The organism is Janthinobacterium woesei, from assembly GCF_051380875.1.
Lineage (GTDB): Bacteria > Pseudomonadota > Gammaproteobacteria > Burkholderiales > Burkholderiaceae_D > Janthinobacterium.
In genome coordinates, this window is the sequence record NZ_JBNYXW010000007.1 from 57,672 (window position 1) to 171,566 (window position 113,895).

At 60.2% G+C, this 113,895-nt stretch carries 98 protein-coding genes and 3 pseudogenes (1 of these 101 cut by a window edge); 61 read left to right on the plus strand and 40 right to left on the minus strand.

Annotated elements, in window-relative coordinates:
* On the plus strand, nt 1-1,176 hold the 3' portion of the coding sequence (locus ACQ4W6_RS09240) for an amino acid permease (protein WP_436566892.1). It extends 300 nt beyond the left edge of the window; only the last 1,176 of its 1,476 coding nucleotides appear in the window; its start codon lies beyond the left edge, outside the window; its stop codon occupies nt 1,174-1,176.
* Between the two features lie 107 nt (nt 1,177-1,283).
* Here the strand turns inward: ACQ4W6_RS09240 and ACQ4W6_RS09245 are convergent, their stop codons facing one another.
* The 3 genes from ACQ4W6_RS09245 to ACQ4W6_RS09255 form a co-directional block, all read right to left on the minus strand.
* Nucleotides 1,284-3,236 (minus strand): acid phosphatase, encoded by a 1,953-nt coding sequence (locus ACQ4W6_RS09245; RefSeq protein WP_436566893.1) that lies wholly within the window; start codon nt 3,234-3,236, stop codon nt 1,284-1,286.
* A gap of 86 nt (nt 3,237-3,322) precedes the next feature.
* A complete protein-coding gene (locus ACQ4W6_RS09250) occupies nt 3,323-5,473 on the minus strand; it encodes an FUSC family protein (protein WP_436566894.1) in 2,151 nt (716 codons plus the stop codon).
* An 89-nt stretch (nt 5,474-5,562) separates the two neighbouring features.
* Nucleotides 5,563-7,251, minus strand: coding sequence for a M14 family zinc carboxypeptidase (locus tag ACQ4W6_RS09255; protein ID WP_436566895.1), 1,689 nt, complete (start codon nt 7,249-7,251; stop codon nt 5,563-5,565).
* Nucleotides 7,252-7,401: 150 nt separating this feature from the next.
* Here ACQ4W6_RS09255 and ACQ4W6_RS09260 point away from each other — a divergent pair, with 150 nt between their 5' ends.
* Nucleotides 7,402-7,971 (plus strand): hypothetical protein, encoded by a 570-nt coding sequence (locus ACQ4W6_RS09260; RefSeq protein WP_436566896.1) that lies wholly within the window; start codon nt 7,402-7,404, stop codon nt 7,969-7,971.
* Nucleotides 7,972-8,040: 69 nt separating this feature from the next.
* On the opposite strand, the gene ACQ4W6_RS09265 is transcribed toward ACQ4W6_RS09260, so the two are convergent.
* From ACQ4W6_RS09265 to purB, 6 genes are all read right to left on the minus strand, one after another.
* Nucleotides 8,041-10,194: a S46 family peptidase gene (locus ACQ4W6_RS09265; RefSeq protein ID WP_436566897.1), complete on the minus strand. Its 2,154-nt coding sequence runs from the start codon at nt 10,192-10,194 to the stop codon at nt 8,041-8,043.
* Nucleotides 10,195-10,503: 309 nt separating this feature from the next.
* Nucleotides 10,504-10,773, minus strand: a complete 270-nt coding sequence (locus ACQ4W6_RS09270; protein ID WP_436566898.1) for a GlsB/YeaQ/YmgE family stress response membrane protein — start codon at nt 10,771-10,773, stop codon at nt 10,504-10,506.
* A gap of 175 nt (nt 10,774-10,948) precedes the next feature.
* On the minus strand, nt 10,949-11,524 hold the full coding sequence (locus ACQ4W6_RS09275) for a YceI family protein (protein WP_436566899.1): 576 nt from the start codon (nt 11,522-11,524) through the stop codon (nt 10,949-10,951).
* A 149-nt stretch (nt 11,525-11,673) separates the two neighbouring features.
* A complete protein-coding gene (locus ACQ4W6_RS09280) occupies nt 11,674-12,228 on the minus strand; it encodes a YceI family protein (RefSeq protein WP_436566900.1) in 555 nt (184 codons plus the stop codon).
* A 42-nt stretch (nt 12,229-12,270) separates the two neighbouring features.
* Nucleotides 12,271-12,795 carry a cytochrome b gene (locus tag ACQ4W6_RS09285; RefSeq protein ID WP_436566901.1) on the minus strand — a complete coding sequence of 175 codons (525 nt, stop codon included), beginning with the start codon at nt 12,793-12,795 and terminating at the stop codon, nt 12,271-12,273.
* A gap of 185 nt (nt 12,796-12,980) precedes the next feature.
* Entirely contained in the window at nt 12,981-14,360 is a 1,380-nt protein-coding gene (gene purB / locus ACQ4W6_RS09290) for an adenylosuccinate lyase (RefSeq protein WP_436566902.1), read from the minus strand.
* Between the two features lie 277 nt (nt 14,361-14,637).
* Here purB and ACQ4W6_RS09295 point away from each other — a divergent pair, with 277 nt between their 5' ends.
* Nucleotides 14,638-15,252 (plus strand): glutathione S-transferase N-terminal domain-containing protein, encoded by a 615-nt coding sequence (locus ACQ4W6_RS09295; RefSeq protein WP_436566903.1) that lies wholly within the window; start codon nt 14,638-14,640, stop codon nt 15,250-15,252.
* A 199-nt stretch (nt 15,253-15,451) separates the two neighbouring features.
* On the opposite strand, the gene bfr is transcribed toward ACQ4W6_RS09295, so the two are convergent.
* Nucleotides 15,452-15,928, minus strand: coding sequence for a bacterioferritin (bfr, locus tag ACQ4W6_RS09300; RefSeq protein ID WP_436566904.1), 477 nt, complete (start codon nt 15,926-15,928; stop codon nt 15,452-15,454).
* A 420-nt stretch (nt 15,929-16,348) separates the two neighbouring features.
* On the opposite strand from bfr, the gene ACQ4W6_RS09305 reads away from it, so the two are divergent.
* Nucleotides 16,349-17,029 carry a Fe2+-dependent dioxygenase gene (locus tag ACQ4W6_RS09305; protein ID WP_436566905.1) on the plus strand — a complete coding sequence of 227 codons (681 nt, stop codon included), beginning with the start codon at nt 16,349-16,351 and terminating at the stop codon, nt 17,027-17,029.
* Nucleotides 17,030-17,277: 248 nt separating this feature from the next.
* Here the strand turns inward: ACQ4W6_RS09305 and ACQ4W6_RS09310 are convergent, their stop codons facing one another.
* Both ACQ4W6_RS09310 and ACQ4W6_RS09315 read right to left on the minus strand, forming a co-directional pair.
* Nucleotides 17,278-17,979 (minus strand): energy transducer TonB, encoded by a 702-nt coding sequence (locus ACQ4W6_RS09310; protein ID WP_436566906.1) that lies wholly within the window; start codon nt 17,977-17,979, stop codon nt 17,278-17,280.
* 11 nt (nt 17,980-17,990) lie between these two features.
* On the minus strand, nt 17,991-18,206 hold the full coding sequence (locus ACQ4W6_RS09315; RefSeq protein ID WP_436566907.1) for a (2Fe-2S)-binding protein: 216 nt from the start codon (nt 18,204-18,206) through the stop codon (nt 17,991-17,993).
* 419 nt (nt 18,207-18,625) lie between these two features.
* On the opposite strand from ACQ4W6_RS09315, the gene ACQ4W6_RS09320 reads away from it, so the two are divergent.
* From ACQ4W6_RS09320 to ACQ4W6_RS09335, 4 genes are all read left to right on the plus strand, one after another.
* Entirely contained in the window at nt 18,626-18,910 is a 285-nt protein-coding gene (locus ACQ4W6_RS09320; protein WP_436566908.1) for a FeoA family protein, read from the plus strand.
* A 2-nt stretch (nt 18,911-18,912) separates the two neighbouring features.
* Nucleotides 18,913-20,814, plus strand: coding sequence for a ferrous iron transporter B (gene feoB, locus ACQ4W6_RS09325; RefSeq protein WP_436566909.1), 1,902 nt, complete (start codon nt 18,913-18,915; stop codon nt 20,812-20,814).
* 9 nt (nt 20,815-20,823) lie between these two features.
* Nucleotides 20,824-21,099, plus strand: coding sequence for a DUF6587 family protein (locus tag ACQ4W6_RS09330; protein ID WP_436566910.1), 276 nt, complete (start codon nt 20,824-20,826; stop codon nt 21,097-21,099).
* A 72-nt stretch (nt 21,100-21,171) separates the two neighbouring features.
* On the plus strand, nt 21,172-21,351 hold the full coding sequence (locus ACQ4W6_RS09335) for a hypothetical protein (RefSeq protein WP_436566911.1): 180 nt from the start codon (nt 21,172-21,174) through the stop codon (nt 21,349-21,351).
* 47 nt (nt 21,352-21,398) lie between these two features.
* On the opposite strand, the gene nagZ is transcribed toward ACQ4W6_RS09335, so the two are convergent.
* Together nagZ and ACQ4W6_RS09345 are read right to left on the minus strand one after the other, a co-directional pair.
* Nucleotides 21,399-22,940, minus strand: coding sequence for a beta-N-acetylhexosaminidase (gene nagZ / locus ACQ4W6_RS09340; protein WP_436566912.1), 1,542 nt, complete (start codon nt 22,938-22,940; stop codon nt 21,399-21,401).
* 168 nt (nt 22,941-23,108) lie between these two features.
* Nucleotides 23,109-24,719 carry an FMN-binding glutamate synthase family protein gene (locus ACQ4W6_RS09345; protein ID WP_436566913.1) on the minus strand — a complete coding sequence of 537 codons (1,611 nt, stop codon included), beginning with the start codon at nt 24,717-24,719 and terminating at the stop codon, nt 23,109-23,111.
* Between the two features lie 145 nt (nt 24,720-24,864).
* Here ACQ4W6_RS09345 and ACQ4W6_RS09350 point away from each other — a divergent pair, with 145 nt between their 5' ends.
* Entirely contained in the window at nt 24,865-25,536 is a 672-nt protein-coding gene (locus ACQ4W6_RS09350) for a glutathione S-transferase (RefSeq protein ID WP_436566914.1), read from the plus strand.
* 72 nt (nt 25,537-25,608) lie between these two features.
* On the opposite strand, the gene ACQ4W6_RS09355 is transcribed toward ACQ4W6_RS09350, so the two are convergent.
* Complete coding sequence (locus tag ACQ4W6_RS09355; RefSeq protein WP_436566915.1) at nt 25,609-26,703, minus strand: RNA-guided endonuclease InsQ/TnpB family protein; 1,095 nt, start codon at nt 26,701-26,703, stop codon at nt 25,609-25,611.
* A gap of 167 nt (nt 26,704-26,870) precedes the next feature.
* Between ACQ4W6_RS09355 and ACQ4W6_RS09360 the strand changes: the two genes are divergently transcribed.
* Both ACQ4W6_RS09360 and ACQ4W6_RS09365 read left to right on the plus strand, forming a co-directional pair.
* A complete protein-coding gene (locus tag ACQ4W6_RS09360) occupies nt 26,871-27,644 on the plus strand; it encodes a 5'-3' exonuclease (protein ID WP_436566916.1) in 774 nt (257 codons plus the stop codon).
* A 42-nt stretch (nt 27,645-27,686) separates the two neighbouring features.
* Nucleotides 27,687-28,097 carry a response regulator gene (locus ACQ4W6_RS09365; RefSeq protein WP_436566917.1) on the plus strand — a complete coding sequence of 137 codons (411 nt, stop codon included), beginning with the start codon at nt 27,687-27,689 and terminating at the stop codon, nt 28,095-28,097.
* 4 nt (nt 28,098-28,101) lie between these two features.
* Here the strand turns inward: ACQ4W6_RS09365 and mnmA are convergent, their stop codons facing one another.
* Both mnmA and ACQ4W6_RS09375 read right to left on the minus strand, forming a co-directional pair.
* On the minus strand, nt 28,102-29,217 hold the full coding sequence (mnmA, locus tag ACQ4W6_RS09370) for a tRNA 2-thiouridine(34) synthase MnmA (protein WP_436566918.1): 1,116 nt from the start codon (nt 29,215-29,217) through the stop codon (nt 28,102-28,104).
* 31 nt (nt 29,218-29,248) lie between these two features.
* Nucleotides 29,249-29,728 carry an NUDIX hydrolase gene (locus tag ACQ4W6_RS09375; protein ID WP_096238110.1) on the minus strand — a complete coding sequence of 160 codons (480 nt, stop codon included), beginning with the start codon at nt 29,726-29,728 and terminating at the stop codon, nt 29,249-29,251.
* A 412-nt stretch (nt 29,729-30,140) separates the two neighbouring features.
* On the opposite strand from ACQ4W6_RS09375, the gene ACQ4W6_RS09380 reads away from it, so the two are divergent.
* The 3 genes from ACQ4W6_RS09380 to ACQ4W6_RS09390 are packed head-to-tail and all read left to right on the plus strand — an operon-like array spanning nt 30,141 to nt 33,055.
* On the plus strand, nt 30,141-31,253 hold the full coding sequence (locus ACQ4W6_RS09380) for a Re/Si-specific NAD(P)(+) transhydrogenase subunit alpha (RefSeq protein ID WP_436566919.1): 1,113 nt from the start codon (nt 30,141-30,143) through the stop codon (nt 31,251-31,253).
* A gap of 24 nt (nt 31,254-31,277) precedes the next feature.
* The gene (locus ACQ4W6_RS09385; RefSeq protein ID WP_071321726.1) at nt 31,278-31,592 is read left to right on the plus strand and encodes an NAD(P) transhydrogenase subunit alpha part 2; all 315 of its coding nucleotides are present in this window, start codon (nt 31,278-31,280) and stop codon (nt 31,590-31,592) included.
* Nucleotides 31,593-31,600: 8 nt separating this feature from the next.
* On the plus strand, nt 31,601-33,055 hold the full coding sequence (locus ACQ4W6_RS09390) for an NAD(P)(+) transhydrogenase (Re/Si-specific) subunit beta (protein ID WP_436567094.1): 1,455 nt from the start codon (nt 31,601-31,603) through the stop codon (nt 33,053-33,055).
* Between the two features lie 46 nt (nt 33,056-33,101).
* Here ACQ4W6_RS09390 and ACQ4W6_RS09395 read toward each other — a convergent pair whose 3' ends face one another.
* From ACQ4W6_RS09395 to ACQ4W6_RS09415, 5 genes are all read right to left on the minus strand, one after another.
* Nucleotides 33,102-34,055, minus strand: coding sequence for a GGDEF domain-containing protein (locus ACQ4W6_RS09395; RefSeq protein ID WP_436566920.1), 954 nt, complete (start codon nt 34,053-34,055; stop codon nt 33,102-33,104).
* A gap of 91 nt (nt 34,056-34,146) precedes the next feature.
* Complete coding sequence (locus tag ACQ4W6_RS09400) at nt 34,147-35,289, minus strand: UbiH/UbiF/VisC/COQ6 family ubiquinone biosynthesis hydroxylase (RefSeq protein WP_436566921.1); 1,143 nt, start codon at nt 35,287-35,289, stop codon at nt 34,147-34,149.
* A gap of 9 nt (nt 35,290-35,298) precedes the next feature.
* The gene (locus ACQ4W6_RS09405; protein WP_436567095.1) at nt 35,299-36,621 is read right to left on the minus strand and encodes an aminopeptidase P N-terminal domain-containing protein; all 1,323 of its coding nucleotides are present in this window, start codon (nt 36,619-36,621) and stop codon (nt 35,299-35,301) included.
* Complete coding sequence (murU, locus tag ACQ4W6_RS09410; RefSeq protein ID WP_436566922.1) at nt 36,621-37,343, minus strand: N-acetylmuramate alpha-1-phosphate uridylyltransferase MurU; 723 nt, start codon at nt 37,341-37,343, stop codon at nt 36,621-36,623. The genes ACQ4W6_RS09405 and murU overlap by 1 nt, the downstream gene beginning before the upstream one ends.
* A 43-nt stretch (nt 37,344-37,386) precedes the next feature.
* Nucleotides 37,387-38,454: an aminoglycoside phosphotransferase family protein gene (locus tag ACQ4W6_RS09415; RefSeq protein WP_436566923.1), complete on the minus strand. Its 1,068-nt coding sequence runs from the start codon at nt 38,452-38,454 to the stop codon at nt 37,387-37,389.
* Nucleotides 38,455-38,553: 99 nt separating this feature from the next.
* Between ACQ4W6_RS09415 and ACQ4W6_RS09420 the strand changes: the two genes are divergently transcribed.
* The 4 genes from ACQ4W6_RS09420 to rsmA all read left to right on the plus strand — a co-directional run bounded on the left by ACQ4W6_RS09420 (nt 38,554) and on the right by rsmA (nt 44,213).
* Nucleotides 38,554-40,803 carry an LPS-assembly protein LptD gene (locus ACQ4W6_RS09420; protein ID WP_436566924.1) on the plus strand — a complete coding sequence of 750 codons (2,250 nt, stop codon included), beginning with the start codon at nt 38,554-38,556 and terminating at the stop codon, nt 40,801-40,803.
* A gap of 103 nt (nt 40,804-40,906) precedes the next feature.
* Nucleotides 40,907-42,310, plus strand: a complete 1,404-nt coding sequence (locus ACQ4W6_RS09425) for a peptidylprolyl isomerase (protein ID WP_436566925.1) — start codon at nt 40,907-40,909, stop codon at nt 42,308-42,310.
* A 22-nt stretch (nt 42,311-42,332) separates the two neighbouring features.
* Nucleotides 42,333-43,382, plus strand: coding sequence for a 4-hydroxythreonine-4-phosphate dehydrogenase PdxA (pdxA, locus tag ACQ4W6_RS09430; RefSeq protein WP_436566926.1), 1,050 nt, complete (start codon nt 42,333-42,335; stop codon nt 43,380-43,382).
* 51 nt (nt 43,383-43,433) lie between these two features.
* Entirely contained in the window at nt 43,434-44,213 is a 780-nt protein-coding gene (gene rsmA / locus ACQ4W6_RS09435) for a 16S rRNA (adenine(1518)-N(6)/adenine(1519)-N(6))-dimethyltransferase RsmA (RefSeq protein WP_436566927.1), read from the plus strand.
* 8 nt (nt 44,214-44,221) lie between these two features.
* Here rsmA and ACQ4W6_RS09440 read toward each other — a convergent pair whose 3' ends face one another.
* Nucleotides 44,222-45,139 (minus strand): LysR family transcriptional regulator, encoded by a 918-nt coding sequence (locus ACQ4W6_RS09440; RefSeq protein WP_436566928.1) that lies wholly within the window; start codon nt 45,137-45,139, stop codon nt 44,222-44,224.
* Between the two features lie 239 nt (nt 45,140-45,378).
* On the opposite strand from ACQ4W6_RS09440, the gene ACQ4W6_RS09445 reads away from it, so the two are divergent.
* The 7 genes from ACQ4W6_RS09445 to ACQ4W6_RS09475 are packed head-to-tail and all read left to right on the plus strand — an operon-like array spanning nt 45,379 to nt 52,334.
* Nucleotides 45,379-46,482, plus strand: coding sequence for a porin (locus ACQ4W6_RS09445; RefSeq protein ID WP_436566929.1), 1,104 nt, complete (start codon nt 45,379-45,381; stop codon nt 46,480-46,482).
* A 58-nt stretch (nt 46,483-46,540) separates the two neighbouring features.
* The gene (locus ACQ4W6_RS09450) at nt 46,541-47,563 is read left to right on the plus strand and encodes an ABC transporter substrate-binding protein (protein ID WP_436566930.1); all 1,023 of its coding nucleotides are present in this window, start codon (nt 46,541-46,543) and stop codon (nt 47,561-47,563) included.
* A 21-nt stretch (nt 47,564-47,584) separates the two neighbouring features.
* Nucleotides 47,585-48,424 (plus strand): ABC transporter permease, encoded by an 840-nt coding sequence (locus ACQ4W6_RS09455; protein WP_436566931.1) that lies wholly within the window; start codon nt 47,585-47,587, stop codon nt 48,422-48,424.
* A 13-nt stretch (nt 48,425-48,437) separates the two neighbouring features.
* Nucleotides 48,438-49,217, plus strand: a complete 780-nt coding sequence (locus tag ACQ4W6_RS09460) for an ABC transporter permease (protein WP_436566932.1) — start codon at nt 48,438-48,440, stop codon at nt 49,215-49,217.
* A 13-nt stretch (nt 49,218-49,230) separates the two neighbouring features.
* Nucleotides 49,231-50,262: an ABC transporter ATP-binding protein gene (locus ACQ4W6_RS09465; RefSeq protein WP_436566933.1), complete on the plus strand. Its 1,032-nt coding sequence runs from the start codon at nt 49,231-49,233 to the stop codon at nt 50,260-50,262.
* A gap of 40 nt (nt 50,263-50,302) precedes the next feature.
* Nucleotides 50,303-51,247 carry a nucleoside hydrolase gene (locus ACQ4W6_RS09470; RefSeq protein WP_436566934.1) on the plus strand — a complete coding sequence of 315 codons (945 nt, stop codon included), beginning with the start codon at nt 50,303-50,305 and terminating at the stop codon, nt 51,245-51,247.
* A 25-nt stretch (nt 51,248-51,272) separates the two neighbouring features.
* Complete coding sequence (locus ACQ4W6_RS09475; protein ID WP_436566935.1) at nt 51,273-52,334, plus strand: adenosine deaminase family protein; 1,062 nt, start codon at nt 51,273-51,275, stop codon at nt 52,332-52,334.
* Here the strand turns inward: ACQ4W6_RS09475 and ACQ4W6_RS09480 are convergent.
* On the minus strand, nt 52,331-53,716 hold the full coding sequence (locus ACQ4W6_RS09480; protein ID WP_436566936.1) for a short-chain fatty acyl-CoA regulator family protein: 1,386 nt from the start codon (nt 53,714-53,716) through the stop codon (nt 52,331-52,333). The two genes, ACQ4W6_RS09475 and ACQ4W6_RS09480, sit on opposite strands and share 4 nt — an antisense overlap.
* 157 nt (nt 53,717-53,873) lie before the next feature.
* Between ACQ4W6_RS09480 and ACQ4W6_RS09485 the strand changes: the two genes are divergently transcribed.
* From ACQ4W6_RS09485 to mmsB, 5 genes are all read left to right on the plus strand, one after another.
* Nucleotides 53,874-55,391 (plus strand): CoA-acylating methylmalonate-semialdehyde dehydrogenase, encoded by a 1,518-nt coding sequence (locus ACQ4W6_RS09485; protein ID WP_436566937.1) that lies wholly within the window; start codon nt 53,874-53,876, stop codon nt 55,389-55,391.
* A gap of 9 nt (nt 55,392-55,400) precedes the next feature.
* The gene (locus tag ACQ4W6_RS09490) at nt 55,401-56,561 is read left to right on the plus strand and encodes an acyl-CoA dehydrogenase family protein (protein WP_436566938.1); all 1,161 of its coding nucleotides are present in this window, start codon (nt 55,401-55,403) and stop codon (nt 56,559-56,561) included.
* Nucleotides 56,558-57,343 carry an enoyl-CoA hydratase gene (locus ACQ4W6_RS09495; RefSeq protein ID WP_436566939.1) on the plus strand — a complete coding sequence of 262 codons (786 nt, stop codon included), beginning with the start codon at nt 56,558-56,560 and terminating at the stop codon, nt 57,341-57,343. Before ACQ4W6_RS09490 ends, ACQ4W6_RS09495 begins: the two co-directional genes overlap by 4 nt.
* Nucleotides 57,336-58,469, plus strand: a complete 1,134-nt coding sequence (locus ACQ4W6_RS09500; protein ID WP_436566940.1) for an enoyl-CoA hydratase/isomerase family protein — start codon at nt 57,336-57,338, stop codon at nt 58,467-58,469. The genes ACQ4W6_RS09495 and ACQ4W6_RS09500 overlap by 8 nt, the downstream gene beginning before the upstream one ends.
* Before the next feature lie 65 nt (nt 58,470-58,534).
* A complete protein-coding gene (gene mmsB / locus ACQ4W6_RS09505; RefSeq protein WP_436566941.1) occupies nt 58,535-59,440 on the plus strand; it encodes a 3-hydroxyisobutyrate dehydrogenase in 906 nt (301 codons plus the stop codon).
* A 185-nt stretch (nt 59,441-59,625) separates the two neighbouring features.
* Here mmsB and ACQ4W6_RS09510 read toward each other — a convergent pair whose 3' ends face one another.
* Nucleotides 59,626-60,207 (minus strand): hypothetical protein, encoded by a 582-nt coding sequence (locus ACQ4W6_RS09510; RefSeq protein ID WP_436566942.1) that lies wholly within the window; start codon nt 60,205-60,207, stop codon nt 59,626-59,628.
* 36 nt (nt 60,208-60,243) lie between these two features.
* A complete protein-coding gene (locus ACQ4W6_RS09515; RefSeq protein ID WP_436566943.1) occupies nt 60,244-60,843 on the minus strand; it encodes a hypothetical protein in 600 nt (199 codons plus the stop codon).
* A gap of 247 nt (nt 60,844-61,090) precedes the next feature.
* Here ACQ4W6_RS09515 and ACQ4W6_RS09520 point away from each other — a divergent pair, with 247 nt between their 5' ends.
* Entirely contained in the window at nt 61,091-61,816 is a 726-nt protein-coding gene (locus ACQ4W6_RS09520; protein ID WP_436566944.1) for an HAD family hydrolase, read from the plus strand.
* A gap of 110 nt (nt 61,817-61,926) precedes the next feature.
* Nucleotides 61,927-62,943, plus strand: coding sequence for a heat-inducible transcriptional repressor HrcA (gene hrcA / locus ACQ4W6_RS09525; RefSeq protein ID WP_436566945.1), 1,017 nt, complete (start codon nt 61,927-61,929; stop codon nt 62,941-62,943).
* Nucleotides 62,944-63,042: 99 nt separating this feature from the next.
* Here hrcA and fur read toward each other — a convergent pair whose 3' ends face one another.
* Nucleotides 63,043-63,474 carry a ferric iron uptake transcriptional regulator gene (fur, locus tag ACQ4W6_RS09530; RefSeq protein WP_436566946.1) on the minus strand — a complete coding sequence of 144 codons (432 nt, stop codon included), beginning with the start codon at nt 63,472-63,474 and terminating at the stop codon, nt 63,043-63,045.
* Nucleotides 63,475-63,597: 123 nt separating this feature from the next.
* On the opposite strand from fur, the gene ACQ4W6_RS09535 reads away from it, so the two are divergent.
* From ACQ4W6_RS09535 to ACQ4W6_RS09545, 3 genes are read left to right on the plus strand one after another with little or no spacing between them, the layout of a single operon-like run.
* Nucleotides 63,598-64,299, plus strand: coding sequence for an outer membrane protein assembly factor BamE (locus ACQ4W6_RS09535; RefSeq protein WP_436566947.1), 702 nt, complete (start codon nt 63,598-63,600; stop codon nt 64,297-64,299).
* 22 nt (nt 64,300-64,321) lie between these two features.
* A complete protein-coding gene (gene dapB / locus ACQ4W6_RS09540; protein ID WP_436566948.1) occupies nt 64,322-65,131 on the plus strand; it encodes a 4-hydroxy-tetrahydrodipicolinate reductase in 810 nt (269 codons plus the stop codon).
* 13 nt (nt 65,132-65,144) lie between these two features.
* Nucleotides 65,145-65,471 carry a barstar family protein gene (locus ACQ4W6_RS09545; protein WP_436566949.1) on the plus strand — a complete coding sequence of 109 codons (327 nt, stop codon included), beginning with the start codon at nt 65,145-65,147 and terminating at the stop codon, nt 65,469-65,471.
* Between the two features lie 66 nt (nt 65,472-65,537).
* Here the strand turns inward: ACQ4W6_RS09545 and ACQ4W6_RS09550 are convergent, their stop codons facing one another.
* Complete coding sequence (locus tag ACQ4W6_RS09550; protein WP_436566950.1) at nt 65,538-66,785, minus strand: CaiB/BaiF CoA transferase family protein; 1,248 nt, start codon at nt 66,783-66,785, stop codon at nt 65,538-65,540.
* A complete protein-coding gene (locus ACQ4W6_RS09555) occupies nt 66,785-67,963 on the minus strand; it encodes an acyl-CoA dehydrogenase (protein ID WP_436566951.1) in 1,179 nt (392 codons plus the stop codon). The genes ACQ4W6_RS09550 and ACQ4W6_RS09555 overlap by 1 nt, the downstream gene beginning before the upstream one ends.
* Nucleotides 67,964-68,124: 161 nt before the next feature.
* On the opposite strand from ACQ4W6_RS09555, the gene ACQ4W6_RS09560 reads away from it, so the two are divergent.
* Nucleotides 68,125-69,024, plus strand: coding sequence for a LysR substrate-binding domain-containing protein (locus ACQ4W6_RS09560; protein WP_436566952.1), 900 nt, complete (start codon nt 68,125-68,127; stop codon nt 69,022-69,024).
* Between the two features lie 6 nt (nt 69,025-69,030).
* Here the strand turns inward: ACQ4W6_RS09560 and ACQ4W6_RS09565 are convergent, their stop codons facing one another.
* Nucleotides 69,031-69,396, minus strand: a complete 366-nt coding sequence (locus tag ACQ4W6_RS09565) for a VOC family protein (protein ID WP_436566953.1) — start codon at nt 69,394-69,396, stop codon at nt 69,031-69,033.
* A 229-nt stretch (nt 69,397-69,625) separates the two neighbouring features.
* On the opposite strand from ACQ4W6_RS09565, the gene leuS reads away from it, so the two are divergent.
* The 25 genes and pseudogenes from leuS (at nt 69,626) to ACQ4W6_RS09690 (ending at nt 103,420) form a co-directional block, all read left to right on the plus strand.
* Nucleotides 69,626-72,265 (plus strand): leucine--tRNA ligase, encoded by a 2,640-nt coding sequence (leuS, locus tag ACQ4W6_RS09570; RefSeq protein ID WP_436566954.1) that lies wholly within the window; start codon nt 69,626-69,628, stop codon nt 72,263-72,265.
* Nucleotides 72,266-72,267: 2 nt separating this feature from the next.
* On the plus strand, nt 72,268-72,873 hold the full coding sequence (locus ACQ4W6_RS09575) for an LPS-assembly lipoprotein LptE (RefSeq protein ID WP_436566955.1): 606 nt from the start codon (nt 72,268-72,270) through the stop codon (nt 72,871-72,873).
* Nucleotides 72,874-72,883: 10 nt separating this feature from the next.
* Nucleotides 72,884-73,900, plus strand: a complete 1,017-nt coding sequence (holA, locus tag ACQ4W6_RS09580) for a DNA polymerase III subunit delta (protein WP_436566956.1) — start codon at nt 72,884-72,886, stop codon at nt 73,898-73,900.
* A gap of 39 nt (nt 73,901-73,939) precedes the next feature.
* Nucleotides 73,940-75,205: a glutamate-5-semialdehyde dehydrogenase gene (locus ACQ4W6_RS09585; RefSeq protein ID WP_436566957.1), complete on the plus strand. Its 1,266-nt coding sequence runs from the start codon at nt 73,940-73,942 to the stop codon at nt 75,203-75,205.
* Nucleotides 75,206-75,276: 71 nt separating this feature from the next.
* Nucleotides 75,277-75,714 carry a CopD family protein gene (locus tag ACQ4W6_RS09590; protein WP_436566958.1) on the plus strand — a complete coding sequence of 146 codons (438 nt, stop codon included), beginning with the start codon at nt 75,277-75,279 and terminating at the stop codon, nt 75,712-75,714.
* A 10-nt stretch (nt 75,715-75,724) separates the two neighbouring features.
* Entirely contained in the window at nt 75,725-76,339 is a 615-nt protein-coding gene (locus tag ACQ4W6_RS09595; RefSeq protein WP_436566959.1) for a 2-hydroxychromene-2-carboxylate isomerase, read from the plus strand.
* Nucleotides 76,340-76,438: 99 nt separating this feature from the next.
* Complete coding sequence (locus ACQ4W6_RS09600; RefSeq protein ID WP_436566960.1) at nt 76,439-77,641, plus strand: THUMP domain-containing class I SAM-dependent RNA methyltransferase; 1,203 nt, start codon at nt 76,439-76,441, stop codon at nt 77,639-77,641.
* A 151-nt stretch (nt 77,642-77,792) separates the two neighbouring features.
* The gene (locus ACQ4W6_RS09605; protein ID WP_436566961.1) at nt 77,793-79,073 is read left to right on the plus strand and encodes a multidrug effflux MFS transporter; all 1,281 of its coding nucleotides are present in this window, start codon (nt 77,793-77,795) and stop codon (nt 79,071-79,073) included.
* A 201-nt stretch (nt 79,074-79,274) separates the two neighbouring features.
* Nucleotides 79,275-81,443 carry an HDOD domain-containing protein gene (locus tag ACQ4W6_RS09610; protein WP_436566962.1) on the plus strand — a complete coding sequence of 723 codons (2,169 nt, stop codon included), beginning with the start codon at nt 79,275-79,277 and terminating at the stop codon, nt 81,441-81,443.
* 5 nt (nt 81,444-81,448) lie between these two features.
* Nucleotides 81,449-83,653 carry an EAL domain-containing response regulator gene (locus ACQ4W6_RS09615; RefSeq protein ID WP_436566963.1) on the plus strand — a complete coding sequence of 735 codons (2,205 nt, stop codon included), beginning with the start codon at nt 81,449-81,451 and terminating at the stop codon, nt 83,651-83,653.
* 3 nt (nt 83,654-83,656) lie between these two features.
* The gene (locus tag ACQ4W6_RS09620) at nt 83,657-85,216 is read left to right on the plus strand and encodes an SEL1-like repeat protein (RefSeq protein ID WP_436566964.1); all 1,560 of its coding nucleotides are present in this window, start codon (nt 83,657-83,659) and stop codon (nt 85,214-85,216) included.
* A gap of 303 nt (nt 85,217-85,519) precedes the next feature.
* Nucleotides 85,520-86,224: a DUF4197 domain-containing protein gene (locus ACQ4W6_RS09625; protein WP_436566965.1), complete on the plus strand. Its 705-nt coding sequence runs from the start codon at nt 85,520-85,522 to the stop codon at nt 86,222-86,224.
* Nucleotides 86,225-86,577: 353 nt separating this feature from the next.
* Nucleotides 86,578-89,532: a YjbH domain-containing protein gene (locus tag ACQ4W6_RS09630; RefSeq protein ID WP_436566966.1), complete on the plus strand. Its 2,955-nt coding sequence runs from the start codon at nt 86,578-86,580 to the stop codon at nt 89,530-89,532.
* A gap of 228 nt (nt 89,533-89,760) precedes the next feature.
* Nucleotides 89,761-92,106, plus strand: a complete 2,346-nt coding sequence (locus ACQ4W6_RS09635; protein WP_436566967.1) for a polysaccharide biosynthesis/export family protein — start codon at nt 89,761-89,763, stop codon at nt 92,104-92,106.
* Between the two features lie 73 nt (nt 92,107-92,179).
* Nucleotides 92,180-93,400 carry a GumC family protein gene (locus ACQ4W6_RS09640; RefSeq protein WP_436566968.1) on the plus strand — a complete coding sequence of 407 codons (1,221 nt, stop codon included), beginning with the start codon at nt 92,180-92,182 and terminating at the stop codon, nt 93,398-93,400.
* 34 nt (nt 93,401-93,434) lie between these two features.
* Nucleotides 93,435-93,560: pseudogene (locus tag ACQ4W6_RS09645) on the plus strand (hypothetical protein); the annotation flags it as partial.
* Nucleotides 93,561-93,583: 23 nt separating this feature from the next.
* Nucleotides 93,584-94,624, plus strand: a complete 1,041-nt coding sequence (gmd, locus tag ACQ4W6_RS09650; RefSeq protein ID WP_436566969.1) for a GDP-mannose 4,6-dehydratase — start codon at nt 93,584-93,586, stop codon at nt 94,622-94,624.
* Nucleotides 94,621-95,499 (plus strand): GDP-mannose 4,6-dehydratase, encoded by an 879-nt coding sequence (locus tag ACQ4W6_RS09655; RefSeq protein ID WP_436566970.1) that lies wholly within the window; start codon nt 94,621-94,623, stop codon nt 95,497-95,499. The genes gmd and ACQ4W6_RS09655 overlap by 4 nt, the downstream gene beginning before the upstream one ends.
* Nucleotides 95,500-95,551: 52 nt before the next feature.
* Complete coding sequence (locus ACQ4W6_RS09660) at nt 95,552-96,811, plus strand: polysaccharide biosynthesis protein (protein WP_436566971.1); 1,260 nt, start codon at nt 95,552-95,554, stop codon at nt 96,809-96,811.
* Nucleotides 96,804-98,147, plus strand: coding sequence for an O-antigen polysaccharide polymerase Wzy (gene wzy / locus ACQ4W6_RS09665; RefSeq protein WP_436566972.1), 1,344 nt, complete (start codon nt 96,804-96,806; stop codon nt 98,145-98,147). The genes ACQ4W6_RS09660 and wzy overlap by 8 nt, the downstream gene beginning before the upstream one ends.
* Nucleotides 98,144-99,223 (plus strand): glycosyltransferase family 4 protein, encoded by a 1,080-nt coding sequence (locus ACQ4W6_RS09670; RefSeq protein ID WP_436566973.1) that lies wholly within the window; start codon nt 98,144-98,146, stop codon nt 99,221-99,223. Before wzy ends, ACQ4W6_RS09670 begins: the two co-directional genes overlap by 4 nt.
* Nucleotides 99,224-99,399: 176 nt before the next feature.
* A complete protein-coding gene (locus ACQ4W6_RS09675) occupies nt 99,400-100,554 on the plus strand; it encodes a glycosyltransferase family 4 protein (RefSeq protein WP_436566974.1) in 1,155 nt (384 codons plus the stop codon).
* Entirely contained in the window at nt 100,551-101,723 is a 1,173-nt protein-coding gene (locus tag ACQ4W6_RS09680; protein ID WP_436566975.1) for a glycosyltransferase, read from the plus strand. The genes ACQ4W6_RS09675 and ACQ4W6_RS09680 overlap by 4 nt, the downstream gene beginning before the upstream one ends.
* Before the next feature lie 2 nt (nt 101,724-101,725).
* A complete protein-coding gene (locus ACQ4W6_RS09685) occupies nt 101,726-102,682 on the plus strand; it encodes an NAD-dependent epimerase/dehydratase family protein (protein WP_436566976.1) in 957 nt (318 codons plus the stop codon).
* 177 nt (nt 102,683-102,859) lie between these two features.
* Complete coding sequence (locus tag ACQ4W6_RS09690) at nt 102,860-103,420, plus strand: sugar transferase (RefSeq protein ID WP_436566977.1); 561 nt, start codon at nt 102,860-102,862, stop codon at nt 103,418-103,420.
* A 216-nt stretch (nt 103,421-103,636) separates the two neighbouring features.
* Here the strand turns inward: ACQ4W6_RS09690 and tnpC are convergent.
* From tnpC to ACQ4W6_RS09740, 10 genes and pseudogenes are all read right to left on the minus strand, one after another.
* Nucleotides 103,637-104,742 (minus strand): annotated as a pseudogene (gene tnpC / locus ACQ4W6_RS09695) (IS66 family transposase); the annotation flags it as partial.
* Nucleotides 104,743-104,823: 81 nt separating this feature from the next.
* Nucleotides 104,824-104,979 (minus strand): annotated as a pseudogene (locus ACQ4W6_RS09700) (hypothetical protein); the annotation flags it as partial.
* A gap of 181 nt (nt 104,980-105,160) precedes the next feature.
* Entirely contained in the window at nt 105,161-107,101 is a 1,941-nt protein-coding gene (locus ACQ4W6_RS09705; RefSeq protein ID WP_436566978.1) for a polysaccharide biosynthesis protein, read from the minus strand.
* 395 nt (nt 107,102-107,496) lie between these two features.
* The gene (rfbD, locus tag ACQ4W6_RS09710) at nt 107,497-108,369 is read right to left on the minus strand and encodes a dTDP-4-dehydrorhamnose reductase (RefSeq protein WP_436566979.1); all 873 of its coding nucleotides are present in this window, start codon (nt 108,367-108,369) and stop codon (nt 107,497-107,499) included.
* A gap of 56 nt (nt 108,370-108,425) precedes the next feature.
* The gene (rfbC, locus tag ACQ4W6_RS09715; RefSeq protein ID WP_436566980.1) at nt 108,426-108,971 is read right to left on the minus strand and encodes a dTDP-4-dehydrorhamnose 3,5-epimerase; all 546 of its coding nucleotides are present in this window, start codon (nt 108,969-108,971) and stop codon (nt 108,426-108,428) included.
* A 44-nt stretch (nt 108,972-109,015) separates the two neighbouring features.
* A complete protein-coding gene (gene rfbA, locus ACQ4W6_RS09720; RefSeq protein WP_436566981.1) occupies nt 109,016-109,909 on the minus strand; it encodes a glucose-1-phosphate thymidylyltransferase RfbA in 894 nt (297 codons plus the stop codon).
* Nucleotides 109,909-110,988, minus strand: a complete 1,080-nt coding sequence (gene rfbB / locus ACQ4W6_RS09725) for a dTDP-glucose 4,6-dehydratase (protein WP_436566982.1) — start codon at nt 110,986-110,988, stop codon at nt 109,909-109,911. Before rfbB ends, rfbA begins: the two co-directional genes overlap by 1 nt.
* A 258-nt stretch (nt 110,989-111,246) precedes the next feature.
* The gene (locus ACQ4W6_RS09730) at nt 111,247-112,665 is read right to left on the minus strand and encodes a mannose-1-phosphate guanylyltransferase/mannose-6-phosphate isomerase (protein WP_436566983.1); all 1,419 of its coding nucleotides are present in this window, start codon (nt 112,663-112,665) and stop codon (nt 111,247-111,249) included.
* A 267-nt stretch (nt 112,666-112,932) separates the two neighbouring features.
* On the minus strand, nt 112,933-113,289 hold the full coding sequence (locus tag ACQ4W6_RS09735; RefSeq protein ID WP_436566984.1) for a diacylglycerol kinase: 357 nt from the start codon (nt 113,287-113,289) through the stop codon (nt 112,933-112,935).
* Nucleotides 113,290-113,588: 299 nt separating this feature from the next.
* Nucleotides 113,589-113,828 carry a hypothetical protein gene (locus ACQ4W6_RS09740; RefSeq protein ID WP_436566985.1) on the minus strand — a complete coding sequence of 80 codons (240 nt, stop codon included), beginning with the start codon at nt 113,826-113,828 and terminating at the stop codon, nt 113,589-113,591.
* Between the last annotated feature and the right edge of the window lie 67 nt (nt 113,829-113,895).

The following is a 113,895-nucleotide window of genomic DNA, read 5'->3' on the forward strand; positions in this document are numbered from 1 at the left end:
TTTGCCTATGCCACCGTGGGCGAGTTTCTCGCCTTCATCATGGCTGCCTGTTTGCTGCTCGAATATGGCTTGGCCGGCAGTGCCGTGTCCATCGGCTGGTCGTCCTACCTGAACAACTTCCTGGAAAACGCGTTTGGCTGGCATATTCCCGAGATGCTGCGCACGCCGATGATCGTCTCCGGCCCCCATGGCATGGAGTTTCATGCCGGCCACATCAATCTGCCGCCCATCTTTTTGATCTGCATGTGCGGCTTCCTGCTGTTGCGCGGCGCCAAGGAATCGGCCCTGATGAACGCCATCATGGTCATCATCAAGCTGGCGATCCTGGTGTTTTTCATCGTCATCGCCTTTTCCGGCTTCAATGCCGATAATTTTGTGCCCTTCTTTAATACCGACAATAGCAAGGGCTTTGCCGGCATGACGGGCGTGACGGCGGCTGCCGGCACCGTCTTCTTCTCGTTCATCGGCCTCGATACGGTGGCCACGGCGGGCGACGAGGTGAAAAATCCCAAGCGCAACGTGCCGCGTGGCATCTTGTATGGCTTGCTGATCGTCACCGTGTTTTATCTGCTGGTGGCCATGGCCGCCCTGGGTGCGCAGCAGGCAAAACTGTTCGAGGGCCAGGAAGCGGGCCTGTCGGTAATCCTGCAAAACGTCACGGGCAAGACCTGGCCAGCGCTGGTGCTGTCGGCCGGCGCCGTCATTTCCGTCTTCAGCGTGACCCTGGTGACGATCTACGGCCAGACGCGCATCCTGTTTGCCGTCAGCCGCGATGGCCTGATCCCGAAATCGTTCCAGAAGATACACCCGCGCACGCTGGTGCCGGTCAGCAATACCATCATCGTCTGCCTGGTGGTGGCCGTGGTGGCGGGCTCGGTCGACGCCACTTACCTGTGGGACATGGTCAGCATCGGCACCCTGACGGCCTTCATGGTGGTCTCGATTGCCGTGCCCGTGCTGCGCCACAAGCAAGGCGCAAACCGCATCGAAGGCTTCAGCGTGCCGTTCGGCCCGTACGTGATACCCGGCACGAGCGTCTTTGCCTGCCTGTACATCATGCGCGACTTGCCGCATACGACGTTTGTCGTGTTCAGCATCTGGATGGCGGTGACCGTGGCCATTTATTTCCTGTACAGCATGCGCCATTCGCATCTGGGCAGGAACGCCAAACGATGATTGTTGTTGCATCCAAAACCGCCGCGCTGCTTGCAGTAATGCCGTTCAGTCTTAACTGAACGGCATTACCGTCCGAGGGCGGCCTTTTGCGTACTGGGTGAGGCAGATCAGGTATCGAGGCGCAACTGCAAGCCCGTTTCCGTGTAGGTCGGCGTGACCTTGAAGCCGTCGACCGTGATGCTGTCGAACTTGCCTTTGAGGCTGGCAGCATTGATGACACTCAATGTGTCGCCTGCGGCCGGCTTGTAGCCAGTCTGGAATGTAACCTTTAAGCTACCGCCAGCGACTGTCATCAGGCCCGCCACGCTCAAGCGTCCAGCTTGGCTGCTGCCCAGCTTCAACTCCAGGTTGCCCGTGGATAACTGCGTGTACTTGCCGGCCAGCGCCAGGCTGCTGGCCGCATTGCTGACCAGCGTGCCGCCGCTGACATACACGTCGCCCTTGCCGAAGGCCGTAGCCGAGAGGCCTTCCAGGCTGCCTGCTTCCACTTGCGTGCCGCCGCTCCAGCTATTGTTGCCGCCCAGCTTCAGGGTACCCGTGCCTTGCTTGTTCAGCTTGCCGGTGCCACTGATGTCGTTGCGCCAGCGGTCGATGGCATAAAAGCCGCCCTTGGCCGCATCCATTGCCACCACGACACTGCCCGTGAAGACGGCATAGCCGTCGGCGGCGGCAAACAGGTTCAAGCGGCCCCAGCCCTCGGCATCGTCCATTACCGGATAGCCCGATGGCAATGCCGTGGTTTTCAGCACCACGCGGCGTTGCGCGTCGGACAGGTAGGGCAAGCGGGTTTCCAGCAGCACTTCCGCGCCTTTCGGCACCACGGCAGGCAGCGTGGTGACACCCGTCTGCGCGAAACCGAAGGTCAGGCGGCGGAGGTAGGCGGCCTTGGTGCTGGCGTAATCTGAAAAACGGTCGTTGGCGGGTGTGCCGGAATGGGCGTAGTCATAGAAGGTGTCGGCCGTGGCGCCCGTCCTGGTCATCAGGGTGGTGTGCGCCTGTGTCACGGCGGCCGCCTTGGTGGCGGCCGTGGCCGGGTCGAGCAAATTGGCGGCGACGATGGCTTGCGCCTGGACGCGGCCGCTGATCACGTCGAGCGGCGAATGCATGCCGGCGATGATGCGGTTTTCGCCCAGTTCCAGTCCCCGTGCCACCATTTCCTGGTAGCGCTCGGGCAAGGCATAGGCCATGCCCAGCGCGCCGCGCACGGCTTCGGCCGAGTGGCCACTGGTAAAGCCGCCATCGGTGGATGGCGTGGCACTCTTGGCCGGCACCAGCGCCGGAATCAGCACCACATTGCTGCTCCAGCGGAACGGACGCGCATATTTGTAGAAGCGCTTGGCCGGTTCCGTCGAGCCATTGTTGCCCATGGCATTGACCAGGCCGACCACGTTTCCGAATTCGGCATTGCCGCTGCCCGCCACGCCCGTGTTGCTGCCGCTGTCGTTGTACAGCACGCTTGTTGCATCGGGCGCGATGGAGGTGATGCTGGTGCTCTGGCGCGCTGCGCTGCGCCAGGCGTCCGTCAGCGGACCCATGCCGTCGGTGATGCTGTAGCCCTTGCCGCGGCGGTCATCGAGGTAGGCGGCCAGTTCCTGCGCCGGGGTGCGGCTGGTGGTGGCTTTCACGACGAAATCGATATTCGCACTGTGTACGCTGGCATTGACGATGGTGCCGCCCGGCGTGCCATCGTTGGGCACGCCTGTCCAGGCGGATGGCACGACGGCGGGGAAGCCGTCCACGGCCGGCGCCGAAACACCTGCGTCGACGATTTCAGTCAATGGTTTCCAGATGTCGAGCATGCCGATCAGCACGCGCACGCCAGCATTCGTGGCCGCCGTGGCGTAGCGGGCATCGCCGCGCTGGTTGCTGGCGATATTGTCGACAAAGGGGATGGCCGTGGCCGATGGCGGCGCCGTATCGGGCGCTCCCTGGTCGGCGGGTGCGGCGGGGATGACGAGCGCCGTTTCCTGGTGATCGGAACCGCCGCAGGCGGCGAGGGCGAGGGCGGCGCTGATGGCCAGCGCCAGTGGCAGGCGCCGGGTCAGGGGAAATGCGTGCATGAGTAGCCTTGGCTGGTGGTTGAAAAAAACCATCGCAGCATAGAGGCGGCATATGACCCCCTGATGACATCGGGTCCGGCAATTCCTTACCTGGGGGCCACAATATGCACGATCGCCGCACTATGTATCACGATCTTTTCGGCATCGGCTTGCAATAGCCTGATGCGCCTTTTAACCAGCGGCCATCCCGACCAATCCACCTCGCTGACGGGCGGCAGGGCGGGGGTGGCCAGTGGCGCACTGATCGTGGCCTGCTTGTCGAGCTGCTCCAGCGCGCGCGACAGGGTCAGGCACACTTGCGTGTGGCTGTGGCTGAGCAAGGCGTTGACGGGCGCCACGGGCAACTGGCTGGCATGGCGGCCCAGGATCGAGCGCAGCGCTGCCACGTGGGCCACCAATAAGTAGTTTTGCACGATGAACAGGTTGATGTCTTCCACGGCCCGCTGCTTGCTGGCCGGTTCGTCGAGCATGCGCACCAGCGCCGAGCTGAGCGCGGCCAGGCTATCCATCAAACGCTTGCGTTCGATACGGTAGGCGAAATCATCGAAACACTTGCCCTGCAGCAGTTCGAAACTGGCTTGCATGTAGGAAAGATTTACGTTGAGCACCTGGCGCACCAGCCGTGGCAGACTCTGGTATTCCCAGTTGGCCAGCACAAAGCTGAATACGGTGGCCACCGCCGCGCCGATCAGGGTATCGATCAGGCGCTCGCTGACCAGGTTCGGGTTGCTGGGCGCCACCAGATGCATTTGCAGCAAGATCATCAGGCTGACGGCAATGGCCGTGTAGCGGTAGCGCAAGTAAATGAAGGTGGGCGTGGCGACGATGGAGAGGAACAAGATGGCCATCAGCACGATATTGCTGTGCACAAAGCGGATCACGATGGCGGTGATCACGCAGCCGATGATGGTGCCGATGATGCGGTCGGCACGGCGCTGGCGCGTCATGCTGAACGTGGGGCGCAGGATGATGACGATGGTCAAGACAATCCAGTAACTGTGCGCCGCATACGGCAGCCAGTGGCCTATCAGCAATCCGACCGAGATGGCCATCGATACGCGCAGGGCGAAGCGGAACACGGGCGAGTCCGGGCGCAGGTTCGACAGCAAGGTTTTCAGCTCGTATTTTTGCTGCGACAAAAACGGCGCCATGTCTGCGCCGCTCCAGAACGGTACGTCGGCGTAGACTTTCTGGCTGGCCAAATGCAGTTCGGCGATCATTTTCAGGATGGCGCGGATCTTGTTGCGCTGCGCGCGCAGGGTCGCCAGCGCTTCTTGCGCGCTGTCGCCCCTCGCTTGCAGGCGGGCAATTTTTGCTTCGATGTCGGCCCATTCCTTGTCGTAGCGTATCTGCGCATACGAGGCGCGCTTGCGCGTGACGGCGTAGGCCACCGATTCGATGTCGCGCGCCGCCTTGTAGGCCAGGTCGTGCAAGGAGGTCAACACGTCGGAGTCGGCCAGGTGCTGGCGCAGCAGCGCGTAATCGGTGTGCGTGGACAGTATCAGTTCGTACAGGTCGAGCATGCACACGTGCACCTGCACCACGATGGCATCCTTGCTGTTCTTGTGGCTGCGCAAGATCAAGTCGCGCGACGCTTGCTGGCGGTCGGCCAGGATGCTTTGGTGGCGCACCAGCTTGTTGAATTGCTCCGTCAGGTTAAAGCGCGTGTCGTAAAAGTCGGCCTTGATGTCGATATACGCGGCCAGCTCGAACAGGGCTTCGGCCAGCACTTGCTGCTTGATGCGGTGGCGCAAGACCCAGGCGATGGCCATGGCGTAGGCGAGATAAATCAAGCCGCCCAGCATGAACAGGCCAGCATGGTGGAATGATTGTTGCCACGTCATTTGATGCTCCATCGACATGGTCATGATGAACAGGGCAGCCAGCTGCAAGGGCATGGATTTCTTGCCGTACACCACCATCATGCTGGCGAGAAAACTCACCAGCACGAGCACCGTCAGCAGCAACCAATGCACGGGCCCGCACAGGCTGATTAATAAGGTGACGGCGCTGCACAGCAGCACGGAGGCCAGCATTTCGTTCAATTTGTGGCGCAGCGGGCTGGGCATGTCCATCAGGGTCGTGCACAGGGCGCCGATGCACACCGTCATGGCGGTGTTGCTGTCGCTGATTTCCAGGGTCAGCAAGGCCAGGCCGACGAGGCCGATGGCCACGCGCAAGCCCAGGTAAAAATAATGGCTGTAAATGAAGGTGCGCAGGTTCAGTGCGTAGTGCATGGGAATACCTTGTGGGCAGGGCACAGAAAGAGGCGCCGCACCGGGGTCTCCGATGCGGCGCCAGGATGTTGCAGTTCTTCTAGTCGGACTTACATCAGGGCGATGACCGGATAACGGCGCCATTCCGCTTCGGCAAAGCGCTGGCAGTGTTCGAAAATAAAGTCGAGCACGGCTTCCTGATTGCTCAGCAAGGCCGGGTTGGCTGCTTTCCAGTCGGCAAACTTGGCTGCCAGCGCCGGTTCGTCGCGCAGCAGCTCGGATGCCATGTCTTCGAACACGTAATCGGAAAACGCTTCTTTTTTCTCCAGCACGCTGTTGAAGAAGCCCCAGCGGAAGAAGCTGTCGTGCGCCTGCGGCTCCAGGGTTTCCACGGCGTAGCGCGCATTGTCCTGGTCCAGGGTGATCATATAATCGCCCGCGTGCAGGGTGAATTGCCCTTCGCGCGTGTCGAGTTCGACGCTCTCGTGGAACATGTGCCCCTCGTAGGCGCTGGCCCGCGTGCCGACCTCCTTGAGGTGGTAGTAGCGCGCCGTTACCGTCTGTTCGGCGGTGATGCGCTGCATTTCAACGCCATTCCAGCGCAATCGCTCGATGACTTCGCGCCATGCCTGCGGCACCACATAGGCTTTCGGCGCGGCGACGGTGACGTCAGCATCGAAACGGTTGTAATACGCGATATCGCGCTCCCACGGCTGCGAGCGGTCATATGACAGGCGCTGGTAGTCGCCCAGCACGCTTGGCGTGTACTTCGCCGCGTAGCCCTTGAAGGGGAAGGTCGATGGCTGTGCTTCGTTCATCTTCCAGCTGACGGGCCAGGCGGCCTGTGTGCGGCCCGCCGCTTTTGCCTGCGCGCGCAACTGCTGGATCTGCTCGCCGTGTTTGACAGTAAACGCCATGCAGATGTCCAGCAGGGTGCGCATGGAGGCATAGCGGTCGGCAAACGGTTTCAGCATATGCGTTTCCGGCATGAAGCCGATGACGTGATGCAGGGCCGCAAAACCCGTCGAGAAGCGCGGTACTTCGAGGAATTCGGCGATGCCGTGGTCGGGGCTGTCCTTGACGGGATTGACATACGGGCAGGTGGGCCAGCCGGCTTGTTCCATCTGCGCAAAGATGTGCGGCAGCATGGTGTCTTGCAGGAAGGGGCCCAGGCCATTACCCAGCTTATCCGTCTGCGTATGGATCAGGGTCATCGTGTACGGGTAGTCGGCGCCGTTTGACGTATGCGTGTCGACCATCACGTCCGGGTCCCAGCTTGCCAGCAGGCGGTTGAACACTTGCGCGTTAAGGCTGTCGCACTTGATGAAATCGCGGTTCAAGTCCAGGTGGCGGCTATTGCCGCGGAAACCGAATTGCTCCGGGCCATCCTGGTTCACGCGCGAGGTATTGGCGCGGTTCAGGCTGCCATCGACGTTGTAGATCGGAATGAACAGCAAGACTGTCTTGCCCAGCGCCGCCAGGCGCTCCGGCTGCGTGCAGAGGTCGCGCACGATGGCCATGCAGGCGTCGATGCCTTCCGGTTCGCCCGGGTGGATACCGTTATTGTTGAAGAAAACCGTGCGGCCTTCGCGCTTGATCTGCTCGCGCTCAAAAACGCCGTCCGCGCTGACGACGCCAGCGTGGATCGGTACGCCCGAGTCGGACAGGCCGATCTGTTCGAAATGCAGCATCTGCGGATAGCGTGCGGCGAGATCTTTGTAGAAAGTGATGCATTCCAGCCAGGTCGTGGTCTGGTTGTGATTACCGAGTTCGTAGGTCGTGCGCAAGTCTGATGGCATAGCGGTCTGAGTCTGGGAGGGGGAAGGCGCGCTGGGTAAGTACGCCCGCTAGGCGCCAATTGTAGCACCGGGGCCCTTGCATTGAGGCGCAGCAAAGGCCCAGGCCAGCACTTGTGTTATGAATACGTTTCACGCGTAAGGGGAGACGGCATGGGCAAGAGTGCGGTAGCGGCGCTGGTCATGTGGCTTTGTCTGGCGGCGCAGGCGGCGCCGCTGCGTCTCCCTGCGGGCAAGGAACCCGTGGCAGAGGGCGGCAGCGTCACGGTTGCCGCGCAGGGCGTACTGATACGCTACCGGGGCTGGTTGCTCGCCGTCGATGGGGCGGCCTCGCCGGAGCGGCCTGACGTTATTCTGAATTCAGCGGACAAGCTGCAGGCGCCGCGCCTGCAGGCCGGGTCCACGCGGCGCGATTTGCCCCTGTGGTCGGCAGTCGAACTGGTCAAGGGGGCCACGCGCCTGCGCATCTCGGCGCTGCCGGGGCCGGACGAGACACCGGCCCTGTTGCTGGACTTTGGCGACAGCGACTACCGCATCGTGATGCCTGCCGCCGTCATCGAGCGGCACGATTATCCTGCGCTGGCGCAGCGCTTCCCCGGCGCCGACTTAGCCTTGCTGCTGCAGGATGGGCGGCGCGTGATGCTGCCGCTGGAAAGTAGCCGCGCGCAAGTGTTTGGCGCGGAGCAAGCCGTGCCATACCGGTTTGCAAAAGTAAAACGTTAGGCAAAAAAAAGCCACTCCCGCGGGAGTGGCTCAGGCTACAAGCGCCCGTTGCCGGGTTATTGCTTCTTGTTATTCAGCGCCCATTTCTTTCAGCAGGTTGTCTGCGTGGTCGATGTGTTTCATGTTCCACAGCATGTAGCGCAGGTCGACCTGGATCGAACGGGTGTTGGCCTTGTTGTAGTCCCAATCGGAGATGATCGAGTCCAGCGTGCCGTCGAATGCCAGGCCGATGAATTCGCCTTTGGAGTTCAGGGCAGCCGAGCCGGAGTTGCCCCCGGTGATGTCCAGCGTTGCCAGGTAGTCGACCGGCACGGTTTTCAGCTTTGGATCGACATATTTGCCGAAGTCCTTGGCTTTGATCGCGGCCAGTTGATTCGCCGGGGCATTGAATTCGCCCTGGCCCGTGGCTTTGGCAACGACGCCATTGACGGTGGTGAAGGCGGTCCAGGTGGTGCCATCGGCGCCATGGTCGCGGCCGGCAACTTTGCCGAACGTGACGCGCAGGGTGCTGTTGGCATCAGGATAGACGGCGAGTCCCTTGCTCTTCATGAAGGCGATCTTTGCTTTCATGTAGTTGGCGTAGGCTTGCTGGATCTTGCCTGCCAGTTCTTCGTCTTCCGCTTCGTTTTTCAGCGAATCCGGGTACATGGCCACCGCTGCCTGAATGAAGCTGTCGGTGCTGGCCTGGAACTCGGCTGGCGTGCGTTTCAGCCATGCTGCGCGCTCGGTCTTGTCGCCCAGCTTGCTGCCGGCATACAATTTGTCCAGGGCGCCAGCCAGGTCGGCTTGCGACATGCCGTCCTTGATGCCGATGGCGGCGTCGAAGCTGGCGCGGCGCTGTGCTGCCGGTTGCGCGGCGTACTTGGCCAGGCTGTTCAGTACCAGCGCCTTGTCGACTTTTTCATCATAGGTGCGTTCGACCGAGGTGACGCCCGCTTCCAGGCGTGGCAAGTCGCGCGTCTGGTAGCCCGATTTGCGTTCCGTATCGGCCTTGGTGCTTTCGTTGGACAGGCGATACAGGCTGCGTGCCGTGTTTAGCAGGCGTGGCTGTGCGTAGCCCAGGAAGAAATCGCGCTTGGTGTCGGCATCGCGCTCGGCGATCAGCTTTTCCACTTGCTCGATGTCGCTGGCAAATTCTGCCTTGCGTGCAGGATTGGCGTTGACCCAGGTTTTCAGTGCTTCGTGTTCCGTCGTCTTGCGCGCCAGGAAGTCGCTGCCGGCGTAGGAATCGAGCATGCCTTGACGGTTCTTGTAGTAATTGTTCACGCCGGCAACTTGACCCGCGTATTTCAGGGCAACATCTTTGTTGTCCTTGGTTTCGCGCGCAATGATGGCCAGGGTTTCGCCCGACGCTTTCACGAAGGCCGGGTAGTTCCAGTCAAACGTGAATGTCACTTCCGATGGCAGGCGGTGGCGGTTGGTGCGGCCTGGGTAGCCCAGTGCCATGACGAAGTCGCCTTCTTTCAAGCCATCCTTGGCCAGTTTCAGCACGTGTTTTGGCTGGTAAGGCACGTTGTCCTTGCTGAAGTCGGCAGCTTTGCCGTCGCCGCTGACGTAGGCGCGGTAGAAACCGTAGTCGCCCGTGTGGCGTGGCCACATCCAGTTGTCGGTATCGCCGCCGAATTTACCCACGCCTGCTGGCGGCGCGTGTACCAGGCGCACGTCGCGGATTTCCAGTTGCTTGATCAGGTAGAACTCCAGGCCGCCGTAGTAGCTCGACACGGTGCAGCGGAAACCCGCTTCTTTTTCGCATTCGGCGACCAGTTTCTTCTGGTTTTTCTCGATCGCGTCGATGCGTGCCTTGCCTTGCAGCTTGGCCACGTCCGCCGTGATGATCTTGTCGCTGACATTGGTCACGGCCGAGGTGACGAAGATGCGGCTGCCTGGGGCGGCCGGCAATTCTTCAGCGAAGGTCTTGGCCAGGAAACCGTTGGCCAGCAAATCGCGCTCTTTGGTCGAATTGACCGCCACGCTGTTGTAGACACAATGGTGGTTGGTGGCAACCAGGCCTTGCGGCGAGACAAACGAGGCAGAGCAACCGCCCAGGCTGACGATGGCGCCCATCGGGAACTCGGTCAGCTTGGTCAGGGTGGTCGGATCGAGTTTCAGTCCGGCCGCTTTCAGTTCCTTGGCTACTTGTGGCAGCTGTTGGGGCATCCACATGCCTTCATCGGCGTGTGCGAAGTTGCTCAGGATGGCGAGCGCGATTAGAGATTTTTTCATTCGATTTCTTGTCTTTTACATGGTGGGAAGTCGGAATCAGCGTGCGTACCCAGTGTTTTTCTCAGCGGGCGACCTAGAGTATCCGTATCGAACTCGCACTAGTCAATCACATTTTCCGGACAGCATGTTTGCAGCAGATGGCATAAATGACACAATTTCTCCTCTGGTGCGGACGGGAATGAAGTGGAAAGGCGCATGTTTCCGTGCTGGCGACTGTGGTATTGTCCAGACAATTGTCCAGCTGGCAATAAAAATGGCCGGGCGCTTGCGCGGCCCGGCCATCCTGCGAGCTGGCGCAGTGTTATCCGTCTAGCGTATTTTGCCGCGGCGCAAAAGATTCACGATGCCCAGCAGGATCACGGCACCCAGGAACGAGACCAGCAGCGAGGATAGGCTGAAGTTGTCGCTATTGATGGTACCCGTGCCAAACAGGGGCGCCAGCAGCCAGCCGCCGAGGAAGGCGCCGATGATGCCGACGATGATATTGAGGAAGATGCCCTGTTGCGCATTGGTTTTCATGAACATGCTGGCCAGCCAGCCGATGACGCCGCCAATAACGATCCAGATAATGAAATTCATGTATTCCTCCGCGCGATGGGTGAGTGGATGTTCCATGTTAGAAAAGCATCATGGCAATCGATACTGATGCCGCACGATAGAAAAGTCCAGCGAAAAGTTGTGCGCAGCATGCAAAAGCCCGCCTGGCTGCGGACAGCGAGACGGGCTTGATCTGCGACAAGGTGACACAACACCTTTAGTCGGCCTTGATGGCTTCCACCTGGATGGCCAGTTTGACTTCCGGCGAGAAGGCCGGCAAGCCGTAGCTCAGGCCAAAGTCGCTGCGCTTGAATTGCGCAGTAGCATCGGCGCCGCACACTTCACGCTTGTAGCGCGGGTGCATGATGCACTTGAATTTGCTGACGTCCAGCTTGACGGGCCTGGTCACGCCCAGCAGGGTCAGTTCGCCATCGACTTCCACCAGTTGCTCACCGTTGAACTTGAACGATTTGCTCTTGTAGGTGATTTCCGGGAATTTCTCGACATTGAACATATCCGCTTTTTTCGCGTGCGTGTTCATGGCGTCCAGGCCGAAATCGATTGAATCGGCATCGATGACCAGGTCCAGGCTGCCCGTCTTGGCGGCACGGTCCAGGGTGACGCTGCCCTTGGTCTTGTTGAACTTGCCGCGCCAGACAGACATGCCCATGTGATCGGCTTCAAAGCTGGGGAAGGTGTGCGTCGGGTCGAGGTTGTAGGTCTCGGCGGCGGCCATGGCCGAACCCGCGCTGGCCGTTGCCAGTACGGCGATCATCAAGTGCTTCAATTTCATTGAATTCCTAACTAAGTTAAACAACAGATTTTTTGGCGTTGATCTGATATGTAACGCCTGAAAAACGTTCAGGACAAGGCGCCTTGCCGCAGGCAGTACGAACGTACGGCCAGGCAAGAGCAACGCCGTCATGGACGTTTTCTCAGGTGTTACTGTGCTGCGACGTGGAACTTGATGGTGACTTCATCGGCAACCATGCTCGTGTCTTTCCACTCGCCTTCGCCGATGTTGTAGGTCAGGCGCTTGATCGGCAGGGCGCCGTCAAATGCATATTTACCGCCGTCGGCTTTCACCGTCAGGGGGAAGGTCACGTCGCTGGTCTTGCCTTTGATGCTCAGCTTGCCCGTCACCGTCAGCTTGCCCGCGCCGGCCGCCTTGATGCTGCTCGAGATAAACGTGGCTTTCGGGAACTGGGCCGAGTTGAACCATTCCTTCTTGGCCACTTCCTTGTTGTACTCGGGATCGCCGATATCGATGCTGGCCGTCTCGATTTCCACCGACGCTTTCGACGCGTCCGGCGTGGCCGGGTTGTAATCGATGGCGATATTGAATTTCTTGAACTTTGCTTCCACCGGCACGTTCATTTGCTTGAAAACGGCCGAGACGCTGGACTTGGCGGGATCGACTTTCAGCAAGCTGGCGGCGGTGGCGGCCACGGATAGGCCAAGCAGGGAAGCGAGGATGATGCGTTGGGTGGTTTTCATCTTATTTTTCCTGGAGTTTCAGTGAGCAAGGGGAAGTCGGGCTTATGGCAGCATGCGCTTGAGCACGCCGTCGCGGTCGATGAACTGGTGCTTCAGCGCCGCCAGTACATGGGCGGCCACGGCGGCGGCCATCGTCATGTTCAGAACATAATGAATGTCTTTTAAGAGCGGCTTAAGTTCCGGGTTCGGTGCCATGATGACAGGCAGCTGGAACAGGCCCAGGTAGACCACCGGGACGCCGGAGGCCAGGGTGTACAGGTAGCCGGAGATGGGCACGGCGAAGATCAGGAAGTACAGCAGCACATGCATGGCATCGGCCGCCTTTTTTTGCCAGGCAACCATGCCGGCCGGGTGCGGCGGCGGCACGTTCGCGCGGCGCCACAGCAAGCGGATGGCGGCGAGGGTCAGCACGGTCACACCGAGCCACTTATGCCACGAGAAATATTTGAGTTTGGTGGGTGTCAGGCCGGCAATATCCGTCATGACCAGGCCCATGACAAAGGCGCTGATGATCAGCAAGGCTGTCAGCCAGTGCAGGATGATGGCGGTGGTGGTGTAGCGTTGCATCGGCAGCTTTCTTGAAAGTAGTACGTGTTAGGACTAATTCAGCCTAATATACCAAAGAAAAGCAAATTGCGCAGAGTGCAGGAGATTTTACAAGAAAGAGCGGAAGAAAAACTGCGGGGCGGGCAGCATTTGTGTGCTGCCCGCCCTGCGGGATTGGATCGGAGTAATACCAATGTGGACAATACTTAAATGGCTTTCGCCAGTTGCGCGGCGATGCCGATGTAATTGCCTGGCGTCATGGTCAGCAGCACGTCTTTGGCATCTTGCGGGATGGCCAGGCCGTTGACGAAGGTTTGCAGCGCTTCTTTCGAGATACCCTTGCCGCGCGTCAATTCTTTCAGCTGCTCGTACGGGTTCTCGATGCCATAGCGGCGCATCACGGTTTGTACGGGTTCGGCCAGCACTTCCCAGGTCGCGTCCAGGTCTTGCGCCAGGCGCGCATGGTTCACTTCCAGCTTGTTCAGGCCGCGCAGGCAGCTGTCATAGGCCAGCAAGGTGTAACCCAGGGCGACGCCGATATTGCGCAGCACGGTCGAATCGGTCAGGTCGCGCTGCATGCGCGAGACGGGCAGCTTTTCCGACAAATGTTTCAGTACAGCATTTGCCAGGCCCAGGTTGCCTTCCGAGTTTTCGAAGTCGATCGGATTGACCTTGTGCGGCATGGTCGACGAACCGATTTCGCCTGCTTTCAGCTTTTGCTTGAAATAGCCCAGCGAGACATACGTCCAGATATCGCGGTTCAGGTCCAGCAGAATCGTGTTGACGCGCGCGAAGGCGTCAAACAGCTCGGCCATGTAGTCGTGCGGCTCGATCTGGATGGTGTACGGGTTGAATACCAGGCCCAGGCGCTGTTCGATGACAGCCTTGGAAAACGCTGGCCAGTCGAAGTTGGGGTAGGCCGACAGGTGGGCGTTGTAGTTGCCGACGGCGCCATTCATCTTGCCGAGGATTTCCACTTGCTCGATGCGCTTGACGGCGCGCTGCAAGCGCGCCACGACGTTGGCGAATTCCTTGCCCAGGGTGGTCGGGCTGGCCGTCTGGCCGTGCGTGCGCGACAGCATCGGCACGTCGGCATTGATGTGTGCGATCTGTGTCAGCTTGGCCACCAGGCCTTGCAGGGCCGGCAACATCACGCCATCGCGGGCGGCTTTCAGCATCATGCCGTGCGAGGTATTGTTGATGTCTTCCGAAGTGCAGGCGAAATGGATGAATTCCGACGCCGCCACCAGTTCCGGCACGTCCGCGACTTGTTCCTTGAGCCAGTATTCGACGGCCTTGACGTCATGATTGGTCACCGCTTCGATGGCTTTGATGCGGGCTGCGTCGGCTTCCGAGAAATCAGCTGCCATCTTTTCGAGCAGGGCGTTGGCCGTGGGCGAAAACGGCGCGATTTCAGCGAAACCGGCTTGCGACAGCGCTTGCAGCCAGGAAATTTCCACTTTCACGCGGTGGTGCATGAAACCGGCTTCGGACAGGATCGGGCGCAGCAGATCGGTCTTGCTGGCGTAGCGGCCATCGAGCGGAGACAGGGCCGACAGCGTGGAATACGGAGTAGTAGAAGTCATGAGAGCGGACGCAAGTTAAGGAAACGGTTGGCGTGTGGCGCGCGGGGAGGGCAGCGCTATTTCAATATAGCAACACTGACGGCGCCACAGTAAAGGGCGATTTTACCACCGCTGGCGTGCTGCCAGCCGTCTGTTGGCCTCCGGCGGGGCGCATTCTGGCCGAATCCGGCCCCGATGCGGCGCGCCTGCCACACCCTGGGGCGCGCCAGCGGCGCACTGCCAAATGCGGCTGCCGCCGATGCTATACTGGCCACTGCTCCTTTACCTTAAAGCGTCTATGAAACTGATCGGTTCCCTCGCCAGCCCGTATGTCCGCAAAGCCCGCATCGTGCTGGCGGAAAAAAAGCTCGACTATGTCTTCGAGCTGGAAAACGTCTGGGTGCCGGAAACCCGCATCGCGCAGGCCAATCCGCTGGGCAAGGTGCCCTGCCTGGTGATGGAAGACGGCAGTGCGCTGATCGATTCGCGCGTCATCGTCGAATACCTCGACACGCTCACGCCTGTGTGCAAACTGCTGCCGGCCGGCGGCAATGGCCGCGAGCGGGCCGACATCAAGAACTGGGAAGCGCTGGCCGATGGCATCGTCGACGCGGGCGTGCTGGTGCGCCTGGAGCGCACTCAGCGCCCGCCCGAGCAGCAAAGCGCGGCCTGGATCGCGCGCCAGCTGGAAAAAATCACCCTCGGCCTGGCGGCGCTGGAAGTGCGCCTGGGCGAGAGCGCTTACTGCGCCGGCCGCAACTACACCCTGGCCGACGTGGCCGTGGGCTGTGCCCTGGGCTGGCTCAGCTTCCGTTTCCCGGAAATCGACTGGCGCGCAGACCACCCTGCGCTGGTGCGCCTGTTCGACAAACTGTCAGAACGCCAGTCCTTCAAGGACACCGTGCCGCAGTAACAAGGTACGGACGAAAAAAAACCGGCAAGCTTGCCGGTTTTTTTTACGCCCATGCGGGCATTAAATCATTTGATAAAACCGTAGCGAGCGGCAGTGATTTGTGGCTAAGAAGCGCAACCGTGCTAGAGCACGGGGGCGCCGAGCCGGTGAGCATCGCAGGCCGCAAAGCGCGCCGCGCCGTAGGTTTGATCAAGTGATTTTACTCGTCGGCCGACATCTGGCTCTGCAGGTAGTTCTGAATGCCAACTTTGGCGATCAGGTCGATCTGCGTTTCCAGCCAGTCGATATGCTCTTCCGTGTCTTCCAGGATCATCAGGAACAGGTCGCGCGAGACGTAGTCGCCCGCTTTTTCGCAGGTGGCGATGCCTTCCTTGACGGTGGTGTGCGCGGCGCGTTCCAGTTTCAGGTCGCATTCCAGCATTTCCGGCGTGTTCTCGCCGATCAGCAGCTTGTGCAGCGCTTGCAGGTTCGGCAAGCCGTCGAGCATCAGGATGCGGTCGATCAGCCTGTCGGCGTGTTTCATTTCGCCGATCGATTCTTCGTATTCCTTCTTGCCCAGCTTTTCCAGGCCCCAGTGCTTGTACATGCGGGCATGCAGGAAGTACTGGTTGACGGCGGACAGTTCGTTGGTGAGCTGTGCGTTGAGCAAGCGGATGACTTCTTTATCGCCCTTCATGGGATTTCCTTTGTTCTGTGTTGCAATGATGATGAAACCGGCCACTGTCGGCGGCCACTGCCGGGTAGTGTAGGACTGCCTGGTGGCGCGCATGTTGCCGGTCTCGCTATGTCCGCATGATAGCGCAAAATGGTGGCGATTTCTGCTGTAAAACGGCATTTTCCCGTGTTTTTAGCGTAAATATCGTGCGAATAAAACCCATTCTCAAATAAATTGTCAGACTTCTCCGTTTTTTATTTGTTAAGGAAAATGAAGGCCATTCTCATTCGCGTTCATGCTGTCTTTTTGTATTTTCAGCGGGTCCGGGCTGCAGCGGGAAAAGGGTAAAAAATGTTTGCGCCATTCTTGCCTTTCGCTATTCTTCGGGCGTGCCGGCGATGCGATAATCAGGCAGCGATTTTTTCTGAAAAGGATAGCAAGATGATGCTGCACATACCCGGCGTGCTGACGCCGGAACAGGTCACGCACTTTCGCCAGCGCCTGGCGCAGACGGACTGGGTCGATGGGCGCGCCAGCGTGGGGGAGCAGGGCGCGCAAGTCAAGCGCAACCGCCAGCTGGCCGAAGGTTCGCCCCTGGCGCAAGAGCTGGGCGAGATGGTCAGCCGCGCTTTGATGGCCAATCCGCTGTTTTTTTCGGCCGTGCTGCCGCTGCGCATCCTGCCGCCATTTTTCAATAGCTATGCGGGCGGCGAGCACTATGGCCTGCATATCGACGGCGCCATCCGCACGCCGAAAAACGGCATGCAATCGATGCGCGCTGACGTGTCCTCGACCCTGTTCCTGAGCGAGCCGGACGAATACGAAGGCGGCGAGCTGGTGGTGGTCGATTCCTACGGCACGCATGAAGTGAAACTGCCGGCCGGCGACGTGATCGTGTATCCGTCGAGCAGCGTGCACCAGGTCTTGCCCGTCACCGGCGGCGAGCGTATCTGCTCGTTCCTGTGGACGCAAAGCATGGTGCGCGAGGACTGGAAACGCAGCATGCTGTTTGAGCTTGATCAAAACATCCAGGCCGTGCGCGGCGCGCATGGCGATTCACCGGCAACGGTGGGGTTGACGGGGCATTACCATAATTTACTCAGGATGTGGGCGGAGATCTGACGCAAAACGCGCATGGCGGCGTTGCTTAGGCTCGCCGTACATGCGTACTGTCTTCGCTGTCGCGCCTTGCCCTGCGCGCTTCGCGGTGCAGGCCGCAAATGCGCGAAAAAAAAGTCTGCCCGGCCCGGGGATGTAGTCTGGCAGACTAAAACAAGCAGTTGCTTGACTGGTGCAGAAAAACAGGGGCAGCGAGCAGGGCACATCGTGCGGTGCCAGCGCCGCTGGCAGCGGCGCGCCCCCGCCGTGGGCTAGCTCAGTTGGAAGGTCAGCGGGACTAAAACGTAGACTGGGACAGCCTTGCCGTTTTCCACCATCGGCTTGAACAGCGCGCGCTGTGCGGCCTGGCGGCCCGCTTCGTCGAGGTTGTTGTAGCCGGTCGATTTATGGATCAGGATTTGCTCTGGCAAGCCCTTTTCGTTGATCAGGATGCGCAGCACCACGGTGCCGCTCTCGCCCAGGCGGCGCGACAGGTTCGGGTAGATCAGTTGCGGCGCCTTCAGGTATTCCACGCCGCTGACGGTGCGCGGCGCCGATGGTGCCGCAGGGGAAGGTGCCGGAGCTGCCGGTGCCATCGGGGCGGTGGTCGCCACGGGCGCCGCTTCGGCGCGCGTCGGCTGCGGTGGCGTAATCGTCGGTTCGGTGGGCGCCACGGCGATCAGCGGCAGTGGCGGGATCACGGCGCGCGGCACGGGCGCGCTCAATTCCACGGTTTTCGGTACGGACGGTGCCGGCAATTTCGCTTGTGCTGGCGGGGCGATGATGCTGATGGTTGTGATGGTCGGCATGGCGACCGAGACGACGCGGCTCAAAAGGCCGCTCTGGATGGCGTAGAAACCGGCAAGATGCAAGACGACGATGGCCATCAGTGGCATGAATTTGCTGCGTTTCTTGTCGAAATCGGCAAATTGCTGCACGGCCTGCACCGTTACGGGCGGGGGCATCATCGTCATGGCATGGTTCCTTAGTTTGTCAGCACAGCTCGCATCAAGACGGTTTCTTGCAGCACGGCCGTGGCGCTCAGGTGATCGTTCAGCACTTCCCGTGCGCAGCTATGGCATTTGCCGCAGCAGGTGGCCACGCCCAAGTCGCGGCGTAATTCGGCCATGCTGGACAGGCCGAGATCGACGGCTTGACGGATTTCACGATCAGATATGTTGTTGCAGACACATACAATCATTGATACACCTTCTGGCTGGATGATGAAAAGACACTAGTGCTGTGAAGCATTGTTGCCAGTGTTTTAATGAGAATCATTATCATTACGTTTCATTGTCGCGCAAAGCGCAGGACAATGCAAGCGATTTTGATGCAACGTGCAGCAGCAGGCGCCGCTGGCGCGGCGCGGCGGCAGGGACGCTGTCATGCCTGGCTTGCGCAAGACGCAGCCCTTGGCGCGGGCGGCTCTCCGGGCTAAATAAAAACTATTCGCATTCATGTTTATAATGCTGGTATTGTCTAGAACGGTCGCCGTCTGGACATATTGAAAGGCCGCTTGTCGGTAAAGCGCAACAGTTGCGTTTTACCTCACAACACCCAGGGCATGCGCTTAACGCAGCAGCTTGTCTCCGGTGTTCTTAATTTGAACGGAATTTGCTCATGACTCTAGTTCCACCCTTGATGACGCTCGATGCGCTGGCAGTCGGCCAGAGCGGCACGGTGTTGCATATCACGCCCTACGCGGCCGGACAGACGGAGGACGGCGTCGACCTCGCCCGCCGCTTGATGGAGCTGGGATTCGTTCCCGGCGAACGTATCCGCATGCTCAAGCGCGGCATTCCCGGTGGCGACCCGCTCGCCATCAAGGTTGGGAACGCCACGTTCGCCCTGCGCCGCTTCGAAGCGGCGCTGATCACGATTCAACCGTTGACTCAACCGGAATAACCATGGGTGCTGTAGAAAACATCGTCGATGTAGGCGTGCACAAGCCGCCGCATCAGCCACAAATCGCCTTGCTGGGCAATCCGAACTGCGGCAAGACTGCCCTGTTCAACCGCTTGACGGGCGCGCGCCAGAAAGTGGCGAACTACGCCGGCGTGACCATCGAACGCAAGGAAGGCCACTTCACCTCGCCAGCCGGCAAGCCAGTGCGTGTGCTCGATCTGCCGGGCGCCTACAGCCTGTCGGCCACCACGCCCGATGAAGCCATCACGCGCGATGTGGTGGGCGGCTTGCGCCCCGGCGACCCGCGTCCGGACGCCATCATTTGCGTCGTCGACGCCACCAATTTGCGCCTGAATCTGCGCCTGGTGCTGGAAGTCAAGCGCCTGGGCCTGCCAATGCTGCTGGCGCTGAACATGACGGACGTGGCGCGCAAGCGCGGCATGCTGATCGACACGGCCAAGCTGTCGGACGAACTGGGCATGCCCGTGGTCGAGACGGTCGCCGTGCAGCACGATGGCGAGAAAGCCCTGCTAAATGCCATCGACGCCATGCTGCCGCTGCCGCAGGTGAACGCCAAGCCGCTGGCCGCCATCGACGCCGTCTCGGTCGAAGAGACCCAGCGCGAAGTGCGCCGCATCCTGGCCGCCGTCAGCAATGACGCGAGCGACAAGGGCAATCTGACGGAAAAGATCGATGACGTGGTGCTGCACCCCGTCGTCGGCCCCATCATCCTGGCCGTGCTGATGTTCCTGATTTTCCAGGCCGTGTTTGCCTGGGCCGCCACGCCGATGGAAATGATCACCGACGGCGTGGGTAAGCTGGGCGCCATGCTGACGGCGAACATGCCCGATGGTCACCTGAAGAGCTTGCTGGTGGAAGGCATCATCGGCGGCGTTGGCAGCGTGCTGGTGTTCCTGCCGCAGATCCTGATCCTGTTCTTCTTTATCCTGGCGCTGGAAGATTGCGGCTACCTGCCGCGCGCGGCCTTTTTGCTGGACCGCATGATGGGCGGCGTGGGCCTGTCGGGCCGCGCCTTCATCCCGCTGCTGTCGAGCTTTGCCTGCGCCATTCCCGGCGTGATGGCGGCGCGCACCATCCAGAACCCGCGCGACCGCCTGGTCACCATCATGATCGCGCCCCTGATGACATGCTCGGCGCGCCTGCCCGTGTATGCGCTGATCATCGCCGCCTTCATTCCAGAACGCCAGGTGTGGGGCTATTTGAGCCTGCAAGGCCTGGTGCTGTTTGTCCTGTACTTCGCCGGCATCATCTCGGCCATGGCCGTGGCCTGGGTCATGAAGCGCAGCATGGGCGTGCGCGGCAACCAGCCGCTGATGCTGGAGCTGCCCGCCTACCACTGGCCGCATTTGCGCAACCTGGCCGTCAGCCTGTGGGAGCGCGCGAAGATCTTCCTGACGCGCGTCGGTACCATCATCCTCAGCCTGATGATCATCCTGTGGTTCCTCAGCACCTTTCCCGGCCCGCCGGACAACGCGATCCACCCGCCTATCTATTACAGCCTGGCCGGTATCCTGGGCCGCGCCCTGGAAGTGATTTTCGCGCCGATCGGTTTCAACTGGCAGATCTGCATCGCGCTGGTGCCGGGCATGGCGGCGCGTGAAGTGGCCGTCGGCGCCCTGGGCACCGTGTACGCCCTGTCGCAAAGCGGCGACGCGCTGGCCTCCACGCTGGAGCCGCTGATCGCCCATTCGTGGTCGATGGCTACCGCGCTGTCCCTGCTGGCCTGGTATGTCTTCGCGCCGCAGTGCCTGTCGACCCTTTCTGTGGTGAAACGCGAGACGGGCGGCTGGCGCTATCCGCTGCTGATGGCCGGCTACATGTTCGCGCTGGCGTATGCCGCCTCGTTCATCACTTACCGCGTCGCCCTGCTGGCCGGCGCATAGGAGAGCATCATGTGGCAAACCATTATCGTCGCCCTGATCGTCGCAGCCGCGCTGCTGCATTTTTCAACCAAGTACCTGCCGGCAGGCGTGCGCCGCGGCATCGTGCGTGGCCTGGTGCGCTGCGGCCTGAATGAGGCGAAGATGTCGACTTTCTTCAAGGTGGTGCCAGGCTGCGGCAGCGGCTGCGGTTCCTGCGGCTCTTGCGACAGCCCGCCACCTCCGTCCGCCATTCCGCCAGCCGACGGCAGCAGCAAGCGCGTGATCCTGATGCAGGTGCAGCGCTAAAGCTGGCGTTTCAGTGTAGCCACGGGCCTGCTCGTGGGCTACACTGGGCTTTCCGCATGGCAAGGAGTGGCAATGGCGATACTGTTGATCTTCATGTTTTTGTTTGCGATCGCCACCTGGCTGCTGGCCAGCCGGCGTGGCCGCCACGGCGGCCTCTGGTTTGGCATCGGCCTGTTCCTCGGCCCCTTTGCCTTGCTGGCGGTGGCGGCACTACCGCCCGTGCCAGCCGTACCACCGGTTACGCAGCCCTGAACGAAAAAAACCCGCACTGCGGGTTTTTTTACGCCTGCGCGCTGCGTTTAAATCTGGCCGGCCAGCTTCTCGACCACCGGTACCAGTGCGGCCGGGCGGCAGCCGAAGGCGGCCAGGCGGCCTTGCGCGTGCGGCGCCAAGTCCAAGTCGTAGGGCAGGCGGCCCGCCACCAGCCACAGTTTATCCTGCGGCAAGGCCTCGACCAGGCGGCGCTGGCCGTCGACGAACATGGCGTTGTATGTTTGCAGCACGATTTGCTGCGCACCTTGCGCAAAATCAATGGCAGCGTCCACTTCCTCGTCCAGCGCTTCGGCCGATAGTGCATATTCGCGCACGTCCAGGCCCGCTGCCAGCAGCGCCGGCAGCATCGAGCTGCGCGCTTCCTTGTTGCGGCCCAGCGCCACTTCGTCGATTTCGCTGCGCGAACGCACTTCCACCGTCAGCAGGGTCACGGGCAGGCTGGCATCGAGCGCGCGGTAATCGCCTTGCACGCGCAAGGCAGTTTTTTGCAGCCGCTGCGACAAGGCCATGGCGGCCGGCTGCATCAGCGCGACTGGCGCGACAGGGCGCTCGCGCCAGTCGCGCACGGCGCGGTTGCGTTTGAGTTCGGCCACCCGCGCGACGGCTTCGTCGATGCGGGCGAGGCTGATGTCGCCCTGTTCCACGGCGGCGATGACGGCCTCGATGGCGGCATGCTGCTGCGCTTCACGGTGCGAAACGAGGACGATGTCGGCGCCAGCCTGCAAGGTGGCGATGGCACCCTGGGCGATGCCGATGCCGCCGGCAATGGCCGCCATTTCCAGGCAGTCGGTGATGACCACGCCCTTGTAACCCATCTCGATGCGCAGCAAATCGGTCAGCACGCCCTTCGACAGGGTGGCTGGCACGCTGGTGTCGGCCTCGAACGCGGGGAAAACCACGTGCGCCGTCATGATGGCGTCGACGCCGCCGGCAATGGCGGCGCGGAACGGCGCCAGTTCCACGGCGCGCAGGCGTTCCTTGTCGTGCGCTACCAGTGCCATGGCGTAGTGCGTGTCGATGGCCGTGTCGCCGTGGCCGGGGAAATGCTTGGCCGTCACGGCCACGCCGCTGGCGCGCTGGCCGCGCATTGCCGCCATGCCGTATTCGATGACGGTGGCGGCATCTTCGCCATAGGCGCGCACGCCGATGACGGGGTTGTTGCGGTTGTTGTTGACGTCCAGCACGGGGGCCAGCAGCATGTTGATGCCGACCTGGCGCATTTCGTCGCCGCTGATCCGGTTCATGCGTTCGCAGTCAATCACGGAGCCGGCGGCCTGGAAGGCCATCGCGGCAGGAATCGGCGTGACGCCCTGCTCGATGCGCATCACCATGCCGCCTTCCTGGTCGATGGAAATGAGCAGCGGCGTCTCGGATACTTCCGCGTTGATCTCCTGCAATTCGCGGCACAGGGCTGATACTTGTGCGGGCGTGTGCACATTGCGGCGGAACAGGATCACGCCGCCCACTTTCTTTTGCCGTATCAAGGTCTTGATATGCTCGTCCGCCTGCAGGGCATCGAAGCCTACCATGAACAACTGTCCTACTTTTTCGCGTAAACCCTGCTCCATGCTGCAACTCCTCCGGTCTTCATTTTATGTTGGCATACGTATTGTGGCCCGTGGTGACGCGTTTTGGCGATCACCGGAAAAGCTGCCTTCGTTTTGTATTTATTTTGGTATTGTATTGGATTTATGTATTTGCGCAAGTGGTTATTAAGTGGTATTACTTCTGTGGCCTCAGTCCAGGCGCTTGAACGATACCGCCTGCGCCTTGGGCCAGTACAGGCCGAACACGGGCGGCAGCTGCGGCAGCTGGCTCGGGTCGAGCAGCTGGCCCGCTTCCAGGAAGGGCAGCAAGGCCGAGGCCAGTTTTACCTGGTTCGGCGAGATGCGCCGCACCAGGTGATGCGGGCGCAGCTCCTGCGGGTGTTCCAGGCCTGCGGCGGCGATCAGTTCGGCCAGTGCCTTCATGGTGTTCTGGTGGAAGTGCGCCACGCGGGAAATCTTGTCGGATACCACCAGCGCGCGCTGGCGCTGCGGATCTTGCGTGGCCACGCCCGTGGGGCAGCGGTCCGTGTGGCAGCTTTGCGACTGGATGCAGCCTAGCGCGAACATGAAGCCGCGCGCCGAGTTGCACCAGTCGGCGCCCAGCGCCAGCAGGCGGGCGATGTCGAAGGCCGTGATGATCTTGCCCGAGCAGCCGATCTTGATCTTGGCGCGCAGGTTGGCGCCCACCAGCGTGTTATGCACCAGTACCAGCGCTTCTTGCAGGGGCGTGCCGACATGGTCGGTAAATTCCACGGGCGCCGCACCCGTGCCCCCTTCGCTGCCATCGACGACAATGAAGTCGGGCGTGATACCGGTGGCCAGCATGGCTTTCACGATGGCGAAAAATTCCCACGGGTGGCCGATGGCCAGCTTGAAACCCGTCGGTTTGCCGCCCGACAGGGTGCGCAGGCGGTCGATGAAGTGCAGCATTTCCAGCGGCGTCGAAAATGCGCTGTGCGCCGCCGGCGAGACGCAATCCTCGCCCACCATCACGCCGCGCGTGGTGGCGATCTCGATCGTCACCTTGGGGCCGGGCAGCACGCCGCCGTGGCCCGGCTTGGCGCCCTGCGACATTTTCAGCTCGATCATCTTGACCTGTTCGGCGCTGGCGCTGGCGATGAAGCGTTCTTCCGAAAACGTGCCATCCTGGTTGCGGCAGCCGAAGTAGCCGGAACCGATTTCCCATACCAGGTCGCCGCCGTTTTCGCGGTGGTAGGGGCTGATGCTGCCTTCGCCCGTATCGTGCATGAAGCCACCGCTGCGCGCGCCGCCGTTCAGGGCCAGGATGGCGTTGGCCGACAGGGCGCCAAAGCTCATCGCCGAGATATTGAAGACGCTGGCCGAGTACGGCTTGTCGCGCGGGCAGTCCGGATGGTTGCCGATGTCGATGCGGAAGTCGTGGCCCGTCACCTTGGCGGGCGCGATGGAATGGTTGATCCATTCATAGCCGGCCTGGTACATGTCGAGCTGGGTGCCGAACGGGCGTTTGTCCGTCTGCTCCTTGGCGCGCTGGTAGACGATGCTGCGCTGGCTGCGCGAGAACGGCGTCGCCTCGGTATCGCTTTCCAGGAAGTACTGGCGGATTTCGGGGCGGATGCTCTCGAAGAAAAAGCGGAAATGCGCGAGGATGGGGTAATTGCGGCGCAGGGCGCGCTTCGTTTGCAGCAAGTCGCTGAGCCCCACCAGGGTCAGCGCACCGGCCAGCACGGGCAGCCAGTAATGATCGTAGAAAAACACGGACAGGATAAAGATGGCGGCCGTCGTAATGAAGGTCAGGTAGCGAAATGGTACTAGGTGCATGGGCACTCCGGTGAGGTCGGACGGATAGCTGTCGAGTGTAGCGGTGATTTGTAATTCATGCAGCTCACACAGGACCCGTATGGTATCAGCGCGGCGTGGCCGTCCCGGCTATACTAAAACTCAATCAACGCCTAACGGGAATGCCATGATCGTCGTCCACCATCTGAACAACTCGCGCTCGCAGCGCGTGCTCTGGCTGCTCGAGGAACTGGGCCTCGAGTACGAGGTCAAACGCTACCAGCGCGACCCGAAAACCATGCTGGCGCCGGCCTCGCTGAAGGCCGTGCATCCACTGGGCAAGTCGCCTGTGATCACGGACGGCGCCAACACGATTGCCGAGTCGGGCGCCATCATCGACTACCTGGTCGAGCGCTACGGCAATGGCCGCCTGGTGCCGGCGGCGGGTACGCCGGACAAGCTGCGCTGGACTTACTGGCTGCATTTCGCCGAGGGCTCGGCCATGCCGCCGCTGTTGATGAAGCTGGTGTTCGACAAGGTGGTATCGTCGCCCATGCCCTTCTTCGCGAAACCGGTCGCGCGCGGCATCGCCAGCAAGGTCATGAGCAGCTTCATCATGCCCAATATCAATAGTCAGCTGGCCTACATGGAAGCCGAGCTGGAAAAAGAAAAATGGTTTGCCGGCAATGAATTTACGGCGGCCGATATCCAGATGAGCTTTCCGCTGGAAGCGGCGGCCTCGCGCGGCGGACTCGATGAACGCCTGCCGAAACTGACGGCATTTTTGCAGCGCATCCACGCGCGCCCGGCCTACCAGCGCGCCTTGGAGCGGGGTGGGCCGTACGATTTCGCCAGGTAAGGGCTGTTGAAGGGTGATTCGCGGGGCGTCATACGTTGACATACTCCCCCACCTCAGCCTTGCGGCTGCCGCTTAGGCGGAAAGGAAGGGGATTCCTCCTGCGAGACGCGCATATCCGCGCGCGAGAATGATATTTGCCGAGTTGACGTCGCGGTCATGCACTGCACCGCAGTTCGAGCAGCTCCATTCTCTTATTCCAAGACCTTGCAGCCCTCTCGGGCCGCTGTGTGCGTCGCAGGCAGAACAGGTTTGGGTTGAATAAGCTTCGTTGACTTCCTCGAACCACACGCCAGCGTCATCGCTTTTGTAATGCAGCATGGTTCGGAACATCGACCAGCCGGCGTCGAGCACGGATTTTTCCATCCGTGTCTTGGCCAGGCCGCTTGCGTTCACGTCGCCAACGAAGATAGCCCCGTGCTCGGCGACGAGTCGGGTGCTGAGTTTGTGCAGGAAGTCCTTCCTGCGGTTGCCGATTTTGGCGTGTATCGCCCGTGCGCGGTCCGTCTTGCCTGCGCGCTGGGCCAGCGCGAGCGCCGGTTCAAGGTCCCGGTAGAACTGCTGGGCGGCAATCTTGACGCCGCCGGAGGTGGCCGCGAAGTCTTTCAGGCCCAGGTCGATGCCGACGGCGGCGCGGCCCGTGGAGCGCGCCGCCTTCTGGGTCTTGACCGTGATATTGATGTACCAGCGTCCGCGCGCGTCCTCGCTGAGGTTGCCGGCGCCGAGCTGGTAGGCCGACAGGCCGTAGCTGTCCCATAGGCACAGTGGCGTGCCCAGTCCGGACAGCAGCAATTGCCCGTTACGGTAGCGCAGCGCAGAGGCCTTGAAGGGAATCCAGCCCAGGCTGCGCCGGCTGCCGCGCGAAATGCGCCAGCGCAGCTTGACCTTCTTGAACTGGCGGCGCCGCGTAACGAGTTCTTTCGAAATCGCCTGGACCGTGGTCGAGTGCAGGTTCAGCCCTTCCTTGGTCGCGCCGGCGGTGTACGTGTCGATGTCGTATTCACTCAGGAACCGGCGCTCGCGCTGCCAGACCTTGAAAGACAGGTCGTTGGCGTAGTTCCAAACGAAGTTGACGTCCCGTGTCATCGCCGATAGCGCCGCAGCGTGCTTGTCCTTGAGGCGAAGCCTCAGGACGCGCGTCGAGTGCGTAAGCGATTTTTTAAAGGGCATAGACGTTTGACTTGAGCGATATCTGATTGGTTCAGGGCCGCACGAAAACTTATTCAGAGCAAGGCGGCCTTTCGGCCGCCGCGCTATCCATCCCCGACCGGAAGGACGGGGCTTTTCGCGCTATTCGGGTAAAATGCCCGATTCAACCAGCATCAACATACACCCGCATGGCCAGACTCCTCGCTATCGACGGCTTGAATATCGTACGCCGCGTCTACGAAGCCAGTCCAGAACCCGATTCCGACCTGAAGGCCGAGATCGCGCTGCGCCACGCGCTGTCGTCGTTCCGCACCCTCATCAACGACCACGAGCCGACGCATATCCTGCCCGCCTTCGATTTTGGCGGCCCCACCTGGCGCCACGCCCTGTATGCGGGCTACCGCGAAGGGCGCCAGCCCATGCCGCAAGTGCTGCGCGATGCCTTGCCCGGCTTTTACGCCACCCTGGCCGGCTTCGGCCTGAACGTCGTCAGCATTCCCGAAGTGGAAGCGGACGACGTGATCGGCACGGCCGTCATGCGCTGGCTGCACGAGGGGCGCGGCGCGGCCGTCATCGCCACCACCGACAAGGATTTGCATGGCCTGATCGCGCATGGTGCGCTGGTGTGGGACCATTTCAAGGGCATCTGGCACGACCACGCCTGGGTCGAGAAAAAGTTCGGCGTGCCGCCGGAACTGCTGCCCGACCTGCTGGCGCTGATGGGCGATGTGACCGACAGCATTCCTGGCGTGTCGAAGATCGGCCTGAAGACGGGCGCCAAACTGTTGCGCGCCTACGGCAATATCGACGCCGTGATGGCCGGCGCGGGGATTTTGCCCGGTACGCTGGGCGAAAGCCTGCGAAGAGAGCGCGAAATACTGTATCTTTCAAGAAAGTTGGTAGAACTCAAGACCGACGTGACCCTGGGTGTTACCTGGAACAAGCTGGTCTGGGAAAAATAGCGCGCAACGCAAGACAAGAATATTCAAGCAAGGGATGTAATCATGATGTTAAAGGCAGTCCTGATCGATAGCAGCGCCGTGGCGCGCGGCCTGCTGAACACGGTCCTGACCGATGGCGGCTACGAGGTCTGCGGCCAGACGCATACCAGCGCGCTGGGGCTGGCGCTGCTGGTCAAGCATCGGCCGCATTTCGTGTGTGTTGCGCGCGAACAGGTGGAAGATGGCAGCAACGTGGTGCAGGCCATACGTGAGCAGTACCCGAAGACGCTCATTTTCATGATTTCAGGCGGCATCGACGCCGCCTCGCTGCAGGCGGCGCACGCCATGGGCGTGTCGGGCTTCATCGTCAAGCCCTTCATGGCCGACACGGTCTTGAAAACCGTGCGCAACACGGTGATTGCCATGGTGCGCAAGCAGCAGGCGCTGGCCGCTGCTGCGCAGGGCAGCGCCTAGAAAATTAGGCCAGGCCGGTCGAGCTGGCGATAATCGCGCCACCGAGGCACACGTCGCCATCGTACAGCACGGCCGACTGGCCCGGCGTCACGGCCCACTGTGCCTGGTCAAACGCCAGGCTGAAATGTTCATTTCCATCCGGCAGCAACTGGCAGGTCACATCGGCCTGGCGGTAGCGGGTCTTGGCCGACAGGGAGCCTGCCTGCGGCGCGGCGCCTGCGACCCAGCTGGCCTGGTCGGCCATCAACGCTTGCGACAGCAGCCACGGATGGTCATGGCCCTGCACCACGTACAGGGTGTTGTTGGCGATATCCTTGCGCGCCACATACCAGGCGTCGCTGCTGCCGTCCGCGTTCTGGTACGACTTCACACCGCCGATGCCGATGCCCTTGCGCTGGCCCAGCGTATAAAAACTCAGTCCCACGTGTTCGCCCACGGTCTTGCCGTCGGCCGTCTTCATGGGACCCGGTTTGTACGACAGGTAGCGGTTCAAGAATTCGCGGAACGGGCGTTCGCCGATGAAGCAGATGCCGGTCGAGTCCTTCTTTTGCGCATTCGGCAGCGCCAGCTTTTCGGCGATCTGGCGCACTTGCGTCTTCGGTATTTCGCCCAGCGGAAACAGCGTCTTGGACAATTGCGCCTGGTTCAAGCGGTGCAGGAAGTAGCTTTGATCCTTGCTGGCATCGACGGCCTTGAGCAGCTCGAAGCGGCCCGCGTCCGTCGGTGCCTGGCGCACGCGCGCATAGTGGCCGGTGGCGATCAGGTCGGCGCCCAGCGTCATGGCATGGTCGAGGAAGGCCTTGAACTTGATTTCGGCGTTGCACAGCACGTCCGGATTCGGCGTGCGGCCGGCCTGGTATTCACGCAGGAAGTCGGCGAACACGCGGTCCTTGTATTCGGAAGCGAAATTGACGGCCTCGATATCGACGCCGATGACGTCGGCCACGCTGGCCGCATCGATCCAGTCCTGGCGCGTCGAGCAATATTCCGAATCGTCGTCATCTTCCCAGTTTTTCATGAACAGGCCGATGACTTCATAGCCTTGCTCCTTCAGCATCCATGCTGCGACCGAGGAATCGACCCCGCCCGACATGCCGATAACGACTTTCTTCTTGCTCATCTTGCTTTCCAGTTACTTTTAGATAATGTTGCTATGCACTGTTAAAAACGGACACATGCGTGTGCAGCAGGGCCAGCGGCGCGCGCCGCCCGGCCAGGTATTCGTCCACGCACTGCAGCACCAGCGGGCTGCGGTGGCGTTCCTGGCACGCTGCCAGTTCGTCGCGCGTCATCCACAAGGTGCGGATGATGCCTTCGTCCAGCGGGCGGTCATGTTCGGCGCCGGCGGTGCCGCAAAAGGTGAAGCGCAAATAGGTCACGTCCTCGCCCGTGCGCAGTGACTGATAGCGCGACATGTACATGCCGACCAGTGCCGTGGGGATGAAATCGTAGGCCGCTTCTTCCAGCGTTTCGCGGATCACGGCCTGCTCCAGCGACTCGAACGGGTCGAGGTGGCCGGCCGGCTGATTCAGCTTGATGCCTTCGCTGGTCTCTTCTTCAATCAGTAAAAACAGGCCATCGCGCTCGACGATGGCAGCAACGGTGACAGAGGGTTTCCAGATTCGCGGCATGATTCCATCCTTGAAAGAGCCGACATTTTATCTTGTTCTGCGCGCGCGGTTTGAACGCGGCCTTTTGTTGCGCGGACATATTGATAAATGACAACGTTTTAGCAAATAACGGTGGGAGGCACTTATGCATACCCGGGGCGTGCACTAGCATGTGCCTGTTTGGCGGCAAGGTGGCAGGAAGCGCCCGCCAATATAGGCTTTCTGCTTGGTCAAAACAAGCGCGCGCGTCCGTTGGGCTGTGGTGAAATTGACACACCTTTCCCACAATACGGTCGCCGCACCGCATGGCGGAACGGGCAGTGGTATTACGGGGCAATTAGTGTCCAGCGCCTAAAAGTTGCTGGTACGCAAAGGTTTAACGCACGGCTTTCCGTGTTAGATTCTAGTCAGTTTATTAATTAGCGGAGGCATCATGAGGATAGGCATACCGGCCGAAACGCGACCCGGTGAGACCCGGGTGGCAGCAACGCCCGAGACAGTCAAGAAGCTGGCGGCCAAGCATCAGGTCGTCGTACAGGCGGGCGCGGGCGTGCAGGCATCGATCCCCGATGACGCGTATGTCGCTGCCGGCGCGCAGATCGGCACCGCTGCGGAAAGCTACGCTTGCGCCATCGTGCTCAAGGTGCGCGCGCCGGACGCCGGTGAACGGGCCTTGATGGCCAGCGGCACGGTGCTGATCGGCATGCTCAACCCGTTTGACGCGGACAATATCGCGGCCATGGCCACGGCTGGACTATCCGCCTTCGCCCTGGAAGCCGTGCCGCGCATCACGCGCGCCCAGTCGATGGACGTGCTGTCTTCGCAGGCCAATATCGCCGGCTACAAGGCGGTGCTGGTGGCAGCCAATACCTATCAACGCTTCATGCCCATGCTGATGACGGCGGCCGGCACCGTGAAGGCGGCGCGCGTGCTGATCATGGGCGTGGGCGTGGCCGGTCTGCAGGCGATCGCCACGGCCAAGCGCCTGGGCGCCGTGATCGAGGCGTCCGACGTGCGCCCGCCCGTCAAGGAGCAAGTCGAGTCACTGGGCGCCAAATTTCTCGACGTGCCTTTCCTTACCGACGAAGAAAAGGAAATCGCCAAGGGCTCGGGCGGCTATGCGCGCGCCATGCCGGCCGACTGGATGCGCCGCCAGGCCGAACTGGTGCACGAACGGGCCAAGCTGGCCGACATCATCATCACCACCGCCCTGATCCCCGGCCGCGCCGCGCCCGTGCTCATTTCCGAGGAGACGGTGAAAGCCATGAAGCCGGGCTCCGTCATCGTCGACCTGGCCGTGGAGCAAGGCGGCAATTGCCCCCTGTCCGAACTGGGCAAGACGGTCATCAAGCACGGCGTGTATATCGTCGGCGAGCCTAACCTGGCGACCCTGGTGGCGGCCGACGCTTCGGCCCTGTACGCGCGCAACGTGCTCGATTTCCTGAAGCTGATCATCGACAAGGATGACCAGTTGCTGATCGACCGCGAGGATGAAATCATCAAGGCCAGCCTGGTTTGTGCGGATAACAACATCTTACGTAAATAACGCGGTGCCGGAGAGAACAACACCATGGAAATCAGTCACACCATCACTAACCTGATCATCTTCGTGCTGGCCATTTATGTCGGCTACCACGTCGTCTGGACCGTCACGCCGGCACTGCATACGCCGCTGATGGCCGTTACCAATGCCATTTCCGCCATCATCATCGTTGGCGCCATGCTGGCGGCCGGCCTGACGGATGGCCCGCTGGCGCAGGCCGCCGGCACTTTGGCCGTGGCACTGGCTGCCGTCAACGTGTTCGGCGGCTTCCTCGTCACGCAGCGCATGCTCGAAATGTTCCGTAAAAAAGAACCGAAAGCCAAGCAAGGAGCGAAAGAATGAGTCATGCCATGAGCTTCGTCACCATGAACCTGGTGACGATGATGTACCTGATCGCCTCGGTGTGCTTCATCCAGGCCTTGAAAGGTCTGTCGTCGCCATCGACGGCGCGCCGTGGCAATGCCTTCGGCATGAGTGGCATGGCCATCGCGGCCGTCACTACCGTGGCGCTGATCCTCAAATTGAAAGAGCAGCAAACGGGTGGCATGGGGCTGACCCTGGTCATCATCGGCATCGTCACGGGCGGCGCCATTGGCGCCTACCTGGCGAAAACCGTCGAAATGACGAAGATGCCGGAACTGGTCGCGGCCATGCACTCGCTGATCGGCCTGGCGGCCGTCTGCATCGCCGTCGCTGCCGTGTCGGAACCGTGGGCCTTCAATATCGCCAAGCATGGCGAGGCGCTGTCCGTCGGCAACCGCTTCGAACTGTTTATCGGCACTTTTGTCGGCGCCATCACCTTCTCCGGTTCGGTGATCGCTTTCGGCAAGCTGTCGGGCAAATACAAGTTCCGTTTATTCCAGGGCGCGCCCGTCAGCTTCAAGGGCCAGCACCTGCTCAACCTGGTGCTGGCGCTGGTGATGGTAGGCCTGGGCCTGGCGTTCTGCTTCGCCGATGGCGTGGAACCCGCGTGGACGCCGTTCGTCATCATGACCCTCATCGCCTTTGCCCTGGGTGTGCTGATCATCATCCCTATCGGCGGCGCCGACATGCCGGTGGTGGTCTCCATGTTGAACAGCTATTCGGGCTGGGCAGCGGCTGGTATCGGTTTTTCGCTGAATAACTCGATGCTGATCATCGCCGGTTCGCTCGTCGGTTCTTCCGGCGCGATCCTCTCCTACATCATGTGCAAGGCCATGAACCGCTCCTTCTTCAACGTCATCCTCGGCGGCTTCGGCGGCGCTGCACCGGCCGCTGGCGTGGCCGGCGCGCAGGAGCAGCGGCCAGTGAAATCGGGGTCGGCCGACGACGCCGCCTTCATCATGGGCAATGCGGAAACCGTCATCATCGTGCCTGGCTACGGCCTGGCCGTGGCGCGCGCGCAGCATTCGCTGAAGGAGCTGGTGGAAAGACTCACCGAGAAGGGCGTCACCGTCAAATATGCGATTCACCCGGTGGCCGGGCGCATGCCGGGCCACATGAACGTGCTGCTGGCCGAAGCCGAGGTGCCGTACGACCAGGTCTTCGAGATGGAAGACATCAACGGCGAATTCGGCCAGACCGACGTGGTGCTGGTGCTGGGCGCGAACGACGTGGTCAACCCGGCGGCAAAAGACCCGAAATCGCCGATCGCCGGCATGCCGATCCTGGAAGCCTATAAAGCCAAGAGCATCATCGTCAACAAGCGCTCGATGGCTTCCGGCTATGCGGGCCTGGACAACGAACTGTTCTACCAGCCGAACACGATGATGGTGTTTGGCGATGCCAAGAAGGTGATCGAGGATATGCTGAAAGCCATCGACTAGATTCCGCTTGCAGCTACCAGACGGCCCGCCTTGCGCGGGCCGTTTTTTATAGGGCAGGCGAGGTTGCCACGACCTGGTTGCGGCCCTGGTGCTTGGCCACGTACAGGGCTTTGTCCGCTTCGGACATGGCCGCGTCCAGGGTGGCGCCTTTTACCAAAGGCGCCAGGCCGATGCTGATGGTCACCTGCAGCGTACCGCCATCGGGCAGCACGGTGACGGCGGCTGCCACGGCTGCGCGGATGCGTTCAGCCACTTTGTACGCCTGTTTCAAGGTCGCGTCGGGGAACAGCAGGCCGAATTCCTCGCCGCCCATGCGCGCCGCCACGTCCGTCACGCGCCCCGTCTCGCGCAGCACCTGCGCCACGTTGCGCAGCACGGCATCGCCCACGGCGTGGCCATGGCGGTCGTTGATTTTCTTGAAATGGTCAAGGTCGGCCACGCCCACCGTCAGCGCCGCGCCGCTGCGTGCCGCGCGCGCCATGGCTTGCTCTGCATGGGCTTCATAGGCGCGCCGGTTGGGCAGGGAGGTGAGCGCATCGGACAGCGCCTGCTGTTCCATCTGCGCCAGCAGGCTGGCATTTTTTGCCGCCAGTTCGCGCCGTTCGCGCACGTCGAGCAAGAAGGCGCCGAAATAGCGCATGCCGTCGACCGCGCCCAGGTCGAGTGCCTTCATTTCGATGGGGATCATCTGCGCATTGCGGTGGCGGATGGCGAATTCGCGGATTTTTCCCAGCACGCTGGAGGGGCGCGAGTTGCCGATGTAGTGGATGACGTGGTTGTCGTGCTGCGCGGCGACGGCGTCGGGCAGCAGGCCGTTCAGGGGCTGGCCCAGCAATTCGCCGCTGGCATAGCCGGACAGCGCCTGCATGGCGCCGTTGATATAGCGGATGCGGTACTGTTCATCGATGATGATGACGGCGTCGAGCGCATCTTCCAGCAGGCGCGAAAAGAGTACTTCGGGAAGTGCGGCAGGCGGTGCTGCGGGCAATGCATCTGTCATGGAGCGGTCGCCAAAATCCAGGTGAAGCCCATTGTCGCATCCACGGGCCGTTTATTCCATGTTGAATCTCCCGCCTGTTTCTTTTTCGCCCTCAGCGGTGGCCGTACATCATCAGTTCTGCGAGACCCTTGCGCGCCGGGCTGACGGCGTCGAGCAATCCCAGCGACAGGCCTAGCAAGCCTTGCGTGGGAGCGCTGCCCGTGAAGATGCGCGCCATGGCGTCGGTTACGCGTACGGTCAGCCCGCGGTCGGCCTGGCGCAAGGCTACATAGCGTTCCAGTGCGGCTGGGCTGCTGTCCTGCGCCAGCACGCGCGCCAGCACGGCGGCGTCGCGCAGGCCCAGGTTCAGGCCTTGTCCCGCCACCGGGTGCAGCGTTTGCGCCGCATTGCCGATGGCGACCGTGCGCGCCGTGCCGTCCACCTGCGCATTCAGGCCCAGCGGATAGGCCAGGCGCGGCGTGGTGTGGCTAAAGCGTCCCAGGCGGCTGCCGAAAGCGGTGCCCAGGCGCGCCAGGAATGCCGCGTCGTCGAGGGCCAGCAATTGTTCCGCGCGCGTGGGCGGCATGCACCAGACCAGCGCGTAGCCGTCGTCCTGCGGCAGCAGGGCCAGTGGCCCCTCGTCGGTGAAGCGTTCATAGGCCCGGTGGGCGATGGGGGCGCTGCTACGTACATGGGCGATGATGGCGCTTTGGCCATAATCGCGGCTGACTGCGCGTTCCAGCTGCTGGCCAAACAGGCCGCCCTCGGCCTGCACCAGCAGGCTGGCGCGCAAGCTTGACGTGGCGCCGCCCTGTTCGATCTGCACGCTCACGCCGTCGCCGTCTTGCGTACTGCCCGTGACCAGGGCAGGGCGCACGGTGGCCACGCCGAGGCGTTCGCAGACGTCGGCCAGCACGCTGACCACGGCGCCATAGCGCGCCACGTAGCCGAGCGCCTCGACGCCGTGTTCGCTGCGGTCCATCAGGCTGCGCCCAAAACGGCCGCGGCGCGAGACGTGGATTTCATGGATCGGCGTCGCGGCCACGGGCCAGGCGCCTGCTTCCTCGAGAATCTGGCGGCTGCCGTGCGACAGGGCGATGGTGCGCGGATCGCGCCTGGCCTGCTCGACGGACTTGGCGTCGAGCAGGGCGATGCCGGCTGCGCGTGCTCCCCGCTGCACCAGCAAGGCGGCCAGCGCCATGCCGACGGGGCCGGCGCCGCAGATGGCGAGATCGAAAGAAGACGGTGTATGCATGCTGCTGCGTTAATCCTGTGACATCAGTTGTTCGATTTCAGCCACGCTCTTGGGCGCCGTGCTGAACACTTCATGGCCTTGCGGCGTGACCAGCACATCGTCCTCGATGCGGATGCCGGTATGCCAGAACTGTTCCGGCACGCCCGCGCCGGGACGCACATAGATGCCCGGCTCCACCGTCAGCACCATGCCCGCTTCGAGGGGGCGCCACGGCTTGCCGGGCACGCGCGTGTCGCGGTAGGCGCCCACGTCGTGCACGTCCATGCCTAGCCAGTGGCTGGTGCCATGCATATAGAACGGCAGGTAGCCCTTGTCGGCGATGACGTCCTGCACGCTGCCGCTTTTTTGCCGGTCCAGCAAGCCCAGGTCCAGCATGCCTTGCGCCAGCACCTGCACGGCAGCTTCGTGGATGGCGCTGTGCGGCAGGCCGGGGCGCACCATGTCCAGCGACGCTTGCTGGGCCGCCAGCACCAGTTCATACAGGGCCCGCTGCGGGCCGCTGAAACGGCCGTTGACGGGCCAGGTGCGCGTAATGTCCGAGGCGTAGCCATCGAGTTCGCAGCCGGCGTCGATCAATACCAGCTGGCCTTTCTGCAGGAGCGCGTTATTGGCGCTGTAGTGCAGGATGCAGGCATTGTCGCCACCGGCCACGATGGACGAATAGGCGGGGAACTGCGCGCCGCTGCGGCGAAACTCGTACAGCAGTTCCGCTTCGAGCGCATATTCCCGCATGCCGGGCCGCGTGGCGCGCATGGCGCGCACGTGGGCCGCGCTGGAGATGGCGGCTGCGCGGCGCATCAGCGCTTGTTCTTCCGGGTCCTTCAGCAGGCGCATCGCGTCGAGCATGCCGTTGATGTCATGTGCGATGGCTGGCGCCGTGACACCGCTGCGTGCCTTCTTGCGCACATTGTGCAGCCAGAGCTTGACTTGCGCATCGAGGCTGCCAGCCAAGGCGTAATACAGGGCTGGCGCGTCGGCCAGCAAGCGTGTCATTTCCACATCGAGTTCTTCGATGGGAAAGGCGCCATCGAAACCGAAACTGGCGCGCGCCGCCTCGGGGCCGTGACGCAAGCCGTCCCAGATTTCGCGCTCGGTATTTTTGGCGCGGCAAAACAGGATGGCGCGCGCGGGCGCCGTGGCGCTGGCAGCGACCAGCGCCACGGCGCTGTCAGGCTCCGTAAAGCCGCTCAGGTAATAAAAATAACTGTCGTGGCGATACGGATAGTCGCAATCGCTGTTGCGCGGCACCTCGGGCGCCGTGGCAACGATGGCCACGCTGCCTGGCAGCATCTGCGCCATCAGCGCCGCGCGCCGGGCCGCGTAGTTGGCCATCATGCTGCCGGCGCCGTTGCGCTGGTGACGCCGTTGAGCGCATCGAGCTGCTGCGGCGTACCGACATTGGTCCACTCGCCCGGATAGACTTCGCCGCCGACGCGGCCCTGGTCTGCATGCTGGCGCAGCAGGTCGCCCAGCCTGGCGTGGCTGCCCGCTTGGACGCCGTCGAACATTTCAGGACGGTACACGCCGATATTGGCGAAGGTCCATTTCGGCTCGTCCGTATTATTGATCGCAAACAAGGTCAGGCCGAAGTCGCCCTTCGGGTGGTGTTCGGGGTTGGCCACCAGGTAAGTCCAGGCGATGTCGCGCCGGTCGGCCGGATAGGGCGTGCCCAGCACGTCCTTGTCGGCCAGCACACCCTGCACTTGCGTGAAATCAAAGTAGGGGCAATAGATGTCGCCGGAAATGGCGAGAAACGGTTCTTCGCCCAGCAAGTGGCGCGCCTGGGCGATGCCGCCTGCCGTTTCCAGCGGCGTCGTTTCCGGCGAATACGCGATGCGCGCGCCAAAGGCACTGCCGTCGCCCAGGGTTTCCTCGATCAGATGGCCCAGGTGCGAATGGTTGATGACGATGTCGGTGATGCCGGCGCGCACAAGGTTCAGCACATGCCAGACGATCAGCGGACGGCCGCGCACTTTCAGTAGCGGTTTGGGGCAGGTGTCGGTGAGCGGACGCATCCGTTCACCGCGGCCTGCGGCGAAGATCATGGCTTTCATGGAATATTCGTTTTCTGGTTTATTTTTGTAAATTGCTCTGTCATCAGAAAGTGTAGCCGACTTGGGGCGTTTTATTTTCCAGGGCGTCCAGCAGGCGCACCAGCGGCTTGAGTTCCGTGTAGCGGTTGGCCGTCTTGCGCACGTAGTCGAGCACGGTTGGCAGGTCGCCCATGTACACGTCCTTGCCGTCGCGGTAGTTCAGGCGCGCAAACAGGCCGAGGATTTTCAGGTGGCGCTGCAGGGCCGTGAATTCGAAATCGCGGTAGAAGGCGTCGATATCCGGATTGACGGGCAGGCCCAGTTGCTTGGCGCGCTGCCAGTAGCGGATCACCCAATCGAGCACCAGTTCTTCATCCCACTGGATATACGCGTCGCGCAGCAGCGAGGCAATGTCATACGTGACGGGGCCGAAGACGGCGTCCTGGAAGTCGAGAATGCCGGGGTTGGGCAACGAACCATCGCTGATGTGCATCAAATTGCGCGAATGGTAGTCGCGGTGCATGAATACTTGCTGTTGCGACAAAATATTCGCCGTGATGGCCTCGAAGACTTTGTCCAGCTGGGCTTGTTGTACATTCGTCAAGGTAGCGCCCAGGTGCTTGCCGATGAACCATTCCGGGAACAGATTCATTTCGCGCAGGATGAAGGCGCGGTCGAATTCGGGCAGCACGTCGGGTTGGCTGGCCAGCTGGATCTTCATCAGGGACTCCAGTGCTTCGGCGTACAGCACGCTGGCATTGTCGTGATTCAGGGCATCCAGATAAGTGCTCGTGCCCAGGTCGGTCAGCAGCAGGAAGCCGTTGTCCAGATCTTGCGCGATGATTTCGGGCACGGATACGCCGGCGGCCTTCAGCAAGCCGGCTACCTTGATGAAGGCGGGTACGTTTTCGCGTTCGGGCGGCGCATCCATGGCAATCAGTGTACTTGCTGGCAATGTTGCATTGCCTGGCAGCACGTCGAGGCGGTAGTAGCGGCGGAAGCTGGCATCGCTGGAGGCGCGGCGGGCGGAATCGGGCGCGACGAGGTTAAGCGAGGTCAACCAGGCTTTCAACAGGGTCAGGCGAGCGTCGGCTTGGGCCGGCGCGGTGGAGGAATTGGAAGAGAATGACATTAAGCGGCCTGTGGAATCGGGTTGATGGTGCAGATTCCCATATAATAAGGGATTCAAATCAAAAAATCGCCTGTCAATGGTGCTTGCCCCTTCCAATTCATGAGCTGGTTTTCGGCCTCCCCCCCTTCGCAGCGCTGGGCTTTCGCCATCAGCGCGCTCGTCGCCGCCACGACGGTGCCTGTCCACGCCCAGAAGGTACCGCGTCCGGTCCATGTGGAAGACCCGGATGCGCCCACCGTCATGACGGCGGAAAGCATGAGCGGCCGGCCGGAACGGGAGATCAATCTCGACAAAAATGTCGTGATTGAGCGCGGAAAAACCACAAAAATGACGTCCGATACAGCTTGTTACAAACAAGTTGAAGATCAGTTCGACGCCGAAGGCCACATCAAGATGTGGCGTTTTGGCAATTATTACACGGGCGATGTACTCAAGCTGAACATGGAAACGGGCAAGGGTTTCCTGCTCAACCCGACTTACCGCTTCGAAGTGGGCGGCGGCCAGGGCAAGGCCGAGCGCGTCGACTTCATCAATCCCGACGAAGCCAATGTCATTGACGGTACCTACAGTACCTGCGAGGGCCCGAATCCGGACTGGTACCTGAAATCGAGCACCTTGAACCTCGATACGGGCCGTGACGTCGGTACCGGTGGCAAGACCATCATCTATTTCAAGGACGTGCCCATCCTCGGCACGCCCGGCATCTCGTTTTCGCTGTCGGGCGCGCGCCGTTCGGGCTGGCTGGCGCCCACGCCAGGTTTTGCCTCGAAGAACGGCTTTGAGCTGACGGTCCCGTATTACGTGAATATCGCGCCAAACCGCGACCTGACCCTGTTCCCCAAATACATACAGCGGCGCGGCATCCAGCTGGGCGCCATCGGGCGCTACCTGGGCGAAACCGATGCCGGTTTGTACAGCGGCGAAACATCGTTCGAGTACTTGCCCAACGACAAGCAGACCAAGACCGACCGCTACATGATCAAGTCCAAGCATGAGCAGGCGCTGGCCAAGGGCTGGACCTATGGCTGGGATGTGCGCGAAGCGTCCGACAATGAATATCCGAGCGACTTTTCGAAAAACGTGGCCAGCGCCACCGAGCGCCAGTTGCTGCGCGAATTGCGTACCGATTACCGTACCGAAGACTGGAGCCTGACGGCGCGCGTGCAGAATTACCAGGTGCTGCAAGATCCCGATGCGGCCACCGATCCCAGCCTGTTCGTCACGCGTCCATATGATCGTTTGCCTTCGGTCAACTTTCATGCTGGCAAATATGACGTCTGGGGCGGTTTCGACTGGTCGTTCGACGCGGAAGCGACGCGTTTCGTGCACCCGACCCTGGTGCAGGGATCGCGCGTGGTGGCCGTGCCGCAAGTGAGTTTCCCTATCATCCGCCCTGGTTATTTCATCACGCCCAAGCTGATGTTGAATGCCAGCGCCTACCAGCTCGACAACAACGCCACGACCCAGGCGCAGTTCCCGAATACCTCGCTCACGCGCGCCGTGCCGACCTTCTCGCTCGACGGCGGCCTGGTGTTTGAACGCGATACGAACCTGTTTGGCGCCAAGGGCGGCACGCAAACGCTGGAGCCGCGCCTGTTCTACGTCTACACGCCGTACCGCGACCAGTCGCAGTTCCCCAACTTCGATACGGCCGACGGTACTTTCAACCTGACGCAGATCTTCACGGAAAACCGCTTCGTCGGTAGCGACCGCATCGGCGACGCCAACCAGGTCACGGCAGCCGTGGTCTCGCGCTTTCTTCAGCCCGATGGCGCCGAGCGCATGCGCCTGACGTTCGGCCAGCGTTTCTATTTTGCCGACCAGCGCGTGCAGCTCACGTCGACCACGCCGGTCAACCAGTCGCGCTCGGACATCTTGCTGGCGGCAACGGGCCGCGTGTCGGAGACTTGGACCGTCGACAGTCTGGTGCAGTACAATCCCAGCGATCGCCAGTTGATGAGCTACCAATACACCATGCAATATCAGCCCGGTCCGAAGAAAGTATTGAATTTCAGCAATCGTTTCCAGCGTGGTAGTTTCCGCAACGCCGAAGTGTCGACCCAATGGCCGCTGACGGACCGCCTGTACGGCGTGGGCCGCATCAGTTATTCCTTGCTCGACCGGCGCATGCTGGAAAGCCTGATCGGCCTGGAATACAAGGGCGATTGCTGGGTGTTCCGCATGGGGGCGCAGCGTTTCGTGACTTCGGCCAAGAATGCGTCGACACCGATTTTCTTCCAGCTGGAATTGACGGGCCTGTCGAACGGCCTGGGCCTGGGGGCAAATGGCCTGGAAACATTTACCAAAACCATACCTGGCTATCAGGCACTGAGCCAGCCACTCCGTTAAGATGGTCACCGTTGCCGCCGCCGGTATCACCGGCGCTGGCACAAACCGGTTTTTTTATTCACTTGAACTCATGAGCGCTCTACACATTATGCGTAATGCCAGTATGCACCAACTCAAAATTGCAACGGTTCTGTTGTGCGCCATTTCCGGCGCCACGACCAGTAGTGTCTGGGCGCAACAGGCTGCGCCTGCCGCCAAGCCGGCTGCTGCTGCGCCTGCGGTAGCCGCGCCTGCACCGGCCAAGGGTTTCACGCCACCAAAGTCGAGCAGCGGCCAGACCATCGATTCCATCGCCGTCGTCGTCAATGACGACGTGATCACGCGCAATGAAGTGGCGGCCCGCATCAAGAGCGTGGAGCAGCGCATGAAGGCGCAGAATATTCCTGTCCCAGATCCTGCCGACCTGCGTCGCCAATTGCTCGAACGCATGATCGTTGAGCGCGCGCAAATGCAGCTGGCCAAGGAAATGGGCGTGCGCGTGGATGACCTGACCCTGGACCGTGCGATTGGCCGTATTGCTGAACAGCAAAAAATGACGGTGCAAGACTTGCGCAACCAGATGGAAAAAGAAGGCACGCCGTTTGCGACCTTCCGCGAAGAAATCCGCGATGAAATCATCATGCAGCGCCTGCGCGAACATGAAGTGGACGCCAAGATCCAGATCTCGGATTCCGAAGTGGACAATTTCCTGGAAGCAGAAAAAGCGGCGGCCAGCGAACAGGTCGAGATGAACCTGGCGCAGATTCTCGTACGCATCCCGGAAAACTCCAGCCCCGAACAGATCGCCGCGCGCCGCGCGCGTGCCGAAGAAGTCAGCCGCCAGCTGCGCACGGGCGCCGATTTTTCCAAGATGGCTGCCAGCTACTCCGATGCCAGTGATGCGCTGAGCGGCGGAGATATCGGCTGGCGCGCCAGCGACCGCTTGCCGCCATTGTTCACGGAACAGTTGCTGAAATTGAAGCCTGGCCAGATCACGCCTATCATCAAGAGCAACACGGGCTTCCATATCCTGAAGCTGGTGGACCGCCGCAGCGCTGCCCAGGCGCAAGCCGTGGCCGCCGTGCAGCAGACGCATGCCCGCCACATCCTGCTGAAAATCACGCCGGCGCTGTCGGCTGCCGAAGCCAAGCGTAAATTGGCGGAATTGAAAGAGCGCCTCGACAACAAGGCTGCCAAGTTCGAAGACCTGGCCCGCTTGTTCTCGAACGATGGCTCGGCTGCCAAGGGTGGCGACCTGGGTTGGCTGTATCCAGGCGACACCGTGCCAGAATTCGAAACGGCGATGAATGCCCTGAAACCGGGCGAAGTGAGCGAGCCGATCGAATCGAGCTTTGGTTTCCACCTGATCGAAGTGCTGGAGCGCAAGAGCGACGACGTTTCGAAAGAGAAGCAGCGCAGTGCCGCGCGCAATGCCTTGCGCGAGCGCAAGCTGGAAGAAGCGACGGAAAACTGGGCGCGTGAAGTACGCGACCGCGCCTACGTCGAATTCCGCGCCGAAGACCAGTGATCGTTTCAGTGACTATTTGCGCATGAGTAACTTGTCTGCACCAGGCCGTCCCGCCATCGCCATCACCTGTGGCGAGCCTGCCGGCGTCGGCCCGGAAATTTCCATCCGTGCCGCCTGGGCCATGCGCAACGAGGTCAACTGCATCTTGCTGGGCGACGCCGCCTTCCTGGCGCTGACAGCCAGCCTGATCGACCCGGACATCCGCCTGGCGGCGCTGTCGCTGCAAGCCGTGCGCAACAGCGGCTTGCCCCAGTTTGGCCCTGGCCGCCTGGCCGTGATCGACATTCCCACCGTCAACAACGTCATTCCTGGCGTGCTCGACAAGGATAATGGCCGTTCCGTGCTGGCCACCCTGGACGCGGCCGTGGAAGGCATCGCGGCGGGCTGGTTTGGCGCCATGGTCACCGCGCCTTTGCAAAAAAGCACGATCAACGACGCGGGCGTGGCGTTTTCCGGCCATACGGAATACCTGGCGGAAAAGACCGGCACGCCGCAAGTGGTCATGATGCTGGCCGGCGAACCCGGCCATGGCGAGCCGACCCTGCGCGTGGCGCTGGCGACCACGCACTTGCCCCTGAAAGACGTCTCGGCTGCCATCACGCAAGACAGCCTGGCCGTCACGCTGGATATCCTCCAGCTTGATTTGCAACAAAAATTCGGCATCGCCGCGCCGCGCATCCTGGTCACCGGCCTGAACCCGCATGCGGGTGAGGGCGGCTACTTGGGACGCGAGGAAATCGACGTCATCGCGCCGGCCATCGCCGCGGCGCAAGCGCGTGGCATCGATGCGCGCGGGCCGTATCCGGCCGACACCTTGTTCCAGCACAAGTATCTGGCGGACGCCGACTGCGTGCTGGCCATGTACCACGACCAGGGCTTGCCCGTGCTGAAATATGCCACCTTCGGGCGCGGCATCAATATCACGCTGGGCTTGCCGCTGATCCGCACCTCGGTCGACCATGGCACGGCGCTCGACCTGGCCGCGCAAGGGCTGGGGCTGGCCGATTGCCACAGCATGCAGCAGGCCCTGCAAACGGCGCTCGATATGCTGCGCGCCAGCCGCGCCGCCTGAGCCACTCATCCGCATCACCGCGCCTTACCCGCATTTATAGAAAAACAGAATATGAAACACGTTGCCCGCAAACGCTTTGGCCAGAACTTCCTGCATGACCGCTTCGTGCTGAACGACATCACGGCCGCCATCGCACCGCAGCCGGACGATGCCATGGTCGAGATCGGGCCCGGCCTGGGCGCCATGACGGAGCAGTTGCTGCGTCACCTGAAGCAGATGCACGTGGTGGAACTGGACCGCGACCTGATCGTGCGCCTGGAAAAGACCTTCAATCCGGCCAAGCTGACGATCCACTCGGGCGATGCGCTGAAATTTGATTTCGCGCAAATTCCCGTGCCGGCCGGCCAGAAGCTGCGCATCGTGGGCAACTTGCCATACAACATTTCCAGCCCGCTGCTGTTTCACCTGGCCGATTTCGCGCCGCTGGTGCAGGACCAGCATTTCATGCTGCAAAAGGAAGTCGTCGAGCGCATGGTGGCCGAGCCGGGCAGCAAGACGTATGGCCGCTTGTCCGTGATGCTGCAATGGCGCTATGACATGTCGCTGCTGTTCATCGTGCCGCCGACGGCGTTTGACCCGCCGCCGAAAGTGGAATCGGCCATCGTGCGCATGATCCCCGTGGCTGAGCGCCTGGCGTGCGACCAGGCCACCCTGGAAGCGGTCGTCATGAAGGCGTTTTCGCAGCGCCGCAAGGTGATCCGCAACTGCCTGGCCGGCATGTTTACGGAAGACCAAATCAAGGCTGCCGGCATCGACCCGACCCTGCGCCCGGAAACCGTGGGCCTGGAGCAGTATGTGGCCCTGGCAAATTTGTTAAAAGCGCCTGCGTAATTGTTAACTTAAAACCACTGGTCGACTTGCTGCAGGTCCTGCCGCAGGGCTGAAAAGCAATCGTCGACATGGTGGTTGCGGCTGATTTCATTGCGCCGCATCAAGGCGATCTTGCGCTTGCAGGTGGGCTGGCGCAACGGCGCCACGTGCAGTTCCTCATCGTTGAGGAAAGTCGTATACAGGCTGGGCATGATGCCCACGGCGATGCCGGCGCGCACCACGCCATACAGCGACTCGCTGTGTATCATCTGGTACAGGCTCGACGGGCTCAAGCCATGCTGGCGCAGCGCGCTGGAGGCGAACTCCCAGATGCTGCCCTTGGTAAACACGACGATTTCCTGGCCCGCCAGCTGTTCCCAACGCACTTCCTTCAGCGGCGCCAGCGCATGGCGCCCCGCCGTGACCAGCACCAGTTCGTCTTCGAACAGGCCCACGCTTTCGAGCGAAACGGAACCGGGCACCTCGATACCCACGCAAAAGTCCAGCTGGCCCGAATGCAGGGCATGCAGCAAGCCATCGTTGGGCATGTCCGATAGGACGATTTCCACCTCGTCGCCATGCTGCTCGCTGTAGCGCGCCACCACGGCCGCCGTCATGGCCATCGCCGAGGGAATCGCGCCGATGCGGATGCGGTGCCGTCCGCTGCCGATGGCGCGCTGGATATCGGCAAAGGTATTACTCGCTGTATTCAATAAATGCGTGGCGTAATCGAGCGCCAGCTTGCCTTCGCGCGTCAGTTCCAGCTGGTGGGTTGTGCGGTTAAACAACTTCTTTCCCAGCTGGTTTTCCAGCAGCTTGATCGAGGCGCTGAGCGCCGGCTGGGTCACGCACAATTCCTGTGCAGCCTTGCTGAAGCTGTTTACCCGGGCTAGGGTGGCAAACGCTTGTAAATGTCGTAAGGAAATTTTCTTGCTCAGTTCATGCATTGGTTTGCTTATTAGAAAAAGTAATGGATTTATAAAAATAAACAAATTTTCTTATCCTGCAATTTACCATATTCTGGACTGGTCTTTACTTGTCTCGGAAGCAACAATTTTCAGGGAAGTGCTTGCCAGGCGGCGCCGGCACTCGCGGCGGCCAGCATGCAAGGGACATTGCAATCAAAAATAATTCCAAAAAAACTCAGGGTTTACTCTTTTTTAGGGCGGCGGCGATGAACAAATGGATGACTGGAACGATGGTAGTGGGTGGCTTGCTGGCGGCGCAGGGAGCGGCGCAGGCGCAAAGCAGCGTGCAAGTGTATGGTTTGTTGTCGGCTGGTATCGGCTATGTCTCGGATGAAGGTAACGGCAGCCGTACGCACGCGCTGAGCGGCACCAACCAGAATCCGCGCATCGGTTTCCGTGGCCAGGAAGACTTGGGCGACGGCACCAAGGCCATCTTCGTGCTGGAGAACGGTTTCAATGTGATGACGGGCGTGGCAGCGCAAAGCGGCCGTTTATTCGGCCGCCAGTCGTATGTGGGCCTGTCGAGCAACGACAAGGGCACCCTGACCCTGGGCCGCCAGTACGAAGCGGTCAAGGACTTGCTGGGCCCGGTGGTCATCGCCAGTAACGGCGTGCATATCGGCGACAACGACAATGGCTACAACAACTTGCGCGTGCAAAATGCCGTCAAGTATGTCAGCCCGAACATCAGCAACCTGTCGTTCACCGGCTTGTACGGTTTCAGCGAAAATCCGACAGATTCCAACCGCAACCGCGTCTACAGCATGGGCGCCGGCTACAAAGTCGATGCCTTCAGCTGGGCCGTCGCCTATACCAAGATGGACCACCCGAATGCCCCGGAAGCGCCGAATGGCGCCATCGGCAATGACTATGGCAGTTCCTTGCTGATCTTCAACAAAAGCGCCGTCAGCGGCGCCGGCGTGAACAGCCAGGCCATTGCCGGCACGGGAGGCTTTTATAATGTGGGCAGGACCAAGTTTGGCGCGCTGTACACCAACGTGCGCTACCACTACATGGATCAAAGCAATCTGACCTTGCAAAACGTGGATCTGAACATGAACCACAAGCTGACGGAAGCGCTGAACCTGGGTGCATCGTATTTCTTTACCACCGGAAAATATGATGTGGTCAACAAGACGCCGAAATGGCATCAGGTCAACTTCCAGGCCGATTACTTCCTGTCCAAGCGCACCGATGTCGCCGTCACCTGGAGCTACCAGAAGGCCGCCGGCGATGCGACGTTTGCCCGCGTGTTCGGTTTCGGCGCCTCCGGTGGCAAGACGCAAAGCGTCTTGATTGTTGGCATGCGACATTATTTCTGACGACTGACTCATCTTTACAGGCGCTGTCCTGCAGCGCCGCCCCCTGAAAGGAAGCATCTTGAAAAAGCACCTCATGTTGGCGTTGAGCCTAGGCTTGCTGGCAAACGCCGCCCACGCGGAAAAACGCGAGCTGGTCATTTCGGCCTATCCGATTGCCCAACCCTTGTTCATGAAGTATGTGTACGAGCCGTTTAAGGCCAAATGCGGTTGCGATATCAAGGTGGAAACGGGGAATAACGCGGACCGCATCGCCAAGCTGGTGGTGCACAGCAAGAACCCGGTGATCGACCTGGTGCTGCTGTCCGATTCCGGCATGCTGGAAGCGGCGCAGAAGGGCGTGATCCAGCCCATGGATTACGCCAGGCTGAGCAATTACAAAGCGTTGTATGACGTGGCGAAAAACCCGATCGGCGGCAACTTCGCCGTCGGCTACACCCTGTATTCGGTGGGCCTGGTGTACCGCAGCGACAAGATCGCCCCGCTGACGTCCTGGAAGGACCTGTGGCGCCCTGAACTGAAGGGCCGCGTGGCCTTGCCTGACGTGAGCACCACGCAGGGACCGCTGATGCTGCGCATGGCCGATGCGGCCTGGGGCGGCAAGACGGACGACTATGCCACCGGTTTCAACAAGATTGTCGGCATGAAGGGTAACGTCGTCACGTTCTCGAAAAACAGCGCGCAGCTGGCGGCCCTGTTCGCCCAGGATGAAATCTGGGCCGCGCCCGTGGCGCGCTTCACCTGGTCGCAAATGCTCAAGACGGGCCTGCCCCTGAAGTGGAGCATCCCGGCCGAAGGCCAGGCGGCCGGCATGAACGTGATGGGCATCGTCGCTGGTTCGAAGAACGCGGACCTGGCGTATCAACTGATGGATTTCTGGCTGTCCAAGGAAGTGCAGACGCAGCTGGCAACCAACCTGGTCGACTCGCCCGTCAACAAGGAAGTGCGCCTGTCGGTGGCGGCCGCGCAATTCAATACGTATGGCGCCGACCAGATCAATTCGCTCAAGTTCGTCAAGCCCGAGACCATTCTCAAGCAGCGCACCAACTGGATGACGCAGTGGAACAAGGCCATGAGCAAATAGTGGTGACGAGGAGAAAACACCATGTTTGCTGATCCAAAAAAGCGCCTGGGCCTGCTGCTGGTCTTGCCTGCGCTGATCTTTATCGTCGTTTGCTTCCTGCTGCCCGTGCTGGCCTTGCTGGTCGACGCCTTCCGCGTCGGCGACGGCATGCAATGGGGCTTCGACCGCTTCATCGAATTTTTCTCGCAGGAATTCAACCGCACCATCTTCTGGCGCACCCTGCGCATCGCCGCACTGGTGACGTTAGCGTCCATCATCCTCGGCTATCCGGCTGCGCAGGCCGTGGCGCGCGTGTCGCCACGCTGGCGTGGCATGGTGGTTGGCATGATGATCTTGCCGCTGATGGTCTCGCCCATCGCGCGTACCTATGCCTGGATCGTCTTGCTGGGCCGCAACGGCGCCGTCAACGGGGCCTTGGTCAACATGGGCTTGACGGAAGAGCCGCTGCGCTTGCTGTTCAGTGAATTTGCCGTCTTTGTCGGCCTGTTGCAATTGCTGCTGCCGCTGATGCTGATGTCGCTGGCGGGCGCGCTGGAAAACCTGCCGCGCGACGTGGAACCGGCTGCCGCCACCCTGGGCGCCAATCCATGGCAAGTATTTTGCAAGGTCACCCTGCCGCTGACGCAGGAAGGCCTGGTGGTCGGCGGCACGCTGGTGTTTACGGGCTGCGTGACGGCCTATGTGACACCGGCCTTGCTGGGCGGCACCAAGGTGCTGATGCTTGAAACCCTGCTGTACCAGAAGGTCAGCGTGGAGAGCGACTTTGGCGCGGCCAATGTGATCGCCGTCATCCTCGTTTGCATGACTTTGCTGGTGAACGCCGGCCTTAAACGTATTTCCTCGAGCCGGAGCTCGGTATGAAAGAAAGCCTGACATGAAAGAAAGCTTATTCTCACGTGCAGTCTTATGGCTGGTGTTCCTGTTCCTGCTGGGCCCCTTCGCCATCGTGGTGCTGGCCGGGTTTTCCGGCGGCGAAACGCTGGCCTTCCCGCCCGAGTCGTACTCGCTGCGCTGGATCCTCGAAGTGTGGGCGGCGCCCGAGTTCCGCCGCGCCTTCCAGACCAGCCTGGAAATCGGCCTGATTGCCACCGTCATCGCGCTGCTGCTGGGCATACCCGTCGCGTACGCGTTTTCGCGCATGCCGCCGCCGGGCATCGGCGCCATCCGCCAGGTGCTGACCTCGCCCCTGATCATTCCCGCCATCCTGGTGGGCCTGGGCTTGCTACACCACCTGGTCTTGACCATCAATGCGCCCGTGTATGTGGGCTTGTTGATCGGCCATATCGCGCTGTTGATACCGTATTCGGTGCGCGTGGTGTACGCCAGCCTGGTCAACCTGCGCGTCGATATCGAGGATGCCGCCATCACCCTGGGCGCGTCGCGCCTGCGGGCGTTCTTCATGATCGTGCTGCCGAATATCCGCAACGCCGTGATCGCCGCCTTCTTCCTCGCCTTCGTCACCTCGTTCAACCAGGTGCCCGTCTCGCTGTTCCTGACGGGACCGGGCATCAGCACCTTGCCCATCGAGATGCTGGGGCATATGGAAAACAGCTTCGACCCGTCGATCGCTGCCCTGTCGACCTTGCTGGTCTTGTTCACCATGGCATTCGTGATGGTGACCGAGAAGGTGCTGGGCATTTCTAAATACATGTAAGAGGCAACACACCATGAGTTATCTGGAACTGCACAAGCTGAACCTCGGCTACGCCAAGAACACCACCTCGGTGAAAGACCTGGACCTGCACGTCGAGCAGGGCGAACTGATTTCCCTGCTGGGCCCCAGCGGCTGCGGCAAGACCACCACCATGCGCGCGATTGCCGGCCTGATGCCGCTGCAATCGGGCCGCATCGTGTTGGATGGCCGCGAAATCGGCAAGCTGGCGCCGAACAAGCGCAATATCGGCATGGTCTTCCAGTCGTATGCCCTGTTCCCGCACCTGAATGTATACGACAACATCGCCTTCGGTTTGCGCTTGCGCAAGGTTGCGCCGGCCCTGCTGAAAACCAAGGTCGAAGCGGTCATCGCCGCCGTGGGACTGACGGGCTTCGAGACGCGTTTGCCGGCGCAGATGTCCGGCGGCCAGCAGCAGCGCGTGGCGCTGGCGCGCGCCATCGTCGTCGAACCGGCCCTGCTGCTGCTGGACGAACCGCTGTCGAACCTGGACGCCAAGCTGCGCGTGCAGATGCGCGCCGAGCTGCGCCGCATCCAGCGCGAGCTGGGCATCACCATGCTGTACGTGACGCATGACCAGGAAGAAGCGCTGGCCCTGTCGGACCGCATCGTCGTCATGAACAGCGGCCACATCGAGCAGCTGGCCGCGCCGGAAGCCGTCTTCAATACGCCGTCGACGCGCTTCGTCGCCAACTTCATGGGCTTTGAAAACCTGTTTGATTACCGCGACGGCGCGCTGCACCATGCGGGCGCCAGCCTGCCGTATGCGGCCGCTGTCGCTGCCGGTACCACGGTGCTGGGCTGGCGTCCGGACAAGGTGCGCGTCTGCGCGCCGGACGATGCCGCAGGTCAATACCCGGGTACCGTGCTGGCGCGGGGCTTCCTGGGCGACACCGTCGAATACCTGCTGCAAACGCCGCTGGGCCAGGTCAAGGGCATTTGCGCGGCCGGCGGCGCCACCTGGCGCGAAGGCACGGCCGTTTCCTTCGTGCTGCCCACGGACAGCGCCCTGTGTTTGGCTGCTTAATTGCTGCTTAATTGCTGCTTAATTTCCACTGGACACCATCATGGACAAACCCTTGAAGAAGATCTGGCTCGATACCGATCCCGGTTTTGACGACTGGCTGACGATGTTGCTGCTGGGCAGCAATCCGCATATCGAATGGCTGGGCGTGAGCGTGGTGGCGGGCAATGCGCCCGTCGCCATCACCTACGACAATGCCTTGCGCATCAAGGCCCATGATGGTTTGACTGTGCCGATCTACCGCGGCTGCGAAGAGCCGCTGGCGGGCGTCATCGAGACGGCGCAGTGCATCCTCGGCGAGAGCGGCATGCCGACCACGGGCGATGTGCTGCCGCCCGGCGCCAGCATGGATGCCGCGGGCCACGCCGTCGATGCGCTGATCGCCGCCGTGCGCAAGCATCCTGGCCAGATCACCATCATGGCGATTGCGCCGATGACGAATCTTGCAACAGCGCTGGCCCGCGCGCCCGATATCGCCGGAAAAATCGTTGAAATCATCCTGATGGGCGGCTCCAGCGACCAGGGCAACCATACGGCGGCGGCCGAATTCAATATCTACGCCGACCCGGAAGCGGCCGGCCAGGTGTTCAAGTCCGGCATCGCGCTGCGCATGTTCGGCTTGAACCTGTGCCGCCAGTTGCTGGTGACGAACGCGCAAGTGCAGCAGTTGCGCGCCATCGGCACGCCGCGTGCGCAGCTGCTGGCCGGCTACCTGGAAGCGTATGTGCGTATCCGCAGTGCTGACGGTTCCGTGCCCATGCCCATGTACGACCCGGTGGTGGCCCTGTACCTGGAAGCGCCGCAGCTGTTCCAGTTCCTGCCGGCCCACGTGGCCATCGAATTGAAGGGCGAACTGACGCGCGGCATGACGGTGTGCGAATTTCGCGTGCCGCGCCGCGCCGCCATCAACACGCAAGTGGCAATGGTGGCCGACGGCCCAGCCGCCATCGCGCTGCTGATGCGCCGCCTGACGGCCATTCTTGCCTGATCCACTCTTACACGAAACGAGCTTCATGTCTATTTCACCCCTGAGCATCGAACAGTTTTTACGCGCCATGCCGAAGGTGGAGCTGCATTGCCACCTGTTCGGCACGGTGCGCCAGAAAACCTTCCGCAACCTGGCCGCAAAGACGGGCAATGTCGTCACCCCTGAAGAAATTGACGCGTTTTATACGCGCGGCGACAAGCCCGTCGGCGTGCTGCGCGTGCTGCGCGCGCTCGACGCACACCTGATCGTCTCGCCTGCGGACCTGTATTGCCTGGCGTATGAATACCTGGAAGACGCGCATGGCCACGGCGTGCGCTATGCGGAGTTCTTCTGGAACCCCACCGGCACCGTGCGCATCTCGGGTATCCGCTATGACGCAGCGCAAGACGCCATCGTGGCCGCCATCCGCGACGCGCAGCGCGATTTTGGCGTGATCGGCCGCCTTATCCCCAGCATTGACCGTGAAGCCAGCCCGGCCGAAGCGGTGCAAATGGTGGAATGGATGAAGGCGCACCGCGCGCCGGAAGTCATCGGCATCGGCATCGATTACCGCGAAAACGACCGCCCGCCTGAACTCTTCATCGAAGCCTACCGCGCCGCGCGCGAAGCCGGTTTCAAGTGCACGGCCCATGCGGGCGAATTCGGCATGCCGTGGATGAACGTGGCAACGGCGATTGATGCATTGCAGGTGGACCGGGTCGACCACGGCTACACGATTGTTGATAATCCTCAACTGGCGCAGCGCTGCGTCGAGCGGGGCCTGGTATTTACGGTGGTGCCGACCAATTCATATTACTTGCGCACCCTGGCGCCCGAGCGCTGGGCGCTGGATCACCCGATCCGCGCCATGGCCAAGCTGGGCTTGAAACTGCATCCGAACACGGACGACCCGACCTTGCACCACGTCACGCCGACCGGCGCCTGGATGATGATGCGTGAATTCGGCTTCGGCCTGGACGACATGCGCGGCTTCATGTTGAATGGCCTCGATGCGGCCTGGATCGACGAGAGCACGCGGCGCGACTGGCGGGCGCAGTTCTGCGCCCAGTTCGACGCCCTGCGGGCAAGGGTCGTCGACGCGTCTTAAGCCGATACCGGCGGTGGCGGCAACAGCAGCGAGGGAAACGCCCGCTGCGGGCAGGCCTGCCGCTCGCACACCTTGCAGCCCGTGCCGATCGGCGTGGCGCTGGTGGGGTCGTGCAAATCGAGTCCCTTCGAATAAATCAGCCGGTGCGCCTGAGAAATGTCGCAGCCCAGCGCCACGGCGAAAGTCTTGCCCGGCGCACGGAAGCCGGGCGAGGCCGTGCTGACCTGGCGCGCGATCCACAGATAGGTGCAGCCGTCCGGCATGCTGGCCACTTGCGTCAGCACCTGCCCCGGATGGCTGAAGGCGTCATACACGATCCACAAGGGGCAGGTGCCGCCCACCCGCGAAAAGTGGAAATCCGTCGCCGACTGGCGCTTCGAGACATTGCCTGCACGGTCCACGCGCACGAAAAAGAAGGGCAGGCCCGCCGCATCGGGGCGTTGCAGGGTGCTCAGGCGGTGGCACACGGCTTCGAAACCCACGCCAAACTGGTGCGCCAGGCGCTCGATATCGTAGGCGCGCGTTTCCGCCGCCTGCAAGAAGCGCTGGTAAGGCATCAACAGCGCACCGGCGAAATAATTCGACAACGCCAGGCGCGCGCTCGTTTGCGCAGCTGCGCCGGAAAAGCCCGCCGCCAGCACCAGGGCGTCGATCATCGCGCTGTGTTCGAGCAGGCTGATTTGCGCCGCCATCTGGAACGCGCGCTGGCCGCCCGTCAAGGTATCGGGCAACCACAATATATGTTGTTGCGCATCAAAGCGGTGCTTGCGCACCATGCCCGCATCGCCATCGGATAGTTGCACTTTGACATTGTGGCGCTCCAGCAGCCGGCCTTGCAGCGCGTCGAGCGTGCGCAAGGCGGGATCGAATTCGCTGGCCACCGCTTCGGCGGCCCGGTCCAGCTCATCGATATAGTTTTGCCGCCGGTTCAGGTATTCGCGCACTTCCTCGTCCGTGGACGGCGCCGCCGAGCTGGCGCCCCGGCTGCCGTCGTCCAGGCGCGCGGCCAGCGTATCGGCCCGTTCCGCCATCACCCGGTAGCGCCGCTGCAAGAGCAAAATCGAGCGCGCCAGTTCCGGCATGTTTTCCACCAGCATTTTCAGCTCGGCCATCGAAGTGGGCGGCGCATCGGGCAATTCGCCGAAGACGTCGCGCACATCGGCCACCAGGCTGGCGCTGTCGTGCTCGGAAAAGATCTGTGGATCGACACCCAGCACGCTGCCGATGCGCAATAAAATCGGCACCGTCAGCGGGCGCTGGTTGCGCTCCATCTGGTTCAGGTAGCTGGGCGAGATGCCCAACGCCTTGGCCAGCGCCACCTGCGTCATGCGCCGTTCCTCGCGTAGGCGCTGCAGGCGCACGCCCATGAAAACCTTTGCCATTGCGTTTCCTTCCTGACCTTTGTGGAATCTGCAAATTTACAATATTTGCAGATTAACAGATTCGTGTTTGCATTATCTCGCATTTTCACGCCTTGTTTGCAGCGGACATTGTGCGAATAATGCAAACAGACCTATACCTCAAACCAGGAGACACCGAGTGACCACGCAAACTGCTGCTATTAACCTTCCAACCGTTCCCTTATTGATCAATGGCGAGTGGGTCGAATCCCGCACCACCGTCTGGCGCGATGTCGTCAACCCTGCCACGCAGGAAGTGCTGGCCCGTGTACCGTTCGCCACGCCGGACGAAGTCAATGCCGCCATCGCCTCGGCCCAGCGCGCCTTCAAGACCTGGCGCAAGACGCCGATTGGCGCGCGCGCGCGCATTTTCCTGAAATTGCAGCAGTTGATCCGCGAAAACATGGCCGACCTGGCCGCCACCCTGACCATGGAACAGGGCAAGACCCTGCTCGACGCGGAAGGCGACATCTTCCGTGGCCTGGAAGTAGTCGAGCACGCTGCCAATATCGGCACTTTGCAAATGGGCGAATACGCGCAAAACGTGGCTGGCGGCGTCGATACCTACAGCGTGATGCAGCCGCTGGGCGTGTGCGCCGGCATTACGCCATTCAATTTCCCCGCCATGATTCCGCTGTGGATGTTCCCAATGGCGATTGCCTGCGGCAATACGTTCGTGCTGAAACCATCGGAGCAAGACCCGCTGGTGACGGAAAAACTGGTGCGCCTGGCCTTGCAGGCGGGCATCCCGGCTGGCGTGCTGAACGTCATCCACGGCGGCGAAGACGTGGTCAACGCCCTGTGCGACCACCCGGACATCAAGGCGATCTCGTTTGTCGGTTCCAGCAAGGTGGGCACGCATGTATATCAACGCGCCAGCCTGAACGGCAAGCGCGCGCAGTGCATGATGGGCGCGAAGAATCACGCCGTCGTCTTGCCTGACGCCAACAAGGAACAGACCCTGAACCAGTTGCTGGGCGCGGGCTTCGGCGCCGCCGGCCAGCGCTGCATGGCGGCCTCGGTGGCCGTATTGGTAGGCGAAGCGCGCGCATGGTTGCCGGAGCTGGCTGCCAAAGCGCAAACCTTGAGCGTGGGCGCCGGCAAGGACAACCCGGACCTGGGCCCCGTGATCTCGTGCGCGGCAAAAGAGCGCGTCTTCAGCCTGATCGCCAGGGGCGTGGAAGAGGGCGCGACCTTGACGCTCGACGGGCGCGACGTGAAGGTCGACGGCTATCCGAACGGTAACTTCGTCGGGCCGACGATCTTGTCCGGCGTCAAACCCGGCATGGTCGTGTATGACCAGGAAATCTTTGGCCCCGTGCTGATCGTCGTCGAAGTCGACACGCTTGATGAAGCCATCGCCCTGGTGAACGCGAATCCGAACGGTAACGGCACGGCGCTGTTTACGCAAAGCGGCGCGGCCGCGCGTTATTTCCAGGAAGAAATCGACGTGGGCCAGGTGGGCATCAACGTGCCTATTCCCGTGCCTGTGCCCCTGTTCAGCTTTACGGGTTCGCGCGGCTCGAAACTGGGCGACCTGGGCCCGTTCGGCAAGCAAGTCGTGCTGTTCTACACGCAGACGCAAACGATTACCCAGCGCTGGTTCACGGATGCGGCCTCGGTGGGCAAGGTCAACACCACCATCAGCCTCAAATAAGGAGCCGGCATGGACTTTGAACTGAGCGACGAGCAGCGCGAGTTCCAGCAGGCGGCGCGCGCGTTTGCCGAAGGCGAACTGGCGCCACACGCAGCGCGTTGGGATGCGGAATCGATTTTCCCCGTGGAAACGATCGCGAAAGCGGGCGAGATGGGCTTTTGCGGCCTGTACACGCCACAGCGCTGGGGCGGCTTGGGCCTGTCGCGCCAGGATGCGGCCATCGTGTTTGAAGAGCTGGCAGGCGGCTGCACCTCGACCACGGCCTATATCACGATCCACAACATGGCCACCTGGATGCTGTCGCGCTGGGGCCAGGAAGCCCTGTGCGATGAGTGGGTGCCGGCCCTGGCGGCCGGTCAGAAGCTGGCCAGCTATTGCCTGACGGAGCCGCAAGCGGGGTCGGATGCGGCCTCCCTGCGCACGAAAGCCGTCAAAGACGGCGAGTTTTATGTTCTTGACGGTACGAAAGCCTTCATTTCCGGCGCGGGCCAGACGGACATGCTGATCGTCATGGCGCGCACGAGCGGCGAGGGCGCGGCCGGCATTTCCGCCTTTGCCGTGCCGGCCAACTTGCCCGGCATAGTGTATGGCAAGAAGGAAGAAAAGATGGGCTGGAACAGCCAGCCCACGCGCATCATCAGCTTTGACCAGGTGAAAGTGCCGGTTGGCAACTTGCTGGGCGCGGAAGGCGAAGGCTTTGCCATTGCCATGAAGGGCCTCGATGGCGGGCGCATCAATATTGCCGTGTGCTCGGTGGGCACGGCGCAGGCGGCATTGACGCGGGCGCAAGCGTACATGAAAGAGCGCACGCAGTTCGGCCGCGAGCTGGCCCAGTTCCAGGCCCTGCAATTCAAGCTGGCCGACATGCTGACGGAACTGGTGGCGGCGCGCCAGATGGTGCGCCTTGCCGCTTGGAAACTAGACCAGGAAAGCCCGGACGCCACCGCGTATTGCGCCATGGCAAAGCGTTTTGCCACGGATGCGGGTTTTAATGTCGCCAACGATGCCCTGCAGTTGCATGGCGGCTACGGCTACATCCGCGAGTATCCGCTCGAGCGCCATGTGCGCGACACGCGCGTACATCAAATCCTGGAAGGGACAAATGAAATCATGCGCCTGATTATCGCGCGAGCGATACTGAAAGACGGCGCCACGGAGACCTTGCGATGACCAAAGTGTATACAAATTTGCTGTTTGAGCGCCATGGCCATACGGCCCTGGTAACCCTTGACAATCCGCCCGCCCATACGTGGACCCTGGCCAGCCTGCGCGCCCTGACGGAGCTGGTGGCCGACCTGAACGCGGACCCCGGCGTGTATGCGCTGGTGATCACGGGCGGGGGCGCCAAGTTCTTCTCGGCCGGTGCCGACTTGAAAGTGTTTGCCGATGGCAATAAAGACACGGCGTTCGCCATGGCGGCCGCCTTTGGCGAGGCCTTCGAGGCGCTGTCCGCGTTTCGCGGCGTCAGCATCGCCGCCATCAATGGCTATGCCATGGGCGGCGGGCTCGAATGCGCGCTGGCCTGCGATATCCGCATTGCCGAGGAACACGCGCAGATGGCCTTGCCGGAAGCGTCCGTCGGCCTGCTGCCATGCGCGGGCGGCACGCAGCATTTGCCGTGGCTGGTGGGCGAAGGCTGGGCCAAGCGCATGATCTTGTGCGGCGAACGGGTCGATGCGGCCAAGGCGCTGGCCATCGGCCTGGTCGAGGAAGTCGTGCCGACCGGCAAGGGTGTCGCCACGGCGCTGGCGCTGGCGGCCAAGGTGGCGCGCCAGAGCCCCGGCAGCGTGGCGGCGTGCAAGACCCTGATCCAGGGCGCGCGTAGCCATCCGCTGGTGAGTTCCCTGCCCGATGAACGCACCCTGTTCCTCGGCCTGTTCGATACGCAAGACCAGAAAGAGGGCGTGCAAGCCTTCCTGGAAAAACGTCCGGCGGAGTGGAAGAATGGCTGAAAGCACTCTGATTGATACGGTGAAGATCGAGGAGCGCGACTGTCCCGGCGGCATGAAGCTGGGCGTCATCACCCTGGATGCGCCAAAATCACTGCACGCCCTGACCCTGGAGATGATCCGCGCCGTCGATCAGGCGTTAATCCGCTGGGCCGATGACGCGCAGATCGCCTGCGTGGTGCTGCAATCATCGACCGATAAGGCCTTTTGCGCCGGGGGCGACGTGCGCAGCTTGCGTACTGCCGTCGCCCAGCAGCCCGGTGTCGTGCCGAACCCGCAGGCGCTGGCCTTCTTTGCCGAAGAATACCGGCTCGACCACCGCATCCATACGTATGCAAAACCACTGCTGGTGTGGGGTGGCGGCATCGTCATGGGCGGCGGCCTGGGCTTGATGGCGGGCGCCAGCCACCGCGTGGTGACGGAAAGCACGCGCATCGCCATGCCGGAAATCACGATTGGCCTGTTCCCCGACGTGGGTGGCAGCTGGTTCCTGGGACGCATGCCGGGGCGCAGCGGCTTGTTCCTGGGCTTGACGGGTGCGCCTTTGAATGCAGCCGATGCCCTGTTTACGGGCCTGGGCGACTATTTCCTGCGCCAGGAAGAGCGCGCCATGGTGCTCGACGCGTTGGCGCTGGCCCAGTGGCAAGTTTCCCCGCAAACGAATCACCAGCAGCTGAGCCGCTTGCTGCGCGGCTTTTCGGCGCCGGCATCGTTGTTGCCCGTGTCTGAAGTGCGCGCCAACTTCGACGCCATCGCTGCCTTGACGCAAGCACCGACCTTGCTCGAAGTGGTCGCTGCCATTGCCGCCTATGACGGCGATGTGGCCTGGCTGCAAAAGGCGGCCCACTCGCTGGACAAGGGTGCGCCCAGTTCGGCTGCCCTGGTATGGGCCATGCGCGAGCGCACGCGTCACCTGAGCCTGGCACAAGTATTCCAGCTGGAATTGATTGTTGCCGTGCAATGTTGCTTTCACGCCGATTTTGCGGAAGGCGTGCGCGCCTTGCTGATCGACAAGGATAACGCGCCGCAATGGCGCCCAAGCAGCCTGAGTGACGTCAGCGCAGCGTATCTGGAGGAATATTTCAAGGCACCGTGGACACAGCATCCATTGGCCGACCTACCCATTTAAACATTTAAGTAGTGCATAAAAATGCTCAGGGCCATGGGCTTTTTTAGGCGCTACAGGAGATTTTTATGCAACATATCGCTTTCATTGGCCTAGGCAACATGGGCGCACCGATGGCCCGCAATTTGGTGGCGGCTGGCTTCCATGTCTCCGTCTTCGACCTGGCACCCGCTGCCGTGGCGTCCCTGGTCGAGGCGGGCGCCACCGCTGCCGCTTCCGCCAGCGCGGCCGTGCAGACGGCCGATGCCGTCATCACCATGCTGCCGGCCGACAGGCACGTGCAGGAACTGTACCTGGCGGCAGGGGGCGTGCTCGATTCGGCCAAGCCGGGCGCCCTGTTCATCGATTGCAGCACCATCGCCGCCGATGTGGCGCGGCAAGTGGCGCAGGAAGCCACGGCGCGGGGCTTTGCCATGATCGACGCGCCCGTCTCGGGCGGTACGGCTGGCGCGGCGGCCGGCACCCTGACCTTCATCGTCGGCGGTCCGGACGCGGCCTTGCAGCAAGCGCGGCCTTTGCTGGAAAAGATGGGCAAGAACATTTTCCACGCGGGCGAGGCGGGCGCGGGCCAAGTGGCGAAGATTTGCAACAACATGCTGCTGGGAATTTTGATGGCGGGCACGGCCGAGGCACTGAACCTGGGCGTGGCGCATGGCCTCGATCCGAAAGTCTTGTCCGACATCATGGCCAAGAGTTCGGGCCGCAACTGGACCCTGGAAGTGTACAACCCGTGGCCGGGCGTCATGGATGGCACGCCCGCTTCGCGCAACTACAGCGGCGGCTTCGGCACGGCGCTGATGCTGAAAGACCTGGGCCTGGCGCAGCAGTCGGCCTTGTCGGCGAACGCGCCCACGCCCTTGGGCGCTCTGGTGCGCCAGCTATACCAACTGCATGCGCAGGCCGGTTATGCCCAGCAGGATTTCTCCAGCATCGTGCAAATGCTGCAGCCAGGCTTGCAGAAGCCGGCCGTTTAGGCAATTTTTGGCAAAAAAAAGCCCGCTGATAAAAGCGGGCTAAATCCAATTCTTGGAAGAGTTGGAGGAGACAGATGCATTATGCTGCATCGCCACATATAACTCCAATTTATATTTGTAATATCAATTATAGATTTCCATGATATCTCTTCCTGGCAGCTGCTGCGCGGCTGCCAGCACACCGCTTAGCCCGGGTTGCAGGCCACTTGCACCGTGGTCACATTCGCTTCACCCATGGTGCCCGTGCCGGTGCCAGGCGTTACTGTGCATACCAGGCCGGTTGGCTGGGTGAACACGCTGATACCATAGCTGGTGCCATAGGCAACCGCGCCGCTCATGGTAAAGGCCGTGGCATCCTTGGCTACCGTTGTCGTTGCATTGCCGTTAATCAACACCAGGCCGTCCACTGTCAGGCCGGTAATCGTGCCGCCAACGCTGTAGGCGTTTTGCGAGCAAGTAACCAGCGCGCTGATCGTCAGGTAATGGCCAGCCGAGCCGGAACCGCCGCTGACGCTGCAATTCATGTGGGCAGGATTTTTCGTGACGGTGATGTTGTAATCGGTGCCATAGTCGATGCGCTTGGCGAACGTGAAGCTGGTGGTGCCAGCGGCTGGCAAGACGGTATCGCTACCGTTGGCCAGGGTCAGGCCGTCATTGTTCAAGCCAGTGATGGTGCCACTGACATCATACGAGGCCTTGCCGCCGCAGGCAGCCAGTCCCAGGGTCAGCAGCAGCGCGGCGAGTGGACGCAGGCAGGATAACTTCATGTATTTCTCCAAAATAGTGGTGACGAATCGCGTGGCTTATTGCGGTGCGCAGACCAGTGTGGCAGCGGTCGTGGCGGCGGAGCCCATCGTGCCGACGATATCGCGGCCGTCAGCACTGGTGGAACCTGCGAAACGGCAAGTCTGGCCCGTTGGATTGGTCAGGATGGAAATATTGTATGCTGCACCATCAGCAACCGCCGGGAATGTGTACGCGTTGGCGCCGGCCAGCGGGCTGGTGCTGTTGCTGCCAATGACCAGGGTCAATTTGTCTGCGGTCAAGCCCGTGATGGCGCCAGTCAGCGGGTAGGTGTTGGTTGTGCAGGTGACAATGGCCGTGGTCACGGAGTAGCTCGATGCCTTGCCGCTGCCACTGGCAATCTGGCAGACAGCGCCTTTTGGCTGCTGCGCGATGGTGATATCGTAGCGGTCATCGGTATTGATCAGTTTGGTGAAATAAAAGCTCGACGAGCCCGAGGTGACCGGCAACTCTTCCGAACCGTTTTTAAGAATCAGGCCATCCTTTGCCAGGCCGTACACTTGGCCGCCCAGGTACAGATTGCCGCCGCTGCCGCCGCAAGCTGCCAGTGTGACGGCGCAAGCCGCCGCCAGCATCGAGCGCAGGTACAAATTTTTCATACATTCTCCAAAACGAATTAGGTAGGGTAGCGCAACGCGGACGCTGGCGCCGCATTGGAATGGCGCCTATTTTAGTCTATCTGGCAAGCGGATTGATCTTGCCTTGTATCTCCCTGTAACAATTTTTCGCCCAGAAACGCCGGCCTGGCCGCATCTGCCAGGAGCGCCGGCATGCTGACGGCGGCGATCAGTGCGACAATAGACGCCCGCTGCGCACCATGGCGCGGCATCCATTTGCGTGAGTTCCATGTTCTTAGCCCCTGTCAACACTGCCGTGCCACCGAAGGCCATCCTGTTCGACCTCGACGATACCTTGTGGCCCATCGCGCCCGTGATCGCCGCTGCCGAAACCCTGCTGCATGACTGGCTGGCCACGCATGCGCCCAAGGTGGCGCAGCAGTTTTCCATCGAGCTGCTGCGCCAGCAGCGTTTGGCCATGCTCAATGCGCAACCGCATTTTCATGGCAACCTGATTGAATTGCGCCGCGTGGGCCTGCTGTCGGCCTTCGAGGCTGCCGGCGAAGACCCGGCCCTGGTCGACGGCGCCATCCTGCAATTTTTGGCCGCGCGCAACCGCGTCCAGCCGTTTGACGATGTGCTGCCCGGCTTGGCCTGGATGCAGCAGCGTATGCTGGTCGGTTCCATCTCGAACGGTAATGCGGATCTTGAAACGATCGGCCTGGCACAGCATTTCAAGGCATCCATCGCCGCCAGCGATTTCGGCGTCGCCAAGCCCGATGCCAGCATCTTCCTGGCCGGTTGCGCCGCGCTGGGCGTGGCGCCGCATGAAGCCGTGTATGTGGGCGACGACCTGTATTTCGACGTGACGGGAGCGCAGGGGGCGGGCATGCGTGCCGTGTGGATGAACCGCAAGGGCAGCGATGCGCACCTGGCGGCCGGTGTGCAGCCCGATGCTATCTGCACCAACTTTGATGAATTGCTGCTGTGGCTGCAGAGGCAACTGGAAGATTGATCGCCGCCAGGTGGACGAACGTGCATAATGGGAGCTTAGGAGCTGTTGACGCACCTTGGGCCGCCTTCGCTGCCGCTTGCGCAACAGAATATTGGTTTAACTACAACATCATGCAACTCGATACACGTGCCCAAACACTGCTGAAAGCCTTGGTCGAGCGATATATCGCCGACGGCCTGCCGGTCGGTTCGCGCGCCTTGTCGAAGATTTCCGGCCTCGACCTGTCGCCAGCGACGATCCGCAACATCATGGCCGACCTGGAAGAGCTCGGTTATGTGTCCAGCCCGCATACCTCGGCCGGACGTGTCCCCACGCCGCGTGGCTACCGTATCTTTGTCGACACCTTGCTCACCGTCAAGCATCTGGACGAGCACCTGGTGGAGTCGCGCATGCGCCTGCAGACGCCGCAGCCGCAGCGCACCATCGCCAACGCGGCGCAGATGCTCTCGTCGCTGTCGCAATTTGCCGGCGTCGTGCTCAGCCCGCGCCGCGAATCGGTGTTCCAGCAAATTGAATTCCTGCGCCTGTCGGAAAAACGCATCCTGCTCGTCATCGTCGCCCCAGGCGGCGACGTGCAGAACCGCCTGCTGCTGACGGAGGCGGACTATACGCCGGCGCAACTGGTGCAATCGGCCAACTACATCAACCAGAATTATGGCGGCCTGTCGTTCGATGCCGTGCGCGTGCGCCTGCAGGGCGAACTGCGCCAGTTGCGCGACGATATGGGCAGCCTGATGCAGGCAGCGGTGGAAGCGGGCAGCGAAGCGATGGCCGACAATAGCGACGATATGGTGATTTCGGGCGAGCGCAACTTGCTCAGCGTGAGCGACCTGTCATCGAATATGCATTCGCTGCGCCAGATGTTCGACATGTTCGAGCAAAAGACGGGCCTGATGCAGCTGCTCGACGTGTCGAGCAAGGCGACGGGCGTGCAGATTTTCATCGGCGGCGAATCGAACCTGGTGCCGATGGATGAAATGAGCGTGGTGACGGCGCCGTATGAAGTCAACGGCAAGATCGTGGGAACGTTGGGAGTGATCGGCCCGACCCGCATGGCGTACGAGCGGGTCATTCCGATTGTCGATATCACGGCCAAGCTGCTATCAAGCGCGCTCAGCCATCATTGATAACACCTGGAAAAACCTGCTCGCTACGGTTTTGTCAGGTGTTGTGAGTTGTTACTGGCCCGCTCCGGCCGCCCCGGTGACCGGCGCGGCTGGCAGGCTTCAGGCTGATTTGTGCGGGCAGGCAGTCTTGATGCAGTTGCCATAGATGGCCAGGGCGTGTTCGGCAATTTTGAAGCCGCGCTCTTCGGCCACTTTTTGCTGGCGGATTTCGATGTCTTCGTCGAAGAATTCTTCGACCCGGCCACAGTCGAGGCACACCAGGTGGTCGTGGTGGGAGCCTTCGTTGAGTTCGAAAATTGCCTTGCCAGTTTCAAAATGGTTGCGGTTGAGCAAGCCGGCTTGTTCGAATTGCGTCAGGACACGGTAGACAGTTGCCAAGCCGACATCCATATTCTCGGCCAGGAGGATCTTGTAGACGTCTTCTGCTGTCAGGTGGCGTACCGGGCTACTCTGGAAGATATCGAGTATCTTCAGGCGTGGCAAGGTCGCTTTCAGGCCGCTTGCCTTGAGATCACTAGGATTGTTACTCATGTTTGTTACTCGTATGTGGATCAGGTGCTTTATCATATAGCGTTTTAGCGGGGAGTGCCAAAATAAGCATTTTTTGGCTGGCCGGTCACTCCTGGCGTTTTGTTCATCAAATTGAGGTCATTTATGCGCGTAACACCGGCTGTATTGCCAGCTCTCTGGCAGCGTCTTTCATTTCGAGCACCAGTCGTGGCAGGCATGGCCTGTGTCGCGCTGGCGCTGGCAGTATCTGGCTGTGCCAGCCGCGGCATCCTCGGCGAGAAGCCGGCCGTTGCTCAAAAAGAAGGCAAGGAGCTCGTCCCCGAGCAAGGCGCGCAGACGACCACCATCACGCCCCTGCAAAAATTCATGTGGTTTTTTTCGCCCTACCGTCCTGACATTCAACAAGGCAACTTTATCTCCGAAGAGATGCTGGCCCAGTTGAAAGTCGGCATGACGCGCGACCAGGTCCGCTTCATCCTCGGCACATCCTTGCTGACCGATATTTTCCATGCCGACCGTTGGGATTATCCATTTCGCCTGGCGCGGGGCAGTGGCGAAACCACCAGCAGCCGCGTAGTCGTGTATTTTGGCAAGGATGGCAAGGTCGAGCGCTTCGAAGGCGGCAATTTGCCGACAGAGAAAGAATACATCGACCGCATCGCCGGCCCGTCGCCGTTCGCCAAAGTTGCCAAGGCCGATGTGCCTGCCGCAGCCGTACCGTCGCCCGTGGTGCCTAGCGCCGTGCCGGTCCCGGCCGATGCCGCCCCCGCCCCCGCCATTCCTGTGAGCAAGCCCGTAGTGGCACCGGCACCGGCCACGGAAACCGTCCCTGCTCCCACCAAATAATAAGTAGCTGTAAGAGAATAATATGACTGAACTGAAAATTGCCATCGCTGGCGCCAGCGGCCGCATGGGCCATATCCTGATCGAAGCGGTCAGCAATGCGTCCGACGCCGTGCTCGCTGGCGCGCTCGACCGCGCCGGCTCGCCGTCCCTCGGCCAGGATGCCGCTGCCTTCCTGGGCAAGCCCGCCGGCGTACTGATCGAGTCCGACCTGGCCACTGGCCTGGCAAACGCCGACTACCTGATCGATTTCACGCGCCCCGAAGGCACCTTGCAGCACCTGGCATATTGCGCCGAACACGGCATCAAGATGATCATCGGCACCACCGGTTTCGATGACGCGGGCAAGGCCGCCATTGCCGCCGCCGCCGAAAAGACGGCCATCATGTTCGCGCCGAACATGAGCGTGGGCGTGAATGTCACCATGAAGTTGCTGGAACTGGCTGCGAAAAGCCTGTCCGAAGGCTATGACATCGAGATCATCGAAGCGCATCACCGTTTCAAGGTCGATGCGCCATCGGGCACCGCCCTGCAAATGGGTGAAGTGGTGGCCGGCGCCCTTGGCCGCGACCTGAAGGAATGCGCCGTGTACGGCCGTGAAGGCGTGACGGGCGAACGCGATCCGTCGACCATCGGCTTTGCCACCATCCGTGGCGGCGATATCGTCGGCGACCATACGGTGTTGTTTGCCGGCATCGGCGAGCGTATCGAAATCAGCCACAAATCGAGCAGCCGCGTCACCTACGCCCACGGCGCCCTGCGCGCCGCGCGGTTCCTGGCCAACAAGCCTACGGGCCTGTTCGACATGCAGGACGTGTTGTCGCTGAAGAACTAAGGGGAGCATCGCCATGCCCACTGCCATCCTGAATGGAAAAGACATCACCGATGAAGCCAGTTTTCACGCGCAATGCGCGCAGGCTTTCGGTTTCCCCGCGTTTTACGGCAACAACATGGATGCCTGGGTCGATTGTCTCAGCTATCTGCGCGACGACGAAAACATGACGCAGTTCCATTTGAAACCGAACGAAGTACTGGAAATCGTGCTCCAGGACGCAGCGGCGATGAAGGCGCAAGTGCCTGATTTGTTGGAAGAAATGGCGTTCTGTATCGCCGGCATCAATGAACGCTATGACGATTATGGCGAAAAGCCGGCGCTGAAACTGGTGCTGAAGTAATGTTGAAATAATGCTGAAGTCATAAGACAAACGCCGGACAGTTTTGCAACTGGCCGGCGTTTTTCTTTAGACGACCTTGCGTTCGCGCAAGCCGTCAATCTCGCTCGATTCCAGCCCCAGCCAATGCTGCAGCACCTCGTCCGTATGCTGGCCCAGTAGCGGAGGCGGCAAGCGGTATTGCACCGGCGAACCGGACAGGCGCACCGGATTGGCCACCAGTGCCACCGTGCCTGCCGTCGGATGCGCCATTTCCACTTTCAGGCCGCGCGCCACCACTTGCGGGTCGGCAAAGACCTGGTCGATGCGGTTGACTGGGCCGCAGGGCACGGCGGCCGCCTCGAAGGCGCTAATCCATTCCTGTGTCGTGCGCATGACGGTAGCCTGGCGCATCAAGGGAATCAACGTCGCCCGGTGCGCCACGCGCTGCGGATTGGTGGCGAAGCGCTCGTCCTGCGCCCATTGCGCATGGCCGGCGATGGCGCAAAAGCGGGAAAATTGCCCGTCGTTGCCGATCGCCAGGATCATGTCGCCATCGGCGGTGGGGAAATCCTGGTACGGCACGATGTTCGGATGCGCGTTGCCCATGCGCTGGGGCACCTTGCCGCCGCACAAATAATTGGCCGCCTGGTTGCCCAGCGCCGCCACTTGCACGTCGAGCAGGGCCAGGTCGATATGCTGGCCCAGGCCCGAGCGTGTCCGTTCGGCCAGCGCCGCCTGCACGGCGATGGTGGCATACAGACCGGTCATGATGTCCGTTTGCGCCACGCCCACTTTTTGCGGTCCCGCACCCGGCTGGCCATCGGGCACGCCCGTGATGCTCATCAAGCCGCCCATGCCCTGGATCAAAAAGTCGTAGCCGGCGCGCGCGGCGTACGGGCCATCCTGGCCAAAGCCGGTGATCGAGCAATATACGAGGCGCGGATTGAGTGCCAGCAAGCTGGCCGCGTCGAGGCCATATTGCTGCAAGCCATTTACTTTGAAATTTTCCAGCAGCACGTCCGATTCGGCAGCCAGCTTGCGCACCAGCGCCTGCCCTTCTGGCGCGGCCAGGTCGATGCACAAGGAACGCTTGTTGCGGTTGGCGCACTGGAAATAGGCGGCTTCAGCGGTGTCGCGGCCATCCTCATCTTGCAAGTAAGGAGGACCCCATGACCGCGTATCGTCGCCGCGGCCCGGCTGCTCGACTTTCACCACGTCGGCACCCAGGTCGGCCAGCATTTGCCCCGCCCACGGACCGGCCAGCACGCGCGACAGGTCCAGCACGCGCAAGCCGGCCAAAGGCGCGGGGCGCAAGGTGGAAGCGAGTCCGTCCATTAGTTGAAGGCGGCGATGCCGGTGATGGCGCGGCCAATGATCAGCGCATGCACGTCGTGCGTGCCTTCATAGGTGTTGACCACTTCCAGGTTGACCAGGTGGCGGATGACGCCGAATTCGTCGGAAATACCGTTGCCACCCATCATGTCGCGCGCCACGCGGGCAATATCAAGCGCCTTGCCGCAGCTGTTGCGTTTCATGATCGAGGTGATTTCCACGGCAGGCGAACCTTCATCCTTCATGCGGCCCAGGCGCAAGCAGCCTTGCAAGCCCATGGTGATTTCCGTCAACATGTCGGCCAGTTTCTTTTGCACCAGTTGATTGGCCGCAAGAGGACGGCCAAATTGCTTGCGGTCCATGGTGTACTGGCGCGCCTTCAGGTAGCAGTCTTCGGCCGCGCCCAGTGCGCCCCAGGCGATGCCGTAGCGTGCGCTGTTGAGGCAAGTGAACGGGCCTTTCAAGCCGCGCACGTCGGGGAAGGCATTTTCTTCAGGGCAGAACACTTCATCCATGACGATTTCGCCCGTGATGCTGGTGCGCAAGCCCACCTTGCCGTGGATTTCCGGCGCCGACAGGCCCTTCCAGCCTTTTTCCAGCACGAAGCCACGGATCGCGCCTTCATCGTCCTTGGCCCAGACCACGAACACGTCGGCGATCGGGCTGTTGGTGATCCACATCTTGGCGCCGGAGATACTGTAGCCGCCCGGCACCTTGCGCGCACGCGTGACCATGCTGCCCGGATCGGAGCCGTGATCCGGTTCCGTCAAGCCGAAGCAGCCGATGAATTCGCCGGTCGCCAGCTTCGGCAGGTATTTCTGTTTGGTCTCTTCATTGCCGAAGGCATGGATGGGCACCATCACCAAGGATGATTGCACGCTCATCATCGAGCGGTAGCCCGAATCGACGCGTTCGACTTCGCGCGCAGCCAGGCCGTAGCAGACATAGTTCAGGCCGGCGCCGCCGTACTCTTCGGGAATGGTGGTGCCCAGCAAACCCAGTTCGCCCATTTCGCGGAAGATGGCGGCATCGGTGCGGCCGTGGCGGAACGATTCGAGCACGCGCGGCACCAGGCTGCCCTGGCAGTAGTCGCGCGCCGCTTCCAGCACGGCGCGTTCGTCGCTCGTCAGTTGTTCATCCAGCAGCAGGGGGGAATTCCAGTCGAATGCAGTTTTGCTCATCACAGGCCTCGCAGGTGAGCGCCGGTGATCGGCGCGAAGATTGAATAAGACTCATGGTAGATTTTTGCCTGGCCTTGCGCAAACGATTTATTCGCACCCAGACATGCGCCGGGCGCATATCTTGCGCCATACTGTGGTCTTTGATAGCCGCTGCCCACGCCATGACCCGTAAAATTCCCATGCTGCAAGCGCTGAATTGTTTCGAGGCGGCCGCGCGCCACCAAAGCTACACGCATGCGGCGCATGAACTGTCGCTGACGCAAAGCGCTGTGTCGCGGCAGATCGCCTCTTTGGAAAGTTTTCTGGGGGTGCAACTGTTTCAGCGCACGCGCCATGGCGTACTGCTGACGGCCGCCGGCGCCGCGTATGCGCGCCAGATCGCCGCCCGCCTCGACGGCCTGGAGCGCGACACGCTCGACACCATGGCACGCCAGGGCGGCGGCGGCACCTTGCAGCTGGCCTCGGTGCCCACCTTTGCCACGCGCTGGCTGATGCCGCGCCTGGCCAGCTTTGCCACCGAGCAGCCGGATATCGTCGTGCATATCGATGCGTACACAAAACCGTTCATGTTTGCCGATACGGAATACGACGCCGCCCTGTATGCAGGCACGCCCGAGCAGCTGGCGCGCTGGCCCGGCACGCGGGCAACCTTGCTCATGCATGAAGAAATCGTCCCCGTCGCCAGCCCGCGCCTGCTGGCGGCGCGCAGCCAGTGGCAGCCGCAGGATTTGCTGGAACTGACGCTATTGCAGCAGAGCACGCGCCCTGGCGCCTGGCGCCAGTGGTACGATGCCATGCAGGTCGATGGCGCGCTGGCGCGCTATGGCGCACGCTACGAACTGTTTTCCATGCTGGCCATGGCGGCCGTGCAAGGCCAGGGCGTGGTCTTGCTGCCGCGCATGCTGGTGGAGGCGGAACTGGCGCGCGGCGAGCTGCGCATTGTGTGCGAGCGCCCACTGCGCGGCCAGCGGGCGTATTACCTGATCACGCCCGAGGCGGCGCATGAAAAGCTGGCCTTGCAGCAATTTCGCCGATGGCTGCAAGGCGAAGCGGCCGCTTAAAGCAACTTAAAGCACCTTGTTGGTATCGAAATGGGGATTGTCGATGAAGCCGAGCTGGTTGCCGAACGGATCGAGCAACTCCACCGTGCGGATGCCGTCGCCCACGTCCGTGATCGGGTGGTGCAGGGTGCCGCCCAGCGCGACGACCCTGTCGACTTCCGCCTCGATGCCTTCCACGCCCCAATAGGTGACGCTGCCCTGCGTGCCTGGCTCACCGCCGGGCATCAAGCCCAGCTCGAAGCCGCCGATGGCAAAACCCACATAAAACGGCTGGTCGAAATACGGCGCCGTGCTGAAAACCTGGCTGTACCAGGCCTTGGCCTGGTCCAGGTCGGGGACGGGATAGGTGACGGTGCGCAAACCCTTGATCATGTTCTGCTCCTGTTATTTGGGTGAAGTCGGTTCGCTGAACGACGCAGTTCAGCATGGCCGGTTTTGATGTAAAGAGTAAGATTGCATATATATCACACAGCATATTTGTGCGCCTGCAAAAATATGCCGGCCCGGGCGGGCGCCGCGCCGCGCTATCGGGCGGCGACAACCAGTATAATGCTCGGTTCATATTCACTTTTGGCCGGGCCACGCTGGTCGCACATCCATCATGCAAGATAAATATAGTCCCGCCGACGTCGAACAAGCCGCCCAGTCGCACTGGAAGGCGATCGACGCCTATAAAGCCGTCGAACACGACCCGCGTTTCCCAAAAGGCAAGTATTTCGCTTGTTCGATGCTGCCTTACCCTTCGGGCAAGCTGCACATGGGTCACGTGCGCAACTATACGATCAATGATGTGATGTACCGCTACCTGCGCATGAACGGCTACAACGTGCTCATGCCGATGGGCTGGGATGCGTTCGGCATGCCGGCGGAAAACGCGGCCATGGCCAATAACGTGCCGCCGGCGCAATGGACGTATTCGAATATTGCCCACATGAAGCAGCAGATGGAATCGATGGGCCTGGCGATTGACTGGTCGCGCGAAATGACTGCCTGCAAGCCGGAATACTACAAGTGGAACCAGTGGATGTTCCTGAAGATGCTGGAAAAAGGCATCATCTACAAGAAAACCGGTACCGTGAACTGGGATCCGATCGACCAGACCGTGCTGGCCAACGAGCAAGTCGTCGATGGCCGCGGCTGGCGCTCCGGCGCGCCGATCGAAAAGCGCGAAATCCCCATGTACTACGCGCGCATCACCGATTACGCGGAAGAATTGCTGGCGTATGTGGACGACAAACTGCCGGGCTGGCCCGAGCGCGTGCGCATCATGCAGACCAACTGGATCGGCAAATCGACGGGCGTGCGCTTCGCTTTCCCGCACCAGATCAAGGATGCCAGCGGCACCCTGATCGGCGACGGCAAGCTGTATGTATTTACCACGCGTGCGGACACCATCATGGGCGTGACCTTCTGCGCCGTGGCCGCCGAACACCCGCTGGCCATCCACGCCGCACAAGGCAATCCTGCACTGGCGGCGTTTAACGCCGAGTGCAAGCTGGGCTCCGTGATCGAAGCGGACATGGCAACGATGGAGAAGAAGGGCATGCCGACCGGCCTGTTCGTCACCCATCCGTTGACGGGCGCGCAAGTCGAAGTCTGGGTCGGCAACTACGTGCTGATCACCTACGGCGATGGCGCCGTGATGGGCGTGCCGGCGCACGACGAGCGCGATTTCGGCTTCGCCAGGAAATACAATCTGCCGATCAAGCAAGTGATCGAAGTCAAGGGCCAGGAATTCTCGCTTGAGGCCTGGCAGGAATCGTATGGCAGCAAGGATGGCGTCTGCATCGCCTCCGGCAAATACGACGGCCTGCATTTCGCTTCCGCCGTCGATGCGGTGGCCGCCGACCTGGCTGAACTGGGCCTGGGCGAAAAGAAAACCACGTTCCGCCTGCGCGACTGGGGCATTTCGCGCCAGCGCTACTGGGGCACGCCGATCCCGATGATCCATTGCGTCGATTGCGGCGTGGTGCCGGTGCCGGAAAAAGACTTGCCGGTGGTGCTGCCGGAAGACTGCGTACCGGACGGCACGGGCAACCCTTTGACCAAATATGAAGCCTTCCTGCAGTGCGACTGCCCGCAATGCGGCAAACCGGCGCGCCGCGAGACGGACACCATGGATACCTTCGTCGATTCGTCGTGGTACTACATGCGCTATACCTCGCCGGGCTCGACCGATGCCATGGTCGACGCACGCAACGATTACTGGATGCCGATGGACCAGTACATCGGCGGCATCGAACACGCCGTCATGCATTTGCTGTACGCGCGCTTCTGGACCAAGATCATGCGCGACTTCGGCCTGGTCAAGTTCGACGAGCCGTTCGTCAACCTGCTCACGCAAGGCATGGTGCTGAACGAAACCTACTTCCGCAAGGATGCAGTAGGCAAGACCACCTGGTTCAACCCGGACGACGTGCGCCTGACCCTTGATGACAAGGGCCGTCCGCAAAGCGCCATCCTGGCGGCCGATGGCCAGCCGGTGGAAATCGGCGGCACGGAAAAAATGTCGAAGTCGAAGAACAACGGCATCGACCCGCAAGCGCAAATCGAGCAGTACGGTGCCGATACGGCCCGTTTGTTCACCATGTTCGCTTCGCCGCCGGAACAGACGCTGGAATGGTCGGGCAGCGGCGTCGAAGGCGCCAATCGCTTCCTGCGCCGCGTGTGGAACTTCGGTTACGCCCAGTCGGCCACCATTGCCGCTGCGCTGGCTGCCGGCCCTGCGCCAGCCACCGGTGACGCGCAGAAAAACCTGCGCCGCGAGTTGCACAAGCTGCTGCAGCAAGCCGACTACGACTTGAAGCGCATCCAGTACAACACCGTGGTGTCGGCTTGCATGAAGATGCTCAACACCCTGGAATCGGCCAAGCTGGACGATAGCGCCCAGTCGAAAGCCCTGATCGCCGAAGGTTTTTCCATCTTCCTGCGTTTGCTCAACCCGGTTGCACCGCACATCACACACGTGCTGTGGCAAGAGCTGGGCTACGCCGGCGTGCAGGGAGACTTGCTCAACGCGCCGTGGCCGCAAGTGGACCCGGCTGCCCTGGAACAATCCGAAATCGAGATGATGATCCAGGTGAACGGCAAGCTGCGCGGTTCGATCACAGTGGCCAAGGATGCGGATAAAGCCAGCATCGAAGCGGCCGCGCTGGCGTGCGAGAGTGTGCAGAAGTACATCGAGACCACGCCGAAGAAAATCATCGTCGTGCCAGGCAAATTAATCAGCATCGTGGTGTAATCATGACGACTTCCTCTCAAGTATCGCTGTTGGGCGGGCGCGCATGGCGCGCCATGCTGGCCATCGCCCTGACCATGCTGCTGTCGGCCTGCGGCTTTCACTTGCGCGGCTCGAATGGCAGCTTCATGCTGCCTTTCGCGACGATGTATATCGGCTTGCCCAATACGTCGCCGCTGGCGATTGACCTGAAGCGCTATATCCGCGCCATCGGCAGCACGGAAGTAGTCGACACCAAGGATGGCGCCGACGCTGTCCTTGAGGTGCTCAGCGATCCGGAGAGGAACCGTACCAAGACCATTCTGTCGCTGAACAGCAATGGCCGCGTGAGCGAATACCAACTGGGGTATTCGATCAATTTCCGCGTCCTCGACAAGGCCGGTAACCAGTTGCTGGCGCCGACCACCATCAGCCTGAATCGTCCGATCACCTTCAACGAATCGCAGGTGCTGGCCAAGGAAACGGAAGAAGCGCAGCTGTACCGCGACATGCGCAATGACCTGGTACAGCAGATCATGCGCCGCCTGGCGGCCATCAAGCCGGTGCTGCCGGCCATGTCGGTGGCGCCAGTGGCGCCCGTGACGCCGGTCGCGCCGGCCCCGCAGCAGTAACGGGGACGCCATGCAATTGCGGATAGACGCGCTCGATGGGCATGTGGCCAAGCCGTTGGCGCAGCTGTATGTGATTACCAGCGATGAACACCTGCTGGCGCTGGAAGCGGCCGACAAGATCCGCCGCGCGGCGCGCGCGCAGGGGTATTCCGAGCGCGAAGTCTTGAGCGTGGAGCGCAGTTTCAAGTGGGGCGAACTGCTGGCGGCCAACCAGGAGCTGTCGCTGTTTGGGGATAAAAAACTGATCGAGCTGCGCATCCCCACCGGCAAGCCGGGCAAGGATGGCGGCGCGGCGCTGCAAAGCTACGCGAAAAATCTCAGCCCCGACAACCTGACCCTGATCACCCTGCCCAAGCTGGACTGGGCCACGCAAAAGGCGGCCTGGGTCGCCAGCTTGCAGCAGGCGGCCGTGTATATCGACATTCCGAATGTGGAGCGGGTGCAGCTGCCGGCCTGGATCAGCCAGCGCCTGGCCGCGCAGGGGCAAAGCGCCGAGCGCGCCAGCATCGACTTCATCGCCGAGCGGGTGGAGGGAAATTTGCTGGCGGCGCACCAGGAAATCTTGAAACTGGGCTTGCTGCACGAAGCGGGCAAGCTGACGTATGAACAAGTGCAGGATGCGGTGCTCAATGTGGCCCGCTACGATGTCTTCAAGCTGTCCGAAGCCATGCTGGCCGGAGACCCGGCGCGCCTGGTGCGCATGCTTGAAGGCTTGAAAGGCGAGGGCGAGGCGCTGCCGCTGGTCTTGTGGGCCGTCTCCGAAGAAATCCGCACGCTGTTAAAATTGAAGGCCGGCATGGCGCAAGGGCGTCCATTGGGCGCGCTGCTGAAAGAATACCGTATCTGGGGCCCGCGTGAGCGCATGATGGAGCCGGCCCTGCGGCGCATTTCGCTGCCCGTGCTGGTAGCGGCGCTGCAGCAGGCGGCGCAGGTGGACAAGATGATCAAGGGCTTGCGTGCCAAGGGTTACGCGGGCGATGCCTGGGATGCCATGCTGCAGTTAGGCTTGAAGGTCGCCCGAGGCTAGGTTTTTATAAATTTGGATAGAGACATGGTGGATACGAACATGGACATCACTGAATATATGCAGGACGTGGGCACGCGTGCGCGCGCCGCATCGCGTGCCATGGCGCGTGCCGACAGCGCCACGCGCAACCGCGCCCTGACCCTGATCGCCGCCGCCATCGTGCGCGATGCGGATCTGCTGCGCGCGGCCAACCAGCGCGACCTCGACGCGGCCGCTGCCGCCGGCCTGGCGCCGGCCATGCTCGACCGCCTGACCCTGTCCGACGCGGCCATCGCCACGATGGTCGAAGGCTTGACGCAGATCGTCGCGCTGGCCGACCCGATCGGCGAAATCTCGAACATGAAATTCCGTCCAACGGGCATCCAGGTGGGCCAGATGCGCGTGCCGCTGGGCGTCATCGGCATCATCTATGAAGCGCGCCCGAACGTGACGGTGGACGCGGCCGGCCTGTGCATCAAGAGCGGCAACGCGACGATCCTGCGCGGCGGTTCGGAAGCCATCCATTGCAACCGTGCGCTGGCCAAGCTTGTGCAGGAAGGGCTGGCGGGGGCCGGCCTGCCACAGGACGCCGTGCAAGTGATCGACACCATCGACCGCGCCGCCGTCGGCGCCCTCATCACCATGCCGCAATACGTCGACGTTATCGTGCCGCGCGGCGGCAAGGGACTGATCGCGCGCCTGATGGACGAGGCCACCGTGCCGATGATCAAGCATCTGGACGGCATTTGCCACGTCTACATCGACGCCAAGGCGGATATCAAGAAAGCGATCGATATCGGCTTCAATGCGAAGTGCCACCGCTACGGCACCTGCAACACCATGGAAACCTTGCTGGTGTCGCGCGCCATCGCGTCGCAAGTGCTGCCGCAGCTGGCCGAACTGTATCTGACCAAACAGGTGGAGTTGCGCGCCGACCCGGAAAGCTACGCCATCCTCGCCGGCTACCCGCACCTGGTGCCCGCCACCGAGGAAGACTGGCGCACCGAGTACCTGGCGGCCATCCTGTCGGTGAAAGTGGTCGACGGCATCGACGAAGCGATGGACCATATCAACGCGTATTCGTCCAAGCACACGGAGTCCATCATCACGGAAGACTACAGCGATGCGCTGCGCTTCCTGCGCGAAGTCGATTCGGCCTCTGTGATGGTGAACGCCTCGACGCGTTTCGCCGATGGTTTTGAATATGGCCTGGGCGCCGAGATCGGCATTTCGAACGACAAGCTGCATGCGCGTGGCCCAGTTGGGCTGGAAGGTTTGACCTCGCTCAAATACGTGGTCTTCGGCCACGGCGAGGTACGCAAGTAATATTCCTTTGCGGGCGGCCCACGAAGCGGCCCGTTCTCTCGTTCTTCGATACTTCTGACACTGGGAATTCCATGCTCTTTCTCTGGACTAAAGCCTTCCATATCATCTTCGTTATGTCCTGGTTTGCCGGCCTGTTTTATTTGCCGCGCATTTTCGTGAACCTGGCGATGGAGACGGAAACGGTGGCCACCGAGCGCCTGCTGCTGATGGCGCGCAAGCTGTACCGCTTCATGTCATTGCTGGCGCTGCCGGCGATGGTGCTGGGCCTGGTGCTGCTGTGGATGCTGTATGGCGGTGGCGAAGGCGGCATGAAGATACCGGGCTGGATGCACGCCAAGCTGACGTTCGTGGTCCTGCTGCTCGGTTATCATCACGCCTGCGGCGCCATCTTGCGCAAGTTCGAAAAGGGCGTCAACCAGCGCAGCCACACCTGGTTCCGCTGGTTTAATGAAGTGCCGGTAGTGATGCTGCTGGCCGTCGTCGTGCTGGTCGTGGTCAAGCCTTTCTAAGGGAGACAAGATGAGTGCACGCCAGAACAAAGTCGTCCAGTATTTCTTCGCACCCCATTCGCCGTGGACGTATCTGGGCCACGCGCGCCTGATGGCCATCGCCGCGAAGACGGGCGCACAGATCGATGTGCGGCCCTTCGACCTGGGCAAAGTGTTCAGCGTGTCGGGCGGCTTGCCGCTGGCCAAGCGTGCACCGCAGCGCCAGGCGTACCGCCTGGCCGAACTGGCGCGCTGGTCGGCCTTCTTGCAGGTGCCCCTGAATGTGCAGCCAAAGTTTTTTCCCGTCTCGCCGGAAGCAGCGGCCAAGCTGATCATCGCCACGCGCCTGGCGCATGGCGTGGAGGCGTCGCTGAACCTGGCACATGCCATCATGCGCGGCCTGTGGGCCGAAGAGCGCAATATCGGTGATGAAGACACCCTGGTGCAGCTTGCCACCGACGCCGGTTTCGAAGGCCGCCAGTTGCTGAAGACGTCGGAGACGGCCAGCGTGCAGGCGGAATACGACGCCAACACGGAAGCGGCTACCGCCGCCAGCGTCTTCGGTTCGCCGTGGTACATCGTCGATGGCGATGGATACTGGGGCCAGGACCGCCTTGATTTTGTCGAGCGGGCGCTGGCAGGGTAGTAAAGCAAGAGCAGTTTTTAACGTAGTATTTTTTAACGTAGTAAGCAGCGCCTGTAATCTAGCGGGCGCTCAACACAATGGAATAAGGGTACACCAACCATGGCTTCATATTTTTGCCCATGCCCGCGCGGCATGGAAGCGGCGCTGGCCGAGGAACTGGGCGAGATCGCCCAGGACAGTGCGACCATGAAGGTCCACAACCAGGTGCCGGGCGGCGTACACTGCTCGGGCGACCTGCTCGATGCCTACCGCATCAATCTGCATTCGCGTATCGCTTCACGCGTGCTGATGCGCATGGCCCATTCCGGCTACAAGACGGAAAACGATATTTATGACCTGACCCTGGCGCAGCCGTGGGAAGACTGGTTCGGCGTGCATCACACGATCCGCGTCGACGTCACGGCCGTCAAGTCGCCGCTGCGCAGCCTGGAATTTACCACCTTGAAAATCAAGGATGCGATCTGCGACCGCTTCCGCGACCAGTTCAACGAGCGTCCTTCAGTCAACACCAAGACGCCGGACATGCGCATCGTCGGCTTCCTCGACGCAAACACGTTCACTGTCTATCTTGATACCTCGGGCGAAGCCCTGTTCAAGCGCGGCTGGCGCGAAGAAACGGGCGACGCGCCGCTGCGCGAAAACCTGGCCGCTGGGCTGCTGCGCGTGTCGGGCTGGAAGCCGGGCATGGTGCTGTTCGACCCGATGTGCGGTTCCGGCACCATCCTGGCCGAAGCGGCGCAGATGCTGCAGGGTATTCCACCGGGCGCTACGCGCCAATTCGCCTTTGAAAACTTCCACGACTTCGATCCGGCGCCGTGGAATGCCATGAAAAACGCCATCAAGGCCAATCCTCTGCCGGCCGAGCCGACCATTTTCGGCAGCGATATTTCGGGAGATATGGTGGCCATGACGCGCCACAACCTGCGTTGCGCCGGCGTGCGCTTCGAGGTGCCGCTGAAACAGATCGAGGCGCAGGAAGTCAAGCCGCCAAGCGATGTGCCAGGCATCATGCTGACCAACCCGCCGTACGGCGAACGTATCGGCGTGCGCGGCGACAGCACCATACCGGAAGATGAATTGTCGACCTCCTTCTATTCGGCCATGGGCACCACCCTGAAACAGCGCTTCGCCGGCTGGACTGTGTTCCTCTTCACGGCAGACCTGGGCTTGCCAAAGCTGCTGCGTTTGAAGGAAGCGCGCAAGACGCCATTCTTCAACGGCGCGCTGGAATGCCGTTTGTTCCGTTTCGATATGGTCGCAGGATATAACCGCCGCGAAGAAGCCAAGCCCAAAAATATCTGATTAAACCTACTGCGCGTCGTGACTTGCGGCCTGCGGTGCTCACCGTACTAAAGTACGGTTCCGCTCTCGGCCACAATTCACTTCCGCTCGCTACGGTTTTCTCAGGTATTTTGGTACCTGAGAAAGCCGGATGTGTCACCTTGGATTCACCATGTTTCCCACGCCTCCGGCCGATGTGCCGCCCGACCCGGTCACGTCCGTTCCGCCTCCGACTCCTAGCCACATGGCGCCGCTTAGCCGGGGTGCGCTGGCGATGATGCTGGCCGGCCTGTCGATGCTGGGGCCTTTGTCGATCGACACGTATTTACCCGCGTTTGGCGCGATCCAGGGTTCGCTGCAAGCGTCGCCGCTGGAAGTGCAGCAGTCGCTGACGTTCTACATGCTGGCCTTTGCCGGCATGGTGCTGTGGCATGGCGCGATATCGGACGCCTTCGGCCGGCGCAACGTCATCCTCGTGTCGCTGCTGATGTTTGCCATCGGCTCGCTCGGCTGCGCCTCGGCGCACACGGTCCACTATCTCTGGTTCTTCCGCATCATGCAGGGCGTCTCGGCGGGCGCAGGCGTGGTGATCAGCCGCGCCATCATCCGCGACCTGTATGCCGGTGCCGCTGCGGCGCGCCTGCTGTCGCTGGTGACAATGATCTTTTCCATCGCCCCGGCTGTGGCGCCCATCCTCGGTGGCTGGATCGTCATCTGGTTTGACTGGCGCTCGATTTTCCTGTTCCTCGCCTTTTACACGGTAATCCTGCTGGGATTTTGCTACTGGCGCCTGCCCGAAACGCTGCCGATGGAAAAACGCCAGCCCTTCAATCCCCGTTTCCTGGCGTCGAGCTATGGCCAGATCCTGCGCTCTCCCCTGTTCCACATCAAGGCCGGCATCGTCGCCCTCAATTTTGCGGGCCTGTTCCTGTTCATCACGGCAGCGCCGGAAATGCTGCCCGCGCAGCTGCACCTGGGGCCGTCGCAATTCGGCTGGCTGTTCATTCCCTGCGTCAGCGGCATTTTCATGGGGGCGCTGGTCGCCAACCGCATCGCCGGCAAGGTCACGTTCGCGCGCCAGATCGGCATCGGCTTTGCCTTCCTGCTGTGCGCCGCCAGCGTCAATGTCGTGTACCACCTGTTCCTGCCGCCGTCCCTGCCATGGTCGGTGCTGCCCTTGTTCTTTTATACCTTCGGCATGTCGCTGGTGGGGCCGGGCGCGACCCTGCTGGCGTTGGACCTGTTCCCGCATATACGCGGCACGGTCGCGTCGTGCCAGTCGTTTGCCACTACCTTGCTGGGCGCGGTGGTGGCCGGCGTCATTTCGCCGCTGTTGTCCGGCTCCGTACTGTGGCTGGCGTCGGGGCAACTGGCGGTTACGGCACTGGCGCTGATCCTGTGGCTGGTTTCGCGGCGCTTCCGCCACCGTTTGCTCGGTTCCCTGAAGGAATAAGTTTCCACAGTAGAACGCTGGATTTATTTCAACTTAATTTTCTATATTGCAAGTAATTTCCGGCGCTTATGATAAGATGACTTTTCCCGGCATCCTCTCAGGCAGTCTATTTTTTGGTTACAGGAGTGGAGGATTCCTCTGAACGCGGCCGTGCTTCGCTGCTGAGCGCGCTTCCTTTTCGAACCGGCAATGCCTGATACGATGCATCAATCTGATCAAGATATTCGCAATCGCCTGTTGATTGCCCGTCTGCCGGCCATGCCGCAGATCCTCATCAAGCTGATCGCCCACTTGCAGGCAGACGATGCCGGCATGCCGGAGCTGGCTGCCCTGATCGCCAAGGATGCGGGCATGACCAGCAAGATCCTCGGCGTGGCCAACAGTTCCGCCTACCATCGCCAGGGCAAGGTCGTCAGCCTGGAGCAGTCGCTCGTGTCGCTGGGCACGGACATGATCAAAACCCTGGTCATCAGCGAATCCGTATTCCAGACTTTTAACAGTTTCCCCCATTCCGGCAGTACGGACTTGCGCGCGTTCTGGAAAAGTTCGCTGTCGGCTGCCGTGATGGCGCGTTCGCTGGCCAAGGCCATGGCGTATCCGCACGCAGAGGAAGCCTATCTGGCAGGCCTGCTGCATAACGTGGGGCGCCTGGCCCTGCTGGCCACGGCGCCGAAAGAATATGCCTTCAACTTCACGGCGCGCGACGATGCCGCCCTGTGCGCGGTGGAGCAGCGCACCTTGCAGATCACGCATGCCGAAGCGGGCGCCTGGCTGATTGAACGCTGGCACCTCGATTCCTTCCTGGCCGACAGCGTGCTGTATCACCACGAACCGCTGGCGCGCCTGGAAGCGAGCCACCCCCTGATCCGCATCGTGCGCCTGGCGCATTTGCTGTGCTGCCATGCCGACGATGCAGAGTCGATTGCGCAGGCGGCGCGCTTGTGTGCGCTGGACGAGGAGGTGCTGGAAACACTGATCGGCAGCGTTGCGCGCAAGGTGGCGCAGACCGCGCAGCACCTGGGTATCGACCTCGCTGGCGCCGACGATATCGCCGTGCCGCCCGCGTTCGCGCCGCCAGCCATCGATCCGGTGCAGCAGCGCCTGTCCGATGACGTGCGCAATATGGTGCTGGTGTCGGAAGTGGGGCAAACCTTCGCGCGCCAGCAGGGGGAGACCCATTTGCTGGAAGCCATCACGCGCTCGGCGCGCATCCTGTTCGATTTTGAAACCACCGTCATCCTGCTGCAAAACCCCACCGCCCATGCGCTGGTGGGAGCGGCAGCGGGCGAACAGCAGCAGCGCCTGGCCGGTTTTTCCATACCGCTGGCCAAGGGCGGGCCGCTGGCTGCTTCTGCGCTGGAATGCAAGCTGGCCTTCTTGAAACGCGACATGCCTGCGCTGGGCATCGTCGAAGAGCAGCTTTTCCGCATCCTCGGCACGGATAGCCTGGTATGCCTGCCGCTGGTGGCGGGGCAGCGCAGCCTGGGCGTGCTCATAGCCGGCGTGGCGGCGTGGCAGATTCCCGCCAACCAGAAGCGCGAAGGCTTTTTACGCGCCTTCGGCAACCAGGCCGCCAGCGCGCTGGAAACGGCGATCAGCGCGCGGGGCCTGGCGCGGCGCCAGCTCGATCACGTGGCCGAGGAATACCGTGAAGCGTCGCGCCGCCTGGTGCACGAGGTGAATAACCCGCTGTCCATCATCAAGAACTACCTGAGCGTGCTCGATCACAAACTGGAGAAACAGGAGCCGGTGACGGGCGAGATGTCGATCCTGAACGAGGAAATCGACCGGGTCGGCCAGTTGATCAACGGCCTGGCCGATCTGCAGCCGGTGGCAGCCGGCGGCGTCACCGATTGCGCGCGCGTGGTCGATGATGTGCTGCGACTGTTTCGCGCGACGCAATTTCTGCCTTCGAAGGTCGAGGTGGTAACGCGCATGCACGACGCGCCTGGCGCGGTGGAAGCCGATGCCGACATGCTCAAGCAGATCCTGCTCAACCTATTGAAAAATGCCGTCGAAGCCTTGCCTGATGGCGGGCGTATCGAGGTGACGAACCATGGCCACGTCAACCGCGACAGGCGCCTGTATCTGGAACTATGCGTCAGCGACAATGGCGCCGGCCTGGCGCCCGAGGTGCTGGCTAATCTGTTCTCGCCTGTGCGCAGCGCCAAGGAAGGTGCGCATCACGGCCTGGGCTTGTCCATCGTACATGATCTGGTGACCCGCATGCATGGCGTGATCGGCTGCCGCAGCAGCAAGTTCGGCACTTCGTTTGAAATCCTGCTGCCCGTGCCCGTACCCGTGCATCAGGGTGCCGCCAGCAGTTCCACGGCCGTGCCCGTGCTCGGCAATACTGCTCTATCTTCGTAACGTCCATGAATTTTTCCGCCATCCCGTTTGACCAGGAAAATAGCCCGCGCATCCTGCTGGTAGACGATGAACCGCGCTTGCTCGCTTCCTTGCACGAGCTGCTGAAGGACCGCGGCTACCAGCTGCACACGGCCACTTGCGGCAGCGAGGCACTGGCGCAATTGTCGAAACTGCGCTTCGACCTGATCCTGCTCGACTTGCGCCTGCCCGACATGAATGGCCATGAGATCATGGACCACATCAACCGGCGCGGCATCGAGGGCGACGTGATCGTCATGAGCGGCGATGTCGGCATTGAAGCGGCCATCGGCGCCTTGAAACGCGGCGCCTACGATTACCTGCGCAAGCCTTACAGCCGCGAGGAGCTGCTCAAGACGGTGGAAAACGCGCTGCAAAAGTGCAAGCTGGCGCTGGAGAACGAGCGCATCGCGCTGCAGCTGGAAAACTCGGAAAAGATGTACCGCTACCTGGTCGACAGCTCGCCCGACATCATCTATACGCTGAACCATGAAGGCCGCATCACCTTCATCAACGACCGCGTGCACCAGTTGCTGGGCTTTAGCCGCGAAGAGCTGATCGGCAGCCATTACTCGATTCTCGTGCACGATGAAGACCAGGAGCGGGCGCGCTATGCCTTCAATGAGCGCCGCCTCGACGAGCGCGCTTCGCGCAATGTGGAGCTGCGCCTGAAGTGCCATAGCGGCAGCGGCAGCGACCGTACCTTCAACAACACCCTGATGACGATTCCGCTCCAGTCGATCGGCATGCACAGCCTCGGTCATGAAGCGAAGAAGCAGGAATATTTCGGTACCTACGGCGTGGCGCGCGATATCACCGACCGCAAGCGTGCAGAGGAAATCATCTCCTATCAGGCCTACCACGACATCCTGACAGACCTGCCGAACCGCATGCTGTTCAAGGACCGTCTGGGCCTTGCCGTGATCCAGGCACGCCGCAAGCTGACGGAACTGGCCGTGATGTTCATCGACCTGGACCGCTTTAAACTGGTCAACGATACCTTGGGCCACGTGAAGGGCGATGAGCTGCTGCAGCAGGTGGCGCTGCGCCTGAAGGATTGTTTGCGCCGCGGCGACACGCTGGCACGCCAGGGCGGCGATGAATTCACCATCGTTCTGCCGGAGCTGCGCGACCGCCAGGATGCGCGCCTGATCGCCGACAAGTTCCTCGAATGCCTGCACCAGCCGTTCGATCTCGATGGCAACCAGGTGCATATTTCCGCTTCGATCGGCATCGCCATCTATCCGGGCGACGGCGAGACCATCGACGAACTGCTGCGCCATGCCGACATCGCCATGTATCAGGTCAAGGCGCTGGGCAAGAACGGCCACAGTTTTTATCACGAGTCCATGCTCGACGTGTCGCACCAGAAGATCGCGCTCGAGCAGAGCTTGCGGAAGGCGCTGGAACTGAACCAGCTGGAGATGTATTACCAGCCGCAGGTGGACGTGATGACGGGCCGCATCGTCGGTGCGGAAGGCCTGATGCGCTGGAACCATCCACAGCGCGGCTTGCTGACGGCTGGCGAATTTCTGCCGTTCGCCGAGGAAAACGGCTTGATGCTGCCAATCTCTGACTGGATGCTGGGCGCGCTTTGCCGTGATCTGGTGCAGTGGAATGCGGCCGGCGGCGAAGCCGTGCGCCTGTCGCTGAATCTGTCGCCGCAATACCTGGACCGGGGCGATTTTTTCGAAAAGATGCGCGGTGCGCTGACGCGCTACGGCATCGCGCCGGAAAAGATCGAAGTGGAAATCACGGAAAACATCTGCATCCGCAATCCGCAATATGCGATCGAGCAGTTGAACAAGTTGTGCCAACTGGGCGTGTCGGTGGCCATCGACGATTTCGGCACCGGTTATTCCTCGCTGTCCTATCTGCACCGTTTCCCCATCCATACCATCAAGATCGACCAGTCGTTTGTGAAGGAAATCCACGACGAACACGGACACTACCCCGTGATCCTGGCCATCATTTCGATCGCGCGCGGACTGGGCCTGCACCTGATCGCCGAAGGCGTGGAAACGGAAGGGCAGGCACGCTACCTGCAGGACAAGGGCTGCACCACCATGCAGGGCTATCTGTATCACCGCCCCATTTCGCTGGGCAGCTTCATTGGCGTGCTGCAGGAACAGAGCCGCCTGCTGACCGATGCCGCACAGGGCGAATCGCAGCCGCTGGCCATCGAGGCCTGATTCATGCAGCCCGCCGACGCCCGTTACACGGCCGACTACCTGCGCCAGAAAGGCCTGGCCGAGAAGGGTAACGCGAATGCCCAGCACAGCCTTGGCTTCATGCACTTCAATGGCCAGGGCATTGAGCAAAGCTATGCGCTGGCGCTGCGCTGGTATGGGTTGGCCGCGGCACAGGGACTCGAACATGCGCAATACAACCTGGGCGTGATGTGCCAGAAGGGCCAGGGCGTGGCGCAGGATTTTACTCAGGCCGCGCATTGGTACCAGAAGGCGGCCGAGCAGGGCTACGCGGCGGCGCAGTACAACCTGGGCTGGCTGTATGCCAAGGGCCAGGGCATCGCGCAGGACAGCAGCCAGGCCATGCTGTGGTTCAGCCGCGCGGCCGAGCAGGGCGACGCGGGTGCGCAAAACAATCTGGGCATGATGTATGACAACGGCAAGGGCGTGCCGCAGGATTTCGTGCAAGCCATCGCCTGGTACCGCAAGGCGGCCGAACAGGGCTATGCGCGCGCGCAATTCAACCTGGGCCTGCGCTATGACAATGGACAGGGCCTGCGCCAGGACCGCCAGCAAGCGACTGCCTGGCTGCGCAAGGCGGCCGAGCAGGGTTATGCGCCGGCCCAGTTCAACCTGGCGCTACGCCATGAAAATGGCGACGTGCTGCCGCAGGACAGCGGGCAAGCGATCATGTGGTACCGGCGCGCAGCCGAGCAGGGACATGCTAGTTCGCAGTTCAACCTGGGTCTGATCTATGACAATGGCCAGGGCGTGCCGTGCGATAAACAGGCGGCACTCGATTGGTACGTGAAGGCCGCTGGGCTGGGACATGCCGCGGCCCAGCACAACCTGGGCCTGCATCATGAACATGGCGCGCACGATTACACGCAGGCGCAGGCGTTTTACCGGCAGGCGGCCGAACAGGGTTTTCCTGCCGCCCAGTACCAGCTGGGACTCTTGCATGAACATGGACAGGGCATGCCGGCCGACGCTACGGCATCCGTCTTCTGGTACCGCAAGGCGGCCGAGCAGGGGCACGTGCGGGCGCAGTTCGACCTGGGCCTGCGCCATGAAAATGGCCAGGGCGTGCCACAGGATCTGGCGTTGGCGCTGGAATGGTACCGCCGCGCCGCCGAGCAGGATTACGCGCCGGCGCAATACATGCAGGGCGTGCTGCATGACCGCGACGACGGTCCGGCCCTTGACAGCCAACTGGCCTGCGCCTGTTATTGCCGCGCCGCCGCGCAGGGCCACAGCCTGGCGCAGTTTGCACTGGGACTGCGCCACGACAATGGCCAGGATGTGCCGCAGGATTACGCTGCCGCTTGGGACTGGTATGCGCTGGCCGCACGTCAGGGCCATGCGAGGGCGCAGTTCAACCTGGGCCTGATGGCCGCCAGCGGCCAGGGCGGTCCACTCGACTTGCAGCAGGCGTACATCTGGTTGTCGATGGCGGTAGCGGCCGGCGTAGCCGGTGCAGAAAAATCATTGCGCCAGACGGCGGCGCGCATGCGCGAAGCGGATTTGATCCAGGTGCGCCAGCGCCTGGAAGCAGTGGCTGATTGACATCCCCTTGACACTGACGACACTGCGCGTGTGGCACTTGCGCGTAACGAATACATGGCGATGCATGTCGTCTGCCTCATGGCTTCTTCCGCAGGCTGGAGAGCATCCGGACGATGCCCGCAGCCATCCGGCGCCGTTCAAACGTGCGTGAATACAACAGGATTTGTTGTATCGTGCGCTCCTGCGCCAGTGTGTGCGTGGTTTTTTTGCCGCGACAAAAGATGCTGTCGTCGCTGTGATTTTGATATGCTAATGGTTCAACAACCACCCGATGCCGCATTAGCTTTTAAACAAAGGATGAATATGCGCCTGATCTCTTTCCCCGCTCGCCCTGCCGCCATGTTGTGCGCCCTGGTGCTGTGCTCGTCCACGGCTGGCGCCGCCAATCCGCTCGATGCGCTGAGCAATCAGGAGGCCAGCAGTGGTTTGAAGGCCGCGCTCGACGCCGGTTCCGCCGCTGCCATTGCCAAATTGGGTGTCGAAAATGGCTTCCTGAACAATGACAAGGTCAAGATCAAGCTGCCTGGCATCCTGGAGCAGGCCAAGCCCTTGTTGAAAATGACGGGGCGCGGGCAGCAGCTTGACGACTTGGTGGTGTCGATGAATCGCGCTGCGGAATCGGCCGTGCCCTTGGCCAAGCCCTTGCTGCTCGATGCGGTGAAGTCGATGAGCGTCACGGACGCCAAGAATATCCTGTCCGGCGGCGACACCTCGGTCACTGATTTCTTCCGCCAGAAAACATCGGCGCCCCTGGCCGTAAAATTCCTGCCCATCGTCAAATCCGTCACGGACCGCTCCGGCCTGGCCAGCAAGTACAACAGCACCATGAGCCAGATCGGCAAGACGGGACTGGTGCCGCAGCAACAGTCGACCGTGGAAAGCTATGTCACCGATCGCGCCCTTGATGGCTTGTACCTGATGATAGGCGAGGAAGAAAAAGCTATCCGCAGCAATCCGCTGGGCTATGGCAGCAAGATTATCGGTAAAGTTTTCGGTAGTTTGAAATAGCCTTGGCTAAAAAAACAGTTCATTTTGTAAATGCTGGCGCTTGTGCAATAGCATTGCCTGTTGTGGCAAACATGGGACAGGTTAAGTATTTAATACAAGAAACAATGTTAAAATCTCGCGGCATGAATTTTCGGTGGTATGAATAAGACTGCCAGCCCATGACGAATTTTTAGTGGCGAACTGATGTTTGGCCTTTGTGCCCGCAGTTGGCCTTTATGTGTTTCTTCCAAGTCCCTCAGGTTATTGCTTCTGAGTATCTTGTCAGAAATTCCAGATGCAGGATATAAGTTAGGTAGCCGGATTTGTTAAGCGTACTCAGAAAATCGATTAAATATACCTGGTGTGGCTGTCTGGTGCTGGGAGCGCCTTCGGCGATTGCCGCCACGCCGAATCATGGCGGCCAGTCGGGCTATATCAACATGCCTAGCGCCGTGGTGGAAACCGATGGCACCTTCAGCGTGGGATACAGCTATGACAGTCCGTATGGGCAGTTGTGGGTGACGTCGAGCATTTTACCTTTCCTGCAGATGACAGGTCGGTATGTGTCGATTAGTGGTATTCCTGGCTTTAGCAGTGTTCCCGGAGAATACGGCAGTGGCTATGGTCGTTACAAGGACAAAGCCGTCGATGGAAAACTGCGCTTGTGGCAGGAGTCGGATTGGATGCCGTCGGTCGCCGTCGGGATGACCGATTTGTTCGGTACCGAACTGTTCAAAGGTCAGTATGTCGTTGCCACCAAGACTTTTGGCGCGAGCAAGAATATCGAAGCCAGCCTAGGCTATGCACATCGCCGTCCTGATGGGCCATTTGCTGGCGTGCGTTGGACGCCAACGGCACTGCCGCGCTGGTCGGTAGTGGCTGAATACGATACAACAAACTATCAGCGTGACTTGCGCGCCGCGGAGACCAATGCCGGCAAGCGCAGCAAGGGCCCTTCCGTCGGTCTGGAGTACCGCTGGGGCTGGTTGGCGCTGCAAGCGGCACGTAGCCGCGAGCAATTCAGCATCAACGCCTTTGTTAGTATTCCATTCGGCGAGCGCGAGTTCATCCCCAAAATATTTGAACCTGCCTATTTTGTCGACGACAAGAATCCACCACCGCGCCCAAGCAGGGAAGAGTGGCATAACGACGCTGGCTATGGCGCCGACCTGGTCAACGCCCTGGTGAAGCAGGATTACAAGAATGTCCGCGTCGAGCAAGAGGGCAATACCCTTGCCCTGACCCTGACCAACAGTCGTATTTCGAACTTGGGCCGTGCCGTCGGCCGCGCCGCACGTACGGCAGTGGCGTTCACGCCAGCTGGCGTGAAGACTCTCCGCATCACGTACACCAAGCTTGACCAGCCTATCGCCACATATGAATTTTTCGATATTCCAAAGCTGAACGATTATTTTGCTGGGAAGATCGACCGCAAGGCCTTCTTTGATGTCGTGCTTCTGCGCTATCCGGGAAAGAGCGATGTCATTCCCGATGGCCAGCAAGGGTGGTTGAACGAATTCCTCGACCAGCCAGTACAGGCCAAGCCTGCAGTCGCGCCTGTAATGGTAGCCGCGCCGGCTACCGTTGCCGCTTCACCAGTGACTGTGCCGGACAATGCAATCACTGACATCCCCATGCCGCCAGTTGTCAAGGCGGCCAATGCCGTCAAGAACGATGGCAAGCTGGCGGTCGGCCTCGGCGTCGATGGTGATGTGGTACAGGTCAAATCGATGGACCGCGAAGCGAACCGCTTCAAGATCGCGCCCAAGGTCGGTTTTTTCTTCAACGACCCCAGCGGCGCTTTCCGTTACTCGATTTCCGCCGTAGCCAATTACGACCGCCGCCTTGCCGACGGCCTGTATCTGAATGGCGCGGCCAGCCTGCAATTGCTGGAAACGGTTTCTGGCGTCAAGCAGGCATCGAACAGCAGCTTGCCGCATGTGCGCAGCGATGTGGCGGAATACCTGCGCGGCGGGCGTTTTTCGCTCAGCCGCATCTTGTTGAACAAATATGACAATCCAGCCGAACGCGTGTACACGCGCATGTCGGCCGGTTTGTATGAAGACATGTTCCGTGGCGTCGGTGGACAAGTGCTGTATTTACCAAAAGACAGCCGCTGGGCCGCCGACCTGGCCGTAGATGCATTACAGCAGCGCGGCTACAAAGGGTTGTTTGACAGCCGCGATTACAAGACGGTCACGGCGATCGGCTCCCTGCATTACCGCTTGCCGCACGACATCACTGTGACGGCGCGCGCCGGCCGCTTTTTGGCCAAAGACAAGGGTGTGCGGATGGAATTCAAGCGCCGCTTTCAGTCCGGCATTGAAGTCGGTGCCTGGTATACGCATACCAATGGAAACGATATCACCACGCCGGGCACGCCTTCCAAGCCTTATCAGGATCGCGGCATTTTTCTGTCGGTACCGCTGAACAGCATGCTGCCGATGGATACGCAGTCGACCGCTGGCTTTGCGATTTCGCCATGGACGCGTGACGTTGGCCAGATGGTTGGTTCGCCTGGCGACCTGTATGACATGATCGAACGCCCGCGCACCGATATGCACAGCTATGATGGCCTGGGTAATTTTGCCGAACGTGCTGATGAGCAAAATTTGCCGGCAGTCAATCCGCCGGATCGTCCTTTTGTCAGCCCGTGGCCGGCCATGCGCGCACGCCTGGAACAATCTGCGTCCGCCACCCCTAGCGCCCCTGAATGGCTCAAGGCGACGGCAGTGGTTGGGGGCGTGGTGCTGGCCTCGGCCCTCAGTGACAAGCCTGTAGACCGCTTCGTCAAAAAACATCAGAATTCGACCTCGTTTCGCAACTGGGACAAGCTGGGCAAGGGCATGCCGTTTGCCCTGGTGGGCGCGGCCGGTGCTGCGCTTGCGTTCGGCGATGAACGCTTGCAGAACATTGGCTTGATATCCATGCAATCGGTTGCTGCTGCAACTGGCTTGGCCCTGGTCGGCAAATATGCGATCGGGCGCGCCCGTCCAGGTGAAGAGCGTGGCCCTTGGAGTAGCGTGGGTGATGGAGGCAAGCGTTCGGACGCTTCTTTCCCGTCGGGCCACTCGGCTATTGCTTTTGCTGCCGTGACGCCGTTTGCCAAGGAGTACGATGCGCCATGGCTGTACAGTGTCGCAGCGCTTGGTTCGGCTGGTCGTGTCGCAGGCCGCAAGCATTGGGTGTCCGACACTGTTGCCGGTGGTATTCTGGGCTATGCGGTGGGTAGCTGGCTGTGGCATGCGCAGCGCGACCAGAGCAAGTCGGGCCTGTCGATTAATCCAGGACCGAAAGAAGTCAGTGTAACGTGGCAAACAAAATATTAATATGAAAGAAACTCTGTGAGATATTCATTCGCTTGGTCAACTTATTTTAATTTTTTTGCATATGTTGCATTACTGAACGCTCAAACCAAAACGGAACGGCCACATAGCGGCAGGGTGGCCGCCATGCACTATTTTGGTTGAATTATTTCTACCATTCTGCGATCTGCGGTAAGATAGCTGGTTGAAGAAACATGTTCCCTGCAGTTCACTATTTACTCACTCAGTTTAATGTCAAAACTCACAAATTGTTTCATAGTCGTTGCTCTAGCTTCGGCTTCCATGGTCGTTTCGGCGCAAAGCAGCCAACTCCAAAGTGATCTGTTAGGTCAGGATCCGGTCACAGAAACCGAAGTGCCTGCTACAGCGCCGAAGCGGGTGAGTATCACCAACCGGCCCGTAGCAGCCGATCAAGCTGCAGAGGGCGACGTGGCTGGGGCAGCAGGGGCAGCAGGGGCAGCAGGGGCAGCAGGGGCATCGAAGCAGCGTCCTGCCAGCGAAGCAGTGCGCAAACCTCGCGCCGCCGTCCCGAGCGAATTCCAGAAATTTGTTCTTGATAGTACCGGCACCACCTTGCCGATTTTTGGTTCGGAGTTTTTTGCCAATGCTCCATCCACTTTTTCTCCCGTCGCCAATGCGCCGGTAGTGGCTGATTACGCACTCGGTCCTGGCGATGAACTGATGATACGTGGCTGGGGTAGTATCGATATCGATTACCGTGCCACCATTGATCGTAATGGCTTGATTTCAATTCCGACCGTCGGTTCGGTTGCACTGGCCGGTGTCCGTGCGGGAGACGCCGAAGCTGTCATTCGTAATGCTATCGCGCGCTTATATAAAGGCGTGACGGTCAATGTTAACTTTGGCCGTTTGCGCTCGATTACCGTGTATGTGGTGGGGCAAGCGAGCCGTCCAGGTACTTATAACGTGTCGAGCCTGTCCACTCTCGTGACTGCATTGTTTGCCAGTGGCGGTCCGAATGCCAACGGCAGCATGCGCCACGTGCAGATCAAACGTGGTGGCAAGGTGGCCGCCGAGCTGGATCTGTATTCTTTCATCGGCAAAGGTGACAAGTCGACCGACATGAAGCTGCAGGACGGTGACACGATCTTCATCCCTACCGCCGTTGGTCACGTCGCGCTGGTTGGCAAGGTAAATACGCCTGCCATCTATGAATTGAAAACTGCCAGCGATACCATTGAATCCTTGCTCGACTATGCTGGCGGCATACCGGTCGTGGCCGACCCGCGGCGCGCTTTCCTTGAGCGCATTGATGCGAGCAGAAACCAACCGCGAAGTGTGGAGCAATTTTCCCTGAGCGGCGAAGGCCTCAAACGCACGCTCAAGAATGGTGATGTACTCAATGTTACCTCGATTACGCCTGATTTTTCGAACGCTGTCGTCTTGCGCGGCAATGTTGACCAAGCGGTGCGGGCGCCTTTCAAGGCCGGCATGCGTATCAGCGACCTGATACCTAGCCGCCAGTACCTGATCACGCGTAACTCGATCAAACTGCAGAATGAGGTAGTCAATGCAGGTGTCGAGCGTCGCACAAACGAGGCTGCTGATAATATTGCTGCCCGTATCGGTGGCCTTATCGACGAGATCAATTGGGATTATGCAGTTGTTGAACGCATCAATCGCACCGACCTGAGCGTTAGTCTGGTGCCGTTTAATCTTGGTAATGTCTTTTCCAATCCGTCTGGCCCAGATAATGTGCAGTTGCAGCCTGGTGATACAGTGACGATTTTCTCGCAACAGGACGTGGCCGTGCCGATGGATAAGCGTCGCATTTTTGTCCGTGTTGAAGGTGAAGTCAATGTTCCTGGCGTGTACCAGATGACGGCAGGCGAAACCTTGCAGTCGATGTTGGCCAGGGCCGGTGGCACAACTAACAATGCTTACCTGTTCGGTACCGCTTTCTACCGAGAAGAGGTACGCAGACAGCAAGAACGTAACTTGGAGAAACTTGCGAATCGTTTGGAAAGCCAGGCGCGCGCTGACCAGTCGCGTTTGACCGCAAATACCCGCTCCGTGCCTGATGCTCAGTTAGCTGAAGTGCGACGTCAGGCGGAAATGGCTGCAGCAGCTCAGGCAATTACGCGTTTGCGTCAACTGAAGCCAACTGGGCGTATCGCCTTCGGACTCGACCCACGCGACAATCGTTTCGCGCTTCTTCCTCAGCTGAAACTGGAAAATGGCGACCGTCTGGTCATTCCTGCGCAGCCTGAATTCGTCAATGTGTTTGGTGCTGTCAATCTCGAATCGTCACCGCTGTGGCGCCGTGGTGACCGCGTGAATGACTATCTGAAGCAGGCTGGTCTTACCTCCGAGGCGGACGAGGAAAGTATCTTCCTGCTTCGCGCAGACGGCAGCGTGGTGTCGCGTGATTCGGGTAGCTGGCTTTCGGGTGGCTTTGGTGGAACCGAAATCATGCCAGGCGACAGCATTGTGGTGCCAGAGAAGTTTGACAAGGAAACCCGGTGGACTAAATTCATGACGGGCGCGCGTGAATGGACGCAAATTTTAGCCAACTTTGGACTGGGCGCCGCAGCCTTCAAAACGTTGCGTGATTAACTGTAGACCGGCCTAGTCGGTAAGTAGCTAATACCGAATCTTTCCTATTTGGCATTAACAAAATAAGCGGCTCATGAGTATGAATCAGATGCAACCCACGGCTTTACCGCCTAACCCGGATACGAGTGAGCGCCAGTTCAGTGTTCTCGATATACTGATGGTTTTGGTAAAATATAAAAAAATAATCCTATGGTTGCCGGTAATCGCGGCAATTGTTTCGGCCGCAGTCAGCTTTGTCTTGCCGAATGTATATAAAGCGAGCACCAAGTTGCTGCCTCCACAACAGGCGCAGTCCGGCGCTTCAGCATTGCTGTCGCAGCTCGGCGGCGCCGCAGGCGCCCTGGCAGGGGCGGCGGGGCTGAAAAATCCCAATGACCTGTATATCGGGATGCTCAAGAGCCGTATCGTTGCCGACAAGTTGATTGCAAAGTTCGATTTGCAAAAGGTCTACGATGTCGAGACGATGGAAAAGACCCGAACTATCCTCGAGGGTAACACCGTCATCGCTGCCGGGAAAGATGGCCTGATTTCGATCGACGTCGAAGGCGAGGACAAGAAGCTGGTCGCTCAACTGGCCAATGCCTATGTCAGTGAACTGGTGTCATTGACCAAGGTGCTGGCTGTCACCGAAGCGTCGCAGCGCCGGGTGTTCTTCGAACGTCAACTCGAGCAGTCGAAGGATAATCTGTCAAAAGCTGAAATGGCGTTAAAAGGTGCCCTCGATACGCACGGCGTGATCAGCGTTGATGCTGACAGCCGCGCCATCGTTGAAACCGTCGGTCGCTTGCGCGCCAAAATTTCGGCCAAGGATATTGAGATAAGTGCGATGAAAGCATTCGTCACCACCAGTAATCCTGAGTATAAACGTGCTCAAGAGGAGCTAATCAGCCTGCGCGCCGAGCTGTCCAAGCTCGAAAACGGCCGTCCTGCTCTTGCAGGTGACGCGGTGACTGGCGTGACTGGTTCGAACAAGCAAGTTGGCCTAGAAAATATCAAGATCTTGCGCGATGTAAAATATTATCAAATGTTATATGAATTGTTGGCGAAGCAATATGAAGTAGCGCGCCTTGACGAGGCAAAAGACACCGCAATTATTCAAGTGCTTGATCCTGCAATTGACCCAGAGCGTAAATTCAAGCCAAAACGTTCGGTATTGATCTTGGTTTCGACCATACTTGCTTTCATTGCTGCAATTGCCTGGGCCTTTATGGCGGAGACGCGGACAAAAATTCTTGGTGATCCTGGCCGCAAAGCGCAATGGGAACAATTCAAAATGCTGACTCGAGCAAAGTAAGCCAAGAGCGAGTCGCAATACCTCGTTTGGCGCGCCGCATAGGCGCGCCAATTCAGGAAAACTGCCGTTGGAACTGTTCGAAATCGAATCCGAAAGCTACCTCGTCGAGGATGACATCGTGCGCTGCTGGGAGAAGTTCGGCAGATCCAGACCGTATTAATTTTAAACTGACTATACAAAAAAATGACCAAAAAAATCGCCCTCATTACAGGAATAACCGGCCAGGATGGCGCCTATTTGACCCAGCATTTGCTGGCGCTTGACTATACCGTGTATGGCACTTTCCGACGCACCAGTTCGACCAATTTCTGGCGTCTGGCAGAACTCGGTGTGGAAAATCATCCAGATCTGCATCTGGTCGAGTTCGACCTGACGGACCAGAGCGGCGTGTTGCGCCTGGTCGACCGCGTCCAGCCCGACGAAATCTACAATCTGGCCGCGCAGAGCTTTGTCGGCGTATCGTTCGACCAACCGGCCACCACGGCAAATATCACCGGCTTGGGCGCGTTGTACCTGCTTGAAGCTATCCGCTTCGTTAATCCGAAAATCAAGTTTTACCAGGCATCGACGTCTGAAATGTTCGGCAAGGTGCAAGAGATTCCACAACTGGAAACCACGCCTTTTTATCCACGTAGCCCGTACGGTGTGGCCAAGTTGTATGCCCACTGGATGACGATCAACTACCGCGAATCGTATGGCATCTTCGGCGCCAGCGGTATCTTGTTCAATCACGAGTCTCCACTGCGTGGACGCGAATTCGTTACCCGTAAAATCACCGATAGCATTGCCAAGATCGTCCTCGGTCAGCTCGATTGCCTCGAACTGGGCAATATCGACGCCAAGCGCGACTGGGGCTTTGCCCAGGAATATGTCGAAGGCATGTACCAGATGCTGCAGGTCGATGAACCAGATACCTTTGTGCTCGCCACTAACCGTACCGAGACCGTACGCGACTTTGTCACGATGACTTGCAAGGCCGCCGGCATCACTTTGGCGTGGCAAGGCGCGGCGGAAAATGAGTTTGCTGTCGATACCGCCACTGGCAAGACGATTGTGCGTATCAATCCGAAATTCTACCGTCCGGCCGAAGTGGAGCTGCTGATCGGCGATCCGGCTAAAGCCGAGCGTGTGCTGGGCTGGAAGCCTGAAACGACGCTCGAAACGTTGTGCAAGCTGATGTATGACGCTGACTTTGCTCGCAATAAGCAGGGCTTTTCGTTTTGAAGATCCTGCTGACAGGCGCGTCCGGTTTTACCGGACGACCGTTTGCCGAAATGGCCCTTGCATCGGGTCATCAGGTGGTCGCGCTCAATTGCGACCTGGCCGACAAAGTGGCGTTGCGCCAGCAAGTGTTGGCAGCGGCGCCTGACAGCGTGGTTCATCTGGCGGCCATTAGTTTTGTCGGCCATGCGGACGATAAGGCTTTTTACGGCGTGAATGTCCTGGGCACCATGAACTTGCTAGAGGCCTTGCTGGCACTGCCAGTGGCACCACGGCGGGTCCTGTTGGCCAGTAGCGCAAATGTGTATGGCAATTGCGAGGCATCGCCGATTACCGAAAGCCAGCCGCCTGCTCCGGTCAATCACTACGCCATGAGCAAGCTGGCGATGGAACATATGGCGCGGACATATGGACAGCGCTTGTCGCTGCTGTTCACGCGACCGTTCAATTACACCGGTGCAGGGCAGGCCCCGCAATTTCTTGTGCCCAAACTGGTCAGTCATTTTGCACGGCTGGCGCCGGCGATCGAACTGGGCAACCTCCACGTCGAGCGTGAATTCAATGATGTCGCAATGGTGTGCGATGCCTACCTCAAGCTGCTTGATTATGGCGTGCCTGGTGAAACGTATAACATCTGCTCGGGCAATGCCTACACGCTACAACATCTTATTGATGTGTTGTCGTATCTTACCAATCATAAAATCGAGGTGCGCGTCAATCCGGCCTTTGTTCGCCAGGGCGAAGTCCACCGCTTATGCGGCAGTCCAGCCAAACTAGACAATTTGCTCGAACAAGCCGGATGCTCCCTTCATAACCCTTCGCTTGAAAGTACGTTGCGAGGCATGTTGGCGGCATCGTCAGGAGATGATGCGCCATGACCTGCCTCGATGCAGTTGCAACGGGCTTCACATCGAATTTGACGGTCAATAAATGATGCTGCACCGCTTGCCTATTTTTTCGACGACGGTGGCTCGTCTGCTTTTTTTTGGTGGACGCTACGTCTCCCTGTTGCTGGTGGCACGGCTTCTCGGCTCCGACGCGACGGGCTTTTTGCTGGCGATTGCCATAGTCGAAGTGCTGCGCATGATCTTCGACTATGGTCTTGAAAATAGCGTACTGGCGCGCTCGCACCAGAAGCCAAACGATGCCGGATACGCATTCGCACGCGGTAAGGGCCGGGTGCGCTTGTTTGCTACCGTAGCTGGGCAATTGGTAGCCTCCCTGACTATCGGCACGTTAAGCGTGCTGAAAGGCACTTCGCTGGCTTTGCCGCTGGTCGCCAGCTTGCAGTTCAGCTGCCTGATGGGCTTTGGCTACTTCCAGGCGCATTTGCAGACTGGACGTGCAGGCGGTATGGCTGCATTGGTGTTGCCCCTGGCGTTTGCTGCAGTGATGCAAGCTGCCCTGTTATGGTTTGCCTATCGTGGCGTGTCCTCATTGCTGTTCCTGTCCACCTTCTGTTTTGAAGCGTTGGCTCTGGTCGCATGTGCCGTCATGGCCAGGCGGTTTCAAGACGAGCCGTTCGATGTGCTGGCGGACGCCCCGGCTGCATCAGCACTGCCTGGCACAAGCTGGTCTGTACTTGCCCACATCGCGCCGCTCGGCAACGTCGCATTGGTTGGCATTGCTTACAATCGCCTCGATGCATTTGCTGTATCTCTCGTAGCGAGTGGCGCATTGCTAACCCAATATCTGTTATATCAGCGGCTGGCCAGTGCCCCGCTGATGTTTTTTTCAACTATTGCCAGTTCGAGCATTTCGACGCTGTCTGAGCACCAATCCAATCCGGCTGCCTTGCAGGCGAAAATTGTTCGTTATCGCCAGCTTGCATATTCGGTGGCGGTCGTCAGCGCCATCGTCTTGGCAGCCGCAAGCCCGCTGGTGGCGCAATTTTTTGCGCTTCCAGAAACCGATCATGGTTTGCTGGCTGCGCAGGCATTGATCCTGGCACTGCAAATCTCAAATGGCTTTCACGCTTCGATCCTGATCGCGTCGCATAAGGTAGCAGTGCTGTGGCGAATGTCCCGGCGCAATGCGCTGGTGGCGCTGTTCGTGCTTCCTGGCGCCATCTGGTTGTGGGGTGGGATTGGTATTGCTATTGGGCTCTTCCTGGTTGAAGCCTTTTGCGCAGCACAGCATGCTTGGGAATTCCGTCGAAAAGAACTTGGCGGGGAAAATCTCCATGCTTGATTCACCAAAAATTATAATTGTGTGCGCTTTGGCATTCGGAATAGCCGCTGCTGCATTTGGTTTCCAAGTTGGACATGGAACGTCGGATTACGCATCAGTGGTGCTAAGTGTCGGCGGCATTCTTATTTTGGGCGCCAACTGGCATGCCCATGGCGGTGGCCGCAGTGCCTCATTTATTTTCCTAGTGCTGGGATTGACGTTTCTTTGCGGACGCGCATTCCCGATTTTGTTTGGCGATGATTCGCAACTTGCACTCATCGGTTACGGTGATATTTTTGAAATCAGCTCGGACAAAGTCATGACCTATGTCATGCTTGTTTTGACATCTTTTTTGTGCGTCCATATTGGCTCGTTATTGATGCACGAAGAAGCGCCTGCGCTACCGGACTCACAGCGCGAGGCAAGGATTTATCGGGTGATGTTCATTTGCCTGTTACCTTTACTGCTATATAAAAATATCTGGTACTTCAATTACATCATGGCGAACGGCGGCTATCTCGCCATTTACCAGGGATCCGAGCATTTGGAAGGCGTGGGAATGTTGCCACGCGTTGGCGCACTGTTATGCTTGGTGACATTTACACTCTACTTCTTTCATGAAACGAACCAGAAAAGATCGCGTAATGCACTGATATTTTTTCTGTTTGTTTTCGCAAGCGAACTGCTGGTGGGGCTGCGTGGGAAATTTTTCGTTACGGCGCTGATATTTTTCCTTTTCTATAAGCTGCGTTTTGGCGGTAAATTCTCATTGCGTGGTCTCACGGTACTACTTCTTGTCATTATTAGTATAGCAATCACTGTGGAAATAACACGTGAACAGAAAAGTGAAAGTACGGTGGCAGGATCATTGGTGACGGGTTTCCTTGCGCAGCAGGGTGTTTCTGCCGGCGTCAGCCTAGTGGTTCTGGATAACCCGTCATATTTTGCACAAGATCCTTGGAATTATTTTTTTCACCAGTTTGCTGCGCCATTTTATTCTCAGCCTGAAGTGCCGAAAGGCTGGTTTGTCGCTAACGACATCTCGATGATGGTCATGCCGGAGGCCTATGCATTGGGTTTTGGTACGGGTAGTAGCTACTTGGCGGAGTTATTCATGCTAGGGGGCTGGGCAGGTGTTTTTATTGGCAGCCTTTTCATCGGATGGATTCTAACGAAAGCCAAGCGATTCACACACGGCGTTACTGGTGCCTTAATGTTCTGGGTCGTTTGTGGAGTCGTTTATTATCCCCGTACGATGCTGCAGGACCCTGTCCACAATCTGATGCGGTACGCACTACCGACACTGTTTCTGGCGGGGGTTTGTGTATTGTGGCGCAGACGAAAGCAATTATTATGAAGGACCGTGTTTATTTATTCAGCCCCCCCCAGGTATTTGGGGGAGCGGAGGTGTATCAAATTAGGCTTGCCGAATTAATGCATCTACAGCAGCGGTTCACTGTCATTTCACCTCCTTCGCCAGAACTGCAACGCGGTATTGCTAAGGCAGGCGGCGGTTTTGTCGAGCTGAACGGGAATGGTGGAATTGCGATTCGGCTCGCGTTTTTGGCTTGGCTTTGGCGAAATCGAAAGACGCTTCGCCAACACGCAGCGGCACTGGTATTGAACGGTCGCGGCGCGGCCTATTTTGCGCCGATGGTTATATTGATTACTGGTATTTCTCCGGTCATCATTTGCCATACAGAGTTGACGGCGAAGGGGGCCGACATCAAGGAATGGTTATTCGGCTGGGCACTGCATTTTGCCCGGCGCGCTGTTGCAGTGTCCGAGACTGTCGCGAGACAACATATTCATCGCTGGCCGGCATTGCCGGTAAGCGCCATCCCTAACTGGATCGATAGTGCGCCTTATAAGCACTGTCCTGTTTCGCAAGGCGCAGGTGCGGCACCGGCTGACATCGCAGTGGTCGGACGCTTGGCGGAAAACAAGGGCATTCTTGATATTCTTGCTGCATGTTCAGACGTTGGTGGCCCGGATGTGCATTTCTACGGCGAAGGGCCCTTGCACAAGACAGTCGAGGAAATGGCTGCCTGTATTCCGAGCCTAAAGGCGCATGGTCACGTCGAAGCATTGTGGCAGCAGCTGTCGCGGCATGCTATTTTGCTCTCCGCGTCCTATTCCGAGAGCTTCTCTTATTCAGTCGCAGAAGGTATCCATGCTGGTTTGTTGTGCGTTGTGAGCGACATTCCGGCACACCGTGAATTGCTCGGACCTGACTATCCGGATGCGCTGTATTTTTCTCCGGGTGACCGGCACGGATTGCGTGCTGCACTCGCAGCGGCCCGCAACTATTTGGTCCGGACGGATGGAAGCGTGGCCGACATCATCGGGTTAGCAAAAGCACGCATGCATAGCCGTAACGGTCCGGACCAGGCCAGAAAAGACTACTGTGCCGTGTTGTTGGAAGCATCGTAAAGACGCTTTTTGATTCGCGCGCGACATCTTCGCAATAGTCTCTCGATCCGCCTGCACTGCTTGTGCAGTGACGTGCAAATTCTAATTTAATTATATGATCCAATAATGACTTTTTTATTCAATACCCCCTTCCGTCGCGATATGCGGACTTGTCCTGACTTGAGCAAGGCGTCGTCATGAAAGTCGGTATCGACGCGCGCTTCATCACGCGCCACCCGCGCCGCGGCATCGGCAACTATTCGCTGCATGTCGTCGCTGCGCTGGTCAAGCTGTACCCTTCCGTGCAGTTCTTTTTGTATATTGCGATTCCGGACAGCGAAGGCATCTTGCCGAGTGGACCGAATGTCACCGTGCGCCAGTTGAAAATGCCGGCGTACCCGCTGTGGGAGCAAGTGGCCTTGCCGCGCGCGGCGCGCGAAGACCGGCTCGATATCCTGCATGGCCTGGGCAATACCGCGCCGATGTTCGTGCCAGCTGGCGTACATATGGTGCTGTCGCTGATGGATGTGATGTTTCTCCAGACCGGCGAATTCGTGCCGAAACCCACCAATCGCTACCAGGCCTGGGGCCGCCATTACCGGCGCTTCGTGTCGCCGCGCTGCGCGCGCGCGGCCGACCATGTGATCACGATTTCGGATTTTTCGCGCAAGGATATCCTTGACCTGATCCCGGGGCTGGACCCGGCGCGGGTGCATGTCACCTTCCTGTCCTGCGACGCCGTGTTCCAGCACCAGCGCAGCACGGAACCAGCCCCGCGCTCGGCCGCTGGCGGCCCACGTCCGTACATCTTCACCCTCGGCGCCAACGATCCGCGCAAGAATACGGTGCGCCTGGTGACCGCCTACCTGGCGCTGGTGAAGGAACATGGCATCGAGCACGACCTGGTCATCAGCGGCTACGCCGGCTGGGAGCAGAGCGAAGCCTTACGACTGGTCAAGGAGGCCGGCGCCACGGAACGCGTGAAATTCCTTGGCTTTATCGATATCCAGGAACTGGTCGCGTTGTACCGTAATGCGGCCCTGTTCGTCTACCCATCGCTGTACGAAGGCTTCGGCATTCCGCTGCTGGAGGCGTTTTCCTCCGGCTGCCCGGTCATCGCGTCCAACGTCACCTCGATTCCGGAAGTTGCGGGAGATGCGGCGTTGTGCGTCGACCCGCTGTCGGTCGAACAGATCAAGACCACCATGCTGCAGGTGCTCCAGGACGACGCGCTGAGCGCCTCGCTGGTACAAAAAGGCTACGCGCGCGCGCGCCAATTCACCTGGGAAGAAACTGCGCGCCAGACCTTCGCCATTTACGAGGCTTGCCTCAATCAACCTAAAGTCCAATGAAGCTTCTTGCCATTTCTGGCCGTATTCCTGCAATCGACAGGAACGGCGACCAAGTCATTTCGTATTTCCGCCTGAGTCACCTGGCCCACAACAACACGGTTGAGCTGATCTGTTTTGGTAGCCGCGACCTGCCCGACGATCGCGCAGCGACGCTGGCCCTGGAGGCGCTGGGCATCGTGGTGCACCTGGTGCCATGGAACAAGTACAGCGCGGCGCTGCAGGTATTGCAGGCCATCCCGTTTCCGGGCATGCCGTTCCAGTGCGCGTATTTTCGTTCGCGCCAGTTCCGGAAGATGTACCAGACGGTGTCCGCCCGCTTCGTCCCCGAGGCGCTGTATGCCGTCATGATCCGGGTATTGCCGAACGCGCGCGACTATCAGGGCAGGCTGTTTGTCGACCTCGTCGACTCGATGGGCTTGAACTTCGGCCGCCGCGCCGGCATGGAAAAGGGTGTCAAGGGCTGGCTACTCGGCATCGAAGCGCGCCGCGTGGCGGCATACGAGAAGCAGGTTGCACAACGCGCGGAACGCTGTTTCGTGGTGTCCGGCATCGACCAGCAGGCGATCGGTTCGGACCATGTCGGCGTGCTGCCGCTCGGTATCGACGTCACGCGCTTCAACCGTCCTGTCACCGCAGCGACAGCGCCGCTGATCGCTTTCACGGGCAATATGTTTTATCAACCGAACGTGGACGCCATGTTGTGGTTCGCCGAACACTGCTGGCCCGCGATCAAGGCCGCCGTACCAGGCGTGCGCGTGATGGTGGTGGGCAATCGACCACAGCCGAGCCTGGTCGCGCTGGGCAAGGCCGACCCCGCCATTGAGGTGATGGGCCGCGTGCCATCGGTCGCTGAAGTCATCAAGACCGCCGCTGTTGCCGTGGCGCCGATGCGCTCCGGTTCGGGCATGCAATTCAAGATCCTCGAAGCGATGGCGTGCGGCGTGCCGGTGGTGGCGACGACGATCGGGCAGGGCGACATCGGTTGCGTGGCTGGCGTCGACATTCTGGTGCGCGATGGTGCGGCCGAGTTCGCGCAAGATGTCATTTCCCTGCTCCAGTCGGCCGCGTTGCGAGAGCAGGTCGGCAGCGCAGGCTATGACTATGTGCAAAAAAATCATAGCTGGGACGCGATCAATCAGCGCTTCGTCCAGACTTGCCACCTGGCGTGATCATGCAGAAAATACTGGTCACCGGCGCCAATGGTTTTGTTGGCAAAATGGTCTGCGCGGATTTGCTGGCGCGCGGCTTCGAGGTCACCGCCGCGGTGCGCAACGTACCCGCAGGTGCGAGCGTGAACAGCGACGGCCTGCGCTTTGTCGGCGTCGGCAATATCGATGCCAATACCAATTGGGATGCGGCATTGGCAGGCTGTTCTGGCGTCATCCACCTGGCTGCGCGGGCGCACATCCTGAACGACGAGGTGGCCGATCCACTGGCGGCATTCCGTGCGACCAATGTGGCTGGCACCCTGCAATTGGCGCGCAGCGCGGCGCGCGCCGGTGTGACGCGGTTTGTCTTTGTCAGTTCGGTGGGCGTGAATGGCAACCAGAATGAGCGCCCGTTTACTGAAGACGATACACCGTTGCCGGCCGAACCCTATGCCGTCTCCAAGCTCGAAGCGGAACTGGCGTTACAGGCCGATGCGGCCAACGGCGCCATGGAACTGGTGATCGTGCGTCCACCGCTCGTGTATGGCCCCGGTTGCCCAGGCAACTTCCTGCGCCTGCTGAAACTGTTATCGACCCGTATTCCCTTGCCTTTTGCCGCGATGCGCAACAAACGCAGCTTCGTCGGCGTCTGGAACCTCGCCGATTTTCTTGCCACTTGCTTGGTACACGATAAGGCGGCCGGCCATGTATTCCTGATTTCCGACCTGGAAGACGTCACCTTGCCGGACCTGCTGCGTGGATTGGCGCGCGGCATGGGCCGGAACGCCCCCTTGTTTTCGGTCCCGCCCGGCTGGCTGGCAAAGTTGGCAGGCATGGCGGGCAAGCGCGCCATGTTCGACAAGCTCGGCGGCACCCTGACCGTCGATGCCAGCCGCACCCATACCGTACTGGGCTGGACACCGCCAGTGAGTCTGGCCGAAGGATTGCAGCGCACCGGGCGCTGGTATACGGAACGTTAAGGCGCAACCTTGTACCGATGCGGCGTCGGCCGGGAAAATTGTTGCGTAAAAAATAATATTTTTCCCGGCCTCACGGATATATCAAAAGTACTACAGAAAGATTAAAATACTCACCTGCCGTTGCGTCGCTGCAATGGCAATGGTTAATGGCATGGCACCGAAAAGGCAATACACCTGATGAAGCGTTTTCTCGATTTTTCCCTGGGGCTGATGGCCGCGATCGTATTTTCCATCCCCCTCCTGTTGTTGGTCGTGCTGGTCAAACTGACGTCAAAAGGACCGGCCTTGTACTGGTCGAACCGGGTTGGCCGCTACAATCACCTGTTCTCCATGCCCAAGCTGCGCACCATGCGGATCGATACCCCGGTCGTGGCAACGCATTTGCTGACCAATCCGGATCAGTTCCTGACGCCGATTGGTGGCTTCCTGCGCAAGTCCAGCCTCGATGAGATTCCGCAGCTGTGGTGTATCTTGCGTGGCGACATGAGCATCGTTGGCCCACGGCCGGCGCTGTTCAACCAGCAAAACCTGATCGACCTGCGTACCGAAAAAGGCGTGCATAACATCCGCCCGGGCCTGACAGGCTGGGCCCAGATCAACGGCCGCGATGAGCTGCCAATCCCCGAAAAGGTCAAGCTCGACCTCGATTACCTGCAGCGCCAGTCGCTTGTCTTCGATATCAAGATCATCGCGCTGACGGCATTGAAAGTGGTGCGCCGGGATGGCATCACCCATTAAGCTCAGCAGGCAAGTGTTGCCATGACGCGGCCGGTTCGAGAGAATCCGGCTGCATTGTCGTTGGTGCCTGTGTTTGTGAGGCGACGAGGGCTGGAAGTTGAGTTGGGTGGTGCGCTGTGCTGTGCCTCGATGGTAAGCGTAAAGCCAGTGCCGTCTTGAGCCCTGCGTCGAATTTACTAGATGATGGCATCATATCGCTGGGTAGCGGCGTGTTTTTCAGATCGAGGCGAACTGCGCGGCGCAGTTCCAGGGCAGGAAGTCATCGACCCGGTTGACCGGATGATCGGCGATATTGGCCAGGACATGGCGCAGCAGGCCTCGGGGTCAACACCGTTGAGTTTAGCCGTGCCAATCAGCGAGTAGATGGCGGCAGCGCGTTCGCCACCGCTGTCGGCGCCGGCGAACAGGTAGTTGCGGCGGCCGATGGCGACACCACGCAGCGCCCGTTCGGCGGCCGAGTTGTCGATCTCGGTGATGCCGTCGTCGCAGTAGCGCAGCAGCGCGGGCCACAGGTTTAGCGCGTACTGGATCGTTGTCGCCGTGTCCGATTTGCGCGAGAGTTTTTCGAGCGTCGTGCGCAGCCAGCGGTCGAAGTCGTCGAATAGCGCCCGCGCCCGCTGCTGGCGCACCAATTGCCGTTCGTGCGGAGGTTTGCCACGTATCTCGGCTTCGATCACATACAGTTCGGCAATCCGGCGCAGCGCCTCGGTGGTGATGGCCGACGGTCGGACCGCGTGCAAGTCGTAGAATTTGCGGCGCGCATGCGCCCAGCATGCCGCCTCCTGGATCGTGCCATCGACGTACAGCGCGTTGAAGCCGGCATAGGCATCGGCCTGCAGCACACCTTGGAAGTTGGCCAGATGGGTTTGCGGATGGATGCCCTTGCGGTCCGGCGTGTAGGCGAACCAGACGGCCGCCGGCGTGCTGTCGCCGGAGGCGCTGTCGTCGCGTACGTAAGTCCATAGTCGCGCCGTCCTGGTCTTGCCGTTACCCGGTGCCAGCACGGGAATCGGGGTGTCGTCGGCGTGCAGCTTGGCGCTGGCCAGCACGTGACGACGGATCACATCCACCAGCGGGCGCAGCAGCGCGCGTTCCAGTTCGACGCCTTCGCGGGCATAGATCACCGATTGGCGGTACTAGGGTAGATGATCGGCGAATTTGGCCACCAGGATATGTGCAAGCAGGCCGGGTCCGGCGATGCCGCGCGCAATGGGCCGGCTCGGTGCGGGCGCCGGGACGTCGCAGCACTTGCACGCCAGTTTCTGGCGTACGTGGTGAATCACGCGGAAGCTGGCGGGCACTGGCGTCGGCCGTTCCAGAGTCGCCAGCGTGACCGGCAGCAGCGTGCAATGCGTCGGAGCAGGCACCAGCTCACCGCCGCCGAAGCGCTTGCGCCAGCCAAACACTTGGTTGGCGTTGATGTTGTGCTCCCGTGCAATGCGCGAAACGGACGCGTTCGGGCAGCGAATATGCCACCACCGTGCGCTTGAATTTGTCGGTGTAGCCTGATAGCTGCCACGTTTTGAGGGCCTTACGACTGGTTGAATTATTGTGTCCATAATCGAGTTTGTGGACACAATCGATTTGTGTCTCAACCTCAAATCATGCCGGCAGAGACATAGGCCGTACAGACGTCGCTGGCTTTACGCTTACCCTCAATGTGCTACCGGAAGCGGTGTGACCGACGGCTGGTAACGCTGCCGACGCAATTATGGCCGGCAGCGCTGGAAGCAGTAGTGGTCAGGCAGTTATTTCGGTATCCGACGGCGGGATCAGGCTGACTGGCACGGTCGCAAGCAACATCTTCCACAGGTGGTCATCGATATCCGACGACGGTGTGAACTCGGGAACGATTTTTCGCAACTGATCGCGGATGGCTTCGTGGTCCCCCAGCTCGCATGTCTGGTCGAGTTGCTTGAGCATTTGTTCAAGGACGGGCCAGGCAATCTCCGCTTCTTGGGCACGCATGATGAGCGGGTGGTCGGTGCCGGTGACATTGTCACCGATGAGCAATTCTTCATACAGCTTCTCGCCCGGCCGCAAGCCAACATAGCGAATTTCAATGCCACCCTGGGTCGCGTCGCCGCGTACCTCATGCCCGCTCAAGTAAATCATTTTCCTGGCCAAGTCGGCAATTTTGACTGGCTCGCCCATATCCAGAACGAACACGTCGCCGCCACGGCCCATGGCGCCGGCCTGCAACACTAGCTGCGCCGCTTCGGGAATGGTCATGAAATAGCGCGTGATTTCCGGATGGGTCAGCGTGACCGGGCCACCTGCTGCAATCTGGCGCCGGAACAAGGGCACGACCGAACCGGATGAACCCAGCACATTGCCAAACCGCACCATGCAAAAGCGCATCTGCGTATGCTGGCGCGAGAATGCCTGCAAGATCAACTCGGCCAGGCGCTTGGTGGAACCCATCACGTTGGTTGGCCGCACTGCCTTGTCGGTGGAAATCAGGACAAAGCGTTTTACTTTCGCGCCCACTGCGGCGCGTGCAAGACTGAGCGTGCCAAAGGCATTATTGCGGATGCCCTCGATCGGGTTTTGTTCCACCAGCGGCACATGCTTGTAGGCTGCCGCGTGATACACGGTTTCCACATTGAACTGCTTGAAAATATTCTCGCACTTCTTCGTGTCGAGCACCGATCCCAGGAATGGAATCAGCTCAAGATCGATGCTGTGGGCCAGGGCCAGCGCCCGCAGTTCCTGGTCGATGGCATACAAGCCGTATTCGGACAGTTCAATGAGTACCAGGCGGCTTGGCGCCAGCATGACGATCTGGCGGCACAGTTCGGAACCAATGGAGCCGCCCGCGCCGCTCACCGCCACCGATTTGCCGGTAATGCAGATCGACAGCAAGGTACTGTTGGGGGCCACCGGATCGCGGCTGAGCAGATCTTCAATTTCTATTTCGCGCACGTCTTCCACGCGCAACGAACCATTGACCAGGTTCTGAATGGGTGGCGTGACCTTGATCTTGATCTTCAGAGGCGTGAGGCGGTCGATGATCGCGCGCTGCTCGGCATGGTTAAGCCCAGGCATGGCCAGCAGTATTGAGCCGATGTTGTATTTTTCCAGGATGGCTTCGAGGTGGGTCGGGCACGATACCTTGATCCCGGCAATGCTGGCACCATGCAATTGGACGTTGTCATCCAAGAAGATGACTGGATGGTACTCGGAACTCAGGCGCAGGGCATTGGCCAGCTGGATGCCGGCCCCGCCCGCACCGTAGATGGCCACGCGCATGCGCTGTGGTCCGCGGCGGTCGCCAAGGAAAAACCCGCGTGCCGTGAAGCGGCTGACCAACAGATAAATGATCAGCAGGGCGGCAAAGATCAGGTACGGAGTCACGTAAAAATGGAGGTTGGGCAGTGCCAGGCTCAGTAATGCCACGGCAATCACCGACAGGATCGCCCCGGTCGTGACCGTCAGGACAATCTGGTGGTCGATATACCTGACAACGGCACGGTACAAGCCCATCCGGATGAAGATCGGGATCGAAATAATGGGTGCTGCAACTATTAACACCGCATAGGCAGCAATGGAAGCAAGATCCACCGTGTTGAGATGTAGCGCAATGGCCACAATAAAAGTCAACGGGATGCAAACAGCATCGGTCGCCGCTGCGACTACCTGTTTGTGGAATCGCGAGAGATTCAGGAATTTTGTTTTCATCAATTAATTCAAGCATAAAGTGAAGCGATGAACAATCATAAATGTGGCATGACGTTCGCTTGTCCGAGACAAATCGGAAAATGTGTTTTTGTGAGCTTTTTTGGGAAATAATTTCCAATGCGCACCACTTTGATTTCCCGTCATTTATGCGGGACTATTGAAATATAACCACTTTTTCGTTCTATCATGATAATCGATTGTTGCGGCAATGAACAATCGTATCGAACGGTGTGCTGGCGTTGCGCATGGCTAGTGTCTGGCGCACTATCTGCTTGATACGCATGGGCAATACAGTCAAAACGGTTCGGTGCAGTTTGAATCAATTTCCCGCTGCAGCCGAAACATGACACGCGCTGCAGGGTGAAATCGGCTGATTCATGTATAACGAAACGAACTTAACCCTGGCATAGTCGTAGCGCCTCTGTCCAGTGCGGCAAATTGCAAAAAGTATCCATCAAGTGTTGCGACGACAGCACCGAGTTGACCGGGCGCTTGGCCGGTACGGGATAGTCTTGCGCCAGGATTGCTTTCAACTGTGGTTTTTTCTTGACAGACGCATGCGCCATGATTGCCTCGGTGAAACCGAACCAGGTCGTCTGCCCTTGGGCGCTCAGATTGTAAATGCCAGCGCGTTGTTGCAGCCATGCATAGGAATCCTGCGCTGCCAGGCTTTGCGCGATGATGTGGGCAGTGGTGTCGGCAATGGTACGGCTCCATGTCGGCGCGCCATGCTGGTCGGAAACGATGCTCAGCGTATCGCGCTCTTGCGCTAGGCGTAACATCGTGAGCAGAAAATTCTTTCCATGCATGCTATAGACCCAGCTAGTGCGCAGAATCAGGTGGGCAATACCGGTGGCCGCGATCGCCTGTTCACCGGCCAGCTTGCTGCGGCCATAGACGTTGACGGGACAGGTAGGATCATCTTCGGTATACGGCGTTTCTTTCGTGCCGTCAAACACGTAATCGGTGCTGTAGTGAATCATGGCAGCGCCCAGCTTGCTGGCTTCCTCTGCCATCACGCCAGGTGCTTCGCCATTGATGCGCATCGCGAGCCCGACTTCGCTCTCAGCCTTGTCGACGGCCGTGTAAGCGGCCGGATTGACGATCAGTGTCGGTTTGATGCGGCGGATCACGTCACGCACCTGGTCCAGGTCAGCCAAATCCATCTGGCTGCGGTCGACGGCGATGATCTCGCCCAGGCCTTGCAAGCTGCGCTCGAGCTCGTAGCCAACCTGGCCGGTTTTTCCAGTAATTAAGATACGTGTCATGAAGTAATCTCGGTAATGATGACTGCGGCACCGCGTTGCGGTGCCGCAGGTGTTGGTCAAGCGAAGACGTCGGCGTTGGTCAGCAGTGTCCCGACCTTGTCTGTGCCCGACAGCAGCGGCTCGCCGTCCAATGGCCAGTCGATGCCGATCGCCGGATCGTTCCACAAGACGCAACGCTCAAACTCTGGCGCCCAGTAATCGGTGGTCTTGTAGAGGAACTCGGCACTGTCGCTGGTGACCACGAAGCCGTGGGCAAAGCCTTCAGGCACCCATAACTGACGTTTGTTGGCGGCGGACAACACGACGCCAACCCATTTTCCAAAAGTTGGCGAGCTTTTACGCAGATCGACGACGACGTCGAATACTTCGCCGGCGGTGACACGCACCAGTTTGCCTTGTGGCCGCTGGATCTGATAATGCAGACCACGCAATACGCCCTTGGCGGACTTGGAGTGGTTATCCTGTATGAATTCGCGTGTCACGCCGGTCAGTTCGGCGAAGCGTTTTTTGTTGAAGCTCTCATAAAAAAAGCCGCGGTCGTCACCAAATACGGTTGGTTCGAGTATCAACACGTCAGGTATGGCGGTGGTCTGAATTTGCATGGTCTATCAGTATGGTATGAACTAAGTGGAAGGCGCGGCGCGTCTCAGAATATCTTGTCGTCGAGCAAACGCAACAGATATTGGCCATAGGCGTTCTTCTTCAACGGCTGCGCCAGTTGCGTCAGTTTGGCAGCGTCAATATAGCCTTTTCGATAGGCAATCTCTTCCGGGCAAGCCACTTTAAGTCCCTGGCGATTTTCGATGGTGGCGATGAATTGCCCCGCTTCCAGCAGCGATTCGTGCGTACCGGTATCGAGCCAAGCCATGCCGCGGCCCATCAGTTCGACGTTCAGCTCGCCGCGTTCCAGATAGACACAGTTGACGTCGGTAATTTCCAGTTCGCCGCGCGGCGAAGGCGCAATGCCTGCGGCGATATCGCATACCTGGCTGTCATAGAAATACAGGCCGGTGACGGCGTAGTTCGATTTTGGTTTGAGCGGTTTTTCTTCGATGCTGACAGCGCGCCGTTGTTCATCGAAGTCAACCACGCCATAGCGTTCCGGATCTTGCACGTGATACGCGAACACGGTGGAGCCGCTGGTGCGCGCCGATGCTTCGCGCAATTGCGTCTCAAAGTCGTGACCGTAATAAATGTTGTCGCCCAGGATCAATGCCGATGGCGCTTCACCGACGAACTCCTTGCCGATGATGAAGGCTTGCGCCAGCCCATCAGGGGACGGTTGCACGGCGTAAGTCAGACTGATACCCCATTGGCTGCCATCGCCCAGCAACTCCTGGAAGCGTGGCGTATCCTGAGGCGTCGAGATGATCAGGATATTGCGTATGCCGGCCAGCATCAGGGTGGTCAGCGGATAGTAAATCATCGGCTTGTCATACACTGGCAGCAGTTGCTTCGATACCGCCATGGTGACCGGATACAGGCGCGTGCCGGAGCCGCCGGCCAGGATGATGCCTTTACGTTCGGTAACTGTGCTCATCAGTTTGCCTCTTGTGTCGTATCGCGTGCCGCGTAGTTCTTTTCTACCCAATTCAGGTATTCACCCGATTGTACGTCGCGCACCCATGTCTGGTTGTCCAGGTACCACTGCACCGTCTTGCGGATGCCGGTTTCAAACGTCTCAGCCGGCTTCCAGCCCAGTTCACGCTCAATCTTGCGTGCATCGATGGCGTAGCGGCGGTCGTGGCCGGGACGGTCTTGCACATAGGTAATTTGCTCGCGATAGCTGCCCGACGCTTTCGGATCCAGCGTGTCGAGAATATCGCAAAGGGTGTGCACGACTTCAAGATTGGCCATTTCGTTCCAGCCGCCGACGTTGTAGACCTCGCCCAGGCGGCCCGCTTCCAGCACGCGGCGGATCGCCGAGCAGTGGTCGCTCACGTAGAGCCAGTCGCGTACCTGCATGCCATCGCCGTAGATCGGCAAGGCTTTGCCAGCGCGGGCATTGCTGATAATGAGGGGAATCAGTTTTTCCGGGAAATGGAAGGAACCATAGTTGTTCGAGCAGTTCGTCGTCAGCACGGGCATGCCATAGGTATGGAAATACGCGCGCACCAGGTGGTCGGATGCTGCTTTCGAGGCTGAATACGGGCTGTTCGGCGCATATGGCGTGGTTTCCGTGAATGGCGGATCTTGCGGGCCTAGCGTGCCATACACTTCATCGGTCGAGACGTGCAGGAAACGGAAGCCGTCCTTGTCGTCGCCAGTCAGTCCGGACCAGTAAGCGCGTGCTGCTTCGAGCAGGCTGAAGGTACCGTTGACGTTGGTTGAAATGAATTCGCCGGGGCTATGGATCGAACGATCAACATGGCTTTCGGCTGCAAAGTGCACGATGGCGCGCGGCTTGTGTTCTGCCAGCAAACGCGAGACAAGAGCCGTATCGCAAATATCGCCGCGCACGAAGATGTGCCGCGGATCTTGTTCAAGGCTTGCCAGATTGCTGAGATTACCAGCATAGGTCAGTTTATCAAGGGTCAGGACGGGTTCATCATTGAGCGCCAGCCAGTCACGTACAAAATTGGATCCGATGAATCCGGCGCCGCCAGTAACTAAAATCATGCTGTTATCCCTTTCTTGCTTTGGAAATTGTTAAATATTTTAACAAAATTGTATTGGTACGCGCCATTCTTTGACGCTCGCTTGCACAGTATCAACCACTGTCTTGCCATGGTCCTGTCGCGTCAGGCTTGCCTTCAAGTAATGTCCGCTCTGGCGCAGAAAATGGCCGATTGAAGTGATGCGCGGATCATTCCCAACTTAAACTTCTGTATGAATGGCAAGGGATATGGCAATGCCATATCCCTTTGACCAGCGTGCTTAAACCCGGCCGTAACGGTCTTCGAACCGTACGATGTCGTCCTCGCCCAGGTAGCTGCCCGATTGGATCTCAATCAGTTCCAGCGGTACCTTGCCCGGATTGGCCAATGAGTGCACCACGCCAAGCGGAATATAGGTGGACTGGTTTTCCGTCAGCAGGTATTCCTTGTCGCCGTTGGTGATCTGGGCGGTACCCGAAACGACAATCCAATGCTCAGCGCGGTGATGGTGCATTTGCAATGAAAGTTTGGCGCCCGGCTTGACGGTAATGCGCTTGACCTGGAAACGCTCGCCGTTGCCGATCGAATCGTACGACCCCCACGGGCGGAACACTTCGCGGTGCATCGTGGCTTCATTGCGGTCTTTGCTAACCAGTTGCGCTACCAGATTCTTGGTGTGTTGTGCCTGATCCGCATCCATGACCAGCACTGCATCGGCCGTTTCCACGATAATGGTATTGCGCATGCCGATGGCGGTGACCAGGCGGCTGTTGCCGTGCACCAGGCAATCGTTGCAATCTTGCATGACCACATCGCCTTGGGCGCTATTATTGCCGGCGTCTTTTTTTGCGACTTCAAGGACGGCTGCCCACGAGCCGATATCGTTCCAGCCGGCATCAAGTGCGATGGTGGCCGCAGCGCTGGTGCGCTCCATGACGGCGTAGTCGACGGCGATATCGGGGCAGGTCGCATAGGCGTCGTGGTCCAGGCGGATGAAATCGAGGTCACTCTTTGCCTTTGCCAGCGCTTCGCGGCAAGCCGTCACGACGGCAGGCTGGAAGCGTTCCAGTTCTTCCAGGTAACGGCTGGCGCGGAACAGGAACATGCCGCTGTTCCAGAAATAATCGCCACTGGCGATGTATTGTTCAGCCAGCGCCAAGGCCGGCTTTTCGACGAACTCTACAATGCGATGTACCTGGCCCGCTTCTGCATTTTCGGCGCGGATATAGCCATAGCCGGTTTCAGGACCGGTAGGTGTAATACCGAATGTGAGCAGACTACCTTGTTCTGCAGCAACGCGCGCCAAGGCGATAGCACGGTGAAATGCCGGCGTGTCGAGGATGACGTGGTCGGACGGCAGGACCAGCAGAATCGGATCTTCGCCATTTGCCAGCGCCTGCAATGCGGCTGTGGCGATGGCGGGTGCCGTGTTGCGGCGCATCGGTTCGAGCACCATGCGGGCATCGGTCAGGCCAATTTCGCGCAGTTGTTCGGCGACGATGAAGCGCGACGATTCATTGCATACCAGCAAAGCTGGCGCCAGTGTTTCGATGCCAGCCAAGCGTTGCAGCGTCTGCTGCAACATGCTGTCCTCGCCGGACAGACGTAAAAATTGCTTAGGGAACCCTTCACGGGAAAGTGGCCACAAACGTGTACCGGAACCACCACAAAGAATGACAGGAACAAGGGGAGTATTCATTTATGCATCAATTCAAAATTAAAAACAAATTTATTGGACTGGCTGGGGCATCACTCATTCGCAAGGCATCGGTACCTGTAGAATTTTCTGAAATATACGAGAAAAAGAAAGCATCTTTTTGGAGCGATTAAATTATTTAAATATAACAATATTTTAATCGCTTCTACAAATTTTTGTTTTTTATTGCGCCACCCTGTGAACTGTCACTGAGTATCAGATATTGCCTGGCTACGTGGTGGATTATAATTTGGCCGCCTGGAGTATTGTTTATATCAACACTATTTCGATCAAAAAAGCAACAAATATGGCCACAGCACTCAAACTGAGCACCAGCACAGATCCTGCTGCACAATCCTTGACAATTTTGATGCTGGGATGAAGTTCAGGGTGCAAGTGATCGATCAGATGCTCAAGTGCCGTGTTGAAGAGTTCCGCCGCCAGCACCATTCCGCAATTGAGCAGCAGTAGCGCCCACCAGATCATGGCCGGCCTGACGCATACCAGCAAGATCACCACAATCAGCGCGGCAAGGCATTGCATGCGAAAGCTCGACTCCATGCGCAGCGCGGCGCCTATGCCTTGCAAGGCAAAAAACACGCGATTATAAAACGGCTGGTTCTTCATCAGGACGCAATGCTGGAGCTAGGTGATTGACAGACATGAAAACAAATTTCTAAATGAAATAAATCGGACGGCATAGTTTATCCATATTGCACGATGAATTGCAATGCGGCGCAGTTGCCAGCGTCTTCATTTCGATGTTGCTTATCGAAAAATAAAAAGCCCTTTTCAAATTGAAAGGGGCTTTTTGGGCTGAGATTAACATTATGCATGTCAATCTAACACTGTATCAGGCCTGCACCGTCTGGCTGAAGATCAACCGTCGGCTGAGGCCTATCTTGTGCTGCCTGGGCAGCAAAGGATTAATGATGGGTGGTGGTGCCGTGGTGGGTGGTGGTCGAATCAGAGCTTGCTGCGCCGGCTACGACAGCGACGGCTGCACCGATAGCGATCATGGTGCTGACGCTCAGGCCGGCAACGGTGGTGCCAGCAGCTGCGCCAGCCGCTGGTGCTGCAACTGGTGCAGGAGTCGGAGCCGATTGAGCCATTGCTTGCGCGGAAGCGAAGCACAGGATTGCCGAGGCGATCAGAATTTTCTTCATGGGATATCCTTTTTAGTTAAACAGTGGAGGGAGAAAGTTGGAACTTACAGAACTACTATACGATTGT

Excerpts from the sequence above, each read along its gene's own strand:
- ACQ4W6_RS09405 (WP_436567095.1), bottom strand. The coding sequence starts at position 36,621 with ATGGCCAACTACGCGGCCCGGCGCGCGGCGCTGATGGCGCAGATGCTG.
- ACQ4W6_RS09260 (WP_436566896.1), top strand. The coding sequence starts at position 7,402 with ATGGGCAAGAGTGCGGTAGCGGCGCTGGTCATGTGGCTTTGTCTGGCG.
- ACQ4W6_RS09320 (WP_436566908.1), top strand. The coding sequence starts at position 18,626 with ATGACTCTAGTTCCACCCTTGATGACGCTCGATGCGCTGGCAGTCGGC.
- ACQ4W6_RS09545 (WP_436566949.1), top strand. The coding sequence starts at position 65,145 with ATGCCCACTGCCATCCTGAATGGAAAAGACATCACCGATGAAGCCAGT.
- ACQ4W6_RS09620 (WP_436566964.1), top strand. The coding sequence starts at position 83,657 with ATGCAGCCCGCCGACGCCCGTTACACGGCCGACTACCTGCGCCAGAAA.
- ACQ4W6_RS09285 (WP_436566901.1), bottom strand. The coding sequence starts at position 12,795 with ATGCAACGCTACACCACCACCGCCATCATCCTGCACTGGCTGACAGCC.
- wzy (WP_436566972.1), top strand. The coding sequence starts at position 96,804 with ATGCTTGATTCACCAAAAATTATAATTGTGTGCGCTTTGGCATTCGGA.
- ACQ4W6_RS09560 (WP_436566952.1), top strand. The coding sequence starts at position 68,125 with ATGACCCGTAAAATTCCCATGCTGCAAGCGCTGAATTGTTTCGAGGCG.
- ACQ4W6_RS09595 (WP_436566959.1), top strand. The coding sequence starts at position 75,725 with ATGAGTGCACGCCAGAACAAAGTCGTCCAGTATTTCTTCGCACCCCAT.
- hrcA (WP_436566945.1), top strand. The coding sequence starts at position 61,927 with ATGCAACTCGATACACGTGCCCAAACACTGCTGAAAGCCTTGGTCGAG.
- ACQ4W6_RS09315 (WP_436566907.1), bottom strand. The coding sequence starts at position 18,206 with ATGATTGTATGTGTCTGCAACAACATATCTGATCGTGAAATCCGTCAA.
- ACQ4W6_RS09550 (WP_436566950.1), bottom strand. The coding sequence starts at position 66,785 with ATGGACGGACTCGCTTCCACCTTGCGCCCCGCGCCTTTGGCCGGCTTG.
- ACQ4W6_RS09265 (WP_436566897.1), bottom strand. The coding sequence starts at position 10,194 with ATGAAAAAATCTCTAATCGCGCTCGCCATCCTGAGCAACTTCGCACAC.
- ACQ4W6_RS09575 (WP_436566955.1), top strand. The coding sequence starts at position 72,268 with ATGACGACTTCCTCTCAAGTATCGCTGTTGGGCGGGCGCGCATGGCGC.
- ACQ4W6_RS09730 (WP_436566983.1), bottom strand. The coding sequence starts at position 112,665 with ATGAATACTCCCCTTGTTCCTGTCATTCTTTGTGGTGGTTCCGGTACA.
- ACQ4W6_RS09295 (WP_436566903.1), top strand. The coding sequence starts at position 14,638 with ATGAAACTGATCGGTTCCCTCGCCAGCCCGTATGTCCGCAAAGCCCGC.
- ACQ4W6_RS09605 (WP_436566961.1), top strand. The coding sequence starts at position 77,793 with ATGTTTCCCACGCCTCCGGCCGATGTGCCGCCCGACCCGGTCACGTCC.
- rfbA (WP_436566981.1), bottom strand. The coding sequence starts at position 109,909 with ATGAGCACAGTTACCGAACGTAAAGGCATCATCCTGGCCGGCGGCTCC.
- ACQ4W6_RS09255 (WP_436566895.1), bottom strand. The coding sequence starts at position 7,251 with ATGCCATCAGACTTGCGCACGACCTACGAACTCGGTAATCACAACCAG.
- ACQ4W6_RS09365 (WP_436566917.1), top strand. The coding sequence starts at position 27,687 with ATGATGTTAAAGGCAGTCCTGATCGATAGCAGCGCCGTGGCGCGCGGC.
- ACQ4W6_RS09685 (WP_436566976.1), top strand. The coding sequence starts at position 101,726 with ATGCAGAAAATACTGGTCACCGGCGCCAATGGTTTTGTTGGCAAAATG.
- ACQ4W6_RS09590 (WP_436566958.1), top strand. The coding sequence starts at position 75,277 with ATGCTCTTTCTCTGGACTAAAGCCTTCCATATCATCTTCGTTATGTCC.
- ACQ4W6_RS09515 (WP_436566943.1), bottom strand. The coding sequence starts at position 60,843 with ATGAAAAATTTGTACCTGCGCTCGATGCTGGCGGCGGCTTGCGCCGTC.
- ACQ4W6_RS09385 (WP_071321726.1), top strand. The coding sequence starts at position 31,278 with ATGGAAATCAGTCACACCATCACTAACCTGATCATCTTCGTGCTGGCC.
- ACQ4W6_RS09690 (WP_436566977.1), top strand. The coding sequence starts at position 102,860 with ATGAAGCGTTTTCTCGATTTTTCCCTGGGGCTGATGGCCGCGATCGTA.
- ACQ4W6_RS09245 (WP_436566893.1), bottom strand. The coding sequence starts at position 3,236 with ATGCACGCATTTCCCCTGACCCGGCGCCTGCCACTGGCGCTGGCCATC.
- ACQ4W6_RS09625 (WP_436566965.1), top strand. The coding sequence starts at position 85,520 with ATGCGCCTGATCTCTTTCCCCGCTCGCCCTGCCGCCATGTTGTGCGCC.
- ACQ4W6_RS09445 (WP_436566929.1), top strand. The coding sequence starts at position 45,379 with ATGACTGGAACGATGGTAGTGGGTGGCTTGCTGGCGGCGCAGGGAGCG.
- rfbC (WP_436566980.1), bottom strand. The coding sequence starts at position 108,971 with ATGCAAATTCAGACCACCGCCATACCTGACGTGTTGATACTCGAACCA.
- dapB (WP_436566948.1), top strand. The coding sequence starts at position 64,322 with ATGACTGAACTGAAAATTGCCATCGCTGGCGCCAGCGGCCGCATGGGC.
- ACQ4W6_RS09675 (WP_436566974.1), top strand. The coding sequence starts at position 99,400 with ATGAAAGTCGGTATCGACGCGCGCTTCATCACGCGCCACCCGCGCCGC.
- ACQ4W6_RS09455 (WP_436566931.1), top strand. The coding sequence starts at position 47,585 with ATGTTTGCTGATCCAAAAAAGCGCCTGGGCCTGCTGCTGGTCTTGCCT.
- nagZ (WP_436566912.1), bottom strand. The coding sequence starts at position 22,940 with ATGGAGCAGGGTTTACGCGAAAAAGTAGGACAGTTGTTCATGGTAGGC.
- holA (WP_436566956.1), top strand. The coding sequence starts at position 72,884 with ATGCAATTGCGGATAGACGCGCTCGATGGGCATGTGGCCAAGCCGTTG.
- murU (WP_436566922.1), bottom strand. The coding sequence starts at position 37,343 with ATGAAAGCCATGATCTTCGCCGCAGGCCGCGGTGAACGGATGCGTCCG.
- ACQ4W6_RS09250 (WP_436566894.1), bottom strand. The coding sequence starts at position 5,473 with ATGCACTACGCACTGAACCTGCGCACCTTCATTTACAGCCATTATTTT.
- ACQ4W6_RS09305 (WP_436566905.1), top strand. The coding sequence starts at position 16,349 with ATGATGCTGCACATACCCGGCGTGCTGACGCCGGAACAGGTCACGCAC.
- ACQ4W6_RS09565 (WP_436566953.1), bottom strand. The coding sequence starts at position 69,396 with ATGATCAAGGGTTTGCGCACCGTCACCTATCCCGTCCCCGACCTGGAC.
- ACQ4W6_RS09390 (WP_436567094.1), top strand. The coding sequence starts at position 31,601 with ATGAGCTTCGTCACCATGAACCTGGTGACGATGATGTACCTGATCGCC.
- ACQ4W6_RS09360 (WP_436566916.1), top strand. The coding sequence starts at position 26,871 with ATGGCCAGACTCCTCGCTATCGACGGCTTGAATATCGTACGCCGCGTC.
- ACQ4W6_RS09440 (WP_436566928.1), bottom strand. The coding sequence starts at position 45,139 with ATGCATGAACTGAGCAAGAAAATTTCCTTACGACATTTACAAGCGTTT.
- ACQ4W6_RS09415 (WP_436566923.1), bottom strand. The coding sequence starts at position 38,454 with ATGTCATTCTCTTCCAATTCCTCCACCGCGCCGGCCCAAGCCGACGCT.
- ACQ4W6_RS09670 (WP_436566973.1), top strand. The coding sequence starts at position 98,144 with ATGAAGGACCGTGTTTATTTATTCAGCCCCCCCCAGGTATTTGGGGGA.
- ACQ4W6_RS09345 (WP_436566913.1), bottom strand. The coding sequence starts at position 24,719 with ATGCACCTAGTACCATTTCGCTACCTGACCTTCATTACGACGGCCGCC.
- ACQ4W6_RS09520 (WP_436566944.1), top strand. The coding sequence starts at position 61,091 with ATGTTCTTAGCCCCTGTCAACACTGCCGTGCCACCGAAGGCCATCCTG.
- ACQ4W6_RS09640 (WP_436566968.1), top strand. The coding sequence starts at position 92,180 with ATGAGTATGAATCAGATGCAACCCACGGCTTTACCGCCTAACCCGGAT.
- ACQ4W6_RS09510 (WP_436566942.1), bottom strand. The coding sequence starts at position 60,207 with ATGAAGTTATCCTGCCTGCGTCCACTCGCCGCGCTGCTGCTGACCCTG.
- ACQ4W6_RS09420 (WP_436566924.1), top strand. The coding sequence starts at position 38,554 with ATGAGCTGGTTTTCGGCCTCCCCCCCTTCGCAGCGCTGGGCTTTCGCC.
- ACQ4W6_RS09735 (WP_436566984.1), bottom strand. The coding sequence starts at position 113,289 with ATGAAGAACCAGCCGTTTTATAATCGCGTGTTTTTTGCCTTGCAAGGC.
- mnmA (WP_436566918.1), bottom strand. The coding sequence starts at position 29,217 with ATGAGCAAGAAGAAAGTCGTTATCGGCATGTCGGGCGGGGTCGATTCC.
- ACQ4W6_RS09680 (WP_436566975.1), top strand. The coding sequence starts at position 100,551 with ATGAAGCTTCTTGCCATTTCTGGCCGTATTCCTGCAATCGACAGGAAC.
- ACQ4W6_RS09600 (WP_436566960.1), top strand. The coding sequence starts at position 76,439 with ATGGCTTCATATTTTTGCCCATGCCCGCGCGGCATGGAAGCGGCGCTG.
- ACQ4W6_RS09470 (WP_436566934.1), top strand. The coding sequence starts at position 50,303 with ATGGACAAACCCTTGAAGAAGATCTGGCTCGATACCGATCCCGGTTTT.
- ACQ4W6_RS09475 (WP_436566935.1), top strand. The coding sequence starts at position 51,273 with ATGTCTATTTCACCCCTGAGCATCGAACAGTTTTTACGCGCCATGCCG.
- ACQ4W6_RS09425 (WP_436566925.1), top strand. The coding sequence starts at position 40,907 with ATGCACCAACTCAAAATTGCAACGGTTCTGTTGTGCGCCATTTCCGGC.
- feoB (WP_436566909.1), top strand. The coding sequence starts at position 18,913 with ATGGGTGCTGTAGAAAACATCGTCGATGTAGGCGTGCACAAGCCGCCG.
- ACQ4W6_RS09490 (WP_436566938.1), top strand. The coding sequence starts at position 55,401 with ATGGACTTTGAACTGAGCGACGAGCAGCGCGAGTTCCAGCAGGCGGCG.
- rsmA (WP_436566927.1), top strand. The coding sequence starts at position 43,434 with ATGAAACACGTTGCCCGCAAACGCTTTGGCCAGAACTTCCTGCATGAC.
- mmsB (WP_436566941.1), top strand. The coding sequence starts at position 58,535 with ATGCAACATATCGCTTTCATTGGCCTAGGCAACATGGGCGCACCGATG.
- ACQ4W6_RS09380 (WP_436566919.1), top strand. The coding sequence starts at position 30,141 with ATGAGGATAGGCATACCGGCCGAAACGCGACCCGGTGAGACCCGGGTG.
- ACQ4W6_RS09395 (WP_436566920.1), bottom strand. The coding sequence starts at position 34,055 with ATGACAGATGCATTGCCCGCAGCACCGCCTGCCGCACTTCCCGAAGTA.
- ACQ4W6_RS09555 (WP_436566951.1), bottom strand. The coding sequence starts at position 67,963 with ATGAGCAAAACTGCATTCGACTGGAATTCCCCCCTGCTGCTGGATGAA.
- pdxA (WP_436566926.1), top strand. The coding sequence starts at position 42,333 with ATGAGTAACTTGTCTGCACCAGGCCGTCCCGCCATCGCCATCACCTGT.
- purB (WP_436566902.1), bottom strand. The coding sequence starts at position 14,360 with ATGACTTCTACTACTCCGTATTCCACGCTGTCGGCCCTGTCTCCGCTC.
- rfbB (WP_436566982.1), bottom strand. The coding sequence starts at position 110,988 with ATGATTTTAGTTACTGGCGGCGCCGGATTCATCGGATCCAATTTTGTA.
- ACQ4W6_RS09275 (WP_436566899.1), bottom strand. The coding sequence starts at position 11,524 with ATGAAATTGAAGCACTTGATGATCGCCGTACTGGCAACGGCCAGCGCG.
- leuS (WP_436566954.1), top strand. The coding sequence starts at position 69,626 with ATGCAAGATAAATATAGTCCCGCCGACGTCGAACAAGCCGCCCAGTCG.
- ACQ4W6_RS09535 (WP_436566947.1), top strand. The coding sequence starts at position 63,598 with ATGCGCGTAACACCGGCTGTATTGCCAGCTCTCTGGCAGCGTCTTTCA.
- rfbD (WP_436566979.1), bottom strand. The coding sequence starts at position 108,369 with ATGACACGTATCTTAATTACTGGAAAAACCGGCCAGGTTGGCTACGAG.
- ACQ4W6_RS09610 (WP_436566962.1), top strand. The coding sequence starts at position 79,275 with ATGCATCAATCTGATCAAGATATTCGCAATCGCCTGTTGATTGCCCGT.
- ACQ4W6_RS09705 (WP_436566978.1), bottom strand. The coding sequence starts at position 107,101 with ATGAAAACAAAATTCCTGAATCTCTCGCGATTCCACAAACAGGTAGTC.
- ACQ4W6_RS09615 (WP_436566963.1), top strand. The coding sequence starts at position 81,449 with ATGAATTTTTCCGCCATCCCGTTTGACCAGGAAAATAGCCCGCGCATC.
- ACQ4W6_RS09740 (WP_436566985.1), bottom strand. The coding sequence starts at position 113,828 with ATGAAGAAAATTCTGATCGCCTCGGCAATCCTGTGCTTCGCTTCCGCG.
- ACQ4W6_RS09335 (WP_436566911.1), top strand. The coding sequence starts at position 21,172 with ATGGCGATACTGTTGATCTTCATGTTTTTGTTTGCGATCGCCACCTGG.
- ACQ4W6_RS09270 (WP_436566898.1), bottom strand. The coding sequence starts at position 10,773 with ATGAATTTCATTATCTGGATCGTTATTGGCGGCGTCATCGGCTGGCTG.
- ACQ4W6_RS09660 (WP_436566971.1), top strand. The coding sequence starts at position 95,552 with ATGATGCTGCACCGCTTGCCTATTTTTTCGACGACGGTGGCTCGTCTG.
- ACQ4W6_RS09495 (WP_436566939.1), top strand. The coding sequence starts at position 56,558 with ATGACCAAAGTGTATACAAATTTGCTGTTTGAGCGCCATGGCCATACG.
- gmd (WP_436566969.1), top strand. The coding sequence starts at position 93,584 with ATGACCAAAAAAATCGCCCTCATTACAGGAATAACCGGCCAGGATGGC.
- ACQ4W6_RS09400 (WP_436566921.1), bottom strand. The coding sequence starts at position 35,289 with ATGCATACACCGTCTTCTTTCGATCTCGCCATCTGCGGCGCCGGCCCC.
- fur (WP_436566946.1), bottom strand. The coding sequence starts at position 63,474 with ATGAGTAACAATCCTAGTGATCTCAAGGCAAGCGGCCTGAAAGCGACC.
- ACQ4W6_RS09375 (WP_096238110.1), bottom strand. The coding sequence starts at position 29,728 with ATGCCGCGAATCTGGAAACCCTCTGTCACCGTTGCTGCCATCGTCGAG.
- ACQ4W6_RS09350 (WP_436566914.1), top strand. The coding sequence starts at position 24,865 with ATGATCGTCGTCCACCATCTGAACAACTCGCGCTCGCAGCGCGTGCTC.
- ACQ4W6_RS09310 (WP_436566906.1), bottom strand. The coding sequence starts at position 17,979 with ATGACGATGATGCCCCCGCCCGTAACGGTGCAGGCCGTGCAGCAATTT.
- ACQ4W6_RS09465 (WP_436566933.1), top strand. The coding sequence starts at position 49,231 with ATGAGTTATCTGGAACTGCACAAGCTGAACCTCGGCTACGCCAAGAAC.
- ACQ4W6_RS09460 (WP_436566932.1), top strand. The coding sequence starts at position 48,438 with ATGAAAGAAAGCTTATTCTCACGTGCAGTCTTATGGCTGGTGTTCCTG.
- ACQ4W6_RS09500 (WP_436566940.1), top strand. The coding sequence starts at position 57,336 with ATGGCTGAAAGCACTCTGATTGATACGGTGAAGATCGAGGAGCGCGAC.
- ACQ4W6_RS09330 (WP_436566910.1), top strand. The coding sequence starts at position 20,824 with ATGTGGCAAACCATTATCGTCGCCCTGATCGTCGCAGCCGCGCTGCTG.
- ACQ4W6_RS09480 (WP_436566936.1), bottom strand. The coding sequence starts at position 53,716 with ATGGCAAAGGTTTTCATGGGCGTGCGCCTGCAGCGCCTACGCGAGGAA.
- ACQ4W6_RS09585 (WP_436566957.1), top strand. The coding sequence starts at position 73,940 with ATGGACATCACTGAATATATGCAGGACGTGGGCACGCGTGCGCGCGCC.
- ACQ4W6_RS09635 (WP_436566967.1), top strand. The coding sequence starts at position 89,761 with ATGTCAAAACTCACAAATTGTTTCATAGTCGTTGCTCTAGCTTCGGCT.
- bfr (WP_436566904.1), bottom strand. The coding sequence starts at position 15,928 with ATGAAGGGCGATAAAGAAGTCATCCGCTTGCTCAACGCACAGCTCACC.
- ACQ4W6_RS09355 (WP_436566915.1), bottom strand. The coding sequence starts at position 26,703 with ATGCCCTTTAAAAAATCGCTTACGCACTCGACGCGCGTCCTGAGGCTT.
- ACQ4W6_RS09280 (WP_436566900.1), bottom strand. The coding sequence starts at position 12,228 with ATGAAAACCACCCAACGCATCATCCTCGCTTCCCTGCTTGGCCTATCC.